The organism is Actinoplanes couchii, assembly GCF_016862075.1.
Lineage (GTDB): Bacteria > Actinomycetota > Actinomycetes > Mycobacteriales > Micromonosporaceae > Actinoplanes > Actinoplanes couchii.
The window spans coordinates 1-87,762 of the sequence record NZ_BOMG01000078.1; the positions used below are offsets into that span (position 1 = coordinate 1).

An 87,762-nucleotide genomic window follows, 5' to 3' on the forward strand; every position below is an offset into this window, starting at 1 on the left:
CCGGAATCCCCGTCCTTTAAGGCGGGGAGAGGTCAAGACTTCCCAGACTCCGTCGTACGGTCGGTGACAGCCCGCCCAGGATAGGGTGACGCCCGCAAAACCGGGCGACCAGCGGCGGCCGGGGCCGATAGCCTGCGTCGTGACCGTTCGTGATCTCGCTCCGCCGTCCGCTGTGAACGCCGGCCTGCTCGCCGTGCTGATCGGCTTCACCAGTTCCGCGGCGATCGTCTTCAGCGCCGCCCGGGCCGCCGGCGCCGGCGAGGCCGAGGTCGCGTCCTGGATCCTCGCGCTCAGCCTCGGCATGGGCGTCACTTGCATCGGGTTGTCGCTGCGCTACCGGGCGCCGATCGTCACCGCCTGGTCCACCCCCGGCGCCGCGCTGCTGGTCACCGGTTTGCCCGGATTCACCATGCGCGAGGCGATCGGCGCGTTCCTGGTCTCGGCGCTGCTGATCACGCTGACCGGGGTGACCGGCTGGTTCGGGCGGATCATGGACCGGGTTCCGGTCGAGTTGGCGTCGGCGCTGCTGGCCGGGGTGCTGATCCAATTCGGCACCGGCCTGTTCCGGTCGGCCGGCGACGACCCGCTGCTGGTCCTGACGATGTTCGCCACCTATCTTCTCTTTCGCAAGATCCTGCTGCGGTACGCGGTACTGGCGGCGCTGCTGGTCGGCGTCGTGGTGGCGGCCCTGTCCGGATCGTTCCGCCCCGGCCTCGTCCAGTGGTCGCTGGCGGCCCCGGTCTTCACGGCCCCGTCGTTCTCGTGGCAGGCGGTGGTCAGCGTGGCGCTGCCCCTGTTCGTGGTGACGATGGCGTCGCAGAACCTGCCCGGTGTAGCGGTGCTGCGCAACGACGGCTACCAGGTGCCCGTCTCCCCACTGATCACGTGGACCGGCGCGGCGAACCTGGTGCTGGCCCCGTTCGGAGCCTTCGGCCTCAACCTGGCCGCCATCACCGCCGCGATCTGCACCGGCCCGCAGGCCCACCCCGACCCCCGCAGGCGTTACCTGGCGGCGGTGTGGGCCGGCATCTTCTACCTGGTGGTAGCGGTCCTGGGCGCCACGATCACATCGTTGCTGTCGGCCCTGCCGGTGGTCCTGGTACTGGCCATCGCCGGCATCGGCCTGCTGGGCACCATCGGAAGCTCCCTGACAACGTCCCTACGCGGCGAACGCTGGCGAGAGGCGGCGGTGGTAACCCTGCTGGCCACGGCTTCCGGAGTCCAACTGCTCGGCATCGGCTCAGCCTTCTGGGGCCTGATCGCCGGCCTGCTGACCGCCGCCGCCACCGGAGCCTTTCGAGCTCAACCCGCCGACTGATCCGGGCCGAGCAGCTCGTCGGCGACCGCCCGGATGGAATCCGGACTGAGGGCCGACAGCAGCTCGACGGCGTTCCTCAGTTCCCCGTGCCGGACCGCCACGAGCAGCAGTCGGCGGGCCCGGTCCGATTCCACCTTCGGTGCCAGTGCCAGCATGGTCCGGGCCCGTTCGAACTCACCGGCGATCATGCCCGCCAGTTCCTCCGCCATCCCGGCGGAACCCTGCTCCACCAAGATCCCGGCGAGGGCGGCGATTGCCCTGTCCCGTCTGTGCGACAGCTGGATCCGGTCGACGCAGGACCGGGCCTGAGAATACTGACCGGCTCGCGCCAGGGCCTTCGCGAGTGCGGTGTGGGCTTCGTCCCGGCGATTCGGAAGGATGACCTCGTGCACCAGGGCGCCGGCTCGGTCGAAAGCTCCCTTCTCCGCCAGCACGGCGACCGCTTCGACGAGAGCCTTTTCGGGGTCGGCCGGCTGCGGAGCGGGGAACGTCGGCATACTCGCCCGAACCAGCCGCCTACCGTCGTCGATCACGGTCAACCGGTGCGCCAGTTCCCGGGCCGCGGCGCTCTCACCGGTGACCCAGAGAGCGGTCAGGATCATTCGCAGGGTCCGGGAGCGCTCCGGGCCGGCCGCGTCCTGTTCGGCTGCCGCCAGGATTTCCCGCATCTCGGCCCGATGATCAGGCGTGGTGACCGTAGTGGCCAGCGCGCACAGCGCCTCGGCGCGAATCCGCGGCGCGTTCATCAATCGCGCCACCGCGAGGGAGGTACCGGGAACGCCCACCTCCGCCGCGGCCCGCACCAGCTCGGCCATTACGGGATCGAGATGGGACCGGGCCGCCAGAGACCGGAAGGCCTGATGGGCCTGAGCAGCGGCTTTCCGGGCCCGTTCGACCGAACCCAGCGTGACCAGAGCGGGGACGAGCCGTGTCAATAGCTGGGCCTTCTCCGCATTGTCGAGCGCGGATCGGGCCGTTGCCTCGGCACGTGCCGCGAGTGCGGTGGCGGCCTTCCGATCTCCCCGTGATGCTGCCCGGTAACCCCAGCCGGTGAGGGCCGAGGCTCGGGTCGCCGGATCCTGGATCGATTGGACCAATTCCTCCAGGGTGTCCTCCGCACGCCTCAGTTGAGAGGCGATCCGGGCGATCGCCCGATCGCGGGCGAGGACGTCGGTGATGGATTCGGCGATGCTCCGAGCACAGTCGAAGTCGTCCGCTGCCGCCGCGGCGGCGATCACTGCCCGGAGAACGTCGTGACGGTCGGCGCGGCTGCTCGCGAGATCCGCGACAGCGATCGCCTGGTCGGCGTCGCCGGCCGTGTACCAGGCCAACGCCATGGCAGACAGCGATCCGACAGTCGGCTCGTTGCCTCTGACGGCCTCGGCGAGCTGATCGTTGCTGATCGACACGCCGGGCGCCACCATGTCGGCCAGGCGCTTGGCGACCGTGGCGAGGGCCTCGACCTTGACCGTCGGATCAGCGATGCCGGTGGCCTCGTCAACGGCGCGGGAAGCCAGATGCGCTGGTTCGTCCCCTGGCTGCCATGACCTGCTCTCGAGTGCCAGAACGGTGTATACCCGGGATCTCTCCGCGCCGTGCGGCACCAAATCGGCGACGTCGAGAGCCTCGCCGAGCAGCCGCTGGGCCGTGGTCCGATCATCTTGCCGGGCCGCCGAACTCGCCAGAATGCCGAGCAATTGAGCCCGCCAGTAGGGTTCGGTCACCTCACGGGCCAGTGATTCCGCCTCCGTGAACGTCTTGCTCGACTTCCCCAGGGCGATGGCGACCTGACCCATGGCCTGACTTCGCCAGAACGGGCGGGAAATCGTTCGAGCCAGGTTCTTCGCCCGCTCGGTTTCGTTGTTCTCAGTCATTTCGTGGACGACTTCACTGATTGCTTTCGACGGTTGGTTCTCGTCGGCGAACAGGTCGTGCGGAATCTGCCCGATCAGTTCCACGGCCCTGTCATGATCACCGGCCGCGGCTACCGCCGGAGCGAGCCAGGTGGTGGCCAGCGCCCGGCGGCCGCCGTCTTCGGGCATTGCCCTGATCAGGGCCTCGGCTCGGGGGAGGTCGCCGACCATCGCCCATAGGCGGGGCAGGTCGAGGGGCATGTTCTGGTTGCGGGCGATCACCTGGCGCCGGAGCAGGGCGAGCCGGCACATCGTCGGCAGGTCCGGTTCGGGGGCCTGGAGGATTCCCTCCTGGGTGAGGGTTATCTCGTCGAGAACGGTGGAGTCGCCGCCGACCCGTTCCAGTATCCGGGTGCGGCGATCGTCGTCCAGGACCAGTCGTTTGATGCGCTCGATGTCGCCCTGTTCGTGGAGCGTGGTGAAATAGCCGTGCAGGAGGAATTCCGGGGTTCCCGCCGACCTGCCGGGTGTCAGACAGGAGTCCGCCCACTCGTTCAGCCGCCTGCGATGATCCGTCAACCGGGATTCGCCGACCAATGTCGTCGCGGTCTCCTGCAGTTCTTTGTGGGCCAGCACGTAAACGGTGTCGGCGAGGTCGAAGGAGCGGCCGGTGAAAGCGGCGAGATGGTCCTCGACCAGCCACTGGTCCTGGCCGGTCAATTCGGCCAGATCGGTGGCCGAGAGACCGCCGTGCGAGGCGGTCACCAGACCGAGGATTCGGGCGGGGAGGCCGCCGTCGTGCACGATCGCCTTCAGTTCACGTTCGGCGTCCCGGCGGACGAACTCCGCGTGGATCGACGGTTCCAGGTCGCGGCGCAGGCAACGGGCGCGCAGTGGGTGGCCGGGCGGCACGTCGGCCGGTAGCGGCGGGTTCGGGCGGCTCGACACGATGACCCGAAGCCCGGCCGGTGGGTGGTGGGGGAGGGCGCCGGCGATGCTGTGGGAGTCGGGGTGCGCGGTCACGCCCCGGTCTTCGTCCAGGCCGTCCACCAGCAGGATCAGGCGGTCGCCGGCCGCTTGGCAGCGGGTGGACGCCTCGGTGAGCATGGTGGTGAGGTGGGCTTCGCGGGTGGAGGCGTTCAAGGTCGGTGGGAGGGTGTGCAGCTCCAGGATCTCGGCCAGTTGTTCGATGACGTTGTCGAGGAAGGCCTGGCGGTCGTTCTGGCGGTGGTGCAGGGCCCGGATGAAGAACGCGACGATCCGTACGCCCGGTGGTGGGTTGAGGGCGAACCAGGCCATCAGGGCCGACTTGCCCGCCCATGCCGGTGCCCGCCACCACGCGTACTGCTGATCGTGGTCGGTGGTGCAGAAGTCGGCCAGTTCGGCCAACTCCGGTTCGCGGTCGCGGGGGTGGTCCCGGATGATCTCGCGGATGCGTTCGCGGTATGCCGAGCGGACCGGCGGCGAGGGCGGGGTGGAGGCGAACAGGTTGTTCTGCACGTTGCCGGAGCCGAGCTGCACGCCGTGCCCGGCACTGATGTCCACAAAGGCCGCCGCGTCGTCGGTGTCCATCGCCCATCGACGATAGTCGGTGCCCGCCCGCAGAAGAAGGAACCCGCAGAAGCAGGAACCCGCAGAGGCAGGTGATCGCGGAAGAAGGCGCCACCCATCGATGACCATTGACGCCTTCGTGAGGCGTGGATATCGTGGGCGTTAACAAGCTGTTAAAACGTTTCATAACGGTTCGGTCGATCGGGAGCCGCTGTGCGCCGCATCCTCACTCTCGCCCTGCTGCTCGCCGTCGGCTACACGGCTCCGGCTGCGGCTGGCACGACCGGCTGGAGCGCCGAGTGGATCACCAACCGGGACTGGCAGCTCAGTGCCAAAGCGGTCCAGCCGGTGATCGTCGAACTTCCCGAGCAGACCGCCCGCTTCGTACGACTGGACGTCACCCGCCTCGGGATTCCGCTCGCTGAGCAGCCGCTCGACGGCCGGAACCGGATGGTCACCACCGGCGACACCAGGCGCTTCCCGGCGCTCACCCACCGCCTGCAACTGGCCGAGTGGGAGGTGTACCAGGAGGGGGATGTCAACCTGGCCGCCGGCCGGGGCAAGTTCATCACCGCCTCCGAGACCGAGACCGTCCGCAAGGAGTGGGAACCGGCCCTGCTGGCCGACGGCACCGCGGCCGGCTACCAGAGCGCCGCCCACGACAGCCCCGAAGCGAACATCCAGCTCACCCTGGACCTGGGCGCCGCATACACCTTCGACCGGGTGGCCCTGCGCCCGCGTACCGACAGCGCGAATTTCCCCGTCGACTACCGCATCCAGACCGCGACGACCGACGGCGACTGGCACACCGCCGCCACGGTGACCGGTCAGGTTCGGCCCGAACCCTGGCTGCCGGAGGCGTTGCCGATCTTCGAGAAGGGCTTCGCCACCCACGGCCAGATCACCCGGGCCCGCCTGCGGATCAGCGGCCTGGGCGTCTACGCCGCGACCCTGAACGGCCGTCCGGTCAGCGACGCCGTCCTGGAACCGGGCGACGCCGACTACCGCGACCGGGTGCCGTACGCCGACCACGACGTCACCCGAATCCTGCGCCGCGGCGGCAACACCCTGGCCGTCGCACTGGGCAACGGCACCGCGAACGCCCTGGACACCAAGGGCCGCTACCGCAAGTTCGCCCGCCAGGTCAGCGACCCGAAACTGATCGCCCAGCTGGACCTCACCTACCGCGACGGCCGCCGGCAGACCGTGGTCTCCGACGGAACCTGGCGCACCGCGCTGGGCCCGACCACGGTCTCCTCCTGGTACGGCGGCGAGGACTACGACGCCCGCCGCGAACACCCCACCGCCTGGGCGAACGCCGTCGTCACCACCGGACCCGGCCCGCTCACCGCCCGGCTCGGCGCGCCGGTCCGGATCGTCGAGCGGCTGCCCGGCACCGAGATCGCCCCGGGTGTCTTCGACGTCGGCCGCACCATCGCCGGCCTGCCCGAGATCACGCTCACCGCGCCGGCCGGCACCACGATCCGGGTCTACCCCGCCGAGGCGCTCGCCGACGGCCACGTGAACCAGTCGATCAGCAATGTCGGCGCCCCGATCTGGGACCAGTTCACCACCGCCGGCGGCACCCGGACGTGGCGCCCGCAGTTCAGCTACCACGGCTTCCGCTACCTGGAGGTGGCCGGACTGCCGCCCGGCGCCACGGTGACCGTGGCCGGGCTGCGCACGATGGGCGACTACGCCCCGGCCGGAACGTTCGACACCTCGGACGACATCCTGGACGGCATCCACCGGCTGACCCGGCACGCGGTGGAGAACAACATGCAGAGCATCCTCACCGACTGCCCGAGCCGGGAGAAGCTCGGCTGGCTGGAACAGGACCATCTGGCGTACGACGCCATCGCCCGGAATTTTGATGTCCGCACCCTGATGGCGAAGATCACCCAGGACATGGCCGACGGGCAGGAGGCGTCGGGGCTGGTGCCGAGCACGGTGCCGGACCACACCACCCTGGCCGGCGCCTACCGCGACGACCCGAACTGGGGTGGCGCGCTGGTCCTGGTCCCGTGGCAGACGTACCTGACCTACGGCGACCGCGCCATCCTCCAGCGTCACTATCCGGCCATGCAGCGATATCTCGCCTATCTCCAAGGGCAGACCGGCCGCTGGGTGGACGGCGTCTACGACTACGGGCTCGGCGACTGGATCACCACCGAGAAACCGGCGATGCCCCGGGCGATTCCCGGCAGCACCGGGGTCTGGCGGGTCGCCGACGGCCTGGCCCGGATCGCGACGGTCCTCGGCGAGGATCCGGCCCCCTACCGCGCGGTGGCCGACGACATCGCCGCCGCGCTCTGGGCGAAGTACTACGACCCGGCGACCGGGCTGTTCGGCGGCGGCGGTCAGGGCGCGACCGCGCTCGCCCTCGACGTCGGCGCGGTGCCCGCCGGTCTCCGGGACGCCCAGCTGGCGCACCTGATCGACACGATCGCCGCCCGGGACGACCACCTGATCATGGGGGAGATCTCGTTCCCCGCGGTGCTGTCGGTGCTCACCGCGGCCGGGCGGGACGACGTCGTCTACCGGATCGCGACCCGGACCACCAGCCCGAGCCTCGGCTACCAGGTGGTGGCCGGCAACACCGCGCTCGGCGAGACCTGGGACGGCGGCAGCGGCCAGTCCCAGGACCACTTCATGCTGGGTGCCCTGGACGCCTGGATGCTGCGCCGGGTGACCGGAATCGATCAGCGACCCGGCACGGCCGGTTTCCGTGACCTGGTGATCGCCCCGGCGGTCGACGGTGGCCCGGCCGCCGCCTCCGGGAGTTACGGCGGCATCCGCACCGCCTGGACCCGGACCGGCACCACCGTGCGCCTGACCGTGACCGTGCCGCGGGGTGCCGTCGCGGAGATCCGCCTGCCCGGCCTGACCCGCACGACCGGGCCCGGCACCTGGAGTTTCACCAGTAACGGGGGAGCACACCGATGAGACGCCGTACTGTTCTCGCCCTCGGAGCGGCTGCCACGGTCCCCTGGCCCGGTGCGGCACTCGCCACGATCTCCAAGGACCATCACGGGGCCAAGTTCCGCTGGTGGTGGCCGCACGGCCTGGTCGATCCGGTGGAGATCGCGCGCGAGATCGACCAGATCGCCGACGCCGGGTTCGCCGGGGTGGAGATCCAGGACGTGCACCACAGCGTCCGCACCGACCTGGACGCCGCCGGGCACGGCTGGGGCACCGGCCCGTGGCGCGACGCGGTCGAGACGGCGCTGCGCCAGGCGAAACGGCGTGGGCTGACCGTCGACCTGGCCGCCGGGCCCAGTTGGCCGGCCGCCGTCCCCGGCATCGCCCCGGACGATCCGGCCGCCGCCAAGGAGCTGATCCACACCGTCACCGCGTTCGCCGGGTCGATCACCGTCTCGGTCCCGGCGGACACCCTCGCCGTGCAGATCGCCCGGGTGGTCTCCGGCACGGTCCTCGACCCGGCCTCGGTGCGGACCCTCACCCCGTTCGGCGGTCAGGTCACGGTGACCGTTCCGGACGGCTCCTGGTTGCTGTTCACCTACACGGTGCGCGGCTCGGGGCAGCAGCCGGAAGGCGGGCCGCACACCGATCCGCCGTCGTACGTCGTCGACCACTTCAGTCCCGCCGGCACCCGGGCGGTCATCGGCGCCTGGGACGACCCGGTGCTGACCGGGCCGATCCGGCGGCTGCTGCGCGAGGCCGGCGGCGACCTCTTCGAGGACTCCCTGGAACTGGAGACCGACGGGACGCTCTGGACCCCGGAACTGCCCGCCGAGTACGCCCGGCGGACCGGTGGCGACGTGTTCACCTTCCTGCCGATCCTGCTGCAGGTCAACGGCAAGTACCTGTTCTCGTACGACGCGGACGGTTCGCATCATCTGCGGGACTCGGTCGACCAGGTGATGTCCGATCTCTATCACGAGCATCACCTGCTGCCGCTACGGGATTTCGCGCACCGCCTCGGGCTGCGACTGCGGGCCCAGCCGTACGGGCTGACCACCGACGCGATCCGCAGCGCCACCCTGCTGGACGTGCCCGAGGGGGAGTCGCTCGGGTTCAAGAACCTGGACGACTTCCGGGTGCTCGCCTCGGCCCGGGACATGGCCGGCGGGCGGATCCTGTCGTGCGAGGCCGCCGCCTACGCCAACGGCGCGTACAGCACCACCTGGAACAAGGTCCTGCAGACGATGGGCAGCGTGTTCGCCGGTGGGGTGAACCAGGCCGTGCTGCACGGGTTCGCCTACCGGGACGTGCCGGGCGCGGCGTGGCCCGGATTCGCGGCGTTCTCGCCCTACAACGGCACCGGCATCGGGTACGCCGAGGCGTGGGGCCCCCGGCAGCCGACGTGGCGGCACGTCGCCGGGGTGGCGGGCTGGTTCCGGCGTACCCAGAAAATGTTGCAGACCGGAACCGCCCGCGCCGACCTGGTGTTCTTCCGGCAGAAGGGGTGGACGGCGACCGGGATCGGCGCGCCGTGGGCCACCAACGACGGCATCCCGGTCGGCTGGACCCACGGATTCGCCGACGAGGCGTCCCTGTCGCTGCCGGCGGCCGTGGTCCGCAACGGGCGGCTCGGTCCGCCCCGTTACCGGGCGCTGATCCTGGACGGCGACGCTTTTCGCGGCAAGGACCACACGATTTCGGTACGGGCGGCCGGGCTGCTCGCCGGTTTCGCGCGAGCCGGGCTGCCGACGATCGTGATCGGTGACTGGTCCGACGTGCATCCGGAGCCGGTGCGTCCGCTGCTCGCCGAGTTGCTGGCCCAGCCCACGGTGCGGGTGGTGGCCGACCAGACCGGGATCCCGGCCGCTCTGGAGGCGCTCGGGGTGCGCCGGGACGTCGAGTACGAGCGGTCGTCCCTGATGACCGTGCACCGGGTCGACGGCGACACCGACCACTACTACCTGGCCAACGCCCGGCACGCGGAGAACCGGGTGATCGCCCCGATCGATCAGGACGTCTGGCTGACCACGTCGTCCCGGACCTCGACCCCGACCCGTCTGGACGCGTGGACCGGCGTCCGCGAAGGTATCCCTTTTGTCCGCGACGGTGATCGAATCCGGATCAGAGCCACGCTGCAGCCCGGCCAATCACAGCTAATCGAGATAAGCCGCAAAAAATTGGACATCAACCTTCGCGCCTACCAGGGAGATCCACTGGCCCTGACCGATTGGGATCTCGAAGTCGAGGACTGGCGGCCCACCGGCACCATCACCCACCGCCTCACGCTCACCGAGCTCCAGCCATGGTCCGCGATCCCGGCACTGGCCGACGTCTCCGGCATCGGCCGCTACCGCACCACGGTCACCGTCCCGCGGGCGGTCCGGGCGAGACTGGACCTGGGCAAGGTGGTCGACACCTGCCAGGTCCGTCTCAACGGCCGCCTGCTCCCACCCATCGATGTCCTGCAACCGGCGGCCGACCTGCACCTGCGCCCCGGCGCGAACACCGTCGAGGTGGAGGTCGCCACCACCCTGCTGAACCGACTGCGCACCACCAGCCCCGCCGTCTTCGGCATCGCCGCCCGCCAGGCGTACGGCCTGCTCGGCCCGGTCCAACTGAGGTGGTACCCGTGAAACGCCGCACCCTGCTCTCCTCCGGCGTGGCCCTGGCCGCGGTGCCGCTGCCTGGCGCCCCGGCGGCACCCACCACCGGAAAGGTCCGGCTGCTGCCCAGCCGTTACCTCGACAACATGAACCGCACCGTCGCCTACCTGCGGTTCGTCGACCTGGACCGGATGCTGCACATGTTCCGGGTGACCGCCGGACTGCCCAGCGACGCCGTTCCGCTCGGCGGCTGGGAGGCCCCGGACATCCAGTTGCGCGGCCACTCCACCGGGCACCTGCTGTCCGGTCTGGCCCAGGCCGCCCACTACCTGGACGACGCCGACCTGACCGCGAGGAGCGCCGCCCTGGTGGCCGCGCTGGCCACCTGCCAGGCTCCGAACGGTTACCTGTCGGCCTTCCCGGAGACGGTCTTCGACGACCTGGAGGCGGGGAAGAATCCGTGGGCGCCGTACTACACCGTCCACAAGATCCTCGCCGGCCTGCTGGACCAGCACCGGCTGCTCGGCGACCCGACTGCCCTGCGGATCGCCGAGGGCATCGCCGACTGGACCGGATCCCGGGTCGGCGGGCTGACCCGGGAGCAGATGCAGAAGGTGCTGCACGTCGAGTTCGGCGGGATGAACGAGGCGCTGTTCGACCTGCACGCGGTCACCGGCGCGCACGAGCAGCTGGCCCGCGCGTTCGACCACGACGAGATCTTCGTGCCGCTGTCCGAACGGCGCGACACCCTGGCCGGCTGGCACGCCAACACCGACATCGCGAAGGTGGTCGGCGCGGCGGCCGGTTATCAGGTGACCGGTGAGCAGCGGTACCGGACGATCGCCGGTTACTTCTGGGACCAGGTGGTGCGGCAGCACAGCTACGTGATCGGCGGCAACGCGAACGCCGAGTTCTTCGGGCCGCCCGGCCAGGTGGTCAGCCAGCTCGGCGAGAACACCTGCGAGAACTGCAACACGTACAACATGCTCAAGCTGACCCGGCGGCTGTACCGGATCGACCCGAGCCGGACCGACTATCTCGACTACTACGAGTGGGCGCTGCTCAACCAGATGCTCGGCGAGCAGGACCCGGACTCCGCGCACGGCAACGTCACCTACTACACCGGGCTCTCCTCGACCGCCTCCCGCAAGGGCAAGGAGGGCCTGGTGTCCGACCCCGGGTCGTACAGCAGCGATTACGGCAACTTCAGCTGCGACCACGGGACCGGCCTGGAGACGCACACCGGATTCGCCGAGCCGATCTTCGACTTCGCCGGCGGCACGGTCTCCGTCAACCTGTTCATCCCGTCGACGGTCACGTTCCAGGGCTCCACGATCACGATCAAGACCGGTTTCCCGTACGACGGACGAGTGCACGTCACGGTCGACGGCCCCGCCCGCACGTTCACGCTGCGGGTCCGAGTCCCGGGCTGGGCCCGGGACGCGAAACTGCACGTGAACGGCGTCGCACACCCGGCGCACCCCGGAGCGTTCGCGTCGCTCCGGCGCACCTGGCGCCCCGGCGACGTGGTCACCCTGGACCTGCCGATGCGCACCCGCTGGCTACCGGCCCCCGACAACCCGGCCGTGCACGCCCTCGCCTACGGCCCGCTGGTCCTGGCCGCCCGCTACGGCACCACCCCGCCCGCGGCGCTGCCTATCGCGGACCCGCGCACCCTGCGCCGGGAGGCCGGCCGAGCTGAGTTCAGCGTCGTGGCCGGTGGCACCCGGGTGCGCCTGAGCCCGTTCCTGGACGTGCACCACGAGCACTACAACGTCTACTTCGCCCTGCCCCCGGCCCGCCCCCGCCGCGGAACGGTAGCCGAGTACCCCCTGTCCGACCTGCGCGAAAAGCGTCACCGCTGGCCGGACGCGGTCCTGGCCGGCGGAGCGGTGCCGGGGGAGAGGGGTGTCGAGCTGAACGGAACGGGCGCGCACGTGGTGCTGCCCGCCGGACTCCCCGCGTCCCTGGACCGGCTCACGGTGTCGGCGTGGGTGCGCCTGGACAGCATCACCAACTCGGCCCGGGTCTTCGACCTCGGTTTCAACACCCAGTCGTACCTGTTCCTGACGCCGCGGACCGGCCTGGGCAGAGCACGCTTCGCCATGAAACTGGGTGGCATGGAGACCGAGGACTTCGTGGACGCCGAGATCCCCCTGCCGATCGGGGTGTGGACCCATGTGGAGGTCCGGGTGGCGGACACCTTGACGTTCCTGATCGACGGCACGGTGACCGGAGTGAACCCGGCCCCGAAGATGAACGCCCTACTGCTCGGCGCCACCCACTTCAACTTCCTGGGCCGCTCCCAGAACCCGAAACACCCCTTCCTGCACGGCGCGGTCGCGGACTTCAAGCTGTCGTCCTGACCAGGGTGATCAGGGTCCGGACGAAGGTCTCGCGCTCGTCGGCCGGCAGGGCGCTGAGCAGTTCCTCCTCGCCGGCGCGGATCTGGGACCGGATCGACTCCTGGGTCCGCCGGCCGTCCGGGGTCAGGGCCAGTAGGCGGACCCGGCGGTCGGCGGGATCCGAGTCGCGGCTGATCAGGCCCCGGCGCTGCAGGTCGTCCAGGATCGGGATGAGCCGGGTCTTGTCGGCGCCGATCGCGGTGGCCAGCGCCGTCTGGGTGCGGGTCGGGCCGTCGCGCAGGGCGGTCAGGACCGCGTAGGCCCACATCGGGATGTCGTGGTGGGCCAGGATCGGTTCCTCCATGGCCAGCAGGCGGCGGCTCAGGCGGAAGGTCAGCAGGGCCAGATCGTCGCGGTTCACCTGGTAACTCCTACCACTGCCCGGTTGCTCGACTAATCGTAAGCTTGTGCGTATGGTGAGCGCATGCTTACGATTACTGAGGATCTGCGGGCGGCCGACGCGGCTGCTGTCCGGGCGAGCGTGGCCGTGGTGGCGAAGATCGGGGATCCGGGGGTGGCCACGCCCTGTGCGGGGTGGGATCTGGGGGATCTGCTCGGGCACATGACCGCTCAGCTCCGGGGGTTCGCCGCCGCGGCCCGTGGGCAGGGGGCCGATCCGGCGTTCTGGGTGGAGGAGCGTGCGGGGGACGACGCGGTGCGGGTCTACACCGAGGCCGCGTCGGACGTGCTCGCGGCGTTCGCTGAGGAGGGCGTGCTGGATCGGGGGTTCGTGCTGCCGGATGCCGGTGGTGAGGTTCCGGGGCGGCTGGCCGTCGGCATGCATCTGGTCGACTACGTGGTGCACGGGTGGGACGTGGCGCAGGCGATCGGTGCCGTATTCGAGCCGGATGCCGATGTGCTGGCGCGCACCCTGCCGATCGTGCGGGCGGTTCCGGACGGGCCGCGCCGTCTCGACCCGGGTTCACCGTTCGGGCCGGGGCTGCCGATCCCGGCCGGGGCCGATCCGCTGACCGAGATCCTGCTGCGCCTGGGTCGCGAGCCGTTCGGCCGATAGCGGTGAGAAAGCGGCTGATGAGGAGAGAACGGCCGCTGACAGCGCGATCATCGTCACATGTCTCTGCTTACGAGGGGCGATTCGGATTGCGAGGGTTGCGGGGCTGTTGAAAGATCAGCGGGGTGAAGGTCGACTTTGCCCCGGCGACGGTGGAACCGGTGCTCCCGCGACAACGGTGCCGTGTCGCGCGGAGCACTGAGGATCCGCACGACACGGCGACGGTGTCGATACTGGAGCGCGCGTGCCGGTGACCACCGCATACGCCCGGCGGTCGCCTGTCGGCCCGGACCGGGCAGCGTCTCGCGCCGACAGCCACAGCGCTGTGCCCGGGCGTACGAAAAAGTCAGAGAAGACCGGCCAGGGACGGCAGCAGGTGGGCCGCGAGGTTGAGGTCTTCGTCGAGCGGGCGGTCGCTGAGGTCGTCGTCGAGGGCTTCGGACGCCAGGTGGAAGGCTTCCCGGGCGAGGCCGCCGACGAGCCGGTCCGGGGCCAGGCGCAGGGCGCGGACCGCGGTGAGCAGTTCGGCGGCGATCATCGTGGGGGCGATTTCGGTCATCAGGCGCAAGCTGCGCGCGCCCTGGGTGGCGAAGCTGGCGTGCTCCTCCATGCCGAGCGAGATCGACAGGGTGCCGGAGGCGGTCGGCTGGACCGCGGTGCGCATCTCGGCGAGCAGGTCCTGCACCACGTATTCAGTGATCATCAGGCCGGAGCTACCCGGCGGGCCGGCTGCCAGGAAGGCGCGCAGACCGGTCATGTCCGGACGCATCAGCAGCCCGAGCCGGGCCGCGGACAGCGAGAGAACCGGCAGGTAGGCGCCGCGGACCGCGTCCAGACCGGCGGCCAGGGTCGCGGTGTGGAACTGGCCGTGGTGCCGGACCCCGTCCGCGGTGACCAGCGGGTTCTCGGCGGCGGCGTTGATCTCCGCGGTGACCGTCGCGGTGAGCGTCTCGGCGGACTGCAGCGCGGGCGCGGTCACCTGCGGCACGACCCGCAGGCCGAACGGGTCCTGGATCCTCGGCGACGGACCGGAATCGGACACCATGGCGAAGAGGGTGGCGGCGACCGACACCTGGTGCGGGTGCGACCGGCCGGCGTGACTGGCCGGATCGTAGGCCTCCGCGTTGCCGCGCAGCGCCAGGAACGACAGCGCGGCGACGATCGTCGAGGCCCGCAACTGACTGTGCACCCGGTCCAGGGCCAGCGCGGAGGTGGCCACGGTGAGCGCGCTGGAGCTGATCATCGGCAGCGCGTCGGTGGGGCTGATCACGACGTCCGGGTTGCTGCCGTGCCGCCAGGGGCGCACGCCGGCCAGGGTGAGCGCGAGTTCGGCGAGTGGCGACAGGTCGGCGGTGCCGATGCCGCCCCAGCGGTGGATGGTCGGGACCGCGCCGTCGGCGAGCGCGGTGGCCAGGGCTTCCGCGACCTGACGCGAGATGCCGGACCCACCTGCGAGAATCTGGTTGAGCCGGACGGCCATGGTGGCGCGCGCGGTGACGTCGTCCTCCTCGGGGCCCACCCCGGCGCAATGACTGCGCAACAGTCGCAGGGCATGCTCCTCGGGGTCGGCCTGCTCGTGCCGGTTGGCGCCGACGCCGGTGTTGGCGCCGTAAACGGCTCCGCGGGCGCGTGCCTCGCCCAGCACGGCGTGCCGCTCGTCGACGAGGACCAGGGCGAGGGGGTCCAGGGTGATGTCAGCCGCTCCGGATGCGATCGCGGCCAGGTCTGGGATCGTCAGGGATGCACCGTCGAGCCGGACCTGCACCAGAGCCCCCCAGTTGTTGACATGCTATTCACTACTTCGCGAGTATGAATAGTAGTATTCGGAAGATCAACCAGGAGTACGATGATCACATTCGAGGACGTCGTCAAGGTCTATCCCGGCGGCAGTACGGCGGTGGACCACCTCAGCATGGAGCTGCCCACCGGAAAGATGACCGTTCTGGTCGGGCCCTCCGGGTGCGGGAAGACCACGTCCCTCCGGATGATCAACCGGATGATCTCGCCGTCCGCGGGGCGCATCCTGATCGACGGTGAGGACGTCACCGCCAAGGACGAGGCACTGCTGCGGCGGGGGATCGGTTACGTGATCCAGCACGCCGGGCTGTTCCCGCACCGGACCGTGCTGGACAACGTGGCGACCGTGCCGGTGCTGCTGGGGGAGACCCGGCGGGCCGCTCGCGCCAAGGCGCTCGCCCTGCTGGAGCGGGTCGGGCTGGCCGAGGAGTTCGCCAAGCGTTATCCGGCTCAGCTCTCCGGTGGGCAGCAGCAGCGGGTCGGGGTGGCCCGGGCGCTGGCCGCGGATCCGCCGATCATGCTGATGGACGAGCCGTTCAGTGCCGTCGACCCGGTGGTGCGGTTGCAGTTGCACGACGAGTTCCTGCGGTTGCAGCAGGATCTGGGTAAGACGATCGTGATGGTGACGCACGATATCGACGAGGCGCTGAAATTGGGCGATCGGGTGGCGGTGCTGCGCGAGGGCGGGCATCTGGCGCAATTCGGCACGCCCCGTGATCTGGTGACGAATCCAGCAGACGACTTCGTTTCCGGATTTGTCGGAAAAGATCGTGGCTTGCGCGGCTTGTCCTTCGACGATGCGTCGGCGCTGCCGGTGCGCCCTGTCGAGGGTCTCGAACTCGACGCCGCGGGGAAGCCGCGCGGCGGCACCTTCACCAAGGCGGACTCGCTGCGCACCGTCATCGATCTGGTGATCAGCTCCCCGACCGGGGTGGCGGTGCGGGTCGGCCCGGACGGCGCCCCCGACGGCCTGGTCAGCCACCACGACCTGGCCGACTACCTGGCGAGTCGCCGCCCATGATCGAGTATCTGCGGAACAACCACGTCATCGTCTGGCAGGCGTTGCAGGAGCATCTGTACCTCGCGCTGCTGCCGGTGCTGCTCGGGTTCGTGATCGCGCTGCCGCTCGGTTACCTGGCCGTCCGGTTCCCGCGGCTCTACCACCCGCTGACCAACGTGTACGGGATCCTCTACTCGATCCCGTCGCTGGCGCTCTTCGTCTTCCTGCCGGTCATCCTCGGCACCAAGGTGCTGTCGCCGATCAACATCGTGGTGGCGCTGACCATCTACACCGTCGCGCTGCTGGCCCGGACGGTCGCGGACGGCCTGCGCTCGGTCGATGCGGTGGTGGTGCAGGCCGCGACCGCGATGGGCTACCGCCGGACCCGCCGCCTGATCTCGGTCGAACTGCCGATCGCGCTGCCGGTGATCCTGGCCGGTCTGCGGGTCGCCACCGTCTCCAACATCAGCCTGGTCAGCGTCGGCTCGCTGATCGGCATCGGCGGCCTCGGGCAGCTGTTCACCCGCGGGTTCCAGCTCTTCTACATGGAGCCGATCCTGATCGGGGTCATCCTGTCGGTGCTGCTCGCCGCGATCGCCGACCTGATCATCGTGCTCGTGCAGCGGGCGATCACCCCGTGGACGCGTGTCGCATGAACCTCTCCTACCTGTTCGACCCGGCGCACTGGGACCTCGGCGTCACCGGCAGCATCCCCGAGCTGATCCTGTCCCACCTGGGATACGTCGCGCTCGCCCTGCTCATCGGCGCGGTCATCGCGCTGCCGGTCGGCCTGTACATCGGGCACACCGGCAAGGGCTCGTTCATCGCCATCAACGCGGGCAACGCCGGCCGGTCGCTGCCGACGCTGGGCCTGCTGATGCTGATGGTCACCCTGCTCGGGCTGGGGCTGCTGCCGGTGCTGATCGCGCTCACCGTGCTGGTCATCCCACCGATCCTGACCTCGTCGTACGCCGGCATGCGGAACCTGGACCACCGGGTGGTGGACGCCGCCCGCGGCATGGGCATGCACCCGTGGGAGGTGCTCACCAAGGTCGAGCTGCCGATGGCCCTGCCGGTGATGATGAGCGGTTTCCGCAACGCCGCCCTGCAGGTGGTGGCGACCGCGACGGTGGCCGCCTCGGTCGGGCTCGGCGGGCTGGGCCGGCTGCTCATCGACGGCCTGGCCGTCAACGACTACTCCCGGGTACTGGCCGGCGCCATCGTCGTCGCCGTGTTGGCCGTACTCGTCGATCTCTTTCTGGCCCTGATCCAGCGCTGGATCGTCTCACCCGGACTGAAAGGTCTGTCATGAAACGCATAACCGCCGCATTCGCGGGTCTCGCCATGTCGCTGTCGCTCACCGCGTGCGGTGCCGACAGTGATCCGCTCGCCGAGGCGCCCGCTGCCGCCGGCACGGTCACCGTCGGCTCCGCGAACTTCCCGGAGAGCCAGCTCCTCGGCGAGATCTACGCGCAGGCCCTGGAGGCCAAGGGCGTCACGGTCACCCGGAAGTTCAACATCGGCGCCCGCGAGGTCTACCTCAAGGCGCTGCAGGACGGCTCGATCTCGCTGCTGCCGGAGTACAACGGCGCGCTTCTCGCCGCGCTCTCCCCGAACGGTGTGCCGGCCGGGGTGAGCAGCCCGGACGCGGTGCTGGCCGAGCTGAAGAAGGTGCTGCCGGCCGGTACCGAGGTGCTGACCCAGTCGGCCGCCGAGGACAAGGACACGCTGACCGTCAGCGCGGAGACCGCCGCCAAGCACAACCTGAAGACCCTCGACGACCTCAAGGCTGTCGCCCCGACCCTGGTCGCCGGTGGTGGCCCGGAGTTCTCCGAGCGCCAGCAGGGCCTCAAGGGCCTCAAGGAGGTCTACGGGGTGGAGTTCAAGGAGTACAAGTCGCTCGACCCGGGTGGCCCGCTGACCGTCGGCGCGCTGAAGGACGGCACCATCCAGGTGGCGAACCTGTTCTCCACCGACTCGTCGATCGTCACCAACAAGTTCGTGCCGCTCGAGGACCCGAAGAACCTGTTCCTGTCCGAGAACATCATCCCGCTGATCCGCACCGAGGCCAACAACGCCACGGTCACCGGTGCCCTGGACGGGGTCTCCGGCAAGCTGACCACCGAGAACCTGACCAGCTACCTGGCCCAGGTGCAGGTGGACAAGAAGGACATCGCCGTGGTGGCGAAGGCCTTCCTGTCGGAGAACGGCCTGTAACACCGGCTTTCTGATGGCCGCCCCGTCGTTGACGGGGCGGCCATTTCTATCTATGTTTGCCGCAAAGATTTTCAGAAAGTTTCAAGCCTGTTGCAAGGGCTTGCATCCCCTGGAGGTTGATGTGGACAGACGACTGACCCGCATCCTGGCCGCCACCACTCTCGCGCTGGGTCTCAGCGCCATCGGCCCCGCCGCCCACGCCACGCCCCCGGGTGGCAAGGACGTCACGGCCGTCATGTTCGAGTGGTCGTTCGCCTCGATAGCCCGGGAGTGCACCAGCACCCTCGGCCCGCTCGGATACGGCTTCGTGCAGGTATCCCCGCCGCAGGAGCACATTCAGGGCTCCCAGTGGTGGACGTCGTACCAACCGGTGTCGTACAAGATCGCCGGGCGGCTGGGTGACCGGACCGCGTTCGCGAACATGGTGAACACCTGCCACAACGCCGGCGTGAAGGTCATCGCGGACACGGTGATCAACCACATGAGCGCCGGTTCCGGTACGGGCACCGGCGGCACGTCGTACTCCAAGTACAACTACCCGGGCGTCTACTCCGACGCCGACTTCCACGGCTGCCGCACCGCGATCAGCGACTACACCAACCGCTCGAACGTCCAGGACTGCGAGCTGGTCAACCTCTCCGACCTCAACACCTCCACCGATTACGTACGCGGGAAGATCGCCGGCTACCTGAACGACCTCGCCTCGCTGGGTGTGGACGGCTTCCGGATCGACGCCGCCAAGCACATGGCCGCCGCCGACCTGGCCGGGATCAAGTCGAAGATGGCGAACCCGAACGCCTACTGGAAGCAGGAGGTCATCTTCGGCGCCGGTGAGGCGGTCCAGCCGACCGAGTACACCGGCACCGGCGACGTGCAGGAGTTCCGGTTCGCCCGGGACCTCAAGCGGGTGTTCCTGAACGAGAACCTCGCCTACCTGTCCAACTTCGGCGCCTCCTGGGGTTACCTGCCCAGTAACCAGGCCAACGTGTTCGTCGACAACCACGACACCGAACGTGGTGGGGACACCCTCAGCTACAAGAACGGGTCGGCGTACACCCTCGCCCAGGTCTTCACCCTGGCCTGGCCGTACGGTTCGCCGGACGTCAACTCCGGCTACGAGTTCACCGACCACGACGCCGGCCCGCCCAACGGCGGCACCGTGAACGCCTGCTACAGCGACGGCTGGAAGTGCCAGCACAAGTGGCGGCAGATCGGCAACATGGTCGGCTTCCGCAACACCGTCGCCGGCACCGCCGTCACCAACTGGTGGACCAACGGCGCCGACCAGATCGCCTTCGGCCGGGGCAGCAAGGGCTACGTGGCGATCAACCACGAGGGCAGCGCGCTGACCCGCACCTTCCAGACGTCCCTGCCGGCCGGCACGTACTGCGACGTCCAGCACGGCGACCCGGTCTCCGGCGGCTGCACCGGAACCACGTACACGGTCAACGGATCCGGCCAGTTCACCGCCACCATCGCCGCGGGTGACGCGGTGGCCCTGCACGTCGGAGCCACCGGAGGCACCACCGCCCCCGACCCGGTGTCGGGTACGTCGTTCAACGTGACCGCGACGACCACCGTCGGCCAGAACATCTTCGTCACCGGCAACCAGGCCGTCCTGGGCAACTGGGCCCCGGCGAGCGCGGTGGCCCTGTCCTCGGCGAGCTATCCGGTGTGGACCGGCACGGTGTCCCTGCCAGCGGGAACCACCTTCGAGTACAAGTACATCCGCAAGAACGCCGACGGCACCGTGACCTGGGAATCAGGCGCCAACCGAACCGCCACGGTCCCGTCCAGCGGCCGGCTGACCTTGACCGACACCTGGCGTTAGCCACAACGAGCGACGCGGTCCGCCCTTTCCTGGGGCGGACCGTCGTCATTTCTGCAGCAGGGTCATCTCGAACTCGTAGAGGTCCGGGCGGTAGACGTGGTGGCCGAACTCGACCACCCGGCCCTCGTTGTCGTACGCGGTGCGTTCCATGGTCAGCAGCGGGGCGCCGGGCTCCTCGTTGAGCAGCTCCGCCTCGTCGGCGGTGGCGCGGCGGGAACCGATGCGCTGGCGGGCCAGGGACATCGAGACGTTGGCGCGGCGCATCGACCCGTAGAGACCCTCGTTCTCCAGGTCGAACGCGCTCAGGTCGACGATGTCGGTGCGCAGCCAGTTGCGCAGGATGGCCAGGGGGTCGTCGCCGATCAGGCGCAGCCGTTCCAGGGCCCACAGCTCGTGGCCGGGGGCGGTGCGCAGGGCGTGCGAGAGCTTGGCGTCGGCGGGGATCCTGGTCAGGCGCAGGATCCGGCTGCGGGGGCCCTGGCCGGTGCCGCTGAGGTCGTCGAAGAGGCTGGTCAGCTCCAGGGGGCGGCGGACCTGGCCGTGGACCACCTGGGTGCCGACGCCGCGTTTGCGCACCAGCATCCCTTTGTCGACGAGCAGCTGGATGGCCTGCCGGACGGTGGGGCGGGAGAGCCCGAGCTGCCGGGCGAGCTCGATCTCGTTCTCCAGCCGGTCGCCGGGGTGCAGCTTGCCATCGACGATGGCCTGTTCGAATTGTTCTGCTACCTGGAAATACAGCGGAACGGGGCTGGCTCGGTCGAGTATGACGGGAGGGGGGAGGCTCACGGTCCGAATCTACCTCCTCACCGGTCAACGTCTTAATGTCCTGACAAACTATTGACATGATCGTGTGACGGGCCGCACAGTTCATCTCACCGAAACGAGTTTGTCACGACAAAGTATTGAGCGGAAGGGACCACGATGGTCGCAGACCGGATCGCCGGAGCACCCATCTCCTGGGGCGTGTGCGAGGTGCCGAACTGGGGCTACCAGATGCCCGCCGAGCGTGTTCTGGCGGACATGCGGAGCCTGGGCCTGACGGCCACCGAGTTCGGCCCGGACGGGTTCCTGCCGGACTCGCCCGAGGAGAAGGCCGCCGTGCTCCGGTCGTACGGCCTCCGGGGTGTCGGTGGTTTCCTGCCCGTGGTCCTGCACGACCCGGGACACGACCCGCTCCCGGAGGTGGACGTCTTCGTCGAGGCCTGCCTGGCCGCCGACGCCGGAGTGGTGGTGCTCGCCGCGATCACCGGCCTGGACGGCTACGACGTGCGCCCCACCCTCGACGAGTCGCAGTGGAAGACCCTGCTGGGCAACCTGGACCGGATCGCCGACCACGTCGCCGGGCGCGGCCTGCTCGCCGTGATCCACCCGCACATGGGCACGATGGTGGAGAACGCCGCCGACGTGCAGCGGGTGCTGGACGGCTCGCACATCGGCCTCTGCGTCGACACCGGGCACCTGGTGGCGGCCGGCGCCGACCCGGTCGCGATCACCCTGGCCAACCCGTCCCGGGTCAAGCACGTGCACCTCAAGGACGTGGACGCGGCCAAGGCGGCCCGGGTGGTGGCCGGTGAGATCTCCTTCTCGGACGCGGTCGCCGATGGTATGTGGACGGTCCTCGGCGAGGGATCGGTCGACGTCCGTGCCATGATCAATTCGCTGGAGAACGCCGGGTACCAGGGCTGGTACGTGCTGGAGCAGGACCTGATGCTCAAGGACGGCGAGCCGGGTGGCGAGGGCCCGATCGCCGACGTACGCCGCTGCCTGGCGTTCGTGGAGGACGCGCTCGCTTAGTTCCACCTCCATTGGAGAATTCAACGATGTTCTCTCTGACGAAAAGGAACGCACATATGAAGAAGCACCGCATTCTGGGAACCCTCGGCGCGGCCGTGCTCGTCGGCTCCGTCCTGGCCGCGTGCAGCGGCACCGGCAAGGAGGAGGACAGCGCCACCACCACGACCGGCGGAACCAAGAACAGCGGCCTGACGTACGCCGTGATCACCCACTCGGGCCCCGGCGACGCCTTCTGGGACCGGGTCAAGTCCGGCGCCGAGAAGGCCGGGGCGGACTACGGCGCGACGGTCCAGTACAACAACGACCCCGACCCGGCCAAGCAGTCCCAGCTGATCGACTCGGCGGTGGCCAGCAAGGTCAACGGCATCGTGGTCTCGATGGCGAACCCGGACGGTCTCGAGGAGAGCGTCAAGAAGGCCGTCGCCGCCGGCATCCCGGTCGTCACCATCAACTCCGGCCTGGACAAGTTCAAGGACTTCGGGGCGATCACGCACATCGGCCAGAGTGAGGCCATCGCCGGTGAGGCGGTCGGCGCCCGGCTCAAGGCCGAGGGTGGCAAGAAGGCGATCTGCGTGATCCAGGAAGCCGGCAACGTCGGCCTGGAGGAGCGCTGCAAGGCTGCCGCCACGGCCTTCGGCGCGATGGAGAACCTGCAGGTGGACGGCACCGACGACGCCGCGGTCCAGGCCTCGGTCACCTCGAAGCTGCAGGCCGACCCGAGCATCGACACCGTGCTCGCCCTCGGCGGCCAGTACGCGATCGACGCCGTGAACGCGGTCGGCGAGTCCGGCAGCAAGGCCAAGGTCGCCACCTTCGACCTGTCCGAGGACGTCGTCACCAACATCGAGAGCGGCAAGATCTCGTTCGCCGTCGACCAGCAGCCCTACGTCCAGGGCTTCCTCGGCGTCACCACCCTCTACCTGAAGTCGATCAACGGCAACGACGTCGGCGGCGGCCAGCCGATCAACTCCGGCCCGGCCTTCGTCACCAAGGACAACGCGGCCCAGGTCGCCGAGTTCGCCGCCAAGGGCACCCGCTGACAGCCCGGGCCGGGTGCGACCACCCGCGCACCCGGCCCGCGCACCCCTCTCACCCCCCGGCGTCATCCAGCGAGGAGTAGTTCGGCACATGTCGACAGCAACGGCGGCCGACGAGCGCATAAGCGGCTCGTCGAAGATCTCCAAGGTTCTGAAGAGACCCGAGAGCGGGGCGATGGTCGCCGCCATCGTCATCTTCCTGTGGTTCGCTCTCACCACCGACGCGTTCGCCACCTCCGGTGGATCCAGCACCTGGCTCCTGGGTTCCTCGACGATCGGCATCATGGCCGTCGCCGTGGCGCTGCTGATGATCGGCGGCGAGTTCGACCTCTCGGCCGGCGCGATGACCGGCTTCACCGGCCTGCTGGTCGGCATCCTGTGCACCGAGTACGGCCTGAACATCTGGGTGGCCATCCTGGTCGCGCTGGTGCTGGCCCTCGCGATCGGCGCGCTCAACGGCTTCCTGGTGATGAAGACCGGGCTGCCCAGCTTCATCGTCACCCTCGGCACCTTCTTCGTCCTGCAGGGCGTCAACCTGGCCGGCACCAAGGCGCTGATCGGCCAGGTCGCCATCCAGGGCATGGCCAAGGTGCCCTACTACGACCAGCCGCGGACCCTGTTCGGCTCGGCCTTCACCTGGGGCGAGAACGGCTCGGTCTACGCCTCGGTGTTCTGGTGGGTCGGCGTGACCGCGATCGCCACCTGGATCCTGATGCGGACCCGGGTCGGCAACTGGATCTTCGCCCTCGGCGGCGCCCAGCAGTCGGCGCGCCAGGTCGGCGTCCCGGTGTTCAAGGCCAAGATCGGCCTGTTCATGACCACCGCCGCGGCCGGCTGGCTGGTCGGCATGCTCACCCTGTTCCGCACCTCGACCGTGCAGGCCAACACGGGTGTCGGCCAGGAGTTCATCTACATCATCTGCGCCGTGGTCGGCGGCTGCCTGCTGACCGGCGGGTACGGCTCGGCGATCGGCGCCACCTTCGGCGCCCTGATCTACGGCATGGTCAACCAGGGCATCGTCTACTCCGGCTGGGACAGCAACTGGCTGAAGACCTTCCTCGGCGCGATGCTGCTGGGCGCGGTGCTGCTCAACGAGTGGGTCCGGCGCAGAGCGGAGCAGTCCCGATGACCGAACAGGATTCGAAGAACATGGACACCCTCGTCGAGGTCCGCAAGATCGGCAAGCGGTACGGCAACATCATCGCCCTCAGCGACGTCAGCACGACGGTGCGGGCCGGTGAGGTGACCTGCGTGCTCGGCGACAACGGCGCCGGCAAGTCCACCTTCATCAAGATCCTCGCCGGGTCGCACGCGCACACCGACGGCGAACTGCTCGTCGACGGGCAGGAGCGCCATTTCAGCAGCCCCCGCGAGGCGCTCGACGCCGGGATCGCCACCGTCTACCAGGACCTGGCCGTCGTACCGCTGATGCCGGTCTGGCGCAACTTCTTCCTCGGCAGCGAGGCCACCAAGGGCAAGGGCCCGCTCAAGCGCCTCGACGTCGACTTCATGAAGAAGACCACCAAGACCGAACTCGCCGCGATGGGCATCGACCTGCGCGACGTCGACCAGCCGATCGGCACCCTCTCCGGCGGTGAGCGGCAGTGTGTGGCGATCGCCCGGGCCGTCTACTTCGGCGCGCGGGTGCTGATCCTCGACGAACCGACCGCGGCCCTGGGCGTCAAGCAGTCCGGCGTGGTCCTCAAGTACATCGCCAAGGCCCGCGACCGTGGCCTGGGCGTCGTCTTCATCACCCACAACCCGCACCACGCGCACCCGGTCGGTGACCGGTTCATGCTGCTGCGCCGCGGTAAGAGCCTGGGCGACTTCGCCAAGGCCGACCTGCCGATGGACGAGCTGGTCTCGATGATGGCCGGTGGCGCCGAGCTGGAGGCCCTGGCCCACGAGCTGGAGCGGTCGATGGGCGCGGACTCCGCGGTCGTCAGCGAACTCAAGGAGGACCTGAAGTGACAGCCGCCAAACCGGAACTCGGGATCGGCGTCGTCGGGTTCGGCTGGATGGGCAAGGTGCACGCCCGGGCGTTCAGCCGGCTGCTGCAGCACTACCCGGACGCCCCGTTCCGGCCGCGTTTCGTCGCGGTGGCCGACACCGCCACCGACGACCGCAGCCAGCAGGCCGCCGCGGCCTTCGGGTTCGAGCACCAGCTGACCGACTGGCGGGACCTGATCGCCCGCGACGGCGTCGACGTGGTCTGCGTGACCGGCCCCAACTTCATCCACCGCGACGTGGCGGTGGCCGCCGCCCGGGCCGGCAAGCACCTGTGGGTGGAGAAGCCGGCCGGGCGGACCTCGGCCGAGACCGCGGAGATCGCGGCGGCCGTCACGGCGGCCGGGGTGCAGGCCGCGGCCGGGTTCAACTACCGCAACGTGCCGGCCGTCGAACACGCCCGCCAGTTGGTCCGCTCCGGTCGTCTCGGGCGGATCGAGCACACCGCCGTCAAGTTCTGCTCCGACTACTCGGCCCACCCGGACGGGGCGCTGACCTGGCGCTTCCAGAACGAGTACGCCGGCTCCGGTGTCCTCGGCGACCTGGTCAGCCACGCCGTCGACCTGGTCCGCTACGTCGTCGGCGACCTGTCCGAGCTGGTGGTCGACACCGCCACGTTCATCCCCGAACGGCCCGCCGCGGTCGGCGCGGCCTCGCACTTCAGCCGGGGCGCCGACGGACCGCGCCTGCCGGTGGAGAACGAGGACTACGTCTCCGCGCTGCTGCGCCTGGCCGACGGCTCCCGGGCCACCCTGGAGTCCAGCCGGACCGAGGTCGGCGACCAGAACAACTACGGCATCGAGGTGCACGGCACCGAGGGCGCGATCTCCTGGAACTACCAGCGGATGGGCGAGCTGCGGGTGTGCCTGGACCAGGACGTCCAGGACGCGCAGTACGCCACCCTGCGGACCAGCCCCGCCCACGGTGAACTCGGCGCGTTCCAGCCGGGCGCGGCCAACCCGATGAGCTACGACGACCTCAAGGTGATCGAGGCGTACCGGCTGGTCGAGTCGATCGGCACCGGCAAACCGGTCGGCGCCACCGTGCACGACGCCCTGATCGCGGCACAGACCGTCGACGCCATGCAGCTCTCCACGCGCGAACGGCGCTGGGTCACCCTGTAAGGAGCAGTCCTCATGCCAGTTCGTGTAGCCCTGATCGGCGCCGGGCGCATCGGCGCCTCGCACGCCGAGGTCCTGGCCCGCCGGGTTCCCGAGGCCGACCTGGTCGCCGTCGTGGACCCGCGGCCCGGCGCCGCCGACCTGGTCGCCGGCCCGCTCGGCGCCACCGCGCTGACCTCGGTCGACGACGTCCTGGCCGACCCGGCGGTGGACGCCGTGGTGGTCGCCGCGGCCACCACCGCCCACCACGACCTGATCACCACCGCCGCGGCGGCCGGCAAACACGTCTTCTGCGAGAAGCCGGCCGGTCTGTCGCTGGCCGAGATCGACGCGGCCCGCACCGCCACCGCCGACGCCGGCGTGGTGTTCCAGGTCGGCTTCAACAGGCGGTTCGCCGCCGACTTCGCCGCCGCCCACGAGCTGATCACCGGCGGCCGGATCGGCGAGGTGCAGCTGATGCGCTCGCTGACCCGCGACCCCGGCACCGGCCCGGCCGACCCCGGATCAGTCCCGCTCTGGACCATCTTCACCCAGACCCTGATCCACGACTTCGACACGCTGAACTGGCTGAACCCGGGCGCACACGCGGTCGACGTACTGGCCACCGCCGACGCGCTGATCGCGCCGGGGCACCGGGAGTCCGGTCACCTGGACACCGCGGTCGTGGTGATCCGCTACTCCAACGGCGCGATCGCCATCGCCGAGGCCAGCTTCGCGGCGGCGTACGGCTATGACGTCCGGGGTGAGATCTTCGGCTCCGGCGGCATGGTGACCATGGGGGAGGGCGCGACCACCGCGCTGCGCCTGCACGACATCGCCGGCCGTGCCGCGTTCACCTCCCGCAGCGACACCGACCTGATGATCGGCTCCTACACCGGCGAACTGGCCGAGTTCTGCCGCGCCATCCAGGAGAAGCGCCCGGCCGCGGTCACCGGCGACGACGCGTGGGCCGCCTACGCCATCGCCCAGGCCTGCATCGACTCGATGACCAGCGGCGGCCGTGTGGCGGTGGCCCGATGAGCTTCACGCTGGCGATCTGTTCGGAGATGGTCTTTCTGGATCTTCCCCACCTCGATCGGGTACGCCGGATCAAGGACGCCGGATTCGCCGCCGAGATCTGGGGCTGGACCGACAAGGACGCCGACGCCCTGGCGGCCACCGGCGCGACCTTCACCTCGATGACCGGTTACGTCACCGGCGACCTGATCACTCCCGAGGGCGCCGACGACCTGCTCCGGACGGCGGCCGACTCGATCGAGTTCGCCCGCAGGATCGGGAGTCTGGGGCTCAACCTGCACGGCACCGGCCTGGGCGAGGGTGGTCTGCCGGTCCGGCCTCATCCGGTGACCAGTGGCGCCGATTGGGTAGCGGCGGTCCGCACCCTGGAACGGATCGCCACCCTCGGTGAGCAGCACGGCGTGACCTTCGTCATCGAGAACCTCAACCTCGAGGTGGACCACCCCGGGGTTCCGTTCGCCCGCGCCGCCGACACCCTGGCCCTGGTGGCCGCGGTCGGCAGCGCACACCTGCGGATGAACCTGGATCTCTACCACGCCCAGATCGGGGAGGGGAACCTCGCCGAGGTGATCCGCCGCAGCGCCCCCTACCTCGGTGAGGTGCAGGTCGCCGACGTGCCGGGCCGCTGCGAGCCGCTGACCGGCGAGGTGCGCTGGGACTACCTGGCGCGGGTCCTCGCCGACAGCGGTTACGACGGCACGGTGGCGCTGGAGGCGTGGGCCTCCGAACCCGGGACCGCCGGCAGCGACCGTGCCCTGGAGCGGTTCCGTTCCGCGTTCACCCTGTGACCAGAACCTCCATTGGTAAGAATGTCCTGACAAAGTCTTGACCCCGTTCGGTCTCGGGGCGAAGTTGTCAGCAGCAGAAAACGTCAGCGAAACAACCGGACGGAGCCACCGTGAGCGTGACCGGCACTGAGAGCGAACAGGTCTTCGACCTCGTCGCGATCGGCCGCACCGGCGTCGACATCTACCCCCTCGACCACGGTGTGGCCCTGGAGGACGTGAAGACGTTCGAGAAGTTCCTCGGCGGCAGCGCGACCAACGTCGCCGTCGCCGCGGCCCGCTACGGACGCGACAGCGCCCTGATCACGCGGACCGGCGAGGACGCCTTCGGCCGGTACGTGCGGCGCGAGGCCGAGCGGCTCGGCGTCGACCCGCGGTTCATCGCCACGGTGGCCGGCCCGCCCACCCCCGTGACGTTCTGCGAGGTCCACCCGCCGGACGACTTCCCGCTCTACTTCTACCGCTACCCGATCGCCCCCGACCTGCTGATCGAGGCGGACGAGTTGCCCCTCGAAGCGATCCGCCGGGCGAAGATCTACTGGGCCACCGTCACCGGCCTGTCCCAGGAGCCGTCCCGGGCCGCGCACCACGCCGCCTGGGCCGCCCGCGGCCGCGCCACCCACACCGTGCTCGACCTCGACTACCGGCCGATGTTCTGGGCCGACCCGGCCGAGGCCTCCGCCGAGGTCGGCAAAGCCCTCGACCACGTCACCGTCGCCGTCGGCAACCGTGAGGAGTGCCAGGTCGCGGTCGGCGAGACCGAACCCGACCGGGCCGCCGACGCCCTGCTCGAACGGGGCCTGGAACTGGTCATCGTCAAGCAGGGCCCGAAGGGCGTGCTCGCCGCCACCCGCGACGAGCGGGTCGTCGTACCGCCGCACCCGGTGAACGTGGTCAACGGCCTCGGCGCCGGCGACGCCTTCGGCGGCGCCCTGGTGCACGGCCTGCTGGCCGGCTGGGACCTGCGCGACATCATCACGTTCGCGAACGTCGCCGGAGCCCTGGTCGCCGGAAAGCTCGAATGCTCCACCGCGATGCCGACGGAGTCCGAGGTGCGCGCCGCCCTGAACGAGAAGGACGCCTGAGCGATGATCGACCTGACCGAGATCCGGGCCCGACAGCCGGAACGCATCCCCGAGGCGTGGACCACCCGCACCCGCCGGGACCTGCTCGGCGCCGACGGCCGGCTGCTGATCGTGGCCGCCGACCACCCGGCCCGCGGCGCCCTCGGGGTCCGCGGCGACCGCCTGGCCATGGGCAGCCGCCGAGACCTGCTCGACCGGCTCGCCACCGCGCTGTCCCGGCCCGGCGTCGACGGCGTGCTCGGCACCGCCGACATCCTCGACGACCTGCTGCTGATGGGCGCCCTGGACGGCAAGGTGGTGTTCGGCTCGATGAACCGCGGCGGCCTGCAGGGCGCCAGCTTCGAGTTCGACGACCGGTTCACCGGCCACACCGCCGACGAGATCGCCGCCGCCGGCATGGACGGCGGCAAGATGCTCACCCGGATCAGCCTGGACGACCCCGGCAGCCTCGCTACCATCGAGGCCAGCGCCAAGGCGGTGGACGCGCTCGCCGCCCACAAGCTGATCGCGATGATCGAGCCGTTCTGGTCCGAGCGGGACGCCACCACCGGCGCGATCAAGCACCGGCTCGACGCGGAGAGCACGATCAAGTCCATCGCCGTCGCCTCCGGCCTCGGCGCCACCAGCGCCTACACCTGGCTCAAGCTGCCGGTGGTGGACGAGCTGGAACGGGTCATGGAATCGACCACCCTCCCGTCGCTGCTGCTCGGCGGCGACCCCCAGGGCGACCCGGACGACACGTACGACTCGTGGGGTGAGGCTTTGAAGTTGAACGCGGTCCGGGGACTGATCGTGGGGCGGGCGCTGCTCTACCCGCCGGGCGGCGACGTGGCCGCCGCCGTGGACATCGCCGCCGGGCTGGTGCACCCGTGAGCGAGTGGGTCCGGCCGCTGGGATCGGCCGCCGCGGACGGATTCGACGTCGTCATCGACGAGCGGACCGACGGCTGGGAGCACACCGGCCTGCGGATCGTCACGCTCGTTTCTGTTGTATCCGCTGAACTCGAACTTGTTGACACCGAGTTGGTGGTCGTACCGCTCAACGGCGGTTGTCTTGTTGAGGCTTTTGATGAATCGGGCGTTCTTCATACCGCCGACCTGGCCGGTCGTGTGGACGTCTGGGCCGGACCGACCGATGTCGCCTACGTTCCCGCCGGATGGAAGTTGCGTCTCACCGGCCCGGCCGGCGCCCGTATCGCCATCTGCAGTGCCCCCGTCGCTGTCGGCGCCGCCGCGCAGAAGTTCGCCCACCTGCGGGCCGCTGATGTGCCGGTGGAGATGCGCGGCGCCGGGATCGCCTCCCGCGAGGTGCGCAACTTCGGCGTCCCCGGCGTGCTCGACGCCGCCGGGATCATCGTCTGCGAGGTGCTCACCCCGGCCGGGAACTGGAGCTCCTACCCGCCGCACAAACACGACGAGGAACGCCCCGGCCAGGAGGCCGAACTCGAGGAGATCTACTACTTCGAGACCCGGGTCGAGGGCGGCCGCGAGGTGCCCGGCGCCGACCCGGTCGGGTACCAGCGGGTCTACGGCACCGACGAGCGGCCGATCGACGTGTTCGCCGAGGTCCGCACCGGCGACGTGGTTCTCGTCCCGCACGGCTGGCACGGCCCGGCGATGGCCGCGCCCGGCTACGACCTGTACTACCTGAACGTCATGGCCGGCCCCGGCGAGGGCCGCGCCTGGCTGATCTGCGACGACCCCAGCCACGGCTGGGTCCGCGACACCTGGACGGACCAGCACATCGATCCGCGACTGCCCTTCGGAGATGAACCAGCATGAGTGAGACGGTGAGCCTGACCGTTGCCCAGGCCACGGTGGAGTTCCTCGCCCATCAGTACTCGGAACGCGACGGCGTCACACAGAAGCTGTTCGCCGGTGCCCTGGGCATCTTCGGTCACGGCAACGTGGCCGGAATCGGTCAGGCGCTGCTGCAGCAGGAGACCTCCGCCCTGGCGGCGGGGGAGACACCGGGCCTGCCGTACGTGCTGGCCCGCAACGAGCAGGCGATGGTGCACACCGCCGTCGGGTACGCCCGGCAGAAGGACCGCCTGCAGACCTGGGTGTGCACCGCCTCGGTCGGGCCCGGCTCCACCAACATGCTGACCGGCGCCGCGCTCGCCACCATCAACCGGATCCCGGTCCTGCTGCTGCCGTCCGGCACGTTCGCCACCCGGCGCTCCGCCCCGGTGCTGCAGGAGCTGGAGAACTTCGCCGCCGGTGACGTCACCGTCAACGACGCGTTCCGGCCGCTGTCCACCTACTTCGACCGGGTCTCCCGGGCCGAACAGCTGCCGTCGGCGCTGCTCAGCGCGATGCGGGTGCTCACCGACCCGGCGCAGACCGGCGCGGTCACCCTCTCCCTGCCCCAGGACGTGCAGGCCGAGGCGTACGACTGGCCGGTCGAGCTGTTCGCCGACCGCACCTGGCACGTGGCCCGCCCGCCCGCCGAGAAGTCCCGGATCCAGGCGGCCGCCGACCTGATCCGCGGCGCCCGCCGGCCGATGATCGTCGCCGGTGGTGGGGTGCACTACTCCGGCGCCGAGGACGCCCTGGCGGCGTTCTGCGAGGCCACCGGCATCCCGGTCGGCGAGTCGCAGGCCGGCAAGGGCTCGCTGCTGCACGGGCACCCGCAGCTGATGGGCGCGGTCGGCTCGACCGGCACCACCGCCGCCAACGCCCTCGCCCGGGAAGCCGACCTGATCATCGGGATCGGCACCCGGTGGAGCGACTTCACCACGGCGTCAAGGACCGCATTCCAGGCCGCCGGCGTACGGTTCATCAACGTCAACGTGGCGAACTTCGACGCGGGCAAGCAGTCCGGGCTGGCCGTCGTGGCCGACGCGCGGGAAGCCCTCGAAGACCTCACCGCGGCCCTCGACGGGTGGAGCGTCGACGCCGCCTACCGTGCCGAACAGGGCCGGCTGTGGGCCGTCTGGGATGCCGCGGTGGAATCCGCGTACCAGCCCGGATCCGAGGTCACCGACGCTCTGGCGCCCGGAAAACTCACCCAGGGCACCGTGCTCGGCCTGGTCAACGAGTTGACCGACCCCCGCGACGTGGTGCTCTGCGCCGCCGGGTCGATGCCCGGTGACCTGCACAAACTGTGGCGGGTGCGGGACCGGCGCGGCTACCACGTCGAATACGGCTACTCGTGCATGGGTTACGAGGTGCCCGCCTCGATCGGGATCCGGCTCGCCGACGAGACCCGCGACGTGTTCGCCATGCTCGGCGACGGTGGCTACCTCATGATGCCGACCGAGCTGGTCACCGCCGTACAGGAAAGGGTGAAGGTGGTCGTGGTCCTGGTGCAGAACCACGGCTTCCACTCCATCGGCTCGCTGTCGGAAAGCCTCGGCTCACAGCGCTTCGGCACCAGATACCGGTTCCGCGGCACCGACTCGCACCGGCTCGACGGCGACACCCTGCCCGTCGACCTGGCCGCCAACGCCCGCAGCCTCGGCGTCACCGTCATCGAGGTGCACAGCCGCGACGAACTCGCCAAGGCCATCCGCACCGCCAAGGACGCCCCCGCCGACGGCGGGCCGATCCTCATCCACGTCGAGACCGACCCGCTGATCCACGCCCCGGACAGCGAATCCTGGTGGGACGTGCCGGTCAGCGAGGTCTCCACCCTCGACAGCACCGCCGCCGCCTACGCCACCTACCTGCAGCACCGGCGCCAGCAGCGCCACCACCTCTAGAAAGGGACGCCGTCATGGCAACCATCGAACATTGGATCGACGGCGGTTCGGTTGCCGGGTCAGGTACCCGGCGCGGCGCGGTCTTCAACCCGGCCACCGGCGAGCAGCAGCACGAGGTGGTCCTCGCCGCCCAGGAGGACGTGGACGCCGCCGTCGCCTCGGCGAAGACCGCGTTCGAGACCTGGAGCCAGGCCTCGCTGAGCAAGCGCACCAAGGTGCTGTTCGCGTTCCGGCAGCTCGTGCACGACAACATCGGCCGGCTCGCCGAGGCGATCAGCGACGAGCACGGCAAGGTGCTCTCCGACGCCGCCGGTGAGGTCCAGCGCGGCCTCGAGGTCATCGAGTTCGCCTGCGGCATCCCGCAGCTGCTCAAAGGCTCCTACTCGGACCAGGCGTCCACCGGCGTCGACGTGTTCAGCTTCCGCGAGCCGCTCGGTGTCGTCGCCGGCATCACGCCGTTCAACTTCCCGGTCATGGTCCCGATGTGGATGCACCCGGTCGCCATCGCCTGCGGCAACACGTTCGTGCACAAGCCGTCCGAGCGTGACCCGTCGGCCGCCAACCTGGTCGCCGAGTTGTGGAAGCAGGCCGGGCTGCCGGACGGCGTCTTCACCGTCCTGCACGGCGACAAGCTGGCCGTGGACGCGCTGATCGACCACCCCGACGTGGCCGCCATCTCGTTCGTCGGGTCCACGCCGATCGCCAAATACATCCACGGGCGGGCCACCGCCAACGGCAAGCGGGTGCAGGCCCTCGGCGGCGCCAAGAACCACGCCATCATCCTGCCCGACGCGGACCTGTCGTTCGCCGCCGACCAGCTGTCCGCCGCCGCGTTCGGCTCCGCCGGTGAGCGCTGCATGGCCATCTCCGCCGCCGTCGCCGTCGGGGACGCCGGCGACCGGATCACCGAACTGGTCCGGCAGCGGGCCGAGAGCGTCGTCGTCGGCTCCGGCCGCGACCCGCGCAGCGAGATGGGGCCGGTCGTCACCGCGGCCGCCCAGCAGCGGATCGAGAGCCTGATCAGCTCGGGCGAGGCGCAGGGCGCTAAGGTCCTCACCGACGGGCGTGGCCTGCGCGTGGACGGGTTCGAGAAGGGCTTCTTCGTCGGCCCCACGGTCATCGACCAGGTCACCACGTCGATGGACGTGTACACCGAGGAGATCTTCGGGCCGGTGCTGTCAGTCGTCCGTGCCGACGACGTGGACTCGGCGATCGCGCTGATCAACAGCAACCCCTACGGCAACGGCACCGCCATCTTCACCAGCAGTGGGGAGGCTGCACGTCGCTTCCAGCGTGGCGTCCGCGTCGGCATGATCGGCATCAACGTGCCGATTCCGGTGCCGATGGCGTACTACAGCTTCGGCGGCTGGAAGGACTCCCTCTTCGGCGACCACCACATCCACGGTCCGGAAGGCATCAACTTCTACACCCGCGGCAAGGTGGTCACGTCCCGCTGGCCGCACCAGACCACCACCCCCGACGCGTCCCTGCAGTTCCCGACCGCCAACTGACCCGGGCGTTCGGCACCCTCGTTCATCGTCCATCTGGGCTTTGATCGCCCTTCTGGGCGTTCAGCGCCTTCTTTGATCGCCCTTCTGGGCTTTCATCGCCCTCTTTGAACGCCTCTTCGTCGACCTCTTTCGTTGACGTCCTGGATCGCCGCGGGATCAGCGTCCCGTTGATCTTCCCCGTGCCGGGCAGGGCACACCGGCCCCGCACGGGGAAGGCCGGTGTGCCCTGCCTTCGCCTGTTCCATCGCTCTCCACGACCGCTTCCGGCCGGGGCCGGTGTTCCGGTTTCGTCCATGATTTGCGCCGGTCTGGCAGAGTCCCGCCGTATGACCTCCGACTACACCTTGGACGTCCCCGAAGACTTCGACGACTCCACCGACGAGGACGGCCAGGTCCACCCGGTAGCGCGCCGAATCTTCACCGCCGACACCGCAGCCGAGGTCTTCGGCAAGGCCCAGACCTGGATAGCCGCCAACCAGGTCTTCCTGGTAGACGTCTCCTGGAACTGGATGCACGACGAGCCGGAGCCGTTCATGCTCTCGGTCTACTTCACTTTCGAACCCACACCCTGACGCCCTCCCCGCCACACCGCCGCCTGTCCCCGGCCCGTTACGTCGTTTTGTCCCGGTCCGGCTTCCCGGATCCCTGCGGCCGGGTCGGTAGAGTCCACACTCGCCGGTGATCGGCGTTCGGTGACCCTCGAGAACCACAGGTCGCCCGGATCCTGCCGCACCCACCGATTGGCCAGCGACGACGGAGGTACCCGATGACTGTCATCCCGATCCGGAAGATCGGAGACCCGGTGCTGCGCGAGGTAGCAGCCCCGGTAACCGTTTTCGACGCCGAACTGGCCAAGCTGGTGGACGACCTGAACGAGACCTTGACGGCGTCAGGCGGCGCAGGTCTGGCGGCCCCACAAATCGGAGTCGGACTGCGCCTGTTCGCCATCAACCCGGACCTGCCGGGCAACGACCTGAAACTGGACCACTTGATCAACCCAGGCTTGGAGTTCCCCGACGAGGAGGAACAGAACGGCCCCGAGGGCTGCCTCTCGATCCCCGGCATCTACCTGGACACCAAGCGCCGCCTGAACGTGGTGGCCAAGGGCGTCACCAAACACGGCGACCCGGTCCAGATCGTGGGCAAGGGCCTGCTGGCCCGCTGCGTCCAACACGAAACCGACCACTTGGACGGCGTCCTGTTCGTCGACCGCCAGGACGAGGAGGGCATCGCCAGAATCCTGGAAACCATCCGAGAAGCGAACTGGCCCACCGCCCAAATCAAGACAAGCCCCCACTGACCCCCAACCAGTCCGCAACTGCCTACCCACCAACTCCTCAACTGCCTACACACCAACCGACCCCCGGTCAGCCTTTGACCGGCCACCCACCAACCGACCCCGACCAGTCCTCGACTGCCTGCCCGCCAACCGGCCCCCGGCCAGTCCTTGACCGGCCACCCACCAACCGGCCCCCGGCCAGTCCTCAACTGCCTAGCCACCGACCGGCGTCCCCAGGCCGCCGCCCTTCCGCCGGCCCACCGCGTCGCCCGGCCTGCCCTGGGCTTCTCGGGACCGGAGCAGGGAGCTGGTCCCTCTTGAGCGGGCCGGTCAGCCGGCCAGGAGGTGGATCTGTTGTGGGCGGAGACGTTCGAGGGCGGTCTCCGTTGCCGGGTCTGCCGGCAGGTGGACGATCAGTCGCTGGTCGTCGTCGGCGGGTAGGTCGAGAACCTCGTAAGCCAGGTTCAGATCGCCCACCGTGGGATGCGCCAGCCTGATCACGCCGTTGGCGCCGGCCATCCCGGGGACCGTGTCGACCCGGCGGGTGAAGGCCTCGCCCGCCGTCAAGGTCAGCTCGTCGGCCAGTGCCGCGATGTGCGGGTCGGCCCGGAACGGGCCCTGTTTCAATGCCGCCACCTCCTCGTCGGCGATCCGCTCCCAGTCGGGATAGGCCTTACGCGCCCGGTCATCGGTCAGCACGAACCGTGGCAGGTTCGGCCGGGCCGGCTCCAGCAACCCGATCGGAGCCATCAACCTCTCATACGCCCCGGTGAACGCCAGCACGTCACCGAGCCTGTTCAACAGCACGACCGGTGAGGGCTCCATCCGGTCGATCAACGCCCGGACCGTCGGCCGGACCGTGCGTGCCGGGCGCCTGACACCCAGGCAGTGGAAACCCGGATCGGAGACCTTCGTCAGCCGCAGCAGATGCGCGCGCTCACTCGCCGACAGCCGCAGCGCGTCCGCGAGCCCGGCCAGGATCTGTGGCGACGGCCGTCGATCGCGGCCCTGCTCCAGCCGTGTCACATACTCCACACTCACCCGGGCGAGCGCCGCGACCTCGGACCTCAGCAGACCCTTGGCCCGCCGGCGTGGGGCGACCGGCAGCCCGACCTCGGCCGGGGTGATCGCCGCCCGGCGGGTTCGCAGGAAGAGTCCGAGTTCGTTGTCGCTCACCTGTCGACCGTAGCAACGCCACCACCCGCGAAGGTGTCCCTGTTGATACCACTAGAACGGCGGCCTCCTACCAGGACGGTGACCGGAGCAAGCTCGACCCATGGACACGAGAACGGTCTTCGGATTCGGCGCACACAGTGAGATCAGCGAGGGCCCCGAGCTGTTGAGTCTCGCCCGGTTCGCCGACCGGGCCGGGCTCGACCTGCTCTCCCTGTCGGATCATCCCTATCTCGGCGCCCGGCTGGACGCCTACGCCACCATCGCCTTCGTCCTCGGCCGCACCGAGCGGCTCGCGGCGTTCGTCAACGTCACCAACCTGCCGACCCGCCCTGCCCCGCTGCTGGCCCGGACCGTGACGTCACTGTCCGCACTCTCCGGTGGCCGGGTGAAACTCGGCATGGGCGCCGGCGGCCTGTGGGATCGCATCACCGACATGGGCGTGCCACGGCTGACTCCGGGCGATGCCGTGGACGCGTTCGAGGAGGCGATGGTCCTGATCCGGAAGCTGTCCGGCGGCGGCCCACCGGTCACTCACCAGGGCCGGCACTACTCCGTGAGCGGTATCGAGCCTGCCCCGGTGCCCACCCCCGAGATCTGGACCGGTTCGGTCGGCCGGCGGTCGCTGGCCGTGACGGGTCGGGTCGCCGACGGCTGGATCCCCGGTCACGCCGCCGACTGGCTCAGCGAGCGATACCGTTCCTCACGCCCGGTCATCGACCAGGCGGCGGCCGCTGTGGGGCGTGCTCCGCGGGACATCCGTGACGTGTTCAATTTGCCCGGCCTGATCACCGAGCGGCCACTGCCAGCTCCCCGGGACCGCGACGGCAGGTGGACCGGCGGCTCCCCGGCCCAGTGGATCGAGGAGTTGACCACCGCGGTCCTCGACCACGGCGCGTCCGGTTTCATCCTGTTCTCACCGAGCGGCGGCACACCCGACGCCACCACTCTCGCAAGGTGGGCGTCAGAGATCGCCCCGGCGGTCCGGGAGGCAACCGGTCAGCCCCGAAAGCCCGCAGCACCGCCCGCCGATCCAGGCCCCGAGCTCGGTCCCGGCTATGGCTGACCAGGTACAGGCACAGGCACAGGCGCCGGCCCGCGGGCGCGGGGTTCGGGTGAAAGCACAGGGCCTTGAAGACAGGGGCCGGTGGTGCGGCTCAGAGGCCTGAGGTTCTCAGGGACCGGGATCGGGGTTGGGGCCAGGACCAGGCCTGGTCCTGGGACCGAGACCGAGACCAAGACCAAGATCGAGACCAAGATCGAGACCAAGACCAAGACCGAGACCGAGACCGAGACCGAGACCGAGACCGAGACCGAGACCGAGACCGAGACCGAGACCAAGACCGAGACCAAGACCGAGACCGGGACTGGGACTGGCGCCGGGACCGTGACTGGGATCGGGCAGGGGGCTGAGGGCTGGGGCCGGAGTGTGGGGTGGCGGCTATGCGGAGTTGGTTCGGAGCAGGTTCAGCAGTAGGGCCAGGGGTGGCCAGCCGGTCCGGCCGGCGCGGACCACGGCGTAGGTTCGCAGGCGAGGGGAAGGATCTTTCAAAGGCAGCAGCTGTACGCCGGGGAGGGTCTCCTGGTCGGCAGGCAGCAGGCCCACTCCGAGGCCGGCGACGATCAGGTCCTGCAGCAGGGCCAGGCTGTCCGCCCGGTGGGTGATCAGCGGGTCGAAGCCGGCCATCGAGGCGATCGTCCGGACGACCTGCTCGTCGTCGGCTCCTCGCGAGTTCACCATCCAGTCGTGATCGCGGTAGCGGGCGAACACCTCCGGGGCCGGGGCGGCCTCCCGCGGATCCGCGGCGGGCACGCCGAGAGCCCACTCGGCGGACCACAACAGCTGAGTGACCACGGTGCGGTCCAGTGGGGCCGGGGCCAGGTTGAAGTCGTAGGTCAGGGCCAGATCGATGTCGTCCGCGGCGAGCCGGGACAGGGCCTCGGCCGGTTCGTGCTCGAGGATCCGGACCCGTACGCCCGGGTGATCGACGGCCAGCCGGGCCATGGCCGGCATCAGGGACCGGCGGATCGCTGTTCCGAAACCGGCGACCCGCAGGGTTCCGGCGGGCTCCGCCGACGGATCCAGGTCGAGGCGGGCCGCCTCCAGCGCGGCGAGGATCGTCACCGCGTGCTCGGCGAGCCGGCGGCCGGCCGGAGTCAGCCGCACCCGCCTGCCCTCCGGCTCGATCAGGGGCGTTCCTGCCTCCCGGGCCAGTGTCGCGATCTGCTGGGACACGGTCGACGTGGTGGTGTGCGTCTCCTCGGCGACCGCTCGCATCGATCCCAGTCGAGACAGCATGAGCAGAGTCTCCAGGCGGCGCACGTCCATGCCCCAATTGTTAAGCAATCGCGAAGGGTATGTCCAGCATCATCACGTGGACACGAACGGTGGAGCGGCCTTCTACTGGCGGGCATGTTCCTCACCGCCTCAGCTCCCCGGACCAGCGCCCGCACCGGAGCGGCTCTCGCCGTCGCCGCCATGACCTGCGTGCAGCTCGGCCTCGCCGTCTCCGTCGGGCTGGTGGATCAGATCGGCGCCGCCGGATCGGCCTGGCTCCGGCTGGCGTGGGCGGGCGTCATCCTGTTCCTGCTGGTGCGGCCGCGGCTGCCCGAGTTCACCCCGGCCAACCTGATGTCGGTGGTCGCTCTCGGCGTGGTCACCGGAACCATGACGATGCTCTTCATGTCCGCGGTGGCCCGGCTCCCGCTGGGTACGGCGAGTGCCCTGGAGTTCCTGGGCCCGCTCGGGGTGGCCGTCGTTCGTGGCCGGATGGTGCGCTGGCCGCTGGTGGCCGCGGTCGGGGTGCTGCTGCTGACCGCGCCGTGGCACGGCGGAACGGATCCGGTCGGTGTCGCCTTCGCGCTCGGTGCGGCGCTCTGCTGGGCCGGATACATCCTGCTCACCCAGCGGGTCGGTGACGAGAGCAACGGCATCCGTGGCTTGGCGATCTCGATGCCGGTGGCGGGATTGACGTCGACGGTGGGCCTTGCGTTGTTCGGTGGTCCGCAGGCCTTCACCAGGCTGACCCCGGAGATCCTGGCCTTCGGGCTGGTCCTGGCGGTGTTGCTGCCGGTGATCCCGTTCGTCCTGGAGTTCCTGGCGCTGCGCCGCCTGACGACCGCCGCTTTCGGCACGCTGATGAGCCTGGAACCCGCCATCGCCGTGGTCATCGGTTTCCTCCTGCTGCACCAGGTCCCGGCCTGGACGGCCTTGGCCGGAATCGCCTTGGTCGTCACCGCGGGAATCGGCGCCGAACGTTCCGGAGGCCGACCAGCCACGGCCTGACCTCGGGGATCCTGGCTGAGGTACATCGGGTTCCGGTGACCGGTGGCCTTCGCCCGAACGGCTGCGAGCCGCCAGGATCCGGGTCGACCGGGCCACCACCGGGGCGCCGACCTTTCGGGCCTGGGGTGCCGACCTTTCGGGAAGGCGCCGGCCGAGGTCCAGAGGCGGGGGAGGGGTTCAGGAACGAAGGAAGGGGCAGTTCAGGGGCATGGCGGTGATTCTGATGACCGGGGCCTCCGGGCGGATCGGGCGGATGCTCCGGGACCGGCTGGGGCACCACGAGTTACGGCTCACCGACCTACGCGGCGAGGACGGAGTCGACCGGCTCGACGTCACCGACGGAGTAGCCGTGGAACGGGCAGCCCGGGGCGCCGATGCGATCCTGCATCTGGGTGGGATCCCTGGTGAGGCGTCGTTCGACGAGTTGCTCGCGGTCAATGTGGGCGGGACCGAGCGGGTGCTGGCGGCGGCACATCGTGCCGGAGTTCCCCGGGTGATCCTGGCATCCAGCAACCACGCTGCCGGCTTGCAGCCCCGGCCCCGAATCGAGCCGGAAACACCGTCCCAGGATCAAACCGGATGGGCTGCGGCCGGTCGGGCTGGACTTGGTGAGTTGCCGGGAAAGGGCGTCGGCGGCGGTGGGCTGCCGGATGATGTGAGGGCTCGGGCGGATGGCTACTACGGCTGGAGCAAGGCGGCGGTGGAAGGGCTCGGGCGGCTCTACCACGACCGGTACGGGATGCATGTCGTCTGTCTGCGGATCGGGAAGTGTGCGGAGCGGCCGGCCACCAGCCGGGACCTGTCGGTGTGGATCTCGCCGGATGACATGGCACGGCTTGTGGAGGCATCGCTGACCGCTACTGGGTGGCGGGTCGTCTGGGGAGTTTCCGCCAACACCCGGCGGTGGTGGTCGGAGGCGGGTGGACGGTCGATCGGCTACCTGCCGGTCGACGATGCCGAGAGGTGGGCCGGCGACGTCACTGAGGAGGGCGGGCACGACCTCGTCGGCGGCGGTATCTCGGTTCCCGAACTCGGGAGACCGATCCGACGGGACGGTAAACCGGTGGTGGGTGGGTGAAGGGGCTGGTTCAATGAGCGCCCGTCTAGTTGGAAGGAGGGCTGCGATGTTCTGTCAGTTCACCGTGCTCGCCCTCGGTCCGGGACTCGGCTGATCCTGCCGGTTCGGGCTGTGGCGTGGGCGCATCTCTTACGGAGAACGCCTTGACACCATTGACCATTCGTCCTGTCGTCATGCCTGAGGACATGGACTCCTTCAACTCTTTTCCGTACGTTCTCAACTCCGAGATCGCCAAGGATCTCGCTGATCGGCGTCGTCGGCCGGAGTGGCTCTGGCTTGCTCTGCGAGGCGATCGGGTCACCGCCCGGGCCGCCTGGTGGTCCCGGCCGGGGGATGAGCATCCGCTGGTCATGGACATCCTCGATGTGGCCGAGGGGCACTTCGACGACGGGGTGAGTCTGGTCCGTGCGGCTCTGCCGGATCCGGCTCCGGAGTTCACCCGGTTCGTCGCGCCGGATTGGCAGCGCTCGGACGGTGGCACCTGGATGCGGGTGCTGGAGGCGTGCGGGGCGAAACTGTTCGTCGAGCGCCTGCGCCTGCACTGGGAGCCGGGGACGCCGATCCGCGATGCCTCCGGGCGCGTGAGCTTCCGTCCCCCGTACGACGAAGGGGAATTGATCGGTTTGATGACCCGTGTGCTCGAGGGCAGTCTCGACGCGCACAGCCGGGATGAACTGACCCGGATGAGCCCGCGGGAGTGCGCCGAGGAGCAGTACCGCACCGAGTTGGAGCGTTATCCGAGCCCGCGGGAGTGGTGGCGGGTCGCCGTCGACAACGATGGTGTGCCGGCTGGGTTCGTCATTCCGGCGCACAACGGCTACAACCCGATCATCGCCTATATCGCGGTGGTTCCCGAGTTCCGTGGCCGGGGGTTGATCGACGATCTGTTGGCCGAGGGCACCCGGATTCTCGCCGATCAGGGAGTGCCCCGGGTGCGTGCCGCGACCGATGTCGGGAACACGCCGATGGCCGCGGCTTTCGCCCGTGCCGGATATCGCACGTTCGAACGGCAGGTCGACATGGTCTGGTAAATGGGTCGATTGTTCTGATCGACGGGTGTTACGGTTCCCCCGCTGAATTCCAGGGGGGAACCGTGCCGAAACTCAATCAGATCATCGCTGTGGAGAAGGGCGTCAAGAGCAAGTCCTTCGCCGATCTCAGCGAGGCCCATCACGCGGTGCAGAAGACCGGTCCGCTGGCCGGCATCTCCCGGACCTATCAGCCGAAGGACGAGGAGGGCGAGCAGCTGCCCGCCGAGTCGACCCGGGTGCAGATCAAGGCCGAGGAGATCCTGCGCGATGTCGCCGGCACGCTGACCCGCCTTTTCGACGTGACCGCCACCAAGGATTGGACGAATTGTGTGGCCCGGGCCGACGTCGTGGTCGACGGCCGGACGATCGCCGCGCAGGTCCCGGTGACGTATCTGTTGTTCCTGGAGAAGCAGCTGACCGATCTGCACACGTTCGTGAAGAAGCTTCCGGTGCTGGACGCCGCCGAGTCCTGGCTGCGGGACGACTCGACGGACAGCTGGCGGACCGAGCCGGTGCGGACCAACCGCACCAAGAAGGTGCCGCGCAACCACGTCAAGGCCGAGGCCACCGAGAAGCACCCGGCCCAGGTCGAGGTCTACTACGAGGACATCACCGTCGGTTACTGGACGACGGTGAAGTTCTCCGGCGCGCTGCCGGCCAAGCGGGTCAACGAGATCCTGGAGCGTGTGCTCGCCCTGCAGACCGCCGTCAAGTTCGCCCGCGAGGAGGCCAACAACACCGAGGTCGCCGACCAGCGGGTGGGTGCGGCGGTGTTCGGATTCCTGTTCGAGTAGAACTCATGAGTTCCCCCGTGGGAGCGCGGGGGTGCGCCACAGAAAGGCGCAAAGCTGACAACTGAAGTTGAAGCTGATATCCACCGGTGACAGTGCGGGTTCGAGTCCCGCCCTCCGCATTCCGCGCGGAGGTAGCCCAACTGGCAGAGGCAGCCGGTGATCAATCTCAGACTATCGCTCCAATGTCAGCATTCACCACTGATCACCGGATCGAACGAGTAGGGACGACGACAGCGGATGCCGGTTCAAATCCGGCTCGCCGCGCTTCGTGCGGCGATAGTTTAAAGGCAAAACCCGATGTCCTGATGAATGATCCACGCTCTTAAACGTGCCGGTGTGTGCAATTCGGTGGTAAGAGGAGACCCGGGGCCTGGCCATGGCCTCGGGTCTCACCATGTGAAGCCGAGGAGGGACGGCCGGCGAGGGCGCCGAGATGATCACGGCGGCACTGTCCGTGCCGATGATCAGCCGACCGTTGCCGGGAGTTCTCCGATGCCGGAGGACGTGTCCGGCGCCCATCGCGGGGGCGGTATCGTCCAAGGGTTGCCTTGCTCGACGCACGGCGTGAACCAAGTGCGGTGGAGGATTGATGGACGCCTACGAGACTGATCCCATCGGGGCGGCTCCGGCGGTGGCACGACTGCTGCTGGAGCTTCGCGGCCGGGCGAACGTCGACGTCAAACCGGTCGGCCGCAGCCTCCAGGTCCGGCCCAAGGGCGGCAAGCGGCTCGCCGTCAACATCCACCCCGGTGGTGTCGACGTGGCGGTGGACCCGGAGAGCGCGGCCGCGTTCCTGCAGGACGTGGAGGGTTCCTACCTGAAGGACCCGGACGACCCGTCCGGCCTGGTGTCGCTGGACGCCGACTGGATCGACATCAACTACGACGCCCTGCTCGACGCCGCGGTGAAGGCCGTCGAGGTGCAGGCGGCGCCCCGGGCGGCGGCCGCTCCCCGGGCCCGGGCCACCACCACCACCGGCAGCAGCGGCGGCACCGGCACCACCCGGAAGGCGGCGGCCCCGGCCAAGGTCAAGCCGGCGCCGCGCCCGGAGCCGAAGATCTGCCCGACCTGCCGCCAGTACGAACTGCTCGCCAGCGGGGCCTGCCCGTCGGGTTACTGCTGAGCCGGCAGGCGGCCGTCTCGTAATTGACTTGCGACAGCGGACGACGCTACGGAAGTCTTGTGGGCGATCGGTGAAAAACGACCGGTGACAAAGAAGTGCAGGGGAGCGAGACATGGCAGGGGACGACGACATCACGGGGTGAAGACCCCGCCCCGGCCGTCCGCGTGACGGCTGTCTTCGTCGTGCCCTGAATTCCTGCTTCGTCTCCTGGGGTCTCCATGTCTTTTTCCGTCACCGACCTGTCCTTCTCCTGGCCGGACGACACTCCGGTCTTCGTGAACCTGTCGTTCTCGGTCCCGGAGGGCCGCACCGGCTTGGTCGCCGCCAACGGCACCGGTAAGTCCACGCTGCTGAAACTGATCGCCGGCGCGCTGACCCCGTCCAGCGGCACGGTCACTGTCCGTGGTGTCCTCGGCTACCTGCCTCAGCACCTGCCGCTGACCGCCGCGACGACGGTCGCGCAGGTCCTCGGCGTCGAGGGGGTGATCGCCGCCCTGCACGCCATCGAGTCCGGCGACCCGTCCGAGCAGCACTTCGCCACCGTCGGTAATGACTGGGACATCGAGGAGCGCAGCCGTGCCGAACTCGACCGGCTCGGCCTGACCGATGTCGCCCTCGACCGTCGGCTCGGCACCCTGAGCGGCGGCCAGGTGATCTCCCTCGGACTCGTCGCCGAGCTGCTGAAACGCCCCGACGTGCTGCTGCTCGACGAGCCCACCAACAACCTCGACCGGGACGCCCGCGAGCGGCTGATCGGCGTCGTCCGGTCCTGGACCGGCACTCTGGTGATCATCAGTCACGACCGGGAGCTGCTCGACGAGATGGACCGGATCGCGGCCCTGGAGAACGGCGAGATCAGTTGGTACGGCGGGAACTTCTCCGCCTACGAGGAGGCCGTCGACGCCGAACGGGACACCCTCGACCGGCAGGTCCGCAGCGCCGAGCAGGACCTCAAGCGGCAGAAACGCGAGGCACAGCAGGCCCGGGAACGAGCCGCCCGCCGCGCGTCGACCGCGTCACGCAACCTGGCCAGCGCCGGCCTCGCCCGCATCCACGCGGGTAATCTCAAACGCGGCGCGGAGGTCGCGGCCGCCCGCTCCGCCGACGTGCACGGCGACCGGCTCGGCCAGGCCCAGGCCCGCTACGACCAGGCCAGCCGCGCCGCCCGTCAGGACGACCGGATCGTCCTCGAACTGCCCGGCACCGCCGTCCCGGCCGGTCGCACGGTCTTCCACGGCGAGGCGCTGACCGCCGGCTACCAGGGCCGGACCGTTGTCGATCACGTCGACCTGATCGTCCGCGGCCCCGAGCGGATCGCGCTCACCGGCCCCAACGGATCCGGCAAGTCCACGTTGCTGCGCTTGATGAGCGGAGATCAACACCCGGTTTCCGGTACGGCTACCCGCGCCGCCGGCCGCACCGCGTACCTCTCCCAGCGTCTCGACCTGCTGGATGAGGACCGCAGCGTGGCCGCCAACCTGACGTCGTTCGCCCCGGCCCTGCCCGACGCCGAGCGGATGAACCTGCTGGCCCGCTTCCTGTTCCGGGGCCAGCGCGCGCACCTGCCGGTGTCGGTGCTGTCCGGTGGCGAGCGCCTGCGGGCCACCCTGGCGTGCATCCTGTTCGCCGAGCCGGCCCCGCAGTTGCTGCTGCTGGACGAGCCGACGAACAACCTGGACCTGGTCAGTACCGGACAGTTGGAGAGCGCCCTGATCGCGTACCAGGGGGCGTTCGTGGTGGTCAGCCACGACGAACGATTCCTGTCCGCGATCGGGATCGGACGTCGCCTTCACCTGTCCGGCGGGCGGCTCGCCACATCGGACGGGTGATCCGCGTTGTCCACCGGGGAGTGAACCCGCTCCCCGGCCCACCGGGGCCAGCGTCTTCTCCAGGACACCGGAGGGATGGTTCTTGGACAGTCGGATTGACTTCGAAACTCCGGAGATATCGAGTTAGAGGCCGCACCGAGTAATCACATTCCCCGGGAGGCCGCAATGTCCATTGAACTCGATCTCCGGCTCGCCGGGGAGGGCACTCGATTCCGGATCTTTCCGCAGCCGCGATTCCTCAAGAAGGCGGACGGATCCGGGCCGTTGTTTCCCGAGCCCGAGGTCGTCGTGGTCAACGTCGAACCGTCCGCGATGCGGCCCGGACCAGGGGACGACCGGATGTTCGTGGTCGACGCGGTCGGGAAACTGCCGTACAAGGACTTCTTCCGGCCCCCGTGGCGAGGCCAGGCGCGACCGCCGGTCCGGCCCGGTCCGGACGGCCATTTCGACCACCTCGATCCGGCGACCCGGGACTTCTCGGCGGCCACCATGTACGCGACCGTCCGGCGGGTTCTGGACATCTGGGAGGACTACTTCGGGCGTACGATTCAATGGCATTTCGAGTCTGATTTTGATCGTCTCGAACTGATTCCCTTGATCGAATGGGACAACGCCCAGTCCGGCTACGGTTTCCTCGAATTCGGATTCGGCCGGACGCCGAAAAAGACCATCGACCACAGTCGGCCATACTGCGAGAACTTCGACGTGCTCGCCCACGAACTCGGGCACAGCATCATCTTCGCCGAGGTCGGAGTGCCGGCCAGCCCGCTCGACCCGGCGATCGACTACGGCGGCATGCACGAGTCGGCCGGCGACCTGGTCGCGATCGTGGCGTCGCTGCACTTCCACTCCCTGGTCGACTACCTGCTCGACAGCACCAGGGGCAACCTGCTGACCATAAACGGCCTGGACCGGGTGGGTGAGCTGTCGGACAGCTCGGAGATCCGGACCGTCTTCAACAACCAGCGGATGTCGGAGGTCGGCACCGAGCCGCACGACAGGTCGCTGCCGCTGACCGGCGCGATCTTCGACACCATGGTCGAGGTGTTCCAGCAGGACCTGGTCGCCAAGAAGCTGATCAGTGAGGAGTTGCGGGAGCGCTCGACGCACCTGCCCGGCAGCGCGATCGATCTGAAGGAGATCGAGGCCGAGTTCACCGCGGCGTACACCGGCAACGAGGCCGCTTTCAAGGAGTCGCTGCTGGTGGCCCGGGACTATCTGGGCCGGCTGCTGGCGATCACGTGGAGCAATTTGTCACCGGACTTCCTCACGTACCACGGGATCCTCCGGGCCCTGCTCCGCGCCGACCGGGAGCTGACCGGCGGCGCCAACGCGGCGATCATCCGGTCCTGTTTCGCCTGGCGGGAGATCGCGCCGGTGCCGACGTCGCTGCTGGTGCGCAACCATACGGTCGCGTCCTGCGGGCTGGACGCAGCCGCCTACCACCCCGCCGCTCCCGCCGATCCGGCGATCGACCCGCAGCAGATCCCGGCGCCGCGTCCCGAGCGGGGGAACTTCATCTCGCCGAGAATGATCTGACTCACCGGATTCCGGGGTTTGACTCTCCCGCCACGGGAGACCGGAACGTGATCGGGGAAGGAGGAACCGCGATGGACGACCTGATCCCGATCGGGCGCTTCTCCCGGATGAGCCGGCTGTCGATCAAGGCCCTGCGCTTCTATGACGAGCAGGGACTGCTGGCCCCCGCCCGGGTGGACCCGGCCACCGGCTACCGCTTCTACCGGCGGGGCCAGGCCGGGCGCGCCGAGGCGATCCGGGTGCTGCGGCTGATCGACATGCCGGTCGGGGAGATCCGCGACCTGCTCGCCGACGACGACCCGGAGCTGACCGGCAAACGCCTGGCCATGCACCGGGAACGGCTGCGGGACCGGCTCGCCGAACAGGAGCGGATGCTGCGGTTCCTCGAACGTCTCATCGATCGAGGAGGAAACGTCATGCCCTACCAGGTGACGACCAAGGAGATCGCCGACATCCCGGTGGCCGGGATTCGGCTCAAGGCCAGTCTCGCCACCGTCGGCGAGGTGCTCCAGCAGGGCTTCGGCACGGTCGGTGGCGCGCTCGGCGCGGCCGGGGTCGCCCCGGCCGGCCCGCCGTTCGTGGTCTACCACGACGTGATCGACGAGCAGACCGAGGGCGAGATGGAGGTGTGCTTCCCGGTTCCGGCCGGAACGGCGATGCCGGCCGGTCCGGTCCACTACCGGGAGGTGCCCGGCGGACGGGTCGCGTCCACCATCCATCGCGGGCCCTACCAGGAGATCTCCCCGGCCTATCACGTCGTCACCGGCTGGATCGAGGAACAGGGCCTGACCGTTCACGGGGCTCCGCGCGAGATCTACCTGAACGATCCGCAGAGTGTCGGCAGCCCGGACGAGCTGGTCACCGAAGTGCAGTTCCCGCTCGCTCCCTAGCGCTCTTTCGAGCGTACTTGTCGCCTCGCTAATTGACCGGTGTCAAAGCGTGCTGATAGCACGGAGGGGTGCTGCTGTGGATGTACACCGATCGGCTCGCCGCGGGTGACGACGGATGGTGGCGGGCCTCGACCCGCCGTACCGCCGACATGCTCTCCGACGGGTTCTGGTGGGTCGACGACACCGGACCCGACCGGTCGGTGTGGCTGCTGATCGACACCACCGCGGTGCTCGTGCACGGGCTGGCCCGCAGCCACGGCGCGCACCCGGCCGAGGTCACCGGCGCCGACCTGGTGACCTGGGCCACGCCGCGGATCGCCGGGATGCTCCAGCTCGCCGAGGACCTCTTCCTGCGGCCGCCGGTCGACCCGGACGGCATGTGGGCGTGGCACCGGGCCTTCGGCCAGGAGTGGCGGGCCACAGTCCAGCAGGTCGCCTACCTGCTGGTGGCGGCCGGGCACGAACTGCTCCCGGCCGCTGACCCGGTGTCCGTCCTGTGGCGGGACCTGACCGAGGGCGACGACCCCGGCCGTCGCTATCCGGCGGTGGCCGGGCCGGCCATCGTGCACGGGCTGACCGAGATGGTCCGGCACTTCGGGTATCCCGCCCGCCACTGACGGCGGCATTGAACCACCGATCCGCGGGGGCCGGGTACCGATTCCGGAATCCGGTCCCGGTGGATCGTTCCCCGAGCCTGAACGGCCGATGTCCGCCTGATTCGGCGCCTCGGAACAGCCGTCGCGTGGTCCCCTTTTCCGGTAGTGGCCCGGCTCGGAAGGGGTGCGGAATGAACAGGACGACACGGCTGCTGGGGGCCGGTGCGGGGTTGGTCGTGGGATCGGTGCTTCTGACCGGTCCGGCACAGGCCGGGGAACAGTTCTTCCTGAATCCGGATAGTTCCATCGAGGCGCCCGTCTTCGGGAGGACCGCTCCGGTTACGGCCCTCGAACCTCCGCCCACCCCGTCCCCTTCCCCTTCCCCTTCCTCTTCGCCCTCTCCGTCGCCGGGTGTCGTCAAGAAGAAGGAAGAAGTCGTCACGAACTTCCAGAGCGGCCCCTGGTTCCCCGCGCCACTCCCGGTCAGCTGAAAGCGGCCGCTCAGCCGCCCGCCCGTACCGCACCGCTGTGGCCTGTGCATCGTCCGCCTGACCGAGACTCAGGAGCAGACCATGGTCGTGAGAGGCTGTCCTCTTCGCGCCACCTGTTCCACCCGTGGGGGACCGCCGATCGTGAGCAGGCACCGCAAGAACCTGGGCGTCCTGTTGCACCACGTGCACACCGGCGGCCCGATGACCCGGGCCGCCCTGGCCGAGGTGATGGGCGTCAACCGCAGCACTATCCTGGCCCTGACCAACGAGCTGGCCGCCGCCGGCCTGGTCCGCGAGGAGACTTCCGCCGTCACGGAAGGCGCCGGCCGGTCGTCGTCCGCGGTGCAGCCCTCGCCCGTGGTGCCGCCGTCTACGAGGCGGCCACCGTCCACCGGACGGCCTTCGTCGGTGGGGCGGCCTTCGTTCGTGGTGCGGCCGGAGACCGGTCGGGTGTTCGTGCTCGCGTTCGACGTGGCCGTCGACCGCCTCGTCGCGGCCCGGGTCGGTCTCGGCGGCAAGGTCCTCGACCGGCGTGAGACACCCCGATCGCGGACCGGAGCCGATCTGGACACCGTGGTCGGCGCGCTGGCCGTCCTGGGGCGCTCGTTGTACGACGCGGCGCCGGCCGGCACGGTCTGCGCCGGGATCGGGGCCTCCTACTGCGGGATGATCCGCCCCGGCGACGGGATGGTCCGGTACGGCCCGGAGATGGGCTGGGTCGACCAGGCGTTCGGCACCGAACTGGAGGCGGCCCTTGGTATCGGGCTGCCGGTCAGCGTCGGCAACGAGGCCCATCTCGCGGCACTCGCCGAGTTCCAGCGCGGCGCCGGGATCGGCAGCCCCGACCTGATCTACCTGCACGGCGACGTCGGTGTCGGCGGCGGCATCCTGGTCGGCGGGCGGATGCTCGGCGGCGAGAGCGGGTACGGCTGCGAGGTCGGCCACATGCTGGTCAACCCGTACGGCGGCCGGGAATGTCTGTGTGGTTCCCGGGGCTGCCTCGAAGCCGAGACCGGGGAACACGCCCTGCTCGAAGCCGCCGGCCGCTCCGGCGAGTTCGGCCGGGACGCGGTCCGTGCCGTGCTCCGGGACGCCGACGCCGGTGATCCCGGCGCCACTGATGCCGTCGCCGCGATCGGGGACTGGCTCGGTATCGGCGTGGCCAACCTGATCAACCTGTTCAACCCCGGCGTCGTCATCTTCGGTGGCACCCTTCGTGAGCTCTACGTCGCGGCGGCCCCACAGCTGATGGCCCGGATCTCCCAGCACGGGATGCCCGTCTCCCGCGAACGGACCCGTCTGCTCCCCTCCGGCCTGGGCGACGACGCAACCCTGATCGGCGCCGCCGAGCGGGGTTTCGCCGCCCTGATGTCCGACCCCCTCGGCAACCGCTCGGCGACCCTGCGAACCTGAGCTCCACCCACCCGGACCGGCAGATCCCTCTTCCCGGACCGCTGGGCGGTGGCCAGTCTGTGGCATTGACCTCGCGATGCTCAGGTCGTGAAGGACTCGTTGCCCACCACCCGGAGCAACTCCAGAAATCCGGCGGTGGGACTGCCCGCCGGAGCCGTCATCAGAACCAGGCGCTGATCCTCGGCCGGGGTCATCAGCGTCTCGCAGTCGAACTCGATCAACCCGACCGCCGGATGCCGAACCCGGATCCGGCTCTGCCGCCGCACCGCCACCTCATGCTCGTCCCACAGGCCCGCGAACTCGCTGCTCGACGACCGCAACCGCCTGACCAGCGCCGCCGCCACCGGATCCGTGCCACGCCGGGCCACCGCCGCCCGCAGATCGGCCACGTGCAGCCGACCGCAGTAGTCGTGCTCCTCGTCCGGGAACGCGGCCCGCATCCGCGGATCGTTGAACCACCTCCAGACGATGTTGTGATCCTGTCCGTGATCGTGGTGCACGGGTGGGCAGACGTCTCCGAAGAGAGTCTCGGCCAGCGCATTCTGCGCCAGCAGGTCGCCCAGGTCGCTGAGCACCTGCGCGGGCACCCCCGTCAGCTGATCGAGCAGGTAGAGCAGGCTCGGCCGGACATGCGCCCCGGCCGGCCGCCCGGCCGGTGGCCGATGCCCCGCCAGCAGGTGGAGGTGGTCACGCTCGTCGTCACTCAGCCGCAGCGCCTGCGCCAGAGCCTGGAGCAGCTGGGTGGACGGTTGCGGGCTGCGCGCCTGCTCCAGGCGCATCAGGTAGTCGGGCGACATGCCGGCCAGGAGCGCCAGCTCCTCACGGCGCAACCCGGGCGCACGCCGCCGGAAGCCCGCCGGTAGGCCCACCTCCTGAGGTTGCAGCCTGTCCCGGCAGCGGCGGAGGAAATCTGCCAGCTCGCGTCGGTCCATGCACCCATGTTGACGCCTTCGGCGGGCGGTAACCAGGTACCGCTGATCCTAGGCAAAGCGGTCCCTCCACAACCGACTCCGGCGGCGGCACCGTGGACGCCGGAAGACGAGACGACGAGAGGTGACGGCCATGAAAGCGATTGTCTTCGAGCGGTTCGGCGGCCCCGAGGTCCTGCGGCTGGTGGAGACCGAGACGCCACGGCCCGGTCCCGGCCAGATCCGGCTGAGGGTGCGGGCGGCCGGGGTCAACCCGCTCGACCACAAGATCCGCAACGGATGGCTGGAGCAGGTGTTCCCGACCACCTTCCCGGCGATCCCCGGGCTGGAGGCGTCCGGCGTCGTCGACGAGGTGGGCCCGGCGGTGACCGCGCTGCTGCCCGGCGACGAGGTGATCGCCTTCACCGATTCCGGAGCCTATGCGGAGTACGCGCTGGCAACCGTCGCCGTTCCCAAACCGGTCGGGCTGAGCTGGGAGGCGGCGGCCGCGCTGCCCGTGGCCGGCGAGACCGCCCAGCGTGTGCTCCGGCTGCTCGCCGTCACCACGGGGGAGACCCTGCTCGTGCACGCGGCGGCCGGTGCGGTCGGCGGGCTGGCCGTTCAGCTCGCGGTGGCCCTCGGCGCGACCGTCATCGGCACTGCCTCACCGGTGAACCATGACTATCTGCGGTCGCTGGGTGCGCTGCCGGTGGAGTATGGCGACGGCCTCGCCGACCGGGTCCGCGCCCTCGCCCCGCAGGGGGTCGACGCGGTTTTCGACGCCGCGGGCCAGGGTGCGCTGGCCCCGTCGATCGAACTGCGCGGGGGAACCGACCGGATCATCACCATCGCCGACCCGTCGGCCGCCGCGCTGGGGGTGCCGTTCTCGTCCGACGGTCCCCGCACCCCGGCCGGGCTCGCCGAGGTGGCCACCTCGGCTGCGGAGGGTCGCCTCCGGGTCGAGGTGGCGCAGACGTTCGCGCTGGCCGACGCCGGTAAGGCGCAGGAGCAGAGTGCGGGCGGCCACACCCGCGGCAAGTTGGTCCTGCACCCGTGAGGGGGTGGGGCTGGCACCACCATCAGGCGCGTGCCAGCTCCACTGTGGTCGAGGCGCAGGTTCGGAATGCTGATCTCCGACGACATGACGGGGAGGACGAAGAGATGGGCATCGACAGGAGAGCTGTGCTCGGCGGCGCGCTGACGGTTCCGGTGGCCACCATGAGCGGTGGAGGGCCCGCGGTGGCCACGGGCAGGCCCTCCGCCGTCGACCGGCTCGTCGCTCTGCGGCGGGACCTGTACGCGCATCCGGAGGGCCCCGGCCAGGAGCGGCGTACCGCCGCGGTGGTCGCTGGCATCCTGCGGGGCGCCGGGCTGGAGGTCACCACCGGAGTCGGCGGGCACGGTGTCGTCGCGGTCCTGACCGGCACCCGGCCCGGGCGCACGGTCGCCTACCGCGCCGACATGGACGCGGTGCCACCCGGCGACCAGATCGGTGGCCGCACCGAGCCGGCCCACCTGTGCGGGCACGACATCCACACGACCGTCGGAGTGGGGGTGGCCCTCGCTCTCGCCCGGCAGCGCGAGCGGCTGGCCGGCCGGGTCGTGTTCGTCTTCCAGCCCGCCGAGGAGGCTCTCACCGGCGCCGCGGCGATGCTCGCCGACGGGGTGCTGACCACGCATCGGCCCGCCGAGATCCATGCCCTGCACTGCTGGCCGGCTCCGGTCGGGAGTCTTGTGGTCACCTCCGGGTTCGGGCTGCCGGGCCGGGACCAGGGCATCGTGACCCTCACCGATCCGGAGAGCGCGACCCGGCTCGCCGCCGATCTCAACGGCATGAGCACCGTCGCCCGCCCGGCCACCCCCGCCGATCTGGAGCGCCTCGTGGCCGGTGTCGAAACTCCGCGGGGGCCGCTGGCCGGGTTCGTCTTTCTCCAGGCCCAGGCGTCCGGCAACCGGGTGCGGGTGGTGTCCCGGTGCTGGCCCGAGCAGGGATACCCGTCGATCCGCCAGGAGATCCGCAGGCGTGCCCAGGCCCTCGGCGCGGTGTCGGTCGACTTCCCGGCCGACCCGTTCCCGGCCATGGTCACCCCGCAAGGCCTCGGCGACGAGCTGGAACGGCACCTTCGGCGTACGGTCGGTGACCACCGCATCGGCGCGCTGCATGCGGCGATCCCGTTCAGCGGTGAGGACTTCTCCCTCTTCCTCAAGGAGATCCCCGGCACCTACACCCTCCTCGGGGTCCGGTCGCCCGGCGCTCCGATCGAGGCCGCCTACCCGCATTTCGGGACCTTCGTGCCCGACGAGCGGGCGATCGGTCACGGGGTCCGCGCCATGACCGGGTGGCTGGCCGCCCGCACTGTTCTTGCCCGTGGCGGATCCTGACGATACGTTTCCGAGGGAAAGCGCTTACCCGCAGGCCGGAAGGCCACGCCGAGAAAGGGTCGAGGATGACCGAACTGCTTGTCGACGGAACCCCGGTCGCCACCTACGTGAGCACTCCCGATGTCGACATCCGCCTGGCGCCGCGGCCCTACCTGCACCCGATCCGGACTCTCGGCGGCACGGTCGTCACCGACGAGTACCCGGAGGATCATCCCTGGCACCTCGGCGTCTCGGTGACGATGCAGGACGTCGACGGCGTCAACGTCTGGGGCGGCCGCACCTACGTGCGCGACGAGGGCTACATCTGGCGTGACGACCACGGCCGGGTCCTGTCCGACGGTCAGCAGCCGGTCGACGGCGGCTTCACCGACGCCCTCCGCTGGGTCGACGGCGCCGACCGGACGATCCTGCGGGAGCAGCGCTCGGTCACCGCCGTCCCGGCCCGGCACGGCTGGGAGCTGCGGTTCCGCTACGAGTTGGCGGTCCCGGGCCAGGCCGAGGTGACGCTGGGCAGCCCCGCGACGAACGGTCGCACCGGCGGGGCGGGTTACGGCGGCTTCTTCTGGCGGGCCACGGCAGGCGAGGCGGAGGCTTTCGTCCCGTCCGGAGGTGAGGCCCATGGTTCCACCGACCCGTGGTTGGCGCTGACCGTGCAGGACTCCTACACGCTGGTCTTCCGGGGCATCGCCGGAGCAGACCGCTGGTTCGCCCGAACCGGCGACTACAACGGCGTCTGCACAGCCCACGCCTGGGAGGACCTCTTGACGATCAAGCCGGGCGCCCCCTTGACCAGAGAGGTGAGTGTTCTGATCGCAGACGGCCGCCTGACCAGAGACGAGATCGCCGCGCTGCAGCTGTAGCAGCCCGGCCCCTAGAGGTGCGCTGACGGCGCGCCGACGGTGAGGTGGCGGCGTGCCGACGGCGAGGTGACGGCGCGCCAATGGCGAGGTGACGGCACCGCCCGAGTCACCTCGCACATCGCGCACCGCAGTCCTTCCCAAGCACCGCAGTTCTTCCCACGGACCGCAGTCCTTCCCGGGCCCCGCGTCGCCGGGCTGTCCGTGGGCAGCTGGCTGGCGGAGGGGTGCGTTGGCGAGAGGTGGTGCCAACGTCGGTCACGAGACCGGCGGTCTGGTCCACATCCTCATGGCCGGCCCGCGGCGATGGTGCGTGGCGAGTGAGAAGTTCGTCGGCCGGGAGGTAGCGAGGGGGCCGCTGGGGTTCTGGATGGCTTCGCGACGAGGCTGTTGCGAGATGGGTGGCGCTTCGCCCGGGTGAGCGTAACGGGGGCCCGGGCGAAGCGTCCGTCGCCTGTCCTTCGTCCTCCCACGGCCGGTGTTTCGTCCGCCCACGGGCCGGTGTTTCGTCCGCCCACTGGCCGGTGTTTCGTCCTCCCACGGCCGGTGTGCTGCCGGCGGGCTCGACCTGCAAAGAAGCGGGCTCACGAGGGCGGCATGACGTGGTGCTTGAGTGAGTCGACCAGAATGTGGTGCGGCTTGGGGCGGGAACCCGGTTGCGATGGTGGTCAGCACCCCGGGTAGGGCGGCGACGATGGTTCTGGCCACTGCCCTGAGTGCCTGTCTCGCTACTGAGTAAACGCGAATATGAATTCGTTGATCCTATTATCGCTGGTCCGCCCTGGTCAGGGGTCGGCTCGATCCAGCGATAGTCGCATCAGGTCGTCGTCGATGTGTAGAAGGCCTTTTTTCTCGGCGACCGCCAGCGCTTTGCGTACGGTCGTGTCGCTGACGAGAAGCCGCTTGGCCAGGTCGTCGACGCTGGTCTCCAGTGGCAGTCGAGGAGCCCATCTCAGCAGTGCTTCGATGTCCTCGGCCACATCCGAGGGCCGGTCTCCCGTCGCGGAGCTACGGGCAAGCCAGGCGGGCAGCTCTCTGACGGGATTCGGCCAGAATTGGATCAGCCAGTGGTACCCGTCACCGTCAGATGGCCGGCGTGCGATTCGTACCCGGAACCATTCGATGTCGCCGAGGTGAAGGTCGGTCTCACCGTAGCCGCCGATCACGTCGGTCAACGTCAATTCGCCGGAGCTGGATCGGAACGGTGTTTCCAGGACGTCATCGAAGTCGGCGGACTCGGCAGCAGGCAGCACGTCATGCAGCTCAATACGAACGGTGTGGTCGAACAGGTCAGGGGCCTGAGCGGCGATCCATCCGGCGCCTGATCCGGCGAACGCCCCGGTCGGCATGTCTCCACGATCACGGTTATGCGGTATCTGTGGATCCTCGTCCGGATCCCACGCCTGGTTCGTGTCCGCGAGGATCAGAATCCCGTCGTCCAATGGGTAGTCGTCGGTTTCGAACGCGCGAATCAGAGCCACGAGGCCCAGGCTATGAAGATCCCGTTGGAGCCGGGCTCGGAAGCGCAAACCTGCTGCTGTCGCCGCGACGCCACCGGATCAAGGAGTAGCTTGCCGTTCGGGTGTACCGCCGCGCGGATTTGAGCGGGCCGTCGGAGTAGCCGAATCCCTTGGGGCGGGCGGGGTCAGGCGTAGGGCGGCTTTCCTGGGTGCGGATTGTCCGGGGCTGCCTGCTGGCTGGATTCGGTGGTGTTCGGTGACGGTTGGCTTGCGGCCGGCTCGATCGCCCCACCGGAGGCCTTTGGTGTTCGGAGGACGGGCGCGGTTGCCGGCTGAGGCGGGCGAACAGGCGACGTCGCGGAGTGGCTGTAGGGAACGGGTCAAGGGCGAGGTGTGGGAGCGGGGAGGACACAGGCTCAAGGCGGGGGTAGGGAGGGCGCTGGTCGAGGGCGGGGTGGCGGAGAAGGCGCAGGTCCGGGGCGGGAGAGCAGGGAGGGGTACGTCGAAGGCGGGGGAGGGCGCACATCCACGGTGGAGAGAGGGAAGGGTGGGCGGTTGCTGTTGTCGGGGTGTGGGTGGGGAGGTGGATTCCAGGCGTAAAGCGTTTTAAGATCTAGGGCATCGAATTTTGTGTCTGGGCATCTTGAAGTAGAGGGATACGGTTTAACTATGACTCTGCTGCTTCCGCCTGAGGATCGTGGGCATTCGCCGGTTACCGGGTGGGGGCGGGGGCACTGGGAAGCTGTTGGGGAGCATCTTCTTGCCGGGGTTGAAGGGTGGGCCTCTCCTGGCTGGGCTCAATATCGGCTTCCCGGAGTGGCCAGTCGTAACGGGGTGGGTAGTGATGGGCTGGAAGGGTTTGCCCGGACGTTTCTGCTTGCTGCCTGCACCAAGACCCACCTGGATCGCTACGCCGAAGGGCTTGTCAACGGGACCACCCCTGGGCATCCCTTCGCCTGGGACGACATCACCGACATGTCTCAGCAGATCGTCGAAGCCGCCAGCATCGCCATCGCGCTGCACGAGACCCGTGACCTGCTCTTCGACCGGCTCAGCGATGACGAACAACAGCGGGTGACGGACTGGCTGGGCGGCATCAGGGGGCGGCGAACCCCGGACAGCAACTGGATCCTCTTCCGACTCATCGTCGAAACATTCCTGGAGACGGTGACGCGGGCAGGGCCGGCAAAGGAGGCCCAGAACGAGACGTCCGTTTTGTCCAGGCTGGATGATTGGTATGCGGGGGACGGGTGGTACAGCGACGGCTCGGGCCAGAACTTCGACTACTACAACGCCTACGCCCTACACCTCTACCCCCTCCTGCAAAGCCGAATGACAGGCGCCCCCAACCCGTACCAAAGCCGCCTGAATGATTTTCTCGACGACCACCAGCATTTTTTCGCCCCGAACGGCAGCCCCGTCTTTCAGGGCCGCTCGCTGACCTACCGGTTCGCCACCGTCGCCCCGCTCTGGTTCGGCGACGATCTGCCCCCGGGACGCATCCGGCGGCTGGCGTCCGGAGTTCTGAAGAACTTCATCGAACGAGAACCGGGCGCCCTGCTGACCCGAGGCTGGCACCACCCGTTCCCCCCGATGATCCAGTCCTACTCCGGCCCGGCCTCCCCGTACTGGGCTTCGAAGGCGTTCCTGGGACTGCTACTGCCCGAGACACACCCGGTATGGACGGCCACCGAGGAACCCGCCGAGATCGAACTGCACGACGTCGACCGCCAACTGAGGGGCCCGGGCTGGCGAATCGTCGGCACCAGGACCGACGGCGTGATCCGCCTCCTCAACCACGGCAGTGACCGGGCGGCCAAATCCCCCGAACCAGACCCCCTTTATGTACGCCTGGCGTACAGCACCCACACCTCCCCCCAGTTCACCCCCGACGCCGTCGACAACCAGATCACCATCGACGGCTCGTCCCGCCACCACATCCAGCGCATCACCACCGACACTTCCGCCTACACCGACGGCCCCGTCCACGTGATCACCACAACCAGGATCGAAGGCGCCGCGGAAGTACGCACCCACGAGGTCACCGCCCCGTCGGGCAGCGTGGTCCGAGCCGGTGGCTACGCGATAGCCGGAGACAGCAGACCCGACACCGCGGTGACCGGCGAAAAGGCGACAACAACCCGCCCCGACGGCCTGACCAGCTCGATCGAGTCCAGGGAGGGTTTCACCACCGCGAAGGTCCGGCACGACCGGGGAACGGACGCGTTCGGCGAGTTCTCCGCCACCCCGTACCTGGAGGCGATCCACCCCGGCGGAACCCACCGCTACACCGGTGTGGTCCGCCTCTTCCGCGCGACCGCATAAACTGCCCCGACCGTCCGATCGGAGATCCGTCATGTCACAGGCCCCCCGCAGGGTCACCATCCGCGACGTAGCGGCCCGGGCCGGCGTGTCGATAGCCACCGTCTCCCGCGTGCTCGGTGGCACCTATCCACCGGCGCCGGCCACCCGCAGCAAGGTGATGAAGGCGGTCCGCGAGCTGGACTACGTGGCGAACCCGCACGCGCGGGCCCTGTCCGGCGCCACCAGCAAGACCATCGCGATAGTGCTGAACTCGGTCATCTCCCCCTATTACGCGCACGTGGCGCAGGGTGTGCAGGCGGAGGCGGCCCGCCACGACCGGCTCTGCCTGATCGGCATCACCGGCGGCGACGCGGCCCGCGAGCTGGCCACCGTGCGGCTGATGCGGGAGGAGGGCGCGGACGCGGTGATCCTGGTCGGCAACGTGGTCGACGACGACGGTTACAAGACCCGGATGGCGGAGTACGCGTCGGCGCTGGCCGCCGCCGGTTCGCAGCTGGTGTTGTGCGGCCGCCCGTCGCTGGGCCCGGACGTCCCGTCGGTGAACGTCGAGTTCGACAACACCGGCGGCGCCCGCGCGGCCACCAGCCACCTGCTGTCCGCCGGTCACCAGCGCATTCTCTACCTGGGCCATCGGGTCGGTTACACCACGTCGGAGGGCCGGATCGCCGGTTACCGCGAGGCTCTCGCGGCGTTCGGGGTGGAGCACGATCCGGGCCTGGAGGTGCAGGGCACCTGGGAACGCGCCGAGGGCTACCGCCTGATCAAGAAGCGGCTGCAGTCCGGCCCGCCCGACTTCACCGCCGTCTTCGCCGCGAACGACCAGGTCGCGGCGGGTGCGCTGAAGGCGCTGCGGGAGTCGGGGCTGCGGGTTCCGGACGACATCTCGATGATCGGGTACGACGATCTGCCGCCGGCCGAGGACATCGGGCTGACGACGGTGCACGTGCCCCACGAGGAGCTGGGCCGGACCGCCGCCCGGATGGTCCTGGAACGGGAGAGTGCCGGTGCCGGGCACGTCATGCTAGGCACGCACATCGTCGTCCGCGACTCGGTCCGCCCGCTGGCGCGCCCGCGCTGACCTGCGGATAGCCGGGATCCACGGCCCGAACCCGATCAGCAGCAGCACCGCCAGCAGGGGTGTCCGCCACCAGCCGGAGAGCACCGGCTCGGGGCCGTCGCCGCCGGCCGGGATGGCCGTTTTCGACCAGGCGAGGAAGGCGTCACCGATCGGGACCAGACCGAACGCGTATCGCTTGGTGTCGAATCCGGAGACCGGGAGCCCGGCGAACTCGCCGAAGTTCGCCAGCGCCCCGGCCAGCGACGTGTCGCCCTGGGCCTGGGCGGCGCCGAGCGCGACGACGGTGGTGGACAGGCTGATGCCGTGGATCAGCGGCCCGGAGTCGACGTCGCCCTCACCGTCGGCGCCGTGCGGGTACTCGCGGATCGCCGGGCCCAGCCAGAACGGCCGGTCCAGGAACTTCTCGCGGAACGTCAGGTACTGCTCGCGGGCGAACACCGGGTCGATCTCCGGCAGGAACCGCTGGATGATCGCCTGCGAGGTGCCGCGCGACCCGTCGACCATCGCGCCGGTGGCGGCGTCCACGAAGTGCGGGAGCAGCCCGGTCGCCGGGTCGAGCAGACTCTGCGAGCGCTGCACCCAGCGGGCCACGGTCGGCGCGAACTTCGATCCGCCGGTCACCGTGTCGGCGAGTTTCAGCGACGAGATCGCCACGGCCGAGTCACACGGCCAGGCCTGCCCCGGGTAGGCGGTCAGGAACGGGGTCGGCGACGCGTCGAACGCCGCCGCCAGGATCGCCGAGTCGGCCAGCAACTTGGTGCGCTGGCCCGGATCGTCGCGCAGGGTGAGCAGGCCGGCGCGCAACCGGTTGGTCCAGCCGGCGTAGAAGACACCGAACGCCGGGACGGCCGACGGATCGAACGGCGCCTGCGCCTCCGGCGACTCCAGCCGGGACAGCGCCCACGCGGCCTCGTCGGCGGCCCGCTCCGGCTCGACGCCACGATTGCCGAGATCGACCCAGGTCAGGCCATAGAGTACGTTGAGGAAGTAGTAGCCCTCGGGAAACAACGACTGCGCGTCGACATCCGCCCCCGATTCGATTCTCTCCTTCAAAAACGCGAGTTGCTGTCGTACGCCAGGCGGCTCTTGATCCTGATCTGTCGCGGTCGCCGGGGCGAGCAATCGGAACGCCCCGGCGAGCGCGATCAATGTCAAGATCGAGGAAAGGACCCTGCGGAGTACGAGCACCGGCCCAACTTAGGCGGCCTGGTGCTCTTTCGCGAATTCTTCAGCCAGCTGATCGCCTCCGGACGACTTCCAACGGCTGACGGTGTCCTTCCACGACGACACCGGTTCCCGGCCGAAGGTGATCGCCGCGATGCCGTCGCCGAGGATCTGATCGAGCTGGGCGCCCTTGGCCGAGTTGGTCGCCGACTGGAGCCCGGTCGCCGGGTTGGCGACGCTGTTCGGCATCACCGCCTTCTCCCACTCGTGGGCGGCCTTCGCCACGTCCGGGTAACCGGGCAGATGCAGCACGGTCGGCGCGGTGCCGATGTAGCGGATCGGCAGGATCGAGCTGTTCTCCGTCTTGTACAGATCAGCGGTGGTGATGACGCCGTCGGCCTTGGTGAAGTGCTTGCCCTCGATCCCGTAGTTGATCAGCTCGTACTCCGTCGTGCCGAACGGCGAGCTGAGGTGGTTGACGATCCGGAGCAGCATCTTGATCCGCTCCGGCGACGCCTTCTTGAACGCGGCGAACCCGAAGTTGCCGCCGCCGCGCCACGGGGTCGCCTGCGCGGTGTACGGCCGGGCCAGCTCCAGCGCGAACTTACCGCCGATCTTCTGCAGGTTCGGCAGGGCCAGCGCGCCGAACCCGTTGGGCAGGCTGGCGACCGTCTGGTTGTAGAAGTTGTTCTGCATGTCGGTGGAGCTGGCGGTCAGACTGTCCGGGTAGTGGGTGGCCGCGCTGGTCAGCTCGCGCATCACGGTCAGCGCCTGCTCGAACTGCGGCGTGGTGACGGTGTGCGTGAACGCGCCGCCCTGCAACGACCACCCGTTCGGCGCGCCGTTCGCCCCGGCGTGGTACGTGATCCCGCCCAGCCCGGTGAACAGCGTCTTGTACCAGCCGGTGCCCCAACGACGGGCCGAGCTGAGGTCGCGCATCGCGGACAGGAACTGGTCGTGGTTCCAGTCGACCGGCGCCTTCACCTCGTTCAGACGGGTGCGGTTGACGAACAGGCTGTTCGCCGGCAATGGGCGCTCCAGCGGCACGCCGTAGATCCGGCCGCCGATCCGTCCCATGCTCTGCCAGGCATACGTCGGGATGTTTGCGATGCCCGGGTACTCCTTGACCGCGTCCCCGCCGATCAGGTCGGACAGGTCGGCGAAGCCCTGCTGGATGAACTCGGCCCGGCGCGGCAGGTTCAGGTTGTTGAACATCACGATGTCCGGCAGATCGCCGCTGCTGGCCATCAGCGTCGTCATCTTCTGCGCGTACTCGGGGTCGGGGACCACGACCACGTTCAGCTTGATGTTGAGCGCCTTGTTGATCTCCTGCCAGAAACTGTTCTGTTCCAGCGGTTTCGGCGGCGCCTCGTAGGTGATGACCATCGCGGTCACCTCGGAGCCGTCACCGGGCGACTCGGCCACCGCCTGCTTCAGCTCGGCCGGGTAGTTCAGGTACAGCGGCTGGACACCGACGGTGTCGTCGCCGGGCGCGTCCGGCTGCGGGCCGGCGAACGGGACGTAGGTGGGCCAGGGGACCAGATCCTTGCCGGCGTTGCCGACGTTGCCGGTGCCCGGGCCGCCTCCGCTGCACGCGCCCAGGGCCGGGACGGTCGCGGCGGCGCCCGCTGCGCCGGCGATCTTGATCAATGAACGACGCTTCATATGTCGACGACCTCTTTCAGGCTTTGAGGGCTCCGGCTCTTTCAGGCTTTGAGGGCTCCGGTGAGCACGCCCTTCACGAAATAGCGCTGCAGGAACGGATAGACGATGACGATCGGAAGCGTGGCCAGTACGACGACGGCCATCTGCACCGACTGGGGCGACGCGGTGCCCGCCTCACCGAACTCGGCCAGGGCCGCACCGCCGGTCACGTACTGGCGAAGGACCGTACCGATGGGCCATTTGGTCTGGTCGTTGAAGTAGATGATCGCCTCGAAGAAACGGTTCCAGTAGGCGACCGCGTAGAACAGGCCGACCACCGCCATGACCGCTTTGGACAGCGGCAGCACGATCCGGCGCAGCATCGCCCACTCACCGGCGCCGTCCAGCCGGGCCGCCTCGAACAGCTCCTCCGGGATCGACTGGAAGAAGCCGCGCATCACCACCAGGTTGAACACATTGATCAAGAACGGCAGGATCAGCGCGGCGTACGAGTCGAACAGGCCGGTCTCGTGGACGACCAGGAACAGCGGCACCATCCCCGGCGGGAACAGGAACGTGAACAGGACCAGCAACAGCAGCGGTTTCCCGCCGTACAGCCGGGGCCGGGACAGGGCATAGGCCAGGCCGATCGTGCAGACCAGGCTCAACGCCGTGCCGACCACGGTGATGCCGCCGCTGACCAGCAGCGCCCGGCTGACGATGCCACCGGCCAGGATCTCCGAGTAAGCCTCGAACGACAGCCGCTCCGGCCAGATCACCCAGCCGCCGTTGTCGATCACCTGCTGCGGGTCGGCCAGGCTCGTCGCCACCACCGCCCACAACGGGAACAGCACCAGCGCGACGATGAACGCCAGCGCCACACCCTTGACGATCCGGACCCCGAGTGTGGGCCGGCCCTGCCAGGCGGGGTATCCACTCATGACTTGTAGACCCCCTGCTCGCCGAGACGGTGCGCGACCTTGTTGGCCGAATAGATGAGAGCGACCCCGATCACGCCCTTGAACAGGCCGACCGCCGCCGCGTAACCGAAGTCGCCGGACGCGAAGCCGGTGTAGTAGACGAACGTGTCCAGCACCTCGCCCGCCTCGGCGCCGACCGACTGCCGTTGCAGGAAGAACTGTTCGAACCCGATCGACAGGAACTCACCCAGCCGCAGCACCAGCAGCAGGATGATGATCGGGCGGATGGCCGGCAGCGTGACGTGCCACAACCGCCGCCACCAGGACGCGCCGTCGATCGCGGCGGCCTCGTACATCTGCTCGTCCACGTTGGCCAGCGCGGCCAGGAAGATGATCGTGGCCCAGCCGCACTCCTTCCAGATCACCTGCGCGACGACAAGCGGTTTGTAGAGATCCGGGTTGCCGATCACCTGGATGCCGCCGACACCGAGATCGGCCAGCCAGCCGTTCACCACCCCGGCGCCGCCGAGCATGTGCTGGAACAGCGCCACCACGATCACCCAGGACAGGAAGTGCGGCAGGTAGACGACGCTCTGCACGAACTTGCGGACCGTGCCGCCGACGATGCTGTGCAGCAACAACGCCAGCGCGAGCGGGGCCGGGAAGAAGAAGACCAACTGCAGGATCGCGATGAGTACGGTGTTGCCGACCGCGCTCCAGAACAGCGGATCGGTGAACATCCGCTCGAAGTGGGCGAACCCCACCCAGGCGCTGCCCCGCACCCCGAGGAACGGGATCCAGTCCTGGAAGGCGAGGACGTTGCCGAACAGTGCTCCGTAGTGGAAGACCAGGAAGTACAGCAGTCCCGGGAGCAGGAGCAGATAGAGCGTCCGGTTGACGTGCCGGCGTTTCGCCGGTTTCGGTGGCCCGGTCTGCGCGGTGGCTTCCGGCGGAGCCTGCGTCATCACCATCCGGCGTCACCTTTCGTGATCGTAACCTCGCGGTAACAAGGTGGTGCCGACGATAAAACGCTTTCAATCGACGGTCAAGAGTGTCGGCGCGCTTGCATCGTCGTACCTGGGAAGTTGGGGTGGGTTGTGCTAGAAAACGTTTAAACATCTGGAGGTGCCACCGTGCCCCAACGACCCGTAGCGGTCTTCGCTCTCTCCGCCCGGGCACGCCGGGAAGCGTTCCCCGCCCCCGTCCTGGCCCGTCTCCACCACCTGGTCCACCTGCAACCGGACGCATCCGCCCCCCACCAGGCTCTTCCTCAGCCTTCCCCTACTCAGCCTTCTGCTTCTCAGCCCTCCGTTTCTCAGCCTTCTGCGCGGGGGCACGGTCAACCACCTTCCCGTTCTCTCGTCCAGGCTCACGCCGCGCCCGCCGCTGAGCCGTTCGCCCAAGCTCACGCCCAAGCTCTCGCTCGGGCCGAGGTGCTGATCACGGGGTGGGGAGCGCCTCGCATCGATGCCGCGTTTCTTGATGCCGCGCCCGGGCTGCGGATCGTCGTGCACGCCGCCGGGACGGTGAAACGCCTGATCGATCCGGTCGTCTTCGAGCGCGGCATCGTCGTCACGTCGGCCGCGCAGGCCAACGCGCTGCCGGTCGCCGAGTACACGATGGCCGCCCTGTTCCTCGGCGCCAAGCAGACCTTCCGGCGTTCCCGCGCCTACACCGGAGGCGGTTTCCCGCCCGGCGGCGGCCCGGGCCTGCTCGGCTCGACGGTCGGCATCATCGGCGCGTCCCGGGTCGGCCGGCTGGTCCTGGAACGTCTGCATCATCTTGACGTCAACGTGTTGCTGGCCGATCCATACGTCAACATGGACGAGGCGAACGCCCTCGGCGCCGTGCTGACCGATGTCGACGACCTCTGCGCCCGCAGCGACCTGATCAGCCTGCACGCCCCGGCCCTACCCGAGACCCACCACCTGATCGACGCCCGGCGTCTGGCCCTGATGCCACCCGGAGCGGTCCTGATCAACACCGCCCGGGGTTCCCTGGTGGACACCGAAGCCCTGGTGGAGGCCTGCACCGCCGGCCGGATCACCGCACTGCTGGACGTGACCGATCCGGAGCCGCTGCCCACCGGCCACCCACTGCTGACCCTCGACAACGTCTTCCTGACGCCACACCTGGCCGGAGCCGAGGGCCGAGAGGTGCAGAGACTGGGAGAATTCGCCACCGCCGAGATAGCCCGCTTCCTACGAGGCGACCCCCTACAGGGCCAAATCCACCTGGACCACTTGGCCCGAATCGCATGACCCCCACCGAACACCCAGCCCCGCCCTCCACCGGCCGTCCGGGCCTCGCGTCCGCCGAGCACCCGCCTTCACCGGCTGCCGTGCATCCAGCCTCGCCCGCCGCCGAGCACCCAGCCTTGTCCTCCACCGGCCGTCCAGGCCTTGTGTCCGCCGAGTGCCCGCCTTCACTGGCTGCCGTGCATCCAGCCTCGCCCGCCGCCGAGCACCCAACCCCGCCCTCCACCGGCCGTCCAGGCCTTGCATCCGCCGAGTGCCCGCCCATACCGGCCGCCGATTATTCGGCCCCGGCCCTCGCTGAAGGCCCCGCCTCACCCGCCGCCGAGCACCCACCGTCACCCTTCTCCAGACGCCCGCCCTCGCTCGCCGCTGAACGTCCCGCCTCCTCCGCCGCTGAACGGTGTGGCCTGGGCGTTGTTGGTTCTGCGGGCGGTGGGGTTCGGGAGTTGCTTGATGACGAGCTGGCCTTGGCCATGGATCCCGGGCCTCGCCTGCCGCTCGGTGCGGGTGGTCTTGCTGCCATGCGTGGTCCTGCCATGCGTGGTCCTGCCATGCGGGGTCCTGCCGGGGGTGGTGCCGCCGGGGGTGGTGGGGCGGTTACTGGTCTGCCGGTTGAGGTGTGTCGTGATCTGCGGAAACTTGTGGTTCGGCCGGCTGGGAGCGGTGGGCGGCGGCTGCCGGGACTGTTGTGGATCCATGGGGGCGGATATGTCGGCGGGCTGCCGGAGCACGGGCAGGACTTCCTCGAGGAGATGGCGCACCGGCTCGGCGCGGTGATCGTGTCGCCCGACTACCGGCTCGCCCCGGAGAACCCCTATCCGGCGGCGCTGAACGACTGCCGTGACGTACTTGACTGGATGCATCGACATGTTGACGATGTTGATTCCAGTCAACTGTTGATCGGTGGCAACAGTGCCGGAGCCGGTCTCGCCGCCGCCCTCGCGTTGATCAACCGAGATCAGGACCACGTTCCCGTACTCGGGCAGATGTTGATCTATCCCATGCTCGACGACCGGACCGTGCTGCGACCCGCCGACCCGTGGACCGGCCGTTACGTCTGGACGCCGGAGCAGAACGCCTTCGGCTGGCGGTCGGTGCTCGGCCCGGACTGGCCCCCCGGCGATCCGGCGATCCCCGCCTACGCGGCGCCGGCCCGGGCCACCGACCTGTCCGGTCTGCCGCGGGCGTTCGTGGCCACCGGAACACTCGACCTGTTCCTGGACGAGAACGTCGACTACGCCCGGCGGCTGATGCGAGCCGGCGTCCCGACCGGCCTGCACGTGGAGCCCGGCGCGGTACACGGCTACCTGGGAATGCCCGGAACCCGCCTCGGCCGCAAACTCCGCCGAACCGTCACCGACACCATGGCCGAGTGGCTCTCCGGTAGGTGAACGGTCGCCGGCACCAGGACCGAGTGGCTCTCCGGTAGGTGAACGGTCGCCGGCACCATGGCCGAGTGGCTCTCCGGCAGGTAAACGGTCGCCGGCGCCATGGCCGAGTGGCTCTCCGAAAGGTGAACGTTCACCGTCTCCATGGTCGAGTGGCTCTCCGAAAGGTGAACGGGATGCGGGGTCCAGGAGACCCTGCTGGGCTGTCCGGGTCGCACCGAGGCGGGTCGCTTCGCCCGGCGTACCTTCAGCGACGACGCCCGCGAGCCGGAGAGCCGACCCACCAGTGCGGGAGCCGGCCTGCCGCCTCGACCGGGACGGCAAGCTCGACCGGTGTTCATCCGCCTCGCCGAACTCGATGCCCGGCCGCCGCACCTCTTGCGCACAATGGAGGGATGAGCGAGGGCATCATTCTGTACGGGGATCAGGTGGAGGCCGTGGCCGAGGCGCTCCGGGAACTGAACCCCAGGTACGGGACGGACGTGCCGGTCCGGTGCTGCGAGGACGGGGCGGAGGCGGACGCCGTCCGGGAGGCGGAACCCGGCATCGACTGGTCGGTGGTCGAGATGTACCGGCCGGGTGTCGACCGGGCGAAGGCCACCGGCGACGGGCTCTGGTTGAACACGTCCCTGGTGACACCGGACCGGGCGGCCCGAGCGATCGAGAAGCCCGATCTGACGGCCTGGTACGAGATCGAGAACCCGACCCGGGTGGTCAGCGTGGACGGCGGGCCGCCCGCGGACGACTACAGCAATCTCACGATCGTCGTCCCGGAGGACCAGCGGCAGATCGTGCACGCGGTCCCGGAGGGCGGGACGAGACCGCCGTGCGTCTCGCCCGACGCGGACATGGTGATGCCTACGGGTGACCTGTGGGTATTGGTGCAGGCCCGCCAGCCGGACCGGATCCTGTGCCCGGAGTGCACAGCCCGCCACCCTTGACGGGGAACCGTCAGGCGCGGGAAATACGCGGATCATCGAGCCCGAACCCTCTACTGTGCCCAGGCAGGGCGAAGGCCGGGGAAGGGGAACCTGCCGGAAGGGCAGGCCCACCTGAGGACAGGCAACCTGTCGGGAGGGCAGGCCTGCCTGCGGACGGGAAACCTGCCGGCAAAGGAAGGCCCGTCTGCGGACGGGAAGCCCGCCGGGAAAGGGCGACGGGAGGCCCGCCGGGAAAGGGCGGACGAGAGGCCCGCCGGGAAAGGGCAGGCGGGAAGCTTGCCGGGAAAGGGCAGGCGGGAAGCCTACCGGGAAAGGGAAGTCCGGCCAGCAGAGAGAGGCCGGAAAGCGGCAAGCGATGAACGGGGACCAAGACGTGACGAACAACAGACCGGTGGCACTGGTGACCGGTGTGGGGCGGACCGTGGGGATCGGGGCCGGTATCGCGGCTCGGCTGGCCGCCTCCGGGTGGGATGTGGCGATCACCTACTGGGGTGGTTATGACGAGCGGATGACCTGGGGACCGGACACCGGCGCGCCCGAGGCGATCGTGAAGTCGTTCGCGGGGCGTGGGCTGGCGGTCGAGGCGGACCTCACCGATCCGGCGGCACCGGCGGCGATCTTCGATCAGGTGGAGGAACGGCTCGGGCCGGTCACCGCGCTGGTCATGAGCCACGCCGAATCGGTCGACTCGGGGCTGTTCGACACCGGCGTGGAGAGTTTCGACAGGCATTTCGCGGTCAACGCCCGCGCCTCCTGGCTGTTGATCCGGGAGCACGGGCTACGGTTCAAGGGCGCCCACGGCACCGGCCGGGTCATCGCCCTGACCAGTGATCACACGGTGGGGAACCTGCCCTATGGGGCGAGCAAGGGCGCCCTGGACCGGATCACCAGAGCGGCCGCTCACGAGCTGGCCCACCTCGGCATCACCTCCAACGTGATCAATCCCGGTCCGATCGACACCGGCTGGATGACCGACCAGGTCCGGGACGACTGCCTGGCGGCGACGCCTCTGCAGCGGCTCGGCACACCACAGGACACCGCGAACCTGGTCGAGTTCCTCTGCTCCGAGAAGGGGCAGTGGATCAATGGGCAGCTGCTGATGAGCAACGGCGGATTCGCCTGAGGAAAGCGCTTGCCCGCCCCGACAACCCCTGTCTAGGGTGGCTTAATACGTTTCATTAGGCGAGGTGCGGATTATGCATTCCGATCTTGAGGTGACCGGTCCGCACGGAGCGATCCCGGTCCGTGTCTTCGAGCCCGAGCGAGAGCCGGGCGCACAGCCGGGCGCAGGACCCGGGAAAGAAGCCGGGAAGGAACCCGGAGCGGTCCTCGTCTGGGCCCACGGCGGCGGCTTCCGGCACGGCGCCCTCGGCATGCCCGAATCGGATCATGTCGGCGCCGAGCTGGCCCGCCGGGCGAACGCGATCGTCTTCTCGGTCGGCTACCGCCTGGCCGTCGACGGCGTGCGCTACCCGATCCCGATCGACGACGTGCACGCCGTCTGGGAGTGGGTCACCGCCCGCGACGACCTGCCGTCCCGCAAGGCGATCGGCGGCGCGAGCGCAGGCGCGGCCCTGGCCCTGGCCAGCGCACTGAGGTCCCGGGACGAAACCGAGGCCCGAAAAGAATGCAAGGCCCGGGACGAGAGCAAGGCCGAGGACGAAAGCGAGGCCCGGGACGAGAGCAAGGCCGAGGACGAAAGCGAGGCCCGGGAAGGAAGCGAGGCCCGGGAAGAAGGCGGGGCCGAGGAAGGAAGCGGGGCCCGGGGAGGAAGGATCCCGGATCTGATCCTCCTGGCCTACCCGTTCGCGCACTTCCCGGTGCCGACTCTGGGGCTGGGGCGCCACCAGGAGGAGATCGAGGACATGGTCCGCAACTACGTGGGCCGGATCAGCGACCTCCCGCCGGACGCCCTGCCCGGCGCGGCCCGCCTCGACGGCCTCCCTCCGGTGCACATCGTCCTCTCCGAGCACGACGACCTGCGCCCCTCCGGTGAGCTGCTGGAACGACAGCTGCGCGAGGTCGGTGTCGAGGTCGAGTCGCTGCTGGCCCGCGGTTCGACACACGGCCACTTCAACCGGCCGCTGGAGGAGCCCGAGCCGGTCGACGTCTCGCTGGGGTTCTTCGCGAGCGCGTTACGCGTACCGCAGCAGGCTCCGAAGTGGTTGAAGAAGGCCGATGCGGAGCCGCGGATCGAATTCGGCGCCGACTACAACCCCGAGCAGTGGCCGCGCGAGGTGTGGGCGGAGGATGTGCGGGCCATGCGTGAGGCCGGCGTCACCGTCGTCTCGCTGGGGATCTTCTCGTGGGTGCGGCTGGAACCCGACGAGGGCCGGTACGACTTCGGCTGGCTCGACGACATCATCGAGCTGCTGCACGCCAACGGCATCCTGGTCGACCTGGCTACTCCGACCGCGTCGCCGCCACCGTGGCTGACCACGAAGCATCCGGAGATCCTGCCGGTCGACGTGGACGGCCGCACGGTGTGGCCGGGCGCGCGCCAGCATTGGCGGCCCACGTCGCCGGTCTTCCGCGATCACGCGCTGCGACTGGTCCGCAAGATCGCCACCAGGTACCAGGGGCATCCGGCCGTCACCGCCTGGCACGTCAACAACGAGCTGGGCTGCCACAACGTCCACGACTACTCCGACGACGCGGCGCGCGCGTTCCGGATCTGGCTGCGGAAGCGGTACCGCGATCTGGACACCTTGAACAGCGCGTGGGGGACCGCGTTCTGGTCGCAGAACTACAGCGACTGGGACCAGCTCCTGCCGCCGCGGTTCGCCAACGGGCCGGTCAACCCGACCCAGCAGCTCGACTTCCAGCGGTTCTCGTCGGACGCGCTGAAGGACTACTACCTGGCCGAGCGCCGGATTCTGCGGGAACTCACCCCGGACGTCCCGGTGACCACGAATTTCATGGTCGCCGGGGACATCAACGGGATGAACTACCCGGACTGGGCGGCCGAGGTCGACTTCGTCGCCAATGATCACTACACCCGGCCCGGCCCGCAGTCCCGTGACGAGCTGTCGTTCTCGGCCAACCTGACCGGCAACCTGATCGCCGGGCGGCCCTGGTTCCTGATGGAGCACTCGACGAGCGCGGTCAACTGGCAGCCGGTCAACATCCCGAAACTGCCCGGCGAGCTGGAGCGGGATTCGCTCACCCACGTCGCCCACGGTGCCGACGGCGTGTGTTTCTTCCAGTGGCGCGCGTCGAAGGCGGGTGCCGAGAAGTACCACTCGGCGATGCTGCCGCACGCCGGGACCGACAGCGCGCTCTTCCGGGCGGTCACCGATCTCGGCGCGCGGTTGCGGTCACTTTCGGACATCGCCGGGATTGCTCGTACGCCGGCGCAGGTGGCCGTGGTGATCGACTACGAGTCGTGGTGGGCCGCCGAGCTGGATTCGCACCCGACCGACCGGCTGCGCTACCGCCGGGAGGCGCTGGACTGGTACACCGCGCTGCTCGACCGGGGCATCCGCGCCGACGTCGTCCCGATCACCGCCGATCTGAGCGGATATCGCCTGGTCGTGGCCCCGATCCTGCACGTGGTCCCGGTTCCACTGCAAGAGCGGTTGCGGTCGTACGTCGGATCAGGCGGTCACCTGGCCACCACCTACTTCTCCGGCATCGTGGACGAGAACGACCACGCGTGGCTCGGCGGTTACCCGGGCGCGCTGCGGGATCTGCTCGGCATCCGGGTCGAGGAGTTCACCCCGCTGCTCGACGGGGTGACCGCCCCGCTGACCAACGGCACGTCCGGCACCCTGTGGTCGGAGCGTGTCGACGTGACCGACCCGGCCGTCAAGGTCCTCGCCACGTACGACCACGGCGGCCCGGCCGTCACCCGGCGTGCGGTGGGGGAGGGCTCGGCGTCCTACGTCTCCACCCGTCTGGGCCCGGCCGGCCTGGCCCCGGTCCTCGACGACCTCCTGCCCGCGGCGGGTGTCGACAGCGAACTGCCGCCCGAGCTGCGGGGCCGGGTGGAGCTGGCGGTCCGTGGCCGGGCCCGCTTCCTGATCAACCGCACCGATCAGCCGGTCGACCTGTCGTCGCTGCCCGGAGTGCCGGACGACCTCCTGCCGGCCCGCGGCGTGGTGGTCGTCCGGTGATCCGGGATCAGGGGTGCAGCGGTGCCGCCGTCTCGGAGATCTTCAGCGAGGGCACCCGCTTGTAGTGGTGCCGTTCCTTGACCTCCTGGTGGAGCTGGGCGGCGGGCCAGCGCAGCCACTTCTCGTCCGCGGCGGCGATGACCCGGCCGTCGGCATGCCGGACGGTGGAGATCATCAGGTGCTCGTGCATCTGGTCGGAGACCCGTAGGGAGGTGCCGTCGGCCGATCGGTTCACCGTCCGCTGCGAGTCCCAGGCGTTCCAGGTGTCGACGGCGCTCGGGAACCAGATGATCTCCAGGTCGACGACCGCGTCGCTGTCGGTGGTCGTGTACTGGAACTCGGCGGTGTGCTCGCACCCCTGGTACCGGCCCGCGCAGCCCTGCAGATCGGTGGCCGAGACCCGGGTCAGGTCGTCGCCCTGGAGACGCATGGTGACCTCGGGGAAGATGTGCGTCGTCATGATCACCGCGTCGGCGCTGTCGTCGTGGTTGTCGACGTAGGTGAAGATACCGCCCAGCACGAGGGTGGCGAACACCAGCAGCCCCGGAACGATGCCGGATCCGGAGCCGACCACCCGGGCGATGAACATGCCGAGCAGCAGCAACACGCCGCCCACCGCGAGCGTGCCGATTCCCCACAGCATCCCGGAGCTGAGCTCGGTCGAGCCGTCACCGGTCATCCGGGTCCGCGGGTCGGGCGCCAGCAGGAACACGACCGTGAGGGTGGCCGTCCCCAGCACCAGCAGGACGATCCGGCCGCGGATGCCACAGTGCCGGAACGAGAATCCGGCGCCCAGCCCGAACACCAGAGTGAGCATGACCAGCATCCAGCCGACGACGGCCAGGCCGCCGTCGTGGCATCCGGTCACCCAGCAGGCCGCGGCGGCGAGTGCGTCACCGGCGGCCGTGGACGATGACCCCAGACCGAATCCGATCAGGGCCGCCAGGAGCACCCCGCCGAGGCCCGCGAACCACCAGTGCACCGGCTCCCCGGTCCGGACCGGCGGTGGTGCGGGCTCGACACGTCGATTGCGGTTCTTGCGCTTCGTTGCCATCGGGGTCCGATGATACGAAACGATCAACAGTCCCCGGCCGGTCGCTCCCGGATGATCTCGGTGTCGCCGGCCTCGGTGACCCGGCGGGCGGCCTCGGTGAACCCGGCCTTCTCGGCGACCCGGCCGGACGCGAGGTTGCGGACGTCGTGCACGATCGCCACCTTGGTGATGCCGGGAAGTGCCGACACGACCCGGGTCAGCGTGCGCACCGCGGCGGTCGTGTGGCCCCGGCCGGCGAACGGGGTGCGCAGCCAGTAACCGATCTCCATGGTGTCCGGGCCCCGCCGGGTGTGCAGGCCGATGCTGCCGATCAGGTCGCCGATCGTGGTGAAGACCGCGTACTGGAAGTCGGTGCCCTTCTCCCACCGCTGGTCGGAATCGGCCAGGTAGGCGCGGGCGCTCGCCAGCTCGTAGTCGTCGGCCGCCCACGGCAGGAACGGTTTCAGCTCGGGCAGCGACTCCCGGACCGCGGCGGTCAGCTCCTCGGCCCAGGCCAGTTCCCAGCGCTTGAGGACCAGGGCGCCGGCGTTGATCATCTCGGGTGGTTCCATGCCCCGGATTCTGCCGTCCCGGAATGATCCGGCGCACGCCTATACCGCTGGGTAGGGACGAGGATCCGGCCGTGGCCGGATCCGCCGGGCGCCGGTGTTGACGAGACTTCAGGGCATGTTGATGACGACATCGCCCGGAACCCAGTACCACCACCTCGCCCGCACCCCGTCCCACCGGTGGTGGCGGCCGATCCTCGGTACCGTCGTCCTGCTCGTGCTCGGTGCCGTCGTCATGCTCGGCTCCTATCTCGCCTACGTGGCGGTCGCCGCGGCCACCGGTCAGCCGGACGGTCCGGACGGCACGGCCAGTTTCGGCCCGCTCGGCGAACTCGCGATCGGGTTCCTCGCGATCGGCGCCCTGCTGCCGGTGATCATGCTGGTCGCCCGGCTGACCCAGGACCGCCCGGCCGGCAGCCTCTCCTCGATCGAGGGCCGGATCCGCTGGCGGTGGCTGCTGACGTGCCTGCCGGTCGCGGCGGCCGCCATCACGATCTTCCTGGCCGGTGGCGTGGTGCTGTCCGCACTGACGGGAGTCGACGCCGAACTCGACGAGCCGCTCGCCGGATGGGGCCCGTTCCTCACCGCGACGGCGGTCCTGCTCCTGGTGGTGCCGTTCCAGGCGGCGGCCGAGGAGTACATGTGCCGGGGCTGGCTGCTGCAGGCGGTCGGCTCGGTGATGCGCCGCCCGTGGGTGCCGATCGTCTTCCAGGCTCTGGTCTTCGCCGCATTGCACGGCTGGGGTACACCGTTCGGCTTCTTCGACCTCGCCGTTTTCGGCACGATTGCCGGCTGGCTGACGGTGCGGACCGGCGGTCTGGAGGCGGCGATCACCCTGCACGTGATGAACAACCTGTTGAGCAGTGTGATCGCGGCGGCGTTCGGGCAGTTGACGATCGACGAGACCGCGGCGGACATGCCCTGGCAGATGGCCGCGGTGGACTTCCCGGTGCTGCTCGGATTCGCCGCGGTGATCGTGTGGCTGTTCAACCGCCGGGAGGCGAAGAAGCGGAACTACGAGCTGGTCGGAAGCGGCCAGTAATATGCCGTACCTCTCCAAAGAGGAATAACCGGAATATCGTCGCGCCAAGAAGATCAAATCGGGCAAATTCTGTTAAGAACGTCACTATTCACCCCTGTTTTGTTGGAGCCGGGCCCATCGACGTGGTTACCGTCGGCCAGTCCCGCGTTGCGGGCACCGTGATCGGACCGCCGAGTCCTGCCGCCGGTCACGGAACGAAACCTGACGGCAGGAGCGGGGGAACCACTTTTTACGGCGCGTGGAATCTTGCGCCTTGGGGTGAAGCCGTGTGTGTGACACGGCCGGGATTGATCGTCCCGAACCCGACAGCTCACCTCGTAGGCGTGGAGGATCCCCCATGTCTCGGATCGGTAGTAGACGAGTGCGCCTTGCCCTGACCATGGTCACGGCGGGAATCACCGGAGCCGGCATCGTCCTGAGCGGCGCCTCCCCGGCGAGCGCGGCGGCCCGGCAGGTCAACTGGGACGTCGTCGCCAAGTGCGAGTCCGGCGGCCGCTGGAACATCAACACCGGCAACGGGTACTACGGCGGCCTGCAGTTCAGCCGCAGCACGTGGAAGTCCAACGGCGGCGGCAAGTACGCCTCCACCGCCGACAAGGCCAGCAAGGCCGAGCAGATCACCATCGCGAACAAGATCCACGCGAAGCGCGGTCTCAGCCCGTGGCCGACGTGCGGCAAGAAGAAGGGCGTCTACAAGAAGGTCACGGCGAAGAAGCCGTCGGCCTCGAAACCGTCCACCGCCAAGACCTACGTGGTCCGCTCCGGGGACACCCTCGCCTCGATCGCCAAGAAGCACAAGATCAATGGCGGTTGGCGTACGCTCTTCGCATTGAACAAGAGCATTCTCGACAGCCCGAGCCAGATCTTCCCCGGGCAGCGCATCAAGCTCTGACCCCGGATGTGATCGGCGCGCTGTCGGCCAGGTTCGACGTCGCACCCGCGCTCGCCTGCGCGCCGATCACCCTCGGCCTGATGAACCAGAACTGGCGCTGGACGACCGCGTCCGGGGACTACGCCGTCAAGCGGTTGCGGGACGCCGGCCCGGATGCGGTCCGCCGTCAGCAGCAGGTCCTACCGGTGCTGGCGGCGCACGGCATCCCGGTCGCGGTGCCGTTCGGTCTGACCGAACTGGACGGCGACTGGTACACGATCGCCCCGTGGCTGCCCGGTGAGCACGTCCACGGCACCGGCCTCAGCCTGTCCGCGTGTCACGAACTCGGGCGGGTCGTCGGCCTGGTCCACACCGTGCTGCGCGAGGCGCTTCCCGTCGCTGGACCGTCCACACTGCCGCCGGCGCGGTCGGTTTCGGACACGATCACCGAGTTCGAACGGCTCGCGGCCGCCACCGGGGACACCGCGTTCGACAGGTTCGCCCGCGCCGAGATCGGGCGGCGGCTCCGGCTGCTGCCGTCGATCGCACACCTGCGGCCGGAACCGGGAGCCGAGGACCCGATCGGCTGGACACACGGCGATCTGACCCCGCTCAACCTGCTCTTCACCGGATCGGACGTGACCGGGATCCTCGACTGGGACCGGCTCGCCGCGCGACCCTACGGGCGGGAGGTCATCCGTACGGCCGCAATCGTCTTTTTGTCCCGGGAAGGTCTCGATCTCGACCGGGTGTCGGCTTTCAGCGCCGGATATCGCAGCCGGGTCGCCATCTCCGGCGAGGCGTTGCGGGACGCCGCCCACCGCCGCTGGTGGGAATACGCCACGGACACGTATTTTCTGCGCCGGCACTACGACCAGGGCGACAGCGGCTGTGACCACCTGTTCCGCAGCTCCTCGGCCCTGCTGCGCTGGTGGACCGAGAATCGGGAACGGGTCGCCGGATCGCTCACCGGATTTCGCTGAAGAACGCGCACAGGTCGCCGATCAACAATTCCGGGACCTCCAGGGCGGGGAAATGGCCGCCGCGATCGTGTTCGGCCCAGAAACGGATGTCCGGATAACGGCGCGCCGCCCACCGCCGGGACGGGCGGGGCGATTCCCGAGCGAAGATCGAAGCCCCTGCCGGTACGTTCACCGGAGTCACGTCCCGGCCGTCGATCCACGCGCCGACCCGCTCGATGCTCTCCGCGTAGAGACGGGCCGAGGAGGCCGCCGTGCCGGTCAGCCAGTACAGCGTCACCTGGTCCAGCACCTGGTCCCGGGTCAGGCCGTCACCCCAGGACAGCAGTTTCTCGGCCATCCACGCGCACAGGCCGGTGGGGGAGTCCAGCAGCGCGTACCCGATCGTCTGCGGCGCGGTCCGGTGCATCTCCGAGTAGCCCGACTCGTTCCGGCCACGCCGGTGCGCCTCGTCCCGGGCGGCCTGTTCGGAATCGGTCAGGACGTCGTCGGGCGCCGGACCGGCCAGCGGTGGGATCAGGTGGATGCCGGCGACCTGCTCCGGATGCCGGGCGGCCAGACAGCTGGAGATGCTGGTGCCCCAGTCGCTGCCGGCCGCCCCGTAGCGCCGGTAGCCCAGGCCCGCCATCAGCTTCGCCCAGGTGCCGGCGATCCGCTCGATACCCCAGCCCGGCTCGAACGGCTTGTCACTGAACCCGTAACCGGGCAGAGACGGGATCACCACGTCGAACCCGGCGTCGGTCAGCGGTTTCGCCAGTCCCGCCAGTTCCAGCACCGACCCGGGCCAGCCGTGCGTGAGGATCAGCGGAAACGCACCCGGTTCCGGCGACCGGGCATGCAGAAAATGAATGCCGAGACCGTCCACATCGGCCCGGAACTGCCCGACGGCGTCGAGTTGCCGCTCAGCCTCCCGCCAGTCGTAGCCGTCCACCCAGTAGGCGCAGAGCTCCCGCACCGTCTGCACCGGAATCCCCTGCCCCCAGCCGGCCACGGGGGAGGCCTCCGGCCAGCGGGCGTTGTGGATCCGCTGTCTAAGCTCAGCGAGATGGGAGTCCGGCACCCGGTGATGGAACGGCTCGATCCTCATCGGTCGATTGTCCTCGATCCAGGTGCACGGGCCGTCGTCATCACGTCTCTGCTGGGGGAGGCCACGTGACCCGCCGCGCCAAGCCCGTCCCGCCGCCCGGCGCTCCCGACCACCACGCCGAGTCCGTCGCACGGGATCCTGCTCCTGCCTCTGGCGAGCACGTCGCGGCTGTCCGGCGGGACATGCTCGACCATCTGCGCCGGACCTGGGGATTCACCGGCGACCTGACCTGGCGGGAGACCGGCCCCGACTCGTGGGTCGCCACATGTTGATCAACGCGCTGGTGGACGGGCTGGTGAAGAACCCGGCGCTGCCGGAGACCCTGGTGCGGCGGCTCATCCGATGGCGGGGCGGGTCCGGCGGGATCGCCGGGCGGGACGACCTCAGCGCCGTGACCGTCGAGGAGATCATCACCACCGGTGACCACCGTATTCTTCACACCCTGGCGCTCAACCAGGCCATGTCGGGCGAGGTGAAGCTGCGACTCGCCCGGCTGGGGGATCCGAGCGTGCGGGCGGCACTCGCGCTCCGGTCCGAGCACGGGCCGAGGGAACTCTTCGAGCTGCTGGCGGGCGACTCGGGCAAATCAGTCAAGGAGTATCTGGCCCAGAACGGCCGGGTGCCGGAGGACATCCGGGCTCGGTTGGCCGACGATCCCGATCCGAAGATCCGGGCGACGCTCGCACAGTACTGGAACGGGGCGCCGGAACAGATCCGGCGAAAGTTGCTCACCGACCCGTCGCCGGAGGTGCGGGCCGCGGCCTGCTCCACCTACTTCCGGTTCCTGCCCCACCCGACACCACCCGCCGACCTGGTCCCGGCCCTCCTCGCCGACCCGCTCACCCGAGCCGGAGCCGCCCGCCACGCAGTCCTGACCCCGCCGCCCCACCCGGCCCACCCGGCGCGGCCGACCGCAGACCCGGCCCATGCCGCGCAGCCGGGTGCGGGTCGGGGTCGTCCCGTGCGGCCGACCGCGGAGCCGGGCCTTGTCGCGGGGCTGGTTGCTGATCCGGACTATCAGGTGCGGCGGGAGCTCGCCCGGCATCCGACTCTGCCGCCCGCGGCCAGGGACCTTCTGGCTGTGGATTCCAGCGCGGCCGTCCAGGTTGTGCTCTTCGGCCGGGAGGATTTGCCGGCGCACCTGCGGTGGGCGATCCACGAGTTCGTCGAGCGGCGGGCGGCGAACCCCGTCGACCTGGTGAGCAGTGACCTGGAGGATGATCTGCTGGAACAGGTCATCGAGGACAACATGGCCATCGACGAGCTGCGGCTGGGCTCGCTGCCGTGGGTGACCGCGGATCCGCTGCCGCACGTCACCTCCCGGTACATCGGGTTTCGAGTGGCCGCCGCGCGCGCCGCCGACACCCTTCCGCCGGAGGCCGTCCGGACCCTGTTGGACGATGAGGATCTCGACGTCCGGCGAACGGTGCTGTCCCACGCCCCGCACCTGGTCGAACCGGCCACCGCTGAGCAGATCGAGCGGGAGTGGTCCAGCAGGCGCCGCAAGGTTCGGTGGCGGCCCGCCGACAGCTACCCGTTCCCGCCGGAGTCGTTGCGCCACTTCGCGACCGACCCGAACCCGCGGATCCGCGATCTCGCCGTGACCGATCCTGATCTCCCGGTCCCGGTGCTGACCGCCCTGGCCGCCGACACCGACCCGAGCGTGCGCCAGGTGGTCGCCGGGCATCCCCGGTTGCCGGTCGAGGTCCTGCTCACCCTCCTCGAGGACGACGCCGGGCACGTGGCGACAGCCGCTGCCGCGTCACCGTCACTGCCACTCCCGACGATGGAGGAGATCCTCAACCGCGCCGGCCTCTGACAAGACCGCGGCCCGCCAGCCCGCCGGCCCGTCGATGACGTCAGTTCCAGCTGGTGGCGGTTACGGCGGCCGTCTTGCAGTTCTCGCACAGGTAGAGGCTGCGGAAACCGTCGCCGTGTTCGCGGACCATGCTCGTCACCGTGGCGACGTGGAACATCAGGCGCTCGCACTTCGGGCATGCCGGGTTCGGGTACAACCCGATCGGCGGTCCGCCCGCCGTGCCGACCACACCCGGCGTGGAGTGGATGTGGCCGTTGGAGTAGACCAGGCCGGGACCATATGGCCGGAGCACCACACGGCCGAGGCCGAACGACCGATCGTCCTGGAACGTGAACCCGTCGTCGTCTTCCTCGTCATCCTCCCCGTCCGTCAGTTCGACGAGCACGTCGTGATAGCGGCCGCCCGGATCGACGGCGGCGAACAGCGTCCACCGATCGGTCGACTCGGGCGCCACCAGGTGGGCGTGCGTCGCCGGCCAGGACGGCAGGCCGGGGATCTCGTCGAGCCGCACCGACAGGTAGTGCCAGACCGCCGGAGCATCCGCGACGACAGAGATCGGCAGCCCGACCGGATGATCCGCCCCGGGGAATCCGCCCACCTCCAGGAAGATCGCCCGCCGCTCGGGAGTGAACCGCCGCTCGGCCGGCCCGTGCGGGGGAACCCAGAGGCCACAGTCCTCGAACTCCGAGCGGTCACCACCGGCCCGCACCCGCTCGGCGACCGCGGTCAGCGCCGCCGGAGTGCCGATCGCCGCGAGCATCCACGCGGACCGGAAGTCGTCGGCGGGCCGCCCGGCCAGGATCTCCACACACCGGTCCGAGGCACCGGCGAACAGCACGCACAGGTCGTCATAATTCACCTCGAAGCGGTCGGCGAACGACTCGGCGACCGTCTCCTGAAATGGCCGGAACTGATCAGGGTCGGTGCCGGCCAGCCGCGCGAAGTCGTCACTGCTCGCGGGCAGCTGATCGAGCAGCGCCGCTACGTCGGGAACCATGCCCCGAGGCTATCGGCCGGGTCCGACATCTTCTCCCTCGTACAGAAGCCGCAGGGATTGTGCCGTTGATCTCATCATCTCGCGCAGGGCCGGCGGCGCGAGCACCTCGATGTCGCCGCCGAGGCGCAGGAACTCGGCGTGGGCGTGGTTGATCGACTCGATCGGGAGGGTGACCGTGGTCCAGCCGTCGTCGTCCGGTGGCCCGACGGCGGCGTCGACCTCGCGGGACATCGCGCGTGTCATCAGGTAGGGGATGCGGCTGAGCGCGGCGGGCGCGAGCCGGACGGTGGCGTGGTCGCGGTGCAGTCGCCGTTCGAAGTCGACGGCCCACTCGGCCCAGGTCGCGGCGAGATCGAAATCGGACGGCCGCTCGAAGGTCTCATCGAGGACGGTGAGTTCCAGAACCGTCGCCACCCGATAGGTCCGGATGTCCTGGCCGGCCAGAGCGAGGAAATACCAGACCCCGGCTTTCAGTACGATCCCCAACGGCGAGACGACGCGCTCGACCTCGCGGGGTTCGCGCCAGCGCCGGTACCGCATCCGCACCCGCCGCCGGTTCCACACCGCTCCGGCCAGCGCGGCCAGCTCCGGATGGCTCTCGGTCTCCCGGAACCAGCCCGCCGGGTCGAGGTGGAACCGGTCCCGGATCTCGTCGACGTGCCTGCTCAGCCGGGCCGGGAGCGCGGCACGCAGCTTGAGTTCGGCGGTGGTCAGCACCGCGCCGAGGCCGAGTTCGGCGGCGGCCGACGGCACCCCGGCCAGGAAGATCGATCCGGCCTCCTGCTCGGTGAGCCCGGTCAGCTTCGTCCGGTAGCCGTCGACCAGCTGATATCCGCCGTTCGCGCCCAGCTCGGCGTAGACCGGCACGCCCGCCGCGCCGAGCGCCTCGATGTCGCGGTAGACGGTCCGGATCGAGACGCCCAGCTCGCCGGCGATCTGGTGCGCGGTGAGCCGGCCCCGGTCCTGGAGCAGCAGGACCACCGAAAGGAGTCGACTGGCACGCATTCCCAGAAGACTGCCACAAGATGTCAGTCATGGCTGACAGGGTGGGTGCTGACGAAAGGGGCACCACCATGGCACTCGCCACGTACACCGGCTTCTCCCTGGACTGCGACGACCCGGCGGCGCTGTCCGACTTCTACGTGAAGTTGCTCGGCATGGAGGTGGCCTACACCAGTGACGAGTTCATCTACCTGGGTGCTCCCGGCAACGGCATCGGATTTGTGAAGGTGGCGAAGTACGTGCCGCCGACATGGCCGGAATCGGACGTGCCGAAGCAGGCGCACATCGAGCTGGGGGTCGCGGAACTGGAGGCCGGCGAGGCCGCGATCCTGGCCATCGGCGCGACGAAGCCGGAGCACCAGCCGCAGCCGGACCGCTGGCGGGTGCTGCTCGACCCGGCCGGCCACCCGTTCTGCATCTCCGTCATGGGCTGACTTCAGCAACGGAACAGGGGGTGACGTGGTCACCCCCTGTTCCGCCGTCAGCGTTGGTAGACCTCCAGTTCGAACAGGGACAGGCCGTACTGGGTCGCCCTGGTCACGCTGGTCAGGCGGACATAGCGGGCGGTGCCCGGGGTGAATGCCACAACGTCCTCGCCACCGTTACCGCCGGTCACCGAGGCGACCGGGGTCCAGGTGGTTCCGTTGGCCGAGGTCTCGATCCGGTACGCCGACGCGTACGCCGACTCCCAGAAGAGCCGCACCCGGCCGACCGTCGCCGAGGCTCCGAGATCCACCCGGATCCACTGGCCCTCGGACCAGTCGCTGGCCCACCTGGTCGACATGTTGCCGTCGATCGCGTTCGCCACCGGGTAACCATTTTCGGACGCCGAGGCGGTCACGGTCCTACCGGACGCCAGGTTGGCGATGTTGTCACCGCGCTTGGCGGGGAAGGACACCACCTGCTGGTACGTGGGACGGTTCTGCCACGAGATCAGCGGATGCGTGATGCCGCCGAGCGGGGACTGCAGGATCGCGTCGGCGCACCACTGGTTCCCGGCCGCGCACCGGGTGTCGCCCGGATAGGTGGTGGCGGCCGGCTCGGCGATCGCGGCGGACAGGCTGGTCAGCAGTGCGGTGCGGCAGGCGCTGACGGTGCCGCCGCCGCAGTACTTCGTCGACCAGTTCGGCACCGTGTCACCGAGCACCGCGCGGAGATCCTTCTCCACCCAGCCCCACCACCCGTACTGGAAGGAACTGCCCTTGTGTCCCTGTGCCGCGTTGGCGGAGTGCGGCAGCGTGGAGACCTGGCCGGTCTGCCCGCCGGACGGCGACTCGTTGATCTGCAGCGTGTCGACGAGCGAGGTGAACAGTCCGGTGCCGAGCCCGCTGGAGAACTGGGCGGTGACCAGTTTCGGCCACCAGGCGTCGAGGATCCGGATCGCGTCGGCGTCCGTGTAGGCCTTGCTGCCCGCCGCGGTCTCCTTGCGGAGGGCCCCGTTGGCCAGCCACGTGCGCAGTTTGGTCAGCGCGGCGGCCTGGGTGGAGTCGGTCACCGTGGTGGTGTCGATCATCCGGAGCAGGCTGGGCAACACCTCTTTACCCCGAAGATCGGTCAAACCCGCCTGCTGTACGACCTTGAGCAGCGACGCCCGGTCGTACTTGGTCCCGGCGGCGATCCCGGCTTTCAACGGCGCGTCGAGCAGGTCACCGCGTTGCACCGATCCGAAGCTGAAATTGCCGTCCGCTGCCGAGTATCCGGCAGCCTGCTTGTTGTTCCAGCTCACGAAGTAGTCCTGATTCACCGCCTGCACGTGCGCGCTCGCCGGGCGGATCCCGGTCCACTCCTGGGCGGCGTCACCCCAGGCCGGCAGGTTCGGGTCGGCGGTCGCCGGGCGGATCGGCTCGGTGCCGGAGGTGAACAGCGCGGTGTCCGCCGAGTTCACGTAGAACCAGTTGAACCCGAACGCGATGTTCGACGCCGACGCCGTGAACGCGGCCGGCGTGCCCATCTGGGCCGGCTCGTTGAACATCTGGAAACCGATCGCCGAGTCCGCCTCGTGGCCGTACGTGGACCGCAGGCTGGTGAACGCGACGGGCGTGCCGCCGACCTTGCCACGCCAGCTGACCAGGCCATACTTGGTGCGCAGCACGGTCAGGCGGTACGAGCCGGCCGCCGTCGAGTCGGCTGTCGTCGGCGTCCACGCGTTGCTGCGGCTCAGCGTCTCCATCGCGGTGCACGTGCCGTGGTGGAGGTAGGACGTCGACGCCGTGGTCGGGGTGCTGCCGTCGGCGTTGCAGAGCCGGATCGCGTAGGTGTCGGTGATGTCCTGCACCGACGACGTGGCGCTCCACGCGTAATCCGGGCCGCGTCCCAGCAGTGTGTAGAGGTTGAGTCCGCTGAACGCGACACCCCGGCTGCTGATCCCCGGGCCCTGCAGCTCCTGCAACATCAGCAACTGCGGGGCGAAATAACCGGTCTGCGGGCCGAAAACCGCGACCGGATGCCCGGTTGCCGAGTTCGCGGCGCTGACCACCGCGGCGTTCGACATGCCGCGCTGTGCACTGTCGATCGTCAGGTTGCTCAGCGAATCGGCGATCGCGCTGGTGCCGGACACCCCGGTCGCGGCGCTTCCGGTCCGGTCGTAGACCAGCGGCTCGGGGGTGGCGGTCCCGGCATCCGGCATGGCCACGCCCGAGGCGTTCGGATCCCCGCCGCCGTACGGGAAACTCTGACCCGCGTGCAGGGTCAGCACCGCCTCCGGGTCGTTCTGCGAACGGAACTGCTGCCACACCTGGTCACCGGCGGTGTTGCCGTACTTCGCCCGGGCCGCGACCCGGACCAGCGCCGACTGCATCTCGGTGCCGCCACCGCCGCCGAACAGGCCACCGATCACACCGGCGATCGCGATCAGGTCGGTCGGCACGAAGTCGACCGGGCCGCCCGCGTTGGTCACCGCATCCAGGTGACCGGTCAGCACGTACTCACCCGGGCAGTTCCGGGCGGCCATGCAGTCGTCGATGAACAGGTTGATGCCGGCCAGATATTGCAGGACGTCGTCGTAAAGTTGCGCCCCTCGCGTCCCGGAGGCCCGCAAGGTGTTGATCTGATTTTGCAGGTCGGTTTCCGTGTACGGTGAGTTACGCCAGACGCTCTGCTCCAGATCGCGGTTGCCGGCTGCGCCACCGGCGAAACTCGTCAGGCTGCCCCGGGCCACGTGCCGCATCAGGTCCATCAGGAACAGGCGGTCCTGCGCGCCCGCGTAACCCGCGCCGAACATGGTTCCGGCCCTGGTCGTGCCGGTGATGTGCGGGATGCCCAGGGCCTTGTCGCGGACGATCGTGACATCGGAGCGAGGGGATTTCGTGCTCGCCACGTTCGCCGCCGCCACGCCGTACGACGCGTCGTTGAAGAAGGTGTTGATCTGTTGCGGGGTCAGGCCGGTGTAACTGTAGGTGAGGTTGGCGTAGGGGGCCAGCTGGTTGCTCGCGTTGGCGGGCATCGTGCCGAACGCCTGGTGGGCGAGGATCGTGGCCAGGTCGGCGTTGCCGTTCTGACCCGGCGGCAGGATGTCGGAGCATTCGCCGAGGCAGTAGTCGTTGGTGGCGTACGCCGCCACGGCCGGTTGGGGGTCGGCCGTGACGGCGAGCGTCGCGGGGATGATCAACAGGGCGGTGAGAGCGCTCGCGCTCGCCAGAGAAAGAGATCGGCGCATGGGGTTCCCTTCGGGGCACGCCGGAATACGCGAAACTTTCTCGGGATGTTAGGACATTGACGATTGTGAAGGCTAGCTCTCGTTAAGGAATCGGGTGGCCTCGATGATCGCGTGGTCGGTCAGGATCGGGTCGTGGCGCGGGCCGACGTCACGCATGAAGGCGTGCTCACCACCGGTGAAGACGTGCAATTCCAGGTCGGTCAGGCCCTCCGCGTACAGCCGTTGCAGGATCGCCAGCCGGGCGTCCGCCGGGACGTGCGGATCCTGACTACCGAAAACGATCATCAGGCGGCCCTGGATCTCGCCGGCCCGCTGCAGGCTGCCGGCGTCCGCGTCCTTGCCGAGCGCGCCGTTGTGCAGTCCCGTCGGGTAGAAGCAGATCGTCGCCTCCACCCGGGAGTCGAAGGCCGCCCGGAACGCCAGATGCCCGCCGATGCAGAACCCGGTCACGAAGATCCGGTCCACGTCGTCCCGATCGGACAGATGATCCAGAACGGCCAGCCGGTCCGCGTCGAACCCGGCGACGCTGGTGGTGGCCGCCCCCTCCAGCCCGCGTTGCTTCCCGGCGTCGTCGAACTCCAGGGCCACGCCGCCCAGGTTCCCGTGCGGATAGATCTCCGGCACGGCGACGAGGAAACCGGCGCCGGCCAGCCGCCGGGCGGTGCGCAGGGTCGACTCGGTCCGCTGAAAGATGTCGGTGTAGAGCAGAAGCCCCGGCCAGGACCCACCCGTCGCGGGTCTGATGACGGTGGTCCGGATGTCCCCGATGCGGACGTCGCTCTCAGTCAACTTCATGATCAACACAATACCGACCCAAATCGGTCACCCGCCCCTCATGATGCCGGTCCGCCCAGTCGCCTATCCGTCTTGCCACCCCCTTGTCATGCCATCCGCGCTTCTCGCCGCTTGTTCCTCCGCGCCGTTTGTCCCTCCGCGCCGTTTGTCCCTCCGCGCCATTTGTTTCTCCGCGCCGCTTGTTTCTCCGCGCCGCTTGTTCCTCCGCGCCGCTTGTCCCTTGTGTCGTCTGCCCCTTCTCGGACCTTGCCCGCTATGCCACTTGTTTGTCTGTCATCACCCTCCCGATCTCCTTCGGGGCCGGCCGCTCACCTTCACCTCCCTGCACATTTGCGGCGTTTGAATATCGACATCGACTTCCTGACCGGCGCTCACCGTTGCCTGATCGCCGCGCCGGGTCGTGCTGCGTTGCGCCGGTTCGTGCTGCGCTGGGCCGGGTTGCGCCGGGTCGTGCTGCGCTGCGCCGGGTTGCGCCGGGTCGGGTCGCAGTGCGCCGTGTCGAGTCTCGTCGCGTCGTCGGGAAAATCGGCGGGGCATCGTCGGCCGGATCGCTTGACCGGCTGATTGGTCGGGGTTGATTAGTATCCGGGCGGTGCCGAGTACCTTTCCCACACATCCCGCTGCGATCCTTCCGCTGAAACTCTGGAGGCCGCGCTGGTTCGACGGCGTAGCCCTGGTTCTCGGAGCCGCCTCACCCGACATCGCCTACCTGGTGGACGGCAGCGGCCTACCCGTCTGGCCGCTGTCCCACCAATGGCACGGCCTGTTCCTGTTCTGCCTGCCGGTGACCTTGCTCGGCTGCTTCCTGACCCGCCGAGCCGCCCCGGCCGTCGCCGCCCATCTGCCGTCCGGCGGCCCGTTCGCACTCCGCGACTACGGCGCCCTGTCCGACTCTGGTCACCGCTGGTGGATCACAGCGCTGTCCGCACTGATCGGCGCCGCCAGCCACATCCTGCTGGACGACCTGGAACAGGCAGTCCCCGTGCTGGAGATCCCGGCCCACGTGGCCGGCCTGGTCGCGATGCTGGCGCTGGCGGCTCTGATCGGCCGACGCCGCCTGATCCACCGCTGGCACGGCGAGGCACCAACCGTCCCCACGAACCCGACCCGCTTCTGGACAGCAGCCGCAGCGGTCACCACCCCGTTGGTAGCCCTGATCCCTTTCCTCCCGGCGGCTTTCCTCCCACACACCACCGGCGTGCGCCTACTGACAGCCGCAGCTTTGGGCCTCCTGGCCGGAGCCGCCACAACCACAAGGAGCCGAGCAAGAACAACGGCGTAACCTCGCGGCTCGCGGCTCGCGGCTCGCGGCTCGCGGCTCGCGGCTCGCGGCTCGCGGCTCGCGGCTCGCGCCTCGCGGCTCGCGGCTCGCGGCTCG

The 87,762-nt window shown here is 69.4% G+C and carries 72 protein-coding genes and 1 riboswitch; of the genes, 53 read left to right on the top strand and 19 right to left on the bottom strand.

Annotation, left to right across the window (positions count from 1 at the left end):
* Window positions 1–139: 139 nt before the first annotated feature.
* The gene (locus Aco03nite_RS31335; RefSeq protein ID WP_203801278.1) at window positions 140–1,318 is read left to right on the top strand and encodes a benzoate/H(+) symporter BenE family transporter; all 1,179 of its coding nucleotides are present in this window, start codon (window positions 140–142) and stop codon (window positions 1,316–1,318) included.
* Here the strand turns inward: Aco03nite_RS31335 and Aco03nite_RS31340 are convergent.
* Window positions 1,303–4,743 carry a P-loop domain-containing protein gene (locus Aco03nite_RS31340; RefSeq protein WP_203801281.1) on the bottom strand — a complete coding sequence of 1,147 codons (3,441 nt, stop codon included), beginning with the start codon at window positions 4,741–4,743 and terminating at the stop codon, window positions 1,303–1,305. The genes Aco03nite_RS31335 and Aco03nite_RS31340 overlap by 16 nt on opposite strands.
* Before the next feature lie 192 nt (window positions 4,744–4,935).
* On the opposite strand from Aco03nite_RS31340, the gene Aco03nite_RS31345 reads away from it, so the two are divergent.
* The 3 genes from Aco03nite_RS31345 to Aco03nite_RS31355 are packed head-to-tail and all read left to right on the top strand — an operon-like array spanning window position 4,936 to window position 12,616.
* Window positions 4,936–7,668: a family 78 glycoside hydrolase catalytic domain gene (locus Aco03nite_RS31345; protein WP_203801282.1), complete on the top strand. Its 2,733-nt coding sequence runs from the start codon at window positions 4,936–4,938 to the stop codon at window positions 7,666–7,668.
* Window positions 7,665–10,280: a glycosyl hydrolase gene (locus Aco03nite_RS31350; RefSeq protein WP_203801283.1), complete on the top strand. Its 2,616-nt coding sequence runs from the start codon at window positions 7,665–7,667 to the stop codon at window positions 10,278–10,280. The genes Aco03nite_RS31345 and Aco03nite_RS31350 overlap by 4 nt, the downstream gene beginning before the upstream one ends.
* Window positions 10,277–12,616: a beta-L-arabinofuranosidase domain-containing protein gene (locus Aco03nite_RS31355; RefSeq protein WP_239145593.1), complete on the top strand. Its 2,340-nt coding sequence runs from the start codon at window positions 10,277–10,279 to the stop codon at window positions 12,614–12,616. Before Aco03nite_RS31350 ends, Aco03nite_RS31355 begins: the two co-directional genes overlap by 4 nt.
* Here Aco03nite_RS31355 and Aco03nite_RS31360 read toward each other — a convergent pair.
* A complete protein-coding gene (locus Aco03nite_RS31360; RefSeq protein ID WP_239145594.1) occupies window positions 12,600–13,016 on the bottom strand; it encodes a MarR family winged helix-turn-helix transcriptional regulator in 417 nt (138 codons plus the stop codon). The two genes, Aco03nite_RS31355 and Aco03nite_RS31360, sit on opposite strands and share 17 nt — an antisense overlap.
* A 63-nt stretch (window positions 13,017–13,079) precedes the next feature.
* On the opposite strand from Aco03nite_RS31360, the gene Aco03nite_RS31365 reads away from it, so the two are divergent.
* On the top strand, window positions 13,080–13,670 hold the full coding sequence (locus tag Aco03nite_RS31365; protein ID WP_239145595.1) for a TIGR03086 family metal-binding protein: 591 nt from the start codon (window positions 13,080–13,082) through the stop codon (window positions 13,668–13,670).
* 343 nt (window positions 13,671–14,013) lie between these two features.
* Here Aco03nite_RS31365 and Aco03nite_RS31370 read toward each other — a convergent pair whose 3' ends face one another.
* A complete protein-coding gene (locus Aco03nite_RS31370) occupies window positions 14,014–15,432 on the bottom strand; it encodes an aromatic amino acid ammonia-lyase (RefSeq protein WP_239145596.1) in 1,419 nt (472 codons plus the stop codon).
* Window positions 15,433–15,513: 81 nt separating this feature from the next.
* Between Aco03nite_RS31370 and Aco03nite_RS31375 the strand changes: the two genes are divergently transcribed.
* From Aco03nite_RS31375 to Aco03nite_RS31395, 5 genes are all read left to right on the top strand, one after another.
* Entirely contained in the window at window positions 15,514–16,485 is a 972-nt protein-coding gene (locus Aco03nite_RS31375; protein WP_203801284.1) for an ABC transporter ATP-binding protein, read from the top strand.
* A complete protein-coding gene (locus tag Aco03nite_RS31380; RefSeq protein ID WP_203801285.1) occupies window positions 16,482–17,120 on the top strand; it encodes an ABC transporter permease in 639 nt (212 codons plus the stop codon). The genes Aco03nite_RS31375 and Aco03nite_RS31380 overlap by 4 nt, the downstream gene beginning before the upstream one ends.
* Window positions 17,117–17,776, top strand: coding sequence for an ABC transporter permease (locus Aco03nite_RS31385; RefSeq protein ID WP_203801286.1), 660 nt, complete (start codon window positions 17,117–17,119; stop codon window positions 17,774–17,776). The genes Aco03nite_RS31380 and Aco03nite_RS31385 overlap by 4 nt, the downstream gene beginning before the upstream one ends.
* Entirely contained in the window at window positions 17,773–18,681 is a 909-nt protein-coding gene (locus Aco03nite_RS31390) for a glycine betaine ABC transporter substrate-binding protein (RefSeq protein ID WP_203801287.1), read from the top strand. Before Aco03nite_RS31385 ends, Aco03nite_RS31390 begins: the two co-directional genes overlap by 4 nt.
* Before the next feature lie 121 nt (window positions 18,682–18,802).
* On the top strand, window positions 18,803–20,512 hold the full coding sequence (locus tag Aco03nite_RS31395) for a carbohydrate-binding module family 20 domain-containing protein (RefSeq protein ID WP_239145597.1): 1,710 nt from the start codon (window positions 18,803–18,805) through the stop codon (window positions 20,510–20,512).
* 45 nt (window positions 20,513–20,557) lie between these two features.
* Here Aco03nite_RS31395 and Aco03nite_RS31400 read toward each other — a convergent pair whose 3' ends face one another.
* Window positions 20,558–21,298 (bottom strand): GntR family transcriptional regulator, encoded by a 741-nt coding sequence (locus Aco03nite_RS31400; protein WP_203801292.1) that lies wholly within the window; start codon window positions 21,296–21,298, stop codon window positions 20,558–20,560.
* A gap of 135 nt (window positions 21,299–21,433) precedes the next feature.
* Between Aco03nite_RS31400 and Aco03nite_RS31405 the strand changes: the two genes are divergently transcribed.
* From Aco03nite_RS31405 to def, 14 genes are all read left to right on the top strand, one after another.
* Window positions 21,434–22,306 carry a TIM barrel protein gene (locus tag Aco03nite_RS31405; RefSeq protein WP_203801294.1) on the top strand — a complete coding sequence of 291 codons (873 nt, stop codon included), beginning with the start codon at window positions 21,434–21,436 and terminating at the stop codon, window positions 22,304–22,306.
* Between the two features lie 56 nt (window positions 22,307–22,362).
* Window positions 22,363–23,346 carry a sugar ABC transporter substrate-binding protein gene (locus Aco03nite_RS31410; protein WP_203801295.1) on the top strand — a complete coding sequence of 328 codons (984 nt, stop codon included), beginning with the start codon at window positions 22,363–22,365 and terminating at the stop codon, window positions 23,344–23,346.
* Window positions 23,347–23,434: 88 nt separating this feature from the next.
* Window positions 23,435–24,472: an ABC transporter permease gene (locus tag Aco03nite_RS31415; protein ID WP_203801296.1), complete on the top strand. Its 1,038-nt coding sequence runs from the start codon at window positions 23,435–23,437 to the stop codon at window positions 24,470–24,472.
* Window positions 24,469–25,314, top strand: a complete 846-nt coding sequence (locus tag Aco03nite_RS31420; RefSeq protein ID WP_239145598.1) for an ATP-binding cassette domain-containing protein — start codon at window positions 24,469–24,471, stop codon at window positions 25,312–25,314. The genes Aco03nite_RS31415 and Aco03nite_RS31420 overlap by 4 nt, the downstream gene beginning before the upstream one ends.
* On the top strand, window positions 25,311–26,474 hold the full coding sequence (locus Aco03nite_RS31425; RefSeq protein WP_239145599.1) for a Gfo/Idh/MocA family protein: 1,164 nt from the start codon (window positions 25,311–25,313) through the stop codon (window positions 26,472–26,474). Before Aco03nite_RS31420 ends, Aco03nite_RS31425 begins: the two co-directional genes overlap by 4 nt.
* A gap of 12 nt (window positions 26,475–26,486) precedes the next feature.
* Complete coding sequence (locus Aco03nite_RS31430; RefSeq protein ID WP_203801297.1) at window positions 26,487–27,491, top strand: Gfo/Idh/MocA family oxidoreductase; 1,005 nt, start codon at window positions 26,487–26,489, stop codon at window positions 27,489–27,491.
* Window positions 27,488–28,276, top strand: coding sequence for a TIM barrel protein (locus tag Aco03nite_RS31435; RefSeq protein WP_203801298.1), 789 nt, complete (start codon window positions 27,488–27,490; stop codon window positions 28,274–28,276). The genes Aco03nite_RS31430 and Aco03nite_RS31435 overlap by 4 nt, the downstream gene beginning before the upstream one ends.
* Before the next feature lie 116 nt (window positions 28,277–28,392).
* Window positions 28,393–29,358 (top strand): 5-dehydro-2-deoxygluconokinase, encoded by a 966-nt coding sequence (gene iolC / locus Aco03nite_RS31440; RefSeq protein WP_239145600.1) that lies wholly within the window; start codon window positions 28,393–28,395, stop codon window positions 29,356–29,358.
* A gap of 3 nt (window positions 29,359–29,361) precedes the next feature.
* A complete protein-coding gene (locus Aco03nite_RS31445; protein ID WP_203801300.1) occupies window positions 29,362–30,231 on the top strand; it encodes a Cgl0159 family (beta/alpha)8-fold protein in 870 nt (289 codons plus the stop codon).
* Entirely contained in the window at window positions 30,228–31,139 is a 912-nt protein-coding gene (iolB, locus tag Aco03nite_RS31450; protein ID WP_203801302.1) for a 5-deoxy-glucuronate isomerase, read from the top strand. The genes Aco03nite_RS31445 and iolB overlap by 4 nt, the downstream gene beginning before the upstream one ends.
* Window positions 31,136–33,061: a 3D-(3,5/4)-trihydroxycyclohexane-1,2-dione acylhydrolase (decyclizing) gene (gene iolD, locus Aco03nite_RS31455; protein WP_239145601.1), complete on the top strand. Its 1,926-nt coding sequence runs from the start codon at window positions 31,136–31,138 to the stop codon at window positions 33,059–33,061. Before iolB ends, iolD begins: the two co-directional genes overlap by 4 nt.
* A 14-nt stretch (window positions 33,062–33,075) precedes the next feature.
* On the top strand, window positions 33,076–34,572 hold the full coding sequence (locus Aco03nite_RS31460) for a CoA-acylating methylmalonate-semialdehyde dehydrogenase (protein ID WP_203801305.1): 1,497 nt from the start codon (window positions 33,076–33,078) through the stop codon (window positions 34,570–34,572).
* A gap of 326 nt (window positions 34,573–34,898) precedes the next feature.
* Window positions 34,899–35,144, top strand: a complete 246-nt coding sequence (locus Aco03nite_RS31465) for a hypothetical protein (RefSeq protein WP_203801308.1) — start codon at window positions 34,899–34,901, stop codon at window positions 35,142–35,144.
* A 194-nt stretch (window positions 35,145–35,338) separates the two neighbouring features.
* Window positions 35,339–35,872, top strand: coding sequence for a peptide deformylase (gene def, locus Aco03nite_RS31470; RefSeq protein ID WP_203801311.1), 534 nt, complete (start codon window positions 35,339–35,341; stop codon window positions 35,870–35,872).
* Window positions 35,873–36,181: 309 nt separating this feature from the next.
* On the opposite strand, the gene Aco03nite_RS31475 is transcribed toward def, so the two are convergent.
* Window positions 36,182–37,027 carry a helix-turn-helix transcriptional regulator gene (locus Aco03nite_RS31475; RefSeq protein WP_203801314.1) on the bottom strand — a complete coding sequence of 282 codons (846 nt, stop codon included), beginning with the start codon at window positions 37,025–37,027 and terminating at the stop codon, window positions 36,182–36,184.
* A gap of 100 nt (window positions 37,028–37,127) precedes the next feature.
* Between Aco03nite_RS31475 and Aco03nite_RS31480 the strand changes: the two genes are divergently transcribed.
* Window positions 37,128–38,090: an LLM class flavin-dependent oxidoreductase gene (locus Aco03nite_RS31480; protein ID WP_203801316.1), complete on the top strand. Its 963-nt coding sequence runs from the start codon at window positions 37,128–37,130 to the stop codon at window positions 38,088–38,090.
* A 375-nt stretch (window positions 38,091–38,465) separates the two neighbouring features.
* Here the strand turns inward: Aco03nite_RS31480 and Aco03nite_RS31485 are convergent, their stop codons facing one another.
* The gene (locus tag Aco03nite_RS31485; RefSeq protein ID WP_203801318.1) at window positions 38,466–39,353 is read right to left on the bottom strand and encodes a LysR family transcriptional regulator; all 888 of its coding nucleotides are present in this window, start codon (window positions 39,351–39,353) and stop codon (window positions 38,466–38,468) included.
* An 84-nt stretch (window positions 39,354–39,437) separates the two neighbouring features.
* On the opposite strand from Aco03nite_RS31485, the gene Aco03nite_RS31490 reads away from it, so the two are divergent.
* The 10 genes from Aco03nite_RS31490 (at window position 39,438) to Aco03nite_RS31535 (ending at window position 51,094) form a co-directional block, all read left to right on the top strand.
* On the top strand, window positions 39,438–40,310 hold the full coding sequence (locus Aco03nite_RS31490; protein ID WP_203801320.1) for an EamA family transporter: 873 nt from the start codon (window positions 39,438–39,440) through the stop codon (window positions 40,308–40,310).
* Window positions 40,311–40,518: 208 nt separating this feature from the next.
* Window positions 40,519–41,388 carry an NAD-dependent epimerase/dehydratase family protein gene (locus Aco03nite_RS31495; RefSeq protein WP_203801322.1) on the top strand — a complete coding sequence of 290 codons (870 nt, stop codon included), beginning with the start codon at window positions 40,519–40,521 and terminating at the stop codon, window positions 41,386–41,388.
* A 173-nt stretch (window positions 41,389–41,561) separates the two neighbouring features.
* Window positions 41,562–42,419, top strand: a complete 858-nt coding sequence (locus tag Aco03nite_RS31500) for a GNAT family N-acetyltransferase (RefSeq protein ID WP_203801324.1) — start codon at window positions 41,562–41,564, stop codon at window positions 42,417–42,419.
* A 62-nt stretch (window positions 42,420–42,481) separates the two neighbouring features.
* Entirely contained in the window at window positions 42,482–43,213 is a 732-nt protein-coding gene (locus tag Aco03nite_RS31505) for a DUF7873 family protein (RefSeq protein WP_203801326.1), read from the top strand.
* A gap of 589 nt (window positions 43,214–43,802) precedes the next feature.
* Window positions 43,803–44,336, top strand: a complete 534-nt coding sequence (locus tag Aco03nite_RS31510) for a hypothetical protein (RefSeq protein WP_203801328.1) — start codon at window positions 43,803–43,805, stop codon at window positions 44,334–44,336.
* Window positions 44,337–44,554: 218 nt separating this feature from the next.
* Window positions 44,555–46,165, top strand: a complete 1,611-nt coding sequence (gene abc-f, locus Aco03nite_RS31515; RefSeq protein WP_203801330.1) for a ribosomal protection-like ABC-F family protein — start codon at window positions 44,555–44,557, stop codon at window positions 46,163–46,165.
* A gap of 165 nt (window positions 46,166–46,330) precedes the next feature.
* The gene (locus Aco03nite_RS31520; protein WP_203801332.1) at window positions 46,331–47,704 is read left to right on the top strand and encodes a gluzincin family metallopeptidase; all 1,374 of its coding nucleotides are present in this window, start codon (window positions 46,331–46,333) and stop codon (window positions 47,702–47,704) included.
* A 71-nt stretch (window positions 47,705–47,775) separates the two neighbouring features.
* Window positions 47,776–48,594: a MerR family transcriptional regulator gene (locus tag Aco03nite_RS31525; RefSeq protein WP_203801334.1), complete on the top strand. Its 819-nt coding sequence runs from the start codon at window positions 47,776–47,778 to the stop codon at window positions 48,592–48,594.
* 68 nt (window positions 48,595–48,662) lie between these two features.
* Complete coding sequence (locus Aco03nite_RS31530; RefSeq protein WP_203801336.1) at window positions 48,663–49,211, top strand: hypothetical protein; 549 nt, start codon at window positions 48,663–48,665, stop codon at window positions 49,209–49,211.
* 551 nt (window positions 49,212–49,762) lie between these two features.
* Window positions 49,763–51,094 carry an ROK family transcriptional regulator gene (locus Aco03nite_RS31535; protein ID WP_203801340.1) on the top strand — a complete coding sequence of 444 codons (1,332 nt, stop codon included), beginning with the start codon at window positions 49,763–49,765 and terminating at the stop codon, window positions 51,092–51,094.
* Between the two features lie 80 nt (window positions 51,095–51,174).
* On the opposite strand, the gene Aco03nite_RS31540 is transcribed toward Aco03nite_RS31535, so the two are convergent.
* Complete coding sequence (locus tag Aco03nite_RS31540) at window positions 51,175–52,026, bottom strand: helix-turn-helix transcriptional regulator (protein ID WP_203801343.1); 852 nt, start codon at window positions 52,024–52,026, stop codon at window positions 51,175–51,177.
* Between the two features lie 130 nt (window positions 52,027–52,156).
* Between Aco03nite_RS31540 and Aco03nite_RS31545 the strand changes: the two genes are divergently transcribed.
* From Aco03nite_RS31545 to Aco03nite_RS31555, 3 genes are all read left to right on the top strand, one after another.
* A complete protein-coding gene (locus Aco03nite_RS31545) occupies window positions 52,157–53,059 on the top strand; it encodes an NADP-dependent oxidoreductase (protein WP_203801346.1) in 903 nt (300 codons plus the stop codon).
* Window positions 53,060–53,163: 104 nt separating this feature from the next.
* Entirely contained in the window at window positions 53,164–54,384 is a 1,221-nt protein-coding gene (locus Aco03nite_RS31550) for a M20 metallopeptidase family protein (protein ID WP_239145602.1), read from the top strand.
* A gap of 65 nt (window positions 54,385–54,449) precedes the next feature.
* On the top strand, window positions 54,450–55,244 hold the full coding sequence (locus tag Aco03nite_RS31555) for a DUF6807 domain-containing protein (RefSeq protein WP_203801349.1): 795 nt from the start codon (window positions 54,450–54,452) through the stop codon (window positions 55,242–55,244).
* Window positions 55,245–56,026: 782 nt separating this feature from the next.
* On the opposite strand, the gene Aco03nite_RS31560 is transcribed toward Aco03nite_RS31555, so the two are convergent.
* Window positions 56,027–56,722, bottom strand: coding sequence for a helix-turn-helix domain-containing protein (locus Aco03nite_RS31560; RefSeq protein ID WP_203801352.1), 696 nt, complete (start codon window positions 56,720–56,722; stop codon window positions 56,027–56,029).
* 648 nt (window positions 56,723–57,370) lie between these two features.
* On the opposite strand from Aco03nite_RS31560, the gene Aco03nite_RS31565 reads away from it, so the two are divergent.
* Entirely contained in the window at window positions 57,371–59,026 is a 1,656-nt protein-coding gene (locus Aco03nite_RS31565; protein WP_239145606.1) for a DUF2264 domain-containing protein, read from the top strand.
* A gap of 31 nt (window positions 59,027–59,057) precedes the next feature.
* Window positions 59,058–60,104, top strand: a complete 1,047-nt coding sequence (locus Aco03nite_RS31570; RefSeq protein ID WP_203801355.1) for a LacI family DNA-binding transcriptional regulator — start codon at window positions 59,058–59,060, stop codon at window positions 60,102–60,104.
* Here the strand turns inward: Aco03nite_RS31570 and Aco03nite_RS31575 are convergent.
* The 4 genes from Aco03nite_RS31575 to Aco03nite_RS31590 form a co-directional block, all read right to left on the bottom strand.
* The gene (locus tag Aco03nite_RS31575; RefSeq protein ID WP_203801356.1) at window positions 60,048–61,157 is read right to left on the bottom strand and encodes a hypothetical protein; all 1,110 of its coding nucleotides are present in this window, start codon (window positions 61,155–61,157) and stop codon (window positions 60,048–60,050) included. The two genes, Aco03nite_RS31570 and Aco03nite_RS31575, sit on opposite strands and share 57 nt — an antisense overlap.
* Window positions 61,158–61,301: 144 nt before the next feature.
* Window positions 61,302–62,933: an extracellular solute-binding protein gene (locus Aco03nite_RS31580; RefSeq protein WP_203801411.1), complete on the bottom strand. Its 1,632-nt coding sequence runs from the start codon at window positions 62,931–62,933 to the stop codon at window positions 61,302–61,304.
* A gap of 41 nt (window positions 62,934–62,974) precedes the next feature.
* Window positions 62,975–63,853: a carbohydrate ABC transporter permease gene (locus tag Aco03nite_RS31585; RefSeq protein ID WP_203801357.1), complete on the bottom strand. Its 879-nt coding sequence runs from the start codon at window positions 63,851–63,853 to the stop codon at window positions 62,975–62,977.
* Window positions 63,850–64,803 carry an ABC transporter permease gene (locus tag Aco03nite_RS31590; protein WP_203801358.1) on the bottom strand — a complete coding sequence of 318 codons (954 nt, stop codon included), beginning with the start codon at window positions 64,801–64,803 and terminating at the stop codon, window positions 63,850–63,852. Before Aco03nite_RS31590 ends, Aco03nite_RS31585 begins: the two co-directional genes overlap by 4 nt.
* A gap of 261 nt (window positions 64,804–65,064) precedes the next feature.
* Between Aco03nite_RS31590 and Aco03nite_RS31595 the strand changes: the two genes are divergently transcribed.
* From Aco03nite_RS31595 to Aco03nite_RS31615, 5 genes are all read left to right on the top strand, one after another.
* Window positions 65,065–66,093 (top strand): hydroxyacid dehydrogenase, encoded by a 1,029-nt coding sequence (locus Aco03nite_RS31595; protein WP_373872647.1) that lies wholly within the window; start codon window positions 65,065–65,067, stop codon window positions 66,091–66,093.
* A 548-nt stretch (window positions 66,094–66,641) separates the two neighbouring features.
* A complete protein-coding gene (locus Aco03nite_RS31600) occupies window positions 66,642–67,481 on the top strand; it encodes an alpha/beta hydrolase (RefSeq protein ID WP_307837662.1) in 840 nt (279 codons plus the stop codon).
* A gap of 392 nt (window positions 67,482–67,873) precedes the next feature.
* Window positions 67,874–68,419: a hypothetical protein gene (locus Aco03nite_RS31605; protein ID WP_203801364.1), complete on the top strand. Its 546-nt coding sequence runs from the start codon at window positions 67,874–67,876 to the stop codon at window positions 68,417–68,419.
* Between the two features lie 373 nt (window positions 68,420–68,792).
* On the top strand, window positions 68,793–69,542 hold the full coding sequence (locus tag Aco03nite_RS31610) for an SDR family oxidoreductase (protein WP_239145603.1): 750 nt from the start codon (window positions 68,793–68,795) through the stop codon (window positions 69,540–69,542).
* Between the two features lie 73 nt (window positions 69,543–69,615).
* Window positions 69,616–72,534, top strand: coding sequence for a beta-galactosidase (locus Aco03nite_RS31615; RefSeq protein WP_203801369.1), 2,919 nt, complete (start codon window positions 69,616–69,618; stop codon window positions 72,532–72,534).
* A gap of 7 nt (window positions 72,535–72,541) precedes the next feature.
* On the opposite strand, the gene Aco03nite_RS31620 is transcribed toward Aco03nite_RS31615, so the two are convergent.
* Window positions 72,542–73,588 carry a hypothetical protein gene (locus Aco03nite_RS31620; RefSeq protein WP_203801370.1) on the bottom strand — a complete coding sequence of 349 codons (1,047 nt, stop codon included), beginning with the start codon at window positions 73,586–73,588 and terminating at the stop codon, window positions 72,542–72,544.
* 23 nt (window positions 73,589–73,611) lie between these two features.
* The gene (locus Aco03nite_RS31625; RefSeq protein WP_203801371.1) at window positions 73,612–74,139 is read right to left on the bottom strand and encodes a GNAT family N-acetyltransferase; all 528 of its coding nucleotides are present in this window, start codon (window positions 74,137–74,139) and stop codon (window positions 73,612–73,614) included.
* Between the two features lie 115 nt (window positions 74,140–74,254).
* On the opposite strand from Aco03nite_RS31625, the gene Aco03nite_RS31630 reads away from it, so the two are divergent.
* The 3 genes from Aco03nite_RS31630 (at window position 74,255) to Aco03nite_RS31640 (ending at window position 77,032) form a co-directional block, all read left to right on the top strand.
* Window positions 74,255–75,178: a CPBP family intramembrane glutamic endopeptidase gene (locus tag Aco03nite_RS31630; protein ID WP_203801372.1), complete on the top strand. Its 924-nt coding sequence runs from the start codon at window positions 74,255–74,257 to the stop codon at window positions 75,176–75,178.
* A 168-nt stretch (window positions 75,179–75,346) separates the two neighbouring features.
* A riboswitch (cyclic di-AMP (ydaO/yuaA leader) is annotated at window positions 75,347–75,509 on the top strand.
* Between the two features lie 6 nt (window positions 75,510–75,515).
* Entirely contained in the window at window positions 75,516–76,070 is a 555-nt protein-coding gene (locus Aco03nite_RS31635) for a LysM peptidoglycan-binding domain-containing protein (protein WP_203801373.1), read from the top strand.
* A gap of 8 nt (window positions 76,071–76,078) precedes the next feature.
* Complete coding sequence (locus Aco03nite_RS31640) at window positions 76,079–77,032, top strand: phosphotransferase (RefSeq protein WP_203801374.1); 954 nt, start codon at window positions 76,079–76,081, stop codon at window positions 77,030–77,032.
* Here Aco03nite_RS31640 and Aco03nite_RS31645 read toward each other — a convergent pair.
* Entirely contained in the window at window positions 77,016–78,116 is a 1,101-nt protein-coding gene (locus Aco03nite_RS31645; RefSeq protein ID WP_203801375.1) for an epoxide hydrolase family protein, read from the bottom strand. The genes Aco03nite_RS31640 and Aco03nite_RS31645 overlap by 17 nt on opposite strands.
* 65 nt (window positions 78,117–78,181) lie before the next feature.
* Between Aco03nite_RS31645 and Aco03nite_RS31650 the strand changes: the two genes are divergently transcribed.
* Both Aco03nite_RS31650 and Aco03nite_RS31655 read left to right on the top strand, forming a co-directional pair.
* Window positions 78,182–78,388, top strand: a complete 207-nt coding sequence (locus tag Aco03nite_RS31650) for a hypothetical protein (RefSeq protein WP_203801377.1) — start codon at window positions 78,182–78,184, stop codon at window positions 78,386–78,388.
* Window positions 78,382–79,935, top strand: coding sequence for a hypothetical protein (locus tag Aco03nite_RS31655; protein WP_203801380.1), 1,554 nt, complete (start codon window positions 78,382–78,384; stop codon window positions 79,933–79,935). Before Aco03nite_RS31650 ends, Aco03nite_RS31655 begins: the two co-directional genes overlap by 7 nt.
* 40 nt (window positions 79,936–79,975) lie before the next feature.
* Here the strand turns inward: Aco03nite_RS31655 and Aco03nite_RS31660 are convergent, their stop codons facing one another.
* A complete protein-coding gene (locus Aco03nite_RS31660) occupies window positions 79,976–80,932 on the bottom strand; it encodes a hypothetical protein (protein ID WP_203801383.1) in 957 nt (318 codons plus the stop codon).
* Window positions 80,933–80,941: 9 nt separating this feature from the next.
* Entirely contained in the window at window positions 80,942–81,937 is a 996-nt protein-coding gene (locus Aco03nite_RS31665; RefSeq protein WP_203801385.1) for a helix-turn-helix transcriptional regulator, read from the bottom strand.
* Window positions 81,938–81,966: 29 nt separating this feature from the next.
* Between Aco03nite_RS31665 and Aco03nite_RS31670 the strand changes: the two genes are divergently transcribed.
* Entirely contained in the window at window positions 81,967–82,368 is a 402-nt protein-coding gene (locus Aco03nite_RS31670; protein WP_239145604.1) for a VOC family protein, read from the top strand.
* A 47-nt stretch (window positions 82,369–82,415) separates the two neighbouring features.
* Here the strand turns inward: Aco03nite_RS31670 and Aco03nite_RS31675 are convergent, their stop codons facing one another.
* Window positions 82,416–85,589: a penicillin acylase family protein gene (locus Aco03nite_RS31675; RefSeq protein ID WP_203801387.1), complete on the bottom strand. Its 3,174-nt coding sequence runs from the start codon at window positions 85,587–85,589 to the stop codon at window positions 82,416–82,418.
* 72 nt (window positions 85,590–85,661) lie between these two features.
* Window positions 85,662–86,384: a dienelactone hydrolase family protein gene (locus tag Aco03nite_RS31680; protein ID WP_203801389.1), complete on the bottom strand. Its 723-nt coding sequence runs from the start codon at window positions 86,382–86,384 to the stop codon at window positions 85,662–85,664.
* A gap of 339 nt (window positions 86,385–86,723) precedes the next feature.
* Here Aco03nite_RS31680 and Aco03nite_RS31685 point away from each other — a divergent pair, with 339 nt between their 5' ends.
* Both Aco03nite_RS31685 and Aco03nite_RS31690 read left to right on the top strand, forming a co-directional pair.
* Window positions 86,724–86,948: a hypothetical protein gene (locus Aco03nite_RS31685; RefSeq protein WP_203801391.1), complete on the top strand. Its 225-nt coding sequence runs from the start codon at window positions 86,724–86,726 to the stop codon at window positions 86,946–86,948.
* Between the two features lie 28 nt (window positions 86,949–86,976).
* The gene (locus Aco03nite_RS31690) at window positions 86,977–87,666 is read left to right on the top strand and encodes a DUF4184 family protein (protein WP_203801393.1); all 690 of its coding nucleotides are present in this window, start codon (window positions 86,977–86,979) and stop codon (window positions 87,664–87,666) included.
* Window positions 87,667–87,762 lie beyond the last annotated feature (96 nt).

Coding starts and splice junctions, on each gene's coding strand:
- Aco03nite_RS31550 (WP_239145602.1), top strand. CDS start 53,164: ATGGGCATCGACAGGAGAGCTGTGCTCGGCGGCGCGCTGACGGTTCCG.
- Aco03nite_RS31445 (WP_203801300.1), top strand. CDS start 29,362: ATGATCGACCTGACCGAGATCCGGGCCCGACAGCCGGAACGCATCCCC.
- Aco03nite_RS31535 (WP_203801340.1), top strand. CDS start 49,763: ATGGTCGTGAGAGGCTGTCCTCTTCGCGCCACCTGTTCCACCCGTGGG.
- Aco03nite_RS31680 (WP_203801389.1), bottom strand. CDS start 86,384: ATGAAGTTGACTGAGAGCGACGTCCGCATCGGGGACATCCGGACCACC.
- Aco03nite_RS31655 (WP_203801380.1), top strand. CDS start 78,382: ATGTTGATCAACGCGCTGGTGGACGGGCTGGTGAAGAACCCGGCGCTG.
- Aco03nite_RS31635 (WP_203801373.1), top strand. CDS start 75,516: ATGTCTCGGATCGGTAGTAGACGAGTGCGCCTTGCCCTGACCATGGTC.
- Aco03nite_RS31660 (WP_203801383.1), bottom strand. CDS start 80,932: ATGGTTCCCGACGTAGCGGCGCTGCTCGATCAGCTGCCCGCGAGCAGT.
- Aco03nite_RS31630 (WP_203801372.1), top strand. CDS start 74,255: ATGTTGATGACGACATCGCCCGGAACCCAGTACCACCACCTCGCCCGC.
- Aco03nite_RS31670 (WP_239145604.1), top strand. CDS start 81,967: ATGGCTGACAGGGTGGGTGCTGACGAAAGGGGCACCACCATGGCACTC.
- Aco03nite_RS31390 (WP_203801287.1), top strand. CDS start 17,773: ATGAAACGCATAACCGCCGCATTCGCGGGTCTCGCCATGTCGCTGTCG.
- Aco03nite_RS31615 (WP_203801369.1), top strand. CDS start 69,616: ATGCATTCCGATCTTGAGGTGACCGGTCCGCACGGAGCGATCCCGGTC.
- Aco03nite_RS31500 (WP_203801324.1), top strand. CDS start 41,562: ATGCCTGAGGACATGGACTCCTTCAACTCTTTTCCGTACGTTCTCAAC.
- Aco03nite_RS31520 (WP_203801332.1), top strand. CDS start 46,331: ATGTCCATTGAACTCGATCTCCGGCTCGCCGGGGAGGGCACTCGATTC.
- Aco03nite_RS31600 (WP_307837662.1), top strand. CDS start 66,642: ATGCGGGGTCCTGCCGGGGGTGGTGCCGCCGGGGGTGGTGGGGCGGTT.
- Aco03nite_RS31585 (WP_203801357.1), bottom strand. CDS start 63,853: ATGAGTGGATACCCCGCCTGGCAGGGCCGGCCCACACTCGGGGTCCGG.
- Aco03nite_RS31385 (WP_203801286.1), top strand. CDS start 17,117: ATGAACCTCTCCTACCTGTTCGACCCGGCGCACTGGGACCTCGGCGTC.
- Aco03nite_RS31570 (WP_203801355.1), top strand. CDS start 59,058: ATGTCACAGGCCCCCCGCAGGGTCACCATCCGCGACGTAGCGGCCCGG.
- Aco03nite_RS31510 (WP_203801328.1), top strand. CDS start 43,803: ATGGACGCCTACGAGACTGATCCCATCGGGGCGGCTCCGGCGGTGGCA.
- iolD (WP_239145601.1), top strand. CDS start 31,136: ATGAGTGAGACGGTGAGCCTGACCGTTGCCCAGGCCACGGTGGAGTTC.
- Aco03nite_RS31540 (WP_203801343.1), bottom strand. CDS start 52,026: ATGGACCGACGCGAGCTGGCAGATTTCCTCCGCCGCTGCCGGGACAGG.
- Aco03nite_RS31410 (WP_203801295.1), top strand. CDS start 22,363: ATGAAGAAGCACCGCATTCTGGGAACCCTCGGCGCGGCCGTGCTCGTC.
- Aco03nite_RS31555 (WP_203801349.1), top strand. CDS start 54,450: ATGACCGAACTGCTTGTCGACGGAACCCCGGTCGCCACCTACGTGAGC.
- Aco03nite_RS31430 (WP_203801297.1), top strand. CDS start 26,487: ATGCCAGTTCGTGTAGCCCTGATCGGCGCCGGGCGCATCGGCGCCTCG.
- Aco03nite_RS31350 (WP_203801283.1), top strand. CDS start 7,665: ATGAGACGCCGTACTGTTCTCGCCCTCGGAGCGGCTGCCACGGTCCCC.
- Aco03nite_RS31485 (WP_203801318.1), bottom strand. CDS start 39,353: ATGGACGTGCGCCGCCTGGAGACTCTGCTCATGCTGTCTCGACTGGGA.
- Aco03nite_RS31380 (WP_203801285.1), top strand. CDS start 16,482: ATGATCGAGTATCTGCGGAACAACCACGTCATCGTCTGGCAGGCGTTG.
- Aco03nite_RS31545 (WP_203801346.1), top strand. CDS start 52,157: ATGAAAGCGATTGTCTTCGAGCGGTTCGGCGGCCCCGAGGTCCTGCGG.
- Aco03nite_RS31620 (WP_203801370.1), bottom strand. CDS start 73,588: ATGGCAACGAAGCGCAAGAACCGCAATCGACGTGTCGAGCCCGCACCA.
- Aco03nite_RS31495 (WP_203801322.1), top strand. CDS start 40,519: ATGGCGGTGATTCTGATGACCGGGGCCTCCGGGCGGATCGGGCGGATG.
- Aco03nite_RS31490 (WP_203801320.1), top strand. CDS start 39,438: ATGTTCCTCACCGCCTCAGCTCCCCGGACCAGCGCCCGCACCGGAGCG.
- Aco03nite_RS31435 (WP_203801298.1), top strand. CDS start 27,488: ATGAGCTTCACGCTGGCGATCTGTTCGGAGATGGTCTTTCTGGATCTT.
- Aco03nite_RS31625 (WP_203801371.1), bottom strand. CDS start 74,139: ATGGAACCACCCGAGATGATCAACGCCGGCGCCCTGGTCCTCAAGCGC.
- Aco03nite_RS31665 (WP_203801385.1), bottom strand. CDS start 81,937: ATGCGTGCCAGTCGACTCCTTTCGGTGGTCCTGCTGCTCCAGGACCGG.
- Aco03nite_RS31365 (WP_239145595.1), top strand. CDS start 13,080: ATGCTTACGATTACTGAGGATCTGCGGGCGGCCGACGCGGCTGCTGTC.
- Aco03nite_RS31565 (WP_239145606.1), top strand. CDS start 57,371: ATGACTCTGCTGCTTCCGCCTGAGGATCGTGGGCATTCGCCGGTTACC.
- Aco03nite_RS31580 (WP_203801411.1), bottom strand. CDS start 62,933: ATGAAGCGTCGTTCATTGATCAAGATCGCCGGCGCAGCGGGCGCCGCC.
- Aco03nite_RS31605 (WP_203801364.1), top strand. CDS start 67,874: ATGAGCGAGGGCATCATTCTGTACGGGGATCAGGTGGAGGCCGTGGCC.
- Aco03nite_RS31375 (WP_203801284.1), top strand. CDS start 15,514: ATGATCACATTCGAGGACGTCGTCAAGGTCTATCCCGGCGGCAGTACG.
- Aco03nite_RS31340 (WP_203801281.1), bottom strand. CDS start 4,743: ATGGACACCGACGACGCGGCGGCCTTTGTGGACATCAGTGCCGGGCAC.
- Aco03nite_RS31420 (WP_239145598.1), top strand. CDS start 24,469: ATGACCGAACAGGATTCGAAGAACATGGACACCCTCGTCGAGGTCCGC.
- Aco03nite_RS31460 (WP_203801305.1), top strand. CDS start 33,076: ATGGCAACCATCGAACATTGGATCGACGGCGGTTCGGTTGCCGGGTCA.
- Aco03nite_RS31480 (WP_203801316.1), top strand. CDS start 37,128: ATGGACACGAGAACGGTCTTCGGATTCGGCGCACACAGTGAGATCAGC.
- abc-f (WP_203801330.1), top strand. CDS start 44,555: ATGTCTTTTTCCGTCACCGACCTGTCCTTCTCCTGGCCGGACGACACT.
- Aco03nite_RS31415 (WP_203801296.1), top strand. CDS start 23,435: ATGTCGACAGCAACGGCGGCCGACGAGCGCATAAGCGGCTCGTCGAAG.
- Aco03nite_RS31675 (WP_203801387.1), bottom strand. CDS start 85,589: ATGCGCCGATCTCTTTCTCTGGCGAGCGCGAGCGCTCTCACCGCCCTG.
- Aco03nite_RS31465 (WP_203801308.1), top strand. CDS start 34,899: ATGACCTCCGACTACACCTTGGACGTCCCCGAAGACTTCGACGACTCC.
- Aco03nite_RS31405 (WP_203801294.1), top strand. CDS start 21,434: ATGGTCGCAGACCGGATCGCCGGAGCACCCATCTCCTGGGGCGTGTGC.
- Aco03nite_RS31645 (WP_203801375.1), bottom strand. CDS start 78,116: ATGAGGATCGAGCCGTTCCATCACCGGGTGCCGGACTCCCATCTCGCT.
- Aco03nite_RS31525 (WP_203801334.1), top strand. CDS start 47,776: ATGGACGACCTGATCCCGATCGGGCGCTTCTCCCGGATGAGCCGGCTG.
- Aco03nite_RS31590 (WP_203801358.1), bottom strand. CDS start 64,803: ATGGTGATGACGCAGGCTCCGCCGGAAGCCACCGCGCAGACCGGGCCA.
- def (WP_203801311.1), top strand. CDS start 35,339: ATGACTGTCATCCCGATCCGGAAGATCGGAGACCCGGTGCTGCGCGAG.